Origin of the sequence: Blautia sp. TM10-2 (genome assembly GCF_003480845.1) — a bacterium.
GTDB classification, from domain to species: Bacteria; Bacillota; Clostridia; order Lachnospirales; family Lachnospiraceae; genus Fusicatenibacter; species Fusicatenibacter saccharivorans.
Genome location: NZ_QUJZ01000018.1, coordinates 1 through 84,431 on the forward strand (window position 1 = coordinate 1; position 84,431 = coordinate 84,431).

Below are 84,431 nucleotides of genomic sequence, written 5' to 3' on the forward strand. Positions count from 1 at the left end.
GAGTGTATACTGGAGCGTTCGCACCGACCAAGGCGTACTCCGAAAAGATTATGCTAGGAGATAGTGGAAGAGTATGGGAGCGTTTGATCGTTAAAAACTCCCCACAGGTCACATCCGATCGCCGCGCCAAAACAAACATATTTCCACTCGGTGAGAGCAAGATCAATAAGACGGACATTCATTCAGAGCTGTTCGATCGCTTAAAACCAGTTCAGTATCGGATGATTGACGGTGATGGGCGCATTTGTTATGGATTCGTCGCACAGGATGTCGTAGAAGCCATGCGAGAACTCGGAATCCGAGAAGACGAGCTGGATCTGGTACACCACGACAGGAAGAACACTGAGGATGGCTATATTGATACCTATAGTATGGTATATACCAATTTGATTGCGGTAATAACGCATGAGCTACAGCTCGAAAAAGAAAGAAGATCGAACCTTGAAATAGAGGTTGCGGATCTAAGAAGTGAACTTGAATCCATGAGAGATAATATCTCTGGAGATACAAATTAATTTTTAGGAGGGCAAAACTATGGCAGTAGAAGCAACTTACACAAAGGACATTCATTATTCTGGAATCATCACAGTTGACGGCGAGACCGTTGTGTCTATGGACGCCAATATGGATGCAAAACATCCGGATGTTCCAATCATCAATCGCTACATCAATAATGGAAGAAAGTACAGAGAGAACAAAACAGATATCGATGATATTGTTGATAAATTTGAAAATGACATCTGGACTGAATATGACAATTATGCAGCAGAAAAAACATCAGGATCGGATCAGAACACAGAGAAAAATAACAATCAAGGGGAGGAATGATGACAAAGTTGCAGATTATCTCAAGGCTCTGGTCGATAATCTATGATCTGATTTTTCTTGCCAAAGGAACGCCGACAAAGAGTTTGGAAGAAATAGAGACAGATCTTGACGTCATCGAACATGCATGCCGGAAGTACGCAGATATCGACGATGATGAAATAGCGTGAAAGGAAGGAGGTGCAAATGGAATTATTGATTGCTGCCGGTGTGCCGTCTGCGATCGTTGCTTTCTGTTTTTGGCTTCTGGAAAGACGTATCCAGAAACGGGCAGAAGCGGAGAAGATCGAACGGGCACGCAGGCAAAAAGAACAGGATGAGAAAGAAAAGAACCGTGAAGATCTGCAGTACATGATGCTGCGAGCTTTAGACGGCTCTCTTTGCTTATCAGAAGCAACAGCCAAAGCAGTGCAGAGGATTCCAGACGCAAAGTGCAACGGTGATATGCACGCAGCTTTAGACTATGAGCTGGAACGAAAGCACGATCTGGAAAATTTCCTGACGCGGCAGGGAGTGAATCACATCGTACATAAAGACGAACCGTAGATCCATAAAAGCGTAATCGGCTTTCTATGGTTCTTTTTATGTTTCGGTAAATAAATTACCACGAATACAATTTTAGATGCTCCACACGGCTATACAAAGCTCACAAGGGTATCACGGGAGAATAAAACACAGGAGGAAACCAGAATGGAATTAATGAATGTATTATCGCAGATCCCACTGCCGGTTGTGGTTGCAGTAGTGACAGTGCTGGTGATCGTAACACTGGTGTGCGTATATCAGTACACGAAAATGAAAGGCCTTGATGGCATCAGAGGAGATGTCTATCAGCTTATCCTCAAAGCAGAGCATGTATACAATGCATCTGGGCAGGGAGAACAGAAACTGAAATGGGTAGTACAGCAGGCGAGATCGCTGCTGCCAAGGTGGCTGCAGGTGATCGTGTCAGAAGAAATGCTCATTAAAGTAATCGAAGAATGGTTTGCAGCAGTAAAAGATCTTCTTGACGACGGAAAGGTGAACGGGTCTCGGAAGAATTGAGAACCTAAGAAAGGAGCGTTTGCGAGAAATGGCAATAGAACGGAATACAAATACGGATATCCTGTTTAACAGTCTGATGGCTGCCGGCTGCACACTTTACGGCGCGTGCGCAGCAATGGGGAATATCTACGCAGAGTCCGGAGCGAATCCCCGGAATCTTGACAATCTTTGCGAAAATAAGCCTGGATACAAATACACAGATGCCACGTATACAGAGGCGGTAGACAGTGGAGAGATCACAAGAGATCTGTTCCTGCATCCGCTGGGAGACTCCAGACAGTATGGTTACGGCTTCTGCCAGTGGACGTCCGCTGGAAGAAAAGCTGGTTTATACGATATGGTTAAAACGAGAGGCGTGTCAATTGGGGACGCGAGGGTCCAGACAGAGTATATGCTGAGCGAATTGAAGACGAGCTATAAGAGCGTCTGGAAGGTATTGCAGACCGCAACCACCGTACAGGAAGCGTCTGATATCTTTCTGGTCAAGTTCGAGGCTCCGGCAAACACCGGATCATCAGTGAAGAAAGTAAGAGCTTCTTACGGTGATCAGTATTTGAAACTTTATCAGAAGAAGGAGGAAAACAAAGTGAGCAAAATTAAAAATGCAGTAGCAAGAGCAGAAGCGATCGCCCTGGATGATTCGCACGGTTATGACCAGGTAGACCGCTGGGGCAATCCGAATTATGATTGTTCCGGGCTGGTAATCAGTTGCCTGGAAGCAGCTGGAATCCCGGCAAAGTCCAGCGGAGCAACTTATACCGGTAACATGCCGGACGTTCTGCCGAAGATCGGGTTCAAGGATGTTGTAAAATCCGTGAATCTGGCAACCGGCAGTGGAATGATCCGGGGAGATGTCCTGCTCGGAAATGGGCACACAGCATTCTGCTGTGGAAATGGTAAACTGGTGCACGCAAGTATCAACGAGAAAGGAACGGTCACAGGAGGAAAGTCTGGAGATCAGACTGGTAGAGAAATCTGCATCCGCAGCTATTACAATAAGCCATGGGTTCATGTGTACCGTTATACCGGAGTGACAGCATCTGCATCCGGAACGGTTAATGTGAGAAATTATCTCCAGAAAGGCGATTCCGGGGACGCAGTAAAAGAAATGCAGAAAATGCTGATCAGCTGCGGATTCTCCTGTGGAAGTTCCGGAGTAGACGGTTCCTTCGGCGGAGACACAGAGAATGCTCTGCTTGCGTTCCAGGCATTTTACGGTTTAGAGCAGGACGGTAAGTACGGACCGGTATCTAAGGCTAAGCTGGTTTCTGTTTACAACGGAAAGACAGCAGCCAGTGTTCCGGAAAAGAAGAGCACACCGTCTTACACTGCCGGACACGAGTATACCTTGCAGGTAGAGCTGAAAGTCCGGACAGGTCCCGGAACAAACTACAGCGCAAAGAAACATTCGCAGCTGACGCCTGACGGTCAGAAGCATGACAAAGACAAGGATGGTTGCCTTGATGCGGGAACCACCGTAACGTGCCAGGAAATCCAGCGGGTCGGAAACGATATCTGGATGAAAGCACCGAGCGGATGGATGGCTGCCTATTACAGCGGACAGGCGTTCATCGAATAATTAGATAAATGTACTACATATGCCCTGGGTATCTTCGGATGCCTGGGGTTTTTGAGTTTCAAAGAACGTAAAAAGCCCCGGAAATTTCCGGGGCAAAAAGAAACGCGCGCAGCTACGCGGCGAAAAGAATTGTTCTTTTTTCTGACCATTTTGTGCGTTCTGGTCACGTGTTATGATAACATATATATAGAAGAAATGCAATAAAAAATCCCGGGCAAATTACCCGGGAAACATATTGTATCATCGAAATATTTACAGTTACAATATATCATCTGTTATTGCATTCCGGTGGACCGGATGGAGAGATGGGCGCATCCATGCGGTATCTCTCTCAGCGTTTCACAGCACCGAACCGAATTGTAGCAGGGGTGTTGAATGATGTTGGGACAGAAGAACTCGCACACCTTGAGATGGTTTCAACGATCGTTCATCAGCTCACCTGCAATCTTTCTCTGGAAGAAATTCAGAACTCTGGTTTTGCCAATTACTATGTAGACCACACAGCCGGAATCTGGCCGCAGGCGGCTGGCGGAGTTCCGTTTAATTCTTGTGAGTTCCAGTCGAAAGGTGATCCTTTGACAGATTTGTTCGAAGACCTCGCTGCGGAGCAGAAAGCCCGGTCAACGTATGATAACATCCTTCGTTTGGTAAAAGATCCTGAAGTTGCAGATCCGATTCGTTTCCTGCGGGCGCGTGAAGTTGTGCATTTCCAGCGTTTTGGTGAAGCACTGCGTTCTGTACAGGATGAATTGAATTCGAAGAACTTTTATGCGTTTAATCCGTCGTTTGATGCAAAGACTTTCTGTGCGGCACCGCAGCCAGGGGCAGGTCAGGGGAATTGCTGCACAAGATAGTAAATTAAAAATCAAAGAACAGCACACCACTGGAAAATCCCATCTGAAAAACAGGTGGGATTTTTTGGGTTTACAGTAAGAAAATCTTATCCAGTCGTAAATCATTATCCCATCATAATATAGAAAAAAGACTTTCAAAAACAGAAAAGTCAGAAAGGATGTTCCATGGAAGCAATGAATTATGTAAAGCCCGAACTCATCGTCGTTGCGTTCGTGCTGTATTTTTTCGGTGTTGCTTTGCGGCAGGCACCGGATGCGGACAGCAGGATGGAAAAATCAGTAAGCAGCCCATCCGCCATGGTAAAAAAACTGCAGAAGTGGTGCAACCAGAAATAGAAAAAAGAATACTCAAAGACCCGGTTTTGTGTTATACTGGAAGATAGTTTAAAATGAACAGAAAGAAAAGAGCTTCAAAAAAGACTCGAAGTGTCAAATGTAAAATACAAAAGAGAAAAAATAAAGGTAATTTTTGCATACAGATTCATCGGGGGAATTGCGGCTGACAGGAGAGAACAACAGCAGATGAGAAAAAAGGCAGTAAAAAATGCAGGAATGATACGAATTTATCTGAATATGGCATGGAAACTTTTGCAGAAAAACCTGCTTAGCATCGTGATATTTGAGACGGTCTACCGCCTGTTTTCCAGCCAGCTGGTTTCAAGACTCGCCAATGCGGCGATCAACTTTTCCTTAAAACAGCTGGGAACGAGTTATATGACATCGGAAAACTTCAACAAGATCATGTTGCATCCGCTGACCCTTCTGTTGATTTTTGGAATTCTGCTTGTTTTCTTTTTCTGTATGCTGTTTGAAATCTATGCTGTCATGGCGGCTCTGGAGGCCTCCTGGAAACGAAAACGGATTTCCGTTCCTGTCATGATGCTTGCCGGCGGAAGAGGAGCCGCACAGTTTGTGCGTGCCCGCCCGTGGACCTGGTTTTTCTACATGGCAGCGAGCTTCCCGTACCTTTGGCTGCACAGCAGCTACAGCGCCATCCGCAGTATGAAACTGCTTCAGGTTTCCCTGACGAAGATTTTCAATGCCTTCCCGGCATACTGGATCCCTGTGGTGCTGACGATTCTGCTTGTCGCGTTCTCGTTTGTGTTTTCCTACACCATCCCGTTCCGGTGCATGATGACGGAAAAAGAGAAAAATACCCATCTGCGGGTGCGCCAGACACTGGAAAAACGCGTGCTGCGTGAGCTTGGCATCAACGTCTTTTTCCAGGTGATGATTTTTCTGATTACGTGGGTTTTGTATCTGATTTTCGGAACGGCTGTCGTTGCCTATGCAAAGCTGGTGAAAACGCCGTCTACCGTTGTCAGTACCGTCATCGTCTATGGTGACTGGGTCAAATCGACGATGAGCCTGATCGGCGGAGCGTTCGGCCTTGTCGGAAGCATTACGTATCTGTATCTGATTTTTATCCGTTCCTCCCGAAAGGGCTACCAGAAGAGCCGGACAACGAAAAAGCCGAGCTCGAAGCTGGTACGCACCTTCTGCGGTCCGGTAACGGCGGTGGTTCTCACGATCGCCATGCTGGCGGGAGAAACGGTTTATCTTGTATATGCCATGCGCGCAACACGTGCAGAGGCAACGGCTTCCTCCCAGTATATTTCGGTGTCAGCGCACCGGGGCGGAGCCAGAAAAGCACCGGAAAATACGATGAGCGCGATCAAATATGCAGTGGACAGCATGTCGGATTATGCGGAGATCGATGTACAGGAGACGAGTGATGGTGAGATTGTCCTTCTGCACGACACAAATCTGAAGCGGACAACCGGTCTGAATGCCAGCATCTGGACCCTGACCTACGATGAAATCAGCCAGCTTGATGCCGGTGTACGATTCAACAAAAAATTCCGCGGCGAGCAGATTCCGAAGCTGGAAGAAGTCATCGCGTACGCGAAAGGAAAAATCAACCTGAATATCGAAGTAAAATACAACGGCCACAACCAGAATATTGTCAAAAAAGTGGTGAAAATCATCGAGGACAATGACTTTGTGGATCAGTGTGTGCTGACTTCCATGAACTACAATTTCCTCAGGCAGGCAAAGAAAATCAATCCGGATATCAAGACCGGGTATACGATGAAAATGTCGTACGGAGGCCTGGAGGATATGGACGCGGCGGACTTCTTTTCTGTAAAATATACGTACATCACAGAAAGCTTTGTAGAGCATGCGCACAGTCTTGGTAAAGAAGTCTGTGCCTGGACGCTGAATTATCAGGGAGATATGCAGCGGATGGTCAACTGCGGCGTGGACAACATTATCACGGACGATCCGGAGCTGGTGCGTAAGGTTATCCTCGGAACGACCGACCGAAATCCGGGCTTTGTCAGCCTGCTTGGCTATGCACTGAAATAAATGGAGGAAAACAATGGAGGTGGAAACTTCATGGCAGAGAAAGTAAACATGCCATCCCAGAAGAAAGAAAAGAAGAAAAAGAGGAAGAAAAAACTTCCTTCGGATTTTTATGATTATAACCTGCTGGCCTGCACTATTTTGCTGGTCAGCTTCGGACTGATTATGCTGTACAGCGCGAGTGCCTACGAGGCGGCCAGTACATTCAAGGGAAATGATATGTATTATTTCACGCATCAGGCGGGGCTTTCTGCTATTGTTCTGGTGGGGATTGTGATATTGTCGAAGTTTGTAGATTATCATAGTGTATGGTTCCAGCGGATTGCAGCACTGGTATACTGGGGAAGTCTCCTTCTGATGGCGGCGGTAAGGTTTACGCCGCTTGGTTATGAAGCCTACGGGGCGAGAAGATGGCTCCGGATCGGCGGTGTCAGTCTTCAGCCTGCGGAGATTGGAAAGCTGGGGCTGATTCTGTATTTGCCATACATTATCCTGAAGATGGGAAAAAATATGCGTACCATCCGCGCAAAAGCGATTGTCCTCGGACTTGGCGTGCTGCAGGCGCTGGCTGCGTGGATTCTGACGGACAACCTGAGTACCGCCATTATTCTTGGACTCATCGCCTGCGTCATTTTGTTTCTGGCGGACCCGGAGGTAAAATTTTATGCGCGTGTGATTCCGGGCGCGGCAGTAATTGGCGTTTTTGCGATTATCATTTTAAAAAATAATCTGCAGATCTTTGAAAGAATAGGCGGTGACTTCCGGTCGAACCGTATCTATGAATGGCTTTCCGGAGGCAGCTATCAGATTCTGCAGGGACTTTATGCGATTGGATCCGGTGGATTTCTCGGAAAAGGACTTGGCAACAGTACGCAGAAGATTACAACAATTCCGGAAGCACAGAACGATATGATCTTCTCGATCATCTGCGAGGAGCTTGGAATATTTGGCGCGCTTCTTGTATTGCTGCTGTTTGGCTACCTGCTGTACCGTCTGTTTGTGGTTGCACAGAATGCGCCGGACGCGTATGGAATGCTGATGGTGAGCGGCGTTTTTGCACATATTTCCATTCAGGTTATTCTGAACCTGTGCGTTGTTCTGAAACTGATGCCGGCAACGGGAATTACCCTTCCATTTATCAGTTACGGAGGAACATCGGTGCTCTTTATCCTGACGGAAATCGGCATTGCCCTGTGCGTCTCCCGCTTTATTGTGTTCCAGGATGGAAAGAGCGGAGAAGGAGAGGCACAGGCGGAAGAACAGTAAAAGTAGAAAAATCTATTGACAAATGCCGGAATAACAGATACACTTTTTTCGAAAGAAATACTGGCTGCCGGGTAGAGGCAGGAAGGAGCAGAATAATGTTAGAAAAGATAAAAGAAATTTTAGTAGAACAGCTCAACTGTGATGCAGACAGCATCAACGAAGATACCTCTTTTAAAGATGACCTGGGTGCAGATTCCCTGGATCTTTACGAGATGGTTATGGCATTAGAAGACGAGTACGGAATTGAAATCGACACCGACGAACTGACAGACCTTTCTACCGTCGGCGACTTTATGGAATATTTGAAACAGCACGGCGTAGAGGTCTGAAAAAGAGCATTGCCGCTGGCAAAAGTGGAAGGATGGTGCAGCTCGGAAGAAACGCCGGGCTGTTTTCCATTCTAAATAAATGGTGGAAGGGAACAGACAAAAGGATTGTTCCAGAAAAACCAGAAATCAGGAGAAAAGAAAAATGAGCAATGTAAAAACAAGATTTGCACCGAGCCCGACAGGCCGGATGCATGTAGGAAACCTGCGTACTGCCCTGTATGCGTATCTGATCGCAAAACACGATGACGGAACCTTTATGCTCCGTATCGAGGATACCGACCAGGAGCGTTTCCAGGAAGGCGCACTTGATATCATCTACCGTACCTTAAAAGAGACCGGCCTGGTACACGACGAGGGACCGGACAAAGACGGCGGCTGCGGCCCGTACGTACAGAGCGAGCGTAATGCAGCAGGTCTGTACCTGAAATACGCAAAACAGCTGGTAGAGCAGGGTGACGCTTATTACTGCTTCTGTGACGCAGAGCGCCTGAGCCAGTGCAAGCGTAACGTAGGCGGAAAAGAAATCTCGATCTACGACAAACACTGCCTTGGTCTTTCCAAAGAGGAAGTAGAGGCCAATCTGGCAGCCGGCAAACCGTACGTCATCCGTTTCAATATGCCGACCGAAGGAACCACAACCTTCCATGATGAGATCTACGGAGATATCACCGTAAACAACGAGGAGCTGGAAGACCTGATCCTGATCAAATCCGACGGATATCCGACCTACAACTTCGCAAACGTCATCGACGACCATCTGATGGGTGTAACCCACGTTGTCCGCGGTAATGAGTATCTGTCCTCATCCCCGAAATACAACCGTATTTACGAGGCATTCGGCTGGGAAGTTCCGGTTTACGTACACTGTCCGCTGATCACCAACGAGGAGCATCAGAAGCTGTCCAAACGCTGCGGCCATTCTTCTTATGAAGACCTGATCGATCAGGGCTTCTTAAAAGATGCCATTGTCAACTTCGTAGCCCTTCTTGGATGGAGCCCGGAAGGAAACCGCGAGATCTATTCTCTCGAGGAGCTGGTAAAAATCTTCGATTACCACCACATCAGCAAATCTCCGGCCGTTTTCGATATGACAAAACTCCGCTGGATGAACGGCGAGTACATGAAGGCAATGGACGACGAGAAGTTCTATGAGATGGCGCTTCCGTATATCCAGAAGACAATCCACCGTCCGCTCGATTTTAAGAAAATTGCAGCCATGGTAAAAACAAGAATCGAAGTATTCCCGGATATTGCAGACCTCATCGACTTCTTCGAGGAAGTTCCGGAATACGACGCTTCGATGTACACTCACAAAAAGATGAAGACAAACGAGGAGACCTCCCTTGCACTTCTTCAGGAAGTAAAACCGCTGCTGGCAGCGCAGGAAGATTTCAGCAATGATGCTCTCTTTGAGATGCTCAGCGCATTCGGAAAAGAAAAAGGATACAAGACCGGTTATATTATGTGGCCGATCCGTACCGCTCTTTCCGGAAAACAGATGACACCGGCCGGCGCAACGGAAATCCTTGAGGTTCTGGGAAAAGAGGAGTCTCTTGCCCGCATCGACAAAGCGATTGAGAAATTATCCAAATGATATATAATAATTCACAGAAAAAAGCGGTGATGCATACCACCGGCCCCATGATGGTCCTTGCCGGACCGGGGTCGGGGAAAACCGCAGTGATTACGGGGCGGACCTGCCAGCTTGTAACGAGCGGCATTTCCGCCTCTCGTATTCTTGTCGTAACATTTACGCGTGCGGCGGCAAAAGAGATGAAGGAGCGGTATTTGAAGGCGATGGGAAAGACGAGTACCCAGGTCACCTTTGGAACGTTCCACGGGGTATTCTACGCGATTCTGCGCCATACGTATCGCATGTCCGGCAACAATATTTTAAGCGAGGAAGAGAAAAAGCGGCTGATGCGCGAGCTGGTCAACCACTATGCCAGAGACCTGGAGGAAGAGGATCTCGAGGAAAATCTGGCGCGCGAAATCAGCACTGTGAAGAACAATCAGATCCCGCTGGAACATTACTATTCCGCCTGTATGCCGCAGGAAAAATTTCGCGAAATCTATGAGGCGTATGAGAAATGGCGGAAGGAGAACAAAAAACTCGATTTCGACGATCTGATGGTGCAGTGCAAACGTCTCTTTCTGGAGCGGCCGGAGGTCCTCCGCGCCTGGCAGCAGAAATTTCAGTATATCCTGATTGACGAGTTTCAGGACATCAGCCCCGTGCAGTATGAGATTGTGCGGATGCTGGCGCTGCCGGAAAATAACCTCTTTATTGTCGGTGATGACGATCAGTCGATTTATCAGTTCCGCGGGGCCAAGCCGGAGATCATGCTGAATTTTCCGAAAGATTACCCGGGCGCGGCGCAGGTAGTGCTCGATAAAAATTACCGTAGTACGGAATTTATCGTGAAGCGGTCCCAATGCCTGATCCACCACAACAAAAAGCGGTATGAAAAGGCGATTTCCACCGACAACGAGAAAGGCGCTCCGGTTGCAATCCGGGGATATAAGAACCCGCGCGAGGAGATGCGTGCCGTTGCCGAGGAGCTGCGGGAGGCGGAGAAAAACGGCTGTCCGTATGAAGAGATGGCGCTTTTGTTCCGCACGAATCTTGGCTGCCGGACAGCAGTAGAGGAACTGATGGAAGCACAGATCCCGTTCCAGATGCGGGATACCCTGCCGGATCTCTATGACCACTGGATTGCGAAAGATCTGCTGACGTATCTGAATCTTGCGATGGGAAGCCGGAAGCGCGGCGAGTTTTTAAAGATTGCCAACCGCCCGAACCGTTATCTGTCGCGGGATGCCTTTGAGGAGGCGACTGTTTCGTTCGATGCACTTCTGGAATATTACGAAGAAAAAGACTGGATGTGCCAGCGGATCCGCAAACTGGAGCAGGATATCACGACACTGACGCATTTATCGCCGTTCGGCGCGGTCAATTACATCCGCTATGCGATCGGCTATGAACAGTATGTGAAGGAATATGCTGCATACCGCCATCTGAAAGAGGATGATCTGATTTCCGTTTTGGACGAGCTGCAGGAGGCGGCAAAGACCCAGAAAAGCATCGAGGGCTGGTTTGCACATATTGAGGAATACCAGCAGAAGATGAAGGAAAAACAGAAGCAGCGCGCAGAGAGTGCGGAAGGAGTTATGGTTTCCACCCTGCACAGCGTCAAGGGACTCGAGTACGACAAGGTCTATCTTCTTGACGTCAACGAGGGTGTAATGCCGTATCAGAAAGCAGTCCTTGCGGAGGCGATCGAGGAGGAGCGGCGGATGTTCTACGTCGGAATGACGCGCGCCCGGAAAGAGCTGACGCTCTGTTACGTGGAGGAACGGTTTGAAAAGAAAGTCGAGCCGTCCCGGTTCCTGGACGAGGTGATCCAGTAAATTTGTACTGTTGTGAAAGATGTTGAAAATAAATTTACTAATTGATAAAATTTTAACAAATAATACATTGACAAAGTTTTAACAATGAAGTATAGTAATACCTGTAAGCGGGAACAATAAGATGACCGCAAAGCGAGGAGGAAAAACATTATGAAAATTTTATTTTACGATACCCAGAGCTACGACAGAGAATCTTTCGACCGAACCAAAGAGCAGTTTCCAGAAATTGAAGTGGAATATTTAAAAACCGGCCTTGCTGCAAGAACCGCTTCCCTGGCAAAGGGCTACGATGCCGTGTGCGCCTTCGTAAACTCCGATGTCGGAACAAAAACCGTAGAAGCACTGCATGAGGCAGGTGTCAAGCTGATCCTGATGCGTTGCGCAGGCTTCAACAACGTAGATTTAAAGACAGCTGCAAAATACGGCATTGATGTACGCCGTGTACCGGGTTACTCCCCGGAGGCTGTAGCTGAGCATGCGATGACACTGGCCATGACGGTCAACCGCCACATGCACAAAGCATATACGAAAGTAAGAGAAAACGACTTCAGCCTGGGCGGACTGATGGGATTTAACTTCTATCAGAAGACCGCCGGAATCGTCGGAACCGGAAAAATCGGTGCGGCTATGGCAAGAATCTGCCGCGGTTTCGGCATGAAAGTTATTGCTTACGATGTATACCAGAATGAATCCTTAAAAGATTTTGTTACGTACGTAACTCTTGATGAACTGCTGGCACAGAGTGATCTGATCTCCCTGCACTGCCCGCTGATGGACAGCACATACCACATGATCAACCGCGAGAGCATCAAAAAGATGAAAGACGGCGTGATCCTGGTCAATACGTCCCGCGGAGGTCTGGTAAAGACAGACGACCTGATCGAGGGAATCCGTGCAAGAAAATTCTTCGGCGTCGGCCTTGACGTATACGAGGAGGAAACCCCGAACGTATTCGAGGACCGTTCCGATGAGATTCTGGAGCACTCCACCACAGCACGTCTCCTGTCCTTCCCGAACGTTATGATCACTTCACATCAGGGATTCTTCACCGAGGAAGCACTGCGTGCGATTGCAGAGACCACACTGCAGAATGCACTGGATTTCGAGGCAGGAAAAGAGACCCCGAACATTGTCCGTGCATAATGGAAATCCACTAGAAAACAGTTATCTTATAAGAGAACAAGAGACAACCCATTTTCGGCGGGTTGTCTCTTTTAAATTATGAGAAAATAGTGTATGATGGTAGATAGCAGAAAAAACGGCCAGAGGAAAACACTGGCCGGATACAAAAGGAGAGCAGGATTTTATGGACTGTAAAGAAGCAGAAAAATTAATACAGCCATACGTGCAGGGAAATATGCCGGAGAAAGAGATGGAACCGTTTATTTCCCATATCCGGAAATGCCATACATGCCACGAGGAACTGGAGACATATTTTATTGTGAACCGTGCGATGGCATATTTCGAGGATGACGCGCCCGATTCCTACAATCTGACAGGACTTCTGGAACGCGATCTGGAGAAAAAAGAGGAAGAAGCGAGACACCGCCGGTACAAAGATACGTTTTTCCGGGTGCTGATGCTGATTCTCGTTCTGTTTCTGGTGCTCCTGGCTCTGCACTATTTTGAAGTGATAGAATTACCCTGGCTGAAAGGATTATTATGAGTGATAAAATCGTATTACTGGACGGACACAGTATTCTGAACCGGGCTTTTTACGGCGTACCGGATCTGTCCAATGCAGAAGGACTGCACACGAACGCCGTATATGGATTCCTGAATATTCTGTTTAAAATTCTCGATGAGGAGCAGCCGCAGTATCTTGCCGTGGCGTTTGACCTCCATGCGCCGACATTCCGCCACAAAATGTATGACCAGTACAAGGAAACGAGAAAGCCGATGCCGCAGGAATTGCGCGAACAGGTCCCGGTGATCCAGGAAGTGCTCGCAGCAATGGACATTGAGATTGTCACAAAAGAGGGCTATGAGGCGGATGATATCTTAGGAACGCTCGGCCGCAAATGCGAGGCGGAAGGGATGGAAGTTACGATCGTATCCGGAGACCGCGACCTGCTGCAGCTTGCAACGGACCACATTCTGATCCGGATTCCAAAGACCGTAAAGCGTGTGACGACGATTGAAAATTACCACACGGCAGAGGTGCTGGAAAAATACAGTCTTCTCCCGAAACAGATCATCGATCTGAAAGCGCTGATGGGCGATACCGCAGACAATATCCCGGGTCTGCCGGGTGTCGGCGAGAAAACCGCGACGAAAATCCTGCTGCAGTACGAGACACTGGAAAATGCGCATGCACATTTCGAGGAGATCAAACCGAACAAGGCAAAAGAGGCGATGCGTGATCATTATGATCTGGCGGAATTAAGCAAAAAACTTGCAACGATTGATACCGATGCGCCGGTGGAGCTCGACCGTGAAAAAGCGGCACTCTCGAATTTTTATACATCAAAAGCGTATGAGATGTTCAAACGTCTGGAGTTTAAAAACCTGCTGGGCCGCTTCGAGGAGACGAATGCAGAACCAGAGGATGCCGTCTTTCTGCGCACCGTAACGGATTTTTCCGAGGCGGAAGAACTCTTTGGAACCATCGCGAAGGAGGAGAAGGCAGGAGCCGCTCTTCTGACAGAAGAAACCCCGAAGGACGGACCGATGGCAGATCGGAGCCGTTCACTTGTCGGTATGGCAGTTGCGTATGGAAGCGGAGAGCCGGATGTTGTTTACTTCCCAGCAGAAGGTTTCCTGACCGGAGATTATTTAAAAGAAAAATTGACTGAGTTGCAGAAGCAGATTCCGGTTTTCTGCGTCATGGACGGAAAAGAATTTCTGAAGGATATGCCGGACGCCGATGAAGCCCATCTGTTTGATGCCGGAATTGCCGCGTATTTATTAAATCCATTGAAATCACAGTATTCGTACGATGATATCGTAAAAGAGTACGTACACCGCTATGTGCCGGCAGTGGAAGAGATCTTCGGCGGAAGCAAGATTCCGGCCGCAGGAAAGATGACGCCGGAACAGCAGGAGTCGTATGCAGGTCATCAGGCGTATGCTGTATTTGCCGCACAGGAAAACATGGAAAAGCTGCTGAAGGAGCAGGGCATGTGGGATCTGTACCGGAATGTGGAGATTCCGCTGGTGTTTACGCTCCGTCAGATGGAAGCGGATGGAATCGCCGCAGAAAAAGAAGCACTTTCCGTTTACGGAGCTGAGCTGGCGGAGCGGATCGGAGAGCTGGAGGCACAGATCTACGAGGAGGCCGGCGAGGAGTTCAACATCAATTCCCCGAAGCAGCTCGGCGTGATTCTGTTTGAAAAGCTGCAGCTTCCGGGCGGCAAAAAGACCAAGACGGGTTATTCCACCGCCGCCGATGTGCTCGAAAAGCTCGCACCGGATCACAAACTCGTTGCCGATATTCTGGAGTACCGCCAGCTTGCCAAACTGAAATCGACGTACGCCGACGGTCTGCAGGCCGTGATCGGGAAAGATGGAAGAATCCATTCGACATTTAACCAGACCATCACCGCGACCGGCCGCATCAGCAGTACCGATCCGAATCTGCAGAACATTCCAGTGCGGATGGAGCTTGGCCGTCTGATCCGGAAAGCCTTCGTGCCAAAGCCTGGCTGTGTCTTTCTGGATGCCGACTATTCCCAGATTGAGCTCCGCGTGCTGGCCCACATGTCGGGCGATGAAAACCTGATCGAGGCGTACCGCGAGGCGGAGGATATCCACCGCATGACGGCATCGAAAGTGTTCCATGTGCCGCTTGAAGAGGTAACACCGCTGCAGAGAAGAAATGCGAAGGCGGTCAACTTCGGTATCGTATACGGCATCAGTTCGTTCGGTCTGGGCCAGGATCTCGGCATCAGCCGGAAAGAGGCAGAGGCCTATATCCAGCAGTATTTCGAGACGTATCCGGGTATCCATGAGTTTTTGAACCGCTGCGTAGAGGATGCCAAAGAGAAAGGCTATTCCGTGACGATGTTCGGACGCAGACGGCCGATGCCGGAGCTGAAATCGAGCAACTTTATGCAGCGGTCATTCGGCGAGCGCGTTGCGATGAATGCGCCGATCCAGGGAACGGCGGCGGATATTATTAAAATAGCGATGATCCGCGTGGCGAAACGGCTGAAAGAGGAGCAGTTAAAGACCAGACTTCTTCTTCAGGTACACGATGAGCTGCTGCTGGAAGTGCCGGAAGACGAGCTCGAAAAGGCAGAACAGATCCTGGAAGAGGAGATGACCGGGGCAGCACATCTGGCTGTCAAACTCGAGATCGATATGCACACAGGAAACAACTGGTACGAGGCGAAATAGCGCACTCATACCAGGAGCGAAAGGATACAAAAGAATGAAAGTTTTTGGAATTACAGGCGGCGTTGGCGCCGGAAAAAGCGAAGTGCTCACGTACCTTGGACAGAATTATGATGCAACGGTGATCCAGGCGGACGAGGCAGGTTACCTTGTGATGCTGCCGGGCGGCGAATGCTATGGAGAGATTGTGAAGCTGTTCGGCAGACAGATCACCACAGAGACCGGCGAACTTGACCGGAAACGGATTGCTGAGATCGTTTTTCAGGACGAAGAAAAGTTAAAAGCCCTGAATGCGATCATTCATCCGGCGGTAAAACGGTATATCAAAAAAGCCATTGCAGCCGCGGAAAAAGCAGGGACGGAATACGTCTTTGTGGAGGCCGCACTCTTAATCGAAGAAAAATATGATGAAATTTGTGATGAACTGTGGTATATTTATGCGGATGAAGAAGTCCGGAAGGAGCGATTGATCGAAGGACGCGGCTATTCCGAGAAGAAAGTTCGCGAAATCATGGCAAATCAGCTTTCCGAGGATGAATTCAGCAGCCACTGCGATTTTGAAATCGACAACAGCGGCGATTTTGAGGAAACAAAAAAACAGTTAGACCATAGGATGAAAAGATATGAAACTTTGTAGTATTGCAAGTGGTTCGAGCGGAAACTGCATTTTCGCGGGAAGCGAGACCACAAGCCTTCTGATCGATGCGGGCATCAGCGGAAAGCGCGTGGAGGCGGGACTGGCTGTTCTCGACCGCAGCGCGAAGGAGCTGGACGGCATTCTCGTGACACATGAGCATTCCGATCATATCCAGGGCCTTGGCGTGCTGGCGCGCCGGTACGGTATTCCGATTTACGCAACGGATGGAACAATTCAGGCGATGCAGCAGACGAAGAGCCTTGGAAAGTTTCCGGAGGGGATTTTCCACACGATTCACGCGGATGACACGTTTACGCTGGGTGATATCGCCGTACATCCGTTTACGATCTCCCACGATGCGGCAGAGCCGGTCGGCTACCGCATGGAATCCGGCGGGAAATCGATTGCGATCGCGACGGACCTTGGTGTCTACAGCGATTACACGGTTCAGAATCTGACCGGGCTGGATGCCGTTTTGTTGGAGGCAAATCACGACGAGAACATGCTTGCGGTCGGACCGTACCCGTATCCGTTAAAACAACGGATCGCCGGGGCGAAAGGCCATTTATCGAACCTGGCGGCAGGCCATCTCCTCTGCGAGATTCTGCACGACAATCTGCAGGAAGTGCTGCTCGGCCATCTGAGCAAGGAAAATAATTATGAGGCACTGGCCTTTGAAACCGTGGCCTGCGAGGTCACAACGGGTGATAATCCGTATCACTCGGGTGATTTTCATCTCGCTGTCGCTAAAAGAAGCGAAGTATCACCGTTAATTGAGGTTTAAATATACATTTTTAGCTACATACCATGTTTTTCGCAAGGCCGCCATTACCGGTTTTTCCGGGGCTTTGACATAAAACCAGAAAAAGGAGAATGGAAACATGAAGAAGACAATTATCACTGTCGTAGGCAAGGACACCGTGGGCATTATCGCAAAGGTATGTAATTATCTGGCAGAGAACCAGGTAAACATCGAAGACATTTCTCAGACGATTGTGCAGGGATATTTCAACATGATGATGGTAACGGACGTCTCCAAGAGCGAGAAATCCAACGCAGAGCTTGCAAAAGATCTGGAGGAGCTTGGAAGTTCCATCGGCGTTGTCATCCGCTGCCAGCATGAAGATATTTTCAATATGATGCATCGTATCTAAAGCGAAGGAGAAAAACGACATGATAAATCTGTTTGAAGTAAAGGAAACGAACGAGATGATCGAAAAAGAGAATCTGGACGTTCGTACCATTACCCTTGGAATCAGTCTTATGGACTGTATCGACTCCAATCTTGACAAGCTGAACCGCAAAATCTACGACAAAATCACGACGACTGCCAGAAATCTGGTTTCCGTAGGTGAGGAGATCGAGGGCGAGTTCGGTATTCCGATTGTAAACAAGAGAATTTCCGTTACCCCGATTGCCTTAGTCGGCGCAGCAGCCTGCAGAACGCCGGAGGATTTCGTGACGATTGCACAGACTCTGGACCGTGCGGCAAAAGAAGTCGGCGTCAATTTCCTCGGCGGCTATTCCGCTCTGGTAAGCAAAGGTATGACGACAGCAGATGAGCTTCTGATCCGTTCTATCCCGCAGGCACTGGCTGTTACGGATTTTGTCTGCAGCTCCATCAACCTTGGCTCCACCAAAACCGGTATCAACATGGATGCTGTCAAACTGATGGGTGAGATCATCAAGAAGACGGCGGAGGCAAGCAAAGAGAACAATTGCCTTGGATGCGCAAAACTCGTTGTTTTCTGCAATGCACCGGACGACAACCCGTTCATGGCAGGCGCTTTCCACGGCGTAACCGAGGCGGATGCCATCATCAATGTCGGCGTTTCCGGCCCTGGTGTTGTCAAACATGCTCTGGAAAAAGTACGCGGCGAGAACTTTGAGGTACTCTGCGAGACGATCAAGAAGACCGCATTTAAGGTAACGCGTGTCGGCCAGCTCGTTGCACAGGAGGCTTCCAAGCGGCTGAACATTCCGTTTGGTATCATTGACCTTTCCCTGGCACCGACTCCGGCGATCGGAGATTCCGTTGCGGATATCCTTGAGGAGATCGGCCTCGAGCACGCAGGTGCACCGGGAACGACGGCGGCGCTGGCACTTCTGAACGATCAGGTGAAAAAGGGCGGTGTTATGGCATCTTCCTATGTCGGCGGTCTCTCCGGCGCATTCATCCCGGTTTCTGAGGACCAGGGTATGATCAACGCAGTCAACGACGGTGCGTTGACCATCGAGAAGCTGGAAGCTATGACTTGTGTCTGCTCTGTAGGCCTTGACATGATCGCCATCCCGGGAGACACGAAAGCATCGACCATCTCCGGAATCATCGCAGATGAGCTTGCCATCGGTATGGTCAACCAGAAAACAACGGCAGTCCGCCTGATTCCGGTCATCGGAAAAGGCGTGGGCGAGACCGTAGAATTTGGCGGCCTCCTCGGCTATGCACCGATCATGCCGGTCAACAACTTCTCCTGCGAGGCATTCGTCAACAGAACAGGAAGAATCCCGGCACCGATTCATTCGTTTAAAAACTAAAGAGAAAGCTGAAAAGCCGGCAGTGATCCTGAATGGAAAGGATCGCTGCCGGCTTTTTTTACTATCTGCGCAAATAAAAATAGTAATTTTAAGGAATGTATAGTATGATATATTACATATTGATAATTTTACTTGCAACCCATAAAAAGTGTAAGAAAAAATGAATTATTACGGGGAACTTCAGCGGTAGCAGCCGTTGTTCTAGCAATACCTCTGCGGATGTGGATGTGAAGGCCGCCATAGAAAACACAAAGTATTATTTGAACAAAAACGGCAAAATGCAGACTGGCTGGCAGAAGATCGGTGGAAAATGGTATTACATGGATAAGAACGGAGCGCTGCAGGAATCTAAATGGATCAGCGGAATTTATTATGTAAAAGTCGATGGGCAGTCCGTTCGTCTGATGAAAGACCGGAAAGCTTTCCTTCCTCCCGGTAAATCGCACGGATCGGGTTCATGATGAGGTACAAAACAGACTGTTTCCTCAGATCTTTCGGTATGACCTCCAGTGCCTCATGGAACTTGCGCCTGTAATGTACCCAGCACCCTGCGATCTTCAGATCTCCAAAATATGATGTTCCTCAACTTCGACTTTTCAGGCACAAAGCGGTAACATCTGGATATGGCATCTGGAAGCTGTTTTCATTCTTTTTGCCGATCTGTTTTTTTCTTTTTGGCTGCTCTTATTGGACAGCACGATCTGTTCCATCATCAGCTGCATCTTATCATTGCGGGTCTGTGTCTGTTTTGTCAGTTCCTCCATCTGATCCTGAAGACAGAGAAACAGAAGAAAATATATCTGCCGAAAGTCCATTTCCGTTTTTGATACACATCACTGGAACTTTGGGCACAGTTGCTGTTCTTTTTTTGCCTTTTAACGCTAAAAGGTAATGTTTTTCTTGTGTGCAGTAAAGTGTTAGAGTATAATAAAACCAGTTTTTTTGCATAAGTTTAAGCGGAGAATCCTGCCGTAGCAGGATCCTTTCTTACGGTGTTATTTCACAGACGTAACCATAATAGTTTTACTGCAGGGGGGGATAGAAAATGAAAACAAAAGAGATTCAGGAACTCTATCAAATAAAATTACATAGTATGGACACGATCCTGCATCAGATATCGCTTATGGATCAGGTGGAAAATGAGCAGGAGCTGTCAGAAATTATTCACTCTTTGTTGCAGGCGATTGGAAACTATACAGGGGCAGACCGGGTATATGTTTTTGACTGGGAAACCGATCAGAAGGACAGTCTGAGCAATACATTTGAATGGTGTGCCGATGGAGTGGCACCAGAGATAGATAACCTTCAGGCAATCCCGGTCAGTTCGATGCCGAACTGGGTGAAACGATTTGAAAACAAGGAAGTAATCGTGATTCATGATCTGGAAGCGACAAAAAATTCTGAACCGGAAGAATATGAATTGTTAAAAACACAGGAAATATGTTCCTTGATTGCGGTGCCGATTTATGCCAATCATCAGATGAATGGATTCATCGGGGTAGATAATCCTGATTTGAGGCAGAATGAGATTTCCATTACACTGCTGTCTGATGTTGGCGGACATCTTGGATGTGTGAGGGAAAATCTGAAAAGTACGGTACTGTTGAAAAAGGCTCTTGATGAGGCGACAAAGAGGTCAGAGATTATTGCCGCAATTGCTACGTTGTATGTAACAATCGTACAAGCCAATGTTAAAGAGCGGACATATGAGCTTTTGAAAGGCCATGACCTTGTGCAAAAAATCCTTGGACAAAAGGGGAAAATTGATGATGTTATGGAAAGACTTCCAACAGCATTTGCCGCCCAGGAAGAGAGAAAAAAATACCGGGAGTTTCTTGACTTTGATACATTGACAGAGAGACTTCGTAATACGAATTTTGTTTCGATTGAATTTATGGGAGTAAACGGAGAATGGCGGCTGGCCAGATTTATTGTAAAGAGCAGAGATGCACATGGAAACGCTGTGGATGTGCTTTATGTCGTACGAGATATTACGGAAGAAAAATCACGGGAACTCATGTATCAGAAACAGCTTAAGGAAAGCATGGAAGATGCTCATCGCGCGAATCTTTCAAAAACAGCCTTTCTCCGGCGTATGAGCCACGATATCCGTACACCGCTAAACGGAATCGTGGGGATGATCCATATCGCTGAAAAATATAACAATGATGTGGTCAAGTTAAGGGAATGCAGGAAGAAGGTACTTCAGTCCGCCGATTATCTGCAAAATCTGATCAACAATGTCCTGGATATCAGCAAACTGGAATCCGGTTCCCTTGTGTTGGAACATAAATCCTTTGATCTGGCAGAACTGTTAAGGAATAATCTGACGGTTGTTGCAATGAGTGCTTATGAGAATGGTGTAAGATTTGAAGGCGGCGTGGAAGCAAGCACAATCCGCCACAGATATTTGATTGGAAGTCCGGTACATCTGAGCAGGGTTTTAATGAATCTTTCTTCCAACGCGATTAAATACAATCATTTTCATGGAACAGTGAATGTTCATTGCGAAGAATTATCGGATGATGGGAATATAGCTGTTTTTCAGTTTGTATGTTCAGATACCGGTCTTGGTATGAGTGAAGAATTTCAAAAACATGCGTTTGATGCTTTTGCGCAGGAAGGCAAACAGTCAACTACAACATTCAGTGGCTCCGGTCTGGGACTTTCGATTGTCAAAGATATTGTTGAACGGATGGGTGGAACGATAGAACTGGAAAGCGAAGAAAATGTAGGAAGCACGTTTACGGTTACGGTTCCATTTGAAATAGATTATTTGGCTGAAAATAATGATTCACAGAAGGACAGCTACTCACAGGACAGGGATCTGTCAGGAAAACGGGTGCTTCTTGTTGAAGATAATGTCATTAATATGGAGATAGCCCATGAAATCCTGGGGGAGGAGCATCTGAACATTACAGAAGCGAAAAACGGAAAAGAGGCACTTGAAATATTTCAGAATTCCAGGTTGGATGAGTATGATGTCATCATCATGGATGTGATGATGCCGGTCATGGATGGGCTGGAAGCAACAAAAGCAATTCGTATGCTGGAACGTGAAGATGCCAAAAAGATTCCAATCATTGCCATGACGGCAAATGCTTTTGAGGAAGATCGGAAAGCATGTCTGGAGGCCGGGATGAATGAACATATTGGAAAGCCGATTGATATTCCGCGATTAAAAAGAGCGATCACAAAACTGCTGACAAAAAAGGGGTAGTAAACGCAAAAACATAATCATTCATTGAAATTAAGAAAAACTATAGTAATTTTATTAGGACTTTTGATATTTAGCAGTCACCCTGGCAGGGTGCAAAAACACAGATAACACGAAAGAAGAAACCGAAAAGCCTGTTATTACCCTCGGCAGCGACAGCTATCCACCATACAATTATCTGAATGAGGATGGTGTACCGACAGGAATTGATGTAGAACTGGCTACGGAAGCATTCAAAAGAATGGGATAACAGGTGAAGGTTGTCCAGATCAACTGGGAGGAGAAAAAAGAACTGGTGGAGAGCGGCGAGATTGATTGTATCATGGGCTGTTTTTTCTATGGAAGGACGTCTTGACGATTACCGCTGTCCAGTCCACAACCAAACCGGAAAGCATCTTTCTGAACCGGACGGATGAGAGGATCCCAAAGCTGGGAAATCTGATCATCCTGGGACACCGGGAGCTGATCTATACGTTTCTGGGAAAAGGATATGTAGATGCGGTTGCTGCACACGAGGAATCTATCGTTCAGTATAGGAAGGATTATGATGCAAGCTTCCGTATCCTGGAAGAGCCTCTGATGATCACCGGAATAGGCGTTGCTTTTGCAAAAGAGGATGACAGGGGAATCTGTGAGCAGATGGGCCAGACACAGGAAGAGATGCGTCTGGATGGCACATCCCTGAAAATCATTGAAAAATACCTGGATGATCCCCAGAAGTATCTGGAGGTGGAGAAAAACGGATCCAGCTGCTCGGCGGTCTGATAGGAATCTGTGTAGCTGTAGTCTCTCTGTTTTATTTCTTCCACGCAGAAAAAGCAGAAGCAGAGAAAAGAATGGTGGAGATTGTAAACTATGTGAAAGTGCAGTGTTCCACTACACCCATTATAATGAATCTTCGGAATCCAAAAGTCTCCTCCGTGCCATTGAAAGTGCCAGACAAATGAGTACAAATATTAAAATGGAAACAGAAAACGGCGGGCAGCTAAGAGAGGATTTCCTGAAAGAAAAAAGGTGCCGACGTGACAAAAACATGGGATGGTCAGGAAGCTGTTGAACTGTTCAGAAATAGTGAACCTGGTGAATTTGATGTCATTCTTATGGACATTATGATGCCGGTCATGAATGGTTATGAAGCTACAAAGATGATTAGGTCTCTGGACAGAGAGGATGCAAAGAAAATACCGATCATTGCAATGACAGCAAATGCGTTCACGGAGGACAGAATAAGGGCAAAAGAAGCAGGGATGAATGAACATGTTGCTAAGCCTGTTGATGTGGAATTACTGATGAAAGTAATTTATAGCGGGAGTGCTATGAAGCATTAATAGTACATGAGAAAACAAGGAGGAATTCAGTTGTTGGAGAAAGCGGTTCAGGCTGCAATATATGAAAAAGCTCTTAAAAATCATTATATAGAAATCCTGTACATTGATTTTGAAGATACTCATGCGTTATGCATCTGGCAATATAGATGATCTTAATCGGATAAAACAGCAGATGACGATGGAAGCAATCACACAGGGAACAGCAGAACACATCATGCATCATGTTATGATCAATTTTATACTGAATGGTGAGATGCGTTTCATGCAGTTTGACTTTACAAGAGAAAGTGCAGATACAAAAAATGTTTTCCTGTTTGTGGAGGACTATACAGTTCCACAGCAGCAGATGATGCTGCTGCTGGAAAAAAGCTGGTTCTATAACAGAACCAGCTTTTTTGTGTATTCATGGACGAACTGTGTCCCTGTTTTGTGAGAACGGACAGTCTCGTAAAAAAGAGAGGCCTGTATATCGCTCTCAAAGGCGGCAAGTGCATCGCCGGTAAGAAGCCGCGGGGCGTCGGCTGCCTTGGCAATGAGCGGCAGAGAAGAACGTCTTCTAATCTCTTTTAACAATGCACCGGCACTTTTTCGGAAACCGAGAACACGGTTATAGCCGGCCGGGTACAATGTTTTCTGGTTCAGAAGCAGATGCATCAGGGCACGGCTGATGCGGGTGTAGGTCATCTCTTTTGTTTTGAGCTGCAGGGCGAACTCCGAGAATGAGGAGCATGCGTGGCGCTGGCGGAGGATGCGGTTGGCAAGATCCGGCGAAAGATCAAGATAAGAGGAAAGGGATTCCTTCGTTTCTGTGAGGAGCCGCGCGGCGAGGAGCAGGCTGAAATCATCGCTGGAAAGCAGGCCGTGTGCGGTGACGGCGTCCTGGAAAGCGGGATAGACTGCTTCCGGCATGCAGGAGGCGAGCGCGGACAGTTCCGGATCCTTATGCGGATTGGAAAAAAGAAGATTCCGCATTGCTGTAGCAGAAGGGAGTGCCTGTGTGAAAAGCGCTCCTTCGTGGTAGCCGCTGCCCTCCCGGCGGATCGTTACCGGCCGAATGCGGCTTTGTGACAGCAGAAGTGCCTGGACATATTCAATGCCTAAAATATTGTTTGGTTCTTTTAAAAAGGTATCAAGTTCTTCTTTTGAAAGCGAAGAGAAGGAAGCGCTGTCAGAAAAATAAGCGGAAAGTGCCTGTGCGCGCGCCGTCGGGAAGGAAAGTCCGTTCCGAAGCAGACCGGAGAGCAGCTCGCGGTATTCCTCCGGCTCGTGGAGCAGAACATCAGCGAGTTCCAGAAACGGCGCCGTGTCTCCATATTCACTGCCAAAGCAGAGAAAATCGACGCAGCCAAGCGCAGTAAGAAGCGATACCGCCCCGCGTGCGAAATGCTGTGCACTGCCGAGTGCAAAGTGACACGGAAGCTGTAAGATAAGGTCCGCGCCGCCAAGAAGCGCCAGCTCCGCACGGTCATGTTGGTCAAGAATCGCAGGTGCGCCGCGCTGGACGAAATCGCCGCTCATAATCACGACAAGATAGTCCGCCCCGGTCAGTTCCCTGGCTTTTGCCAGCTGATAAGCATGGCCGTTATGAAAAGGATTATATTCTGCAATGACTGCGGTAATGGTCATAAAACGTACCTTCTTTCGAAAAAAATAGCACGATTCCAAACAGAGAGGAACCGCGGATCACATAGCCCTATCGTAACAAAAACAGAAAAGGAATGCAAGAATTCCTCCGTTTTGGATTTTTTGTCCAGTTGTTTTGAATTTTATACTTGCGAAAGGGCAAAAAGCGTACTACAATGAGAATATCGAGTAAATTTATCGAAAGGAGTCAAAAGATCATGGGATTTATTGACACAATTAAAGCAAGAGCAAAAGCAGACAAAAAAACAATTGTACTGCCAGAGTCAGAAGACAGAAGAACATATGAGGCTGCTGCACAGATCCTGAAAGAGGACCTTGCAAATCTGATCATCATCGGAAGCGAAGAGGCAGTAAAGAAAGGCAGCGAGGGACTGGATGTCTCCAAAGCTACTATTGTAGATCCAGAGAAAAACGAGAAAACACAGGCTTATGTAGATAAGCTGGTAGAGCTTCGTGCAAAGAAAGGCATGACTCCGGAGAAAGCAAGAGAGACCATCCTGAATGACTATACATATTATGGCGTTATGATGGTTAAAATGGGAGATGCAGACGGACTTGTTTCCGGTGCCTGCCATTCTACCGCAAATACCCTTCGTCCATGCCTGCAGATCTTAAAGACCAAACCAGGTACAAAACTCGTATCCGCATTCTTCCTGATGGTAGTTCCGGACTGCGAGTACGGCGATGACGGTGTATTCGTATTCGGTGACTGCGGTCTGAACCAGAACCCGAATCCGGAAGAGCTGGCTGCAATCGCAGAGTCTTCCGCAGAGTCCTACCGCATGCTGACCGGAAACGAGCCAAGAGTTGCTATGCTTTCCCACTCCTCCAAAGGAAGTGCAAAACATGCTGATGTAGACAAAGTTGTTGAGGCTACCAGAATTGCAAAAGAAGCAAACCCGGATCTCGCTCTCGACGGCGAGCTGCAGCTTGATGCAGCAATCGTTCCGAGCGTAGGTGCATCCAAAGCTCCGGACAGCAAAGTAGCAGGAAAAGCAAACGTTCTGATCTTCCCGGATCTGGATGCCGGAAACATCGGATACAAACTGGTACAGAGACTGGCAAAAGCAGAAGCATACGGCCCAATGACGCAGGGTATCGCAGCTCCAGTCAACGATCTGTCCCGTGGATGCTCCGCAGAGGATATCGTTGGTGTTGTAGCAATCACTGCTGTACAGTGCCAGGCACAGTAAGCACGAAATAAAACCAATTACAAGCGGTTTTCTGGCCGGCTGCGGAGAACAGGCCGGCCAGAAGTTTTAATAAGACTTTTAAAATAGGAGAATTTAGAAATGAACGTATTAGTAGTAAACTGCGGAAGTTCCTCTCTGAAATTCCAGCTGATCAATTACGATAACCGTGACGTCCTGGCAAAAGGACTCTGTGAGAGAATCGGTATCGACGGACGCCTCGTTTATGAGCCAAAGAACGGCGAAAAAGAGGTAACAGAAGCAGCAATGCCGACACACGTAGAGGCAATCCAGATGGTTCTGGACGCTCTGGTAAACGAGAAGAGCGGCGTCATCAAGAGCCTGGAAGAAGTAGATGCCATCGGACACCGCGTTCTGCACGGCGGAATGAAGATCACAAACTCTGTTATCATCGATGACGAAGTAATCAAAGTTATCGAGGAGTGCGCTGACCTTGGTCCTCTGCACAATCCGGCAAACCTGATGGGAATCAATGCCTGCATGAAACTGATGCCGGGCGTTCCAAACGTAGCAGTATTTGATACCGCATTCCATCAGACCATGCCTCCGAAAGCATATATGTACGGTATTCCGAAAGAGTACTATGAGAAATACGCAATCCGTAAATACGGCTTCCACGGAACTTCTCATAAATTCGTATCCAAGAGAACCGCAGAGTTCCTTGGCAAAGACTACAACGATCTGAAGATCATCGTATGCCATATGGGAAATGGTGCTTCCCTTTCCGCTGTAAAGAACGGCAAATGTGTAGATACCTCCATGGGCCTTACCCCGCTCGAAGGTGTGATCATGGGAACCCGTTCCGGAGATATCGATCCGGCTTTTGTTGAGTATCTGTGCAACAAAGAGAACCTGACCGTATCCGAGGTTCTGAACATTCTGAACAAGAAATCCGGTATGCTCGGCATGACCGGCATCTCCAGCGATTACCGTGATGTATCTGCAGCAGCAGAGGCAGGTAATCAGGATGCCATCAACTGTCTGGAAGCATACGCTTACCGCATTATCAAATACATCGGTTCCTACATCGCAGCTATGGGCGGCGTAGATGTGATCACCTTCACCGCAGGCCTTGGAGAGAACGCTATTCCACTTCGTGAGACCATCTGCAAAGCATTTGAGTTCATGGGTCTGGAATTCGATTCTGAGGCAAATAACTGCCGCGGCGTTGAGAAGATCATCACCAAAGAAGGCTCCAAGATTACAGCATGCGTGATCCCGACCAACGAGGAAATCGCAATCTGCGAGGAGACTGTAGAGTTAGTAAAAGGAAAATAAAAAATAATTCAAAAAGCAGTTGACAATTCTTACCTTCCCGGGTATAATTGGTAAAGTGTGATTAGGAGAACAATATGAAAATCAGTCTGACCAAGTTATTTGCGCAGGACGGAAAGTCCGAAAAGTATGAAATTCCGCTTACATCCGAAACTTTTTCGATCGGCGGGCAGGACTATCGGGTAATCGAAAAACATCCTGTTATCCTTGGCCTTACGCATGAAGGCAATCGTGTGATCACGATCACCGGCAGCGCAGACCTTACAATGGAGATTCCATGTGCAAGATGCCTGACACCGGTAGCGACTCCATTCCAGCTCGAGTTCGATCTGCAGATTGATCTGAATCTGTCAGAGGAAGAACGCGAGGAAAAAGAAGAGGACTCTTCGTTTGTGGAGGGAGACGAGCTCGATGTGGAAGAACTGGTTCGTAATGAGCTCATAGTCCAATGGCCGATTCGAGTGCTGTGTAAAGATGACTGTAAAGGAATCTGCAGCCGTTGTGGTGCGAATCTGAATATTCAGACCTGTGATTGTGATACCACAGGGCTAGACCCCCGAATGGCTGCAATCAAAGATATATTCAGCAAATTTAAGGAGGTGTAACTATGTCCATTTGTCCTAAGAATAAATCTTCCAAAGCAAGACGCGATAAGAGAAGAGCAAACTGGAAAATGTCTGCTCCGAACCTTGTAAAATGCAGCAAATGTGGTGCTCTTATGATGCCGCACAGAGTTTGCAAAGCTTGTGGTTCTTACAACAAAAAAGAAGTCGTTGCAATGGACTAATATTCATAAATCGGAATCAGTTCCGATGTGCAATGCAGCAAAAGGCTCCCGTCACCGGGGGCTTTTTTGTTGTCTCTGCGGGTTGTCTGGAAGCGTCATATAAAAGATTTGACGTGGTGTGTCGTGATGTGCTATAATGGTCTCGGTGAGAATTGAAACAATATTGCAACATTTTCGTAACAATTATAAAAAAGGAGTGCAAAGCATATGAAGAATAGACGAATCATATTTCTGGCAGCATGCATGTGCAGTGTAGTATTCCTCTCAGGATGTTCCACAGACAGTCTGATGGATAAAATGATGGGAACTGAGACGACGGTTTCGTCTTCGGCCAGTGTAGATATTTCAAAAGAGGACAGCGATGCTGTTCATGTAGATGCCAATCTGGAAAAGCCGGTTTTTTCGGTAAATCCGGTGGAGAGCCTGCAGATTCCCGTTGGAAATACATCTGGAAAGCTGACTTGTGAGGCAGGAATAACGGGAGAAGGCACAGTAACATATCAGTGGTATAAGAACAACGTAAATTCCAACGGCGGAGGAACGCCGATTGAAGGCGCAACAGAAGTGACATACCAGGTCGATACTTCGGCGGAGGGCAAAGATTACTATTACGTTGTGGCAACAAACACGGTTGGAAATACCGTTTCCATGGCGACGAGTACGGTAACAGAAGTTACGGTAATTCCGGCAGGGAAATGGGTTCAGAATGAAAACGGATGGCAGTATCAGAATAATGATGGAAGCTATGCAACCAATACCTGGCAGAATATCGACGGCTACTGGTACGTGTTTGATGAAAATTCATACATGGTGACAGGATGGTACTGGAGCGGAGAAGAATGGTATTATCTGGCGGACAACGGTCAGATGCAGACCGGCTGGTTCACGCAGGATGGTGAGGAATATTATCTGGATCCGGATACCGGTGTCATGGCACGGAATACAACCATAGACGGTCATGAGATGAATTCGAGCGGAGTCAAGGTTTCTTAAGAAAAATAAGACAAAACAGAGCGGGTGGATTTTGGAAAGATAAATCCACCCGCTTTTTTGGAATACAGGAGAAAGCGCGGATGGGCATTTGTGCTTGATTTTTGCAAAGGAGTTTAGTATAGTTAATACAGCACTTGCATGAGTGCTTTTAGAGCGTGGTTGAAAACGGTTTTTTGAAAGAAAAAGAGTTTTCAAACGCGCTTTAGAAAAGAGAAAAGAGGAAAAAACATGAGTGACTTAGTCAGAGTTGCAGTGGACGCGATGGGCGGCGATTATGCGCCTGCGGAGCCGGTAAAAGGCGCCGTTGAGGCCGTAAACGCAGATGAACGTGTCAAAGTCCAGCTGGTCGGCCAGGTGGATGTCATCGAAAAAGAACTGCAGAAATATACGTACCCGAAGGAGCGGGTTGAGATCGTTCCGGCAACCGAGATCATTGAGACGGGAGAGCCGCCGGTCAATGCGATCCGCCACAAAAAAGATTCTTCGATCGTTGTCGGCATGAAAAAAGTGCGCTACGGAGAGGCAGACGCGTTTGTCTCATCAGGAAGCACCGGAGCAGTCCTGGTCGGCGGACAGACGATCGTAGGACGCATCAAGGGCGTAGAGCGCCCGCCGCTGGCTCCGCTGATCCCGACGAAAGACGGTGTATCCCTTCTGATCGACTGCGGTGCGAATGTTGATGCAAGACCGTCCCATCTGGTGCAGTTTGCCATGATGGGTTCCATCTATATGGAACACGTTGTCGGCATTAAAAATCCGCGTGTGGGAATCGTGAATATCGGTGTGGAAGAAGAAAAAGGAAACGCGCTCGTCAAAGAGACGTATCCGCTTCTGAAAGAAACCCCGTATATCAACTTTGTCGGCAGTATCGAAGCAAGAGAAATTCCAAACGGAGCCGCAGACGTTGTTGTCTGTGAGGCGTTTGTCGGAAACGTTATCTTAAAGCTGTATGAGGGCGTCGGCGCGACCCTGATTTCCAAGGTAAAACAGGGCATGATGACATCTCTGCGCAGTAAAATCGGAGCCCTTCTTGTGAAACCGGCGCTGAAAGAGACACTGAAGTCTTTTGATGCCAGTGAGTACGGCGGAGCACCGCTGCTTGGCTTAAAAGGACTCGTTGTAAAAACGCACGGAAGCTCAAAAGCCAACGAATTTAAAAATTCCATTCTCCAGTGCATTTCATTTAGCGAGGAGAAGATTCCGCAGAAAGTGCAGGAGCATCTGGCAGACTATAAGAGCAGCAGGGAGGCAGCGAAAGATGGAATTTGAGAAATTACAGGAGATCATTGCGGATGTATTAAACGTAGATCCGAATGAAGTAACCATGGAGACAACCTTTACAGATGATCTGGGAGCGGATTCCCTGGATGTATTTCAGATTGTGATGGGAATTGAAGAAGAATTTGATATCCAGATCGAAGCAGAAGAAGCAGAGCACATCGTATCGGTTGAGGATGCGGTGGAAGCGATCAAAAAGAAACTGGCAGAATAATAGAAAATGGCGAAGGGGCTGTTTGCTACAGGACAGCCCCTTTGTTACCGTCCGCAGAACACCTGCAAACGGTAACTATGAGGAAGGACAGGCTTAAAACAGGTTATGAATAATATTGATAAACTCGTGGATTTGGAAAAGAAGATCCAGTATAAATTTCAGGATTTCGGACTGCTGGAGATGGCGATGCGCCATTCTTCCTACGCAAATGAGCACCATATGGAGCGCCTGGAGTGCAACGAGCGTCTGGAGTTCTTAGGAGATGCCGTGCTGGAAGTTGTATCCAGCGAATTTTTATACAAGACATTCCCGCGTCTCCCGGAGGGCGAGATGACGAAAAAACGCGCCAGCCTCGTCTGTGAACCGGCACTGGCATTCTGTGCCCGTGAGATTGACCTTGGAAGCTTTCTACTCCTTGGAAAGGGCGAGGAGGCAACCGGCGGCCGTCACCGCGATTCCATCGTTTCGGATGCTATGGAGGCAACGATCGGTGCGATTTTCCTGGACGGCGGCTTTGAACCGGCAAAAACGTTCGTTCTGAACTATATCTTAAACGATATCGAACACAAACAGCTTTTCTACGACAGCAAAACGATTCTGCAGGAGCTGATCCAGGGTGAGACGGATGAAGAGATTGTTTACACCATCTTAAAAGAAGAGGGACCGGATCACGACAAGAGCTTCTGGGCACAGGTCAGCGTCGGAAAGAAAGCGCTCGGTACCGGAAAGGGCAGAACGAAAAAAGCGGCAGAACAGGCAGCGGCATACGATGCAATTCTTGCCAGAAAAAAAGCGTAGGTGAATTATGTATCTCAAATCCATTGAAATGCAGGGATTTAAGTCGTTTGCCAACAAAACCATTCTGCAGTTCCACGACGGTATTACCGGCGTTGTAGGGCCGAACGGCAGTGGAAAGAGCAATGTTGGCGATGCGGTGCGCTGGGTGCTCGGCGAACAGAGCGCCAAGCAGCTCCGCGGCGGAAATATGCAGGATGTTATTTTCTCCGGAACCGAGACGAGAAAGCCGCTCGGCTACGCGTCGGTTGCAATTACACTCGACAATTCCGACCACAAGCTGAATGTCGATTTCGAGGAAGTCACGGTGACGAGACGGCTCTACCGCTCCGGTGAGAGCGAGTATCTGATGAACGGCGCATCGTGCCGGTTAAAGGACATCAACGAGCTGTTCTACGATACCGGTATCGGAAAAGAAGGCTATTCCATCATCGGACAGGGTCAGATTGATAAGATTTTAAGTGGTAAGCCGGAAGAGCGCCGGGAGCTGTTTGACGAGGCGGCAGGAATTGTCAAATTCAAGAGAAGGAAGGCCGTGACCGAAAAGAAGCTGGCGGAAGAGCAGCAGAATCTGGTGCGCGTCAACGACATTCTCTCGGAACTGACAAGGCAGTTAGAGCCGCTGGAACGCCAGTCTGAGACGGCAAAGATTTATTTAAAGAAGAAAGAGGAATTAAAGCTCCTCGATATCAATATGTTTCTGCTCGAGATGGAGCGCATCCGGAACGATCTCGCGAAAGTAGAAGACCGGTACCGGATTACAGAAGAGCAGTTAAAGAGCACGAAAGAGGCTTTTGAGCATACGAAGCAGGAGTATGAAAAGCTGGAACAGGAGCAGGAAAAACTGGACCAGACGATTCTTTCTGCGCGCGATCAGGCGGGGGAGAATGCACTGAAACGTCAGCAGCTCGAAAACCAGATCGAGGTGTTGAACGAGCAGATTCATGCATCAGAGAGGAACAGCGACACATTAAGAGAACGTCTGGAGGCGATCCGCGCGGAGAGCCGCACAAAGACGGCAGAAAAAAATACATATCAGGCAGAAAAGGACGGGCTTCATGAAGCACTTCTTGCGTCAGAGACGGAAAAGAGTGAGAAAGAGGCCGCTCTCTCGGAATGCCAGGAGCAGATCCAGGCAGTCGAGCTGCAGAGTGAACAGGATAAGAGCGAAGTCATCGGCCTTCTGAACCAGCGGGGTTCCACGAAGGGAAAAATGCAGCGCTACGATGCGATGCTCGAGCAGATCGGCATCCGAAAGGCAGAATTAAGCCAGAGGGTGCTGCATTTAAAGACGAGCGAGTCCGAACAGAACGGGCAGATGGAAGAACTGCAGAACGCGTTTGAAGCGCTCGAAGAGACGGTAAGCAGCCTGAAACAGCAGTACCAGGAGGCAGATCAGAAGATTACCGCGCTGACGGCGGATCTCTCGAACCAGACGAAAGAGATGGAAGCCGGCCAGACCAATTACCACAGAGAAGCGTCAAGGCTCGAATCCTTAAAGAACATCACCGAGCGGTACGACGGCTATGGAAACAGTATTCGGAAGGTCATGGAGCAGAAAGACCGGAATCCCGGCATCCACGGCGTTGTGGCGGATCTTCTGCAGGCGGAGAAAAAGTACGAGACGGCGATCGAGACCGCACTTGGCGGCAGCATTCAGAATATTGTCACCGACAATGAGGCGACGGCGAAATACCTGATTGAATACCTGAAACGGGGCCATTTCGGCCGTGCGACGTTCCTTCCGCTCACCAGTATGCGCGGGAAAAAAACGCAGGTGAATGAGGATGCGGCAAGAGAAACTGGTGTGCTCGGTGTGGCAAATGCACTTGTTTCGTACGACCCGGTGTATGAGGGCCTTGTGGCACAGCTGCTTGGAAGAACGCTGGTGGTCGACACGATCGACCATGCCATTGTGATCCAGCGGAAATACCGTCAGACGCTCCGCATGGTAACCCTCGAGGGCGAGCTCTTGAGCCCGGGCGGTTCCATGACAGGAGGTTCGTTCCGGAACAACAGCAACCTGCTCGGAAGACGGCGTGAGATTGAGGAACTCGAAAAGAGCGTACAGGGTCTTGCGAAGGAACTGCGGGAAATCCAGCAGGAACTTGAAGAGAAGAAAAATAAGCGGAATGAAATCCGCGATCTCCGCACCGAGCTGAATGAAAAACTGCAGCGGCAGTACATCGAGCAGAATACGGTGCGCCTGAATCTGGAAAAAGCGCGCGAGAAAAAGACGGAAATCCGTCTGGATTTTGAAGCGCTTCAGAAGGAGAGTCTCGAGATTGAAAATCAGATCGCCGAGATTGAGCGGAACCGGAAAGTCATCGGTCAGGAAATGCAGGAATCGGTGGAGCGGGAAAGCACGCTACAGGAGAATATCCAGAAGGCACAGGAGGCGCTTACAGGGCTTCGCCGCCGGGAAGCAGAATATACGAAGGATCTTGAAGAAATCCGGTTAAATTACGCAAATCTGTCCCAGAAGGATGGATTCCTTGCCCAGAACATCCGCCGTCTTGAGGAAGAGACGGGAAAACTGGAAGCGGAAAGCCGCACCATGCTGGAAAAAGCGGCGGAGGAAAAAGACGATGTCAAAAGGAAACAGCAGGACATCGTGGAGATCCAGAAGACGATTGCAGCAGCAGTGCAGGCAAAAGAAGAGGAAGACCGCCGGATTGTGGAACTGCAGGAGAAAAAAGAAGCATTAAGCGCAGATCACAAAGAATTTTTCGAGAAGCGGGATCAGCTCTCCGACCAGATTTCCCTGATGGACAAAGAGTGCTTCCGTCTGAACAGCCAGAAAGAAAAGCTGGAGGAGACAAAAGAGGCACAGACCTCGTATCTCTGGGAAGAGTACGAAGTGACACCGGGCCACGCAAGAGAGTTCCAGATGGAGGAGATTCCGGAGCGCAGTGAATTAAAGCGGCGTGTGCTGGAAGTAAAAGATGCGATCCGGAAGCTTGGCTCTGTCAATGTGAATGCGATTGAGGAGTACAAAGAGATTTCGGAGCGCCACGCCTTTCTCGATGCACAGCACACCGATCTTGTCAAGGCGGCAGAGACACTGCAGGGCATCATCGATGAGCTGGATGCCGGTATGCGCAAGCAGTTCACGGAAAAATTCGAGGAGATCCGGAAAGAGTTTGACCGCGTGTTCCGCCAGCTGTTCGGCGGCGGAAAGGGAACGCTGGAACTCGAGGAGGACACGGATGTACTCGAGGCAGGTATCCGCATCATTTCCCAGCCGCCGGGAAAGAAACTGCAGAATATGATGCAGCTCTCCGGAGGCGAGAAGGCACTGACCGCGATTGCGCTGCTTTTTGCAATCCAGAACTTAAAGCCGTCCCCGTTCTGTTTACTTGACGAGATCGAGGCGGCGCTCGACGATTCCAACGTAACGCGTTTTGCACAGTATCTGCATAAGCTGACAAAAAATACCCAGTTCATCGTCATCACCCACAGGCGCGGTACGATGACGGCGGCAGACCGTCTGTACGGCATCACGATGCAGGAGAAGGGTGTTTCTACCCTTGTTTCTGTCGATTTGATCGAGGGAGAACTGGACAAATAGAAACGAATAAGATACAATACGAAAGAAGTAAGATAGAAAAGATAAAGGGAGGCGAACGGTATGGCGGAGGAGAAAGTAGGCTTTTTCAAACGTCTTGTCAACGGTCTGACGAAGACCCGAGACAGCATTGTAGCTGGAATTGATTCTATTTTCAGCGGCTATTCCAATATTGATGACGATTTTTATGAGGAGATCGAGGAGATTCTCGTCATGGGAGATATCGGCATCAATACAACGACCAAAATTATTGACCACTTAAAAGAGCGGGTGGCAGAAGAGCACATTACCGATCCGGCAGAGTGCAAACAGCTTCTGATCGAGAGCATCAAAAAACAGATGGATGTAGGCGATACAGCCTATGAATTTGAAAACCGGAAATCGGTAGTGCTGGTGATCGGTGTCAATGGAGTCGGAAAAACGACCTCCGTCGGAAAGCTGGCCGGCCTTCTGAAGGATCAGGGCAAAAAGGTTGTTCTTGCGGCAGCAGATACGTTCCGTGCAGCGGCAGGCGAGCAGCTCACGGAGTGGGCGCACCGCGCCGGCGTGGATATCATCGGCGGACAGAACGGAGCAGATCCGGCGTCCATCGTGTACGATGCAGTCGCAGCGGCAAAAGCCAGAAATGCGGATGTGCTGATCTGTGATACGGCAGGAAGACTTCACAACAAGAAGAACCTGATGGAAGAGCTCCACAAGATTTACCGGATTCTGGAAAAAGAGTACCCAGAGGCATACCTGGAAACGCTGGTGGTGCTGGATGGTACCACGGGCCAGAATGCGCTGCAGCAGGCAAGACAGTTTGCGGAAGTGGCAAATGTCACCGGTATCATTCTGACGAAGCTGGACGGAACTGCAAAGGGCGGTATCGCCGTTGCCATCCAGTCCGAGCTTGATATTCCGGTCAAATACATCGGCGTGGGCGAGAGCATCCACGATCTGCAGAAATTTGATGCAGACCAGTTTGTAAATGCACTGTTCCATACATCCGAAGAGAATGCTTAAAAAGACAACAAGGAGAAAAGACTATGGCAGAAGAAATGCTGACACTCCCGAAATTTGAGGAAGCGTCTGAAATTGTAAAAAAAGTAACACAGGAGACCAAACTGGTTTACAGCAAATATTTCAGCGAGCAGACGGGAAATAAAGTCTACTTAAAACCGGAAAATATGCAGCTGACCGGCGCCTATAAGCTGCGCGGTGCCTATTACAAAATCAGCACCTTAAGTGAAGAGGAGCGCGCAAAAGGACTGATCACCGCATCTGCAGGAAACCATGCACAGGGCGTTGCGTATGCGGCAAAATGCTACGGTGCAAAGGCTGTCATTGTGATGCCGACGACCACACCGCTCATCAAAGTAGAGCGTACCCAGAGCTACGGCGCTGAGGTTGTTCTGTACGGAGATGTGTACGATGAGGCATGTGCAAAAGCATACGAGCTTGCAGCAGAGCATGGCTATACCTTTATTCACCCGTTCGATGATCTGACCGTTGCAACCGGCCAGGGAACCATCGCTATGGAAGTGATTCAGGAGCTTCCGCTCGTAGATTATATCCTTGTTCCGATCGGAGGAGGCGGACTGGCTACCGGTGTTTCCACACTGGCAAAACTGCTGAAACCAAACATCAAAGTCATCGGTGTTGAGCCGTCCGGAGCAGCCTGTATGAAGGCTTCTTTTGAAAAAGGCGAGGTAACGACCGTATCTCCTGTCAGCACAATTGCAGACGGTACTGCAGTACAGACACCGGGATCCAAGATTTTCCCGTATGTAAGACAGAACCTGGACGAGATCATTACCGTGGATGATGATGAGCTGATCGTAGCATTTCTTGATATGGTAGAAAACCACAAGATGATCGTCGAGAACTCCGGTCTTCTGACTGTGGCTGCATTAAAGCATCTGGATGTCAAAGGCAAAAAGATTGTTTCGATCTTAAGCGGCGGAAATATGGACGTCATCACCATGTCTTCCGTGATCCAGAACGGACTGATCCAGAGAGACCGTATCTTTACTGTATCCGTTCTTCTGCCGGATAAACCAGGCGAGCTGGTACGCGTTTCCCAGGTGATTGCAAACGAGAACGGAAACGTCATCAAACTGGACCACAACCAGTTCTTCACAACGAACAGAAGTGCTGCAGTAGAGCTCCGCATCACAATGGAGGCATTCGGCACCGATCACAAGAATCGTATCGTCAAAGCACTGGAAGAGGCAGGCTATACACCGAAGATTGTAAGACCGAATCTGTAAGAATAAAAATTGCAGAGAAAATTCTGAAAAAAGGAAAAATAAAAATCAGAGGAGATCCGAAAAAGAATTTCCTCTGATTTTTTTGAGAAGGAAAAAACCCTTGCATGCACAAGGGTTCTCATTCTGCGGAAGATGGGACTTGAACCCACACGATCGCAATGACCACCAGATCCTTAGTCTGGCCTGTCTGCCAATTCCAGCACTTCCGCATGTTATGTAGTTTTTTAAATTTCATGCGGAAGATGGGACTTGAACCCACACGATCGCAATGACCACCAGATCCTTAGTCTGGCCTGTCTGCCAATTCCAGCACTTCCGCATGTTCTTTAAGTTTTTGTCATCTCGCTGACGACAAGATGTATTATAGCACCAGAGTTGTAAGCCGTCAACACTTTTTTTGAAAAAATTTGAAAAATTTGAAAAATAAAAAAGGAAATCGGAATCGGGCACCGAATATAGGAAATAGGAGGACAATGAAAAGAACTGTTACAGGCATATTACCGGGAAAGAGGTGGTCTTCGTTTGAACTTGAGAGAATCGTTTGAAGAACGGGAATTTCAGGAGCTGAGTCCTTATGCGGCGCACAGCCGGAATTCCAGAGGAAGGGACCGATATGAACCGGAGTGTGACATCCGCACCGTCTACCAGAGAGACCGGGACCGGATTCTCCACTCCAAAGCCTTTCGCAGGATGAAAGACAAAACACAGGTGTTTCTCGCTGCGCAGGGCGATCATTACCGGACCCGCCTGACGCACACACTCGAGGTGTCCCAGATTGCCCGCACGATTGCGCGGGCGCTGAATCTGAATGAGGATCTGACCGAAGCCATTGCGCTTGGCCACGATCTCGGACACACGCCGTTTGGCCATTCCGGGGAAGCGGCGCTCAATGCGGTGCATCCCGGGGGCTTCCGCCACGCGGAACAGAGCGTCCGTGTCGTGGAGGTTCTAGAAAAGGAAGGACAGGGCCTGAACCTGACCTGGGAAGTGCGGGATGGAATTCTGAACCACCGCACGGCGGGAAAGCCGTCGACCCTGGAGGGACAGGTTGTGCGTCTCTGCGACAAGATCGCCTACATCCACCACGATATGGACGATGCCATCCGTGCCGGCATTTTAAGCGAGGATGACATCCCGATTACGATCCGCGTCGTCCTTGGCGATACATGCCGCGAGCGGCTCAATACGCTGATCCACGACATTGTGGAGCAGAGCCGCGGAACGGAGTATGTGCGCCAGTCGGCGGAGATTGCCGAGGGCATGCGCATGCTGCGGGAGTTGATGTTCGCGAACGTCTACCGCAACCCGGAGGCGAAAAAAGAGGAGGAGAAGGCAAAAAAGATGCTGATTTCCCTCTACACCTACTACCAGGAGCACCCGGAACAGATGTCCCGCGAGTACCGGAATCTGATCGGGTGCGGCGAGGACAAGACACAGGTAGTATGCGATTACATTGCCGGTATGACCGATCAGTATTCCATGCACAAATACGAGGAGCTGTTCGTGCCGAAAGCCTGGGCGGTTTATTAGATACAGGGAGGAAAAAATGCGATATTCCGATGATTTAGTGGAAGAGATTCGTATGAAAAATGACATCGTAGATGTGATATCCGGCTACGTAAAGCTGACAAGAAGAGGAAGCTCTTACTTCGGGCTCTGCCCTTTCCACAATGAGAAGTCCCCTTCCTTTTCCGTCAGCCCAGGAAAGCAGATGTATTACTGCTTCGGATGCGGAGCCGGAGGAAATGTTTTCACATTTTTGATGGAATACGAAAACTTCACGTTTGTGGAAGCCTTGAAATTTCTGGCCGACCGGGCCGGGGTGGAGCTTCCGCAGATGGAGTATTCGAAAGAAGCAAAGGAGCAGGCGGATTTAAAGAACACGCTGCTGGAAATCAACAAACAGGCGGCGAAATTCTATTATTACCAGCTCCACACCGAACGCGGAAAACAGGGCTACGATTACCTGAAGGGGCGCGGCCTTTCGGATGATACGATTCGAAAATTCGGCCTTGGCTATTCAGATAAGTATGGAAGCCTGCTGTACCGTTTCTTAAAAGAAAAAGGGTATGACGATGAAATCCTGCGTCAGTCGGGCCTTTTTCTGGCGGACGAGGTGCATGGCATGCAGGACAAGTTCTGGAACCGTGTCATTTACCCGATCATGGATGCCAACAGCCGTGTCATCGGCTTCGGAGGCCGTGTGATGGGGGATGGAAAGCCGAAATACCTGAATTCGCCGGAGACAAAGATTTTCGATAAGAGCCGCAATCTCTACGGGCTGCATCTGGCGCGCTCTTCACGGAGAAAAAATCTGATTATCTGCGAGGGCTATATGGACGTCATCTCCATGCACCAGGCAGGATTCAATAACGCGGTAGCTTCTCTTGGAACAGCACTCACATCGCTGCAGGCGGGGCTGATGAAACGGTATACCGACGAGGTTCTTGTGATCTATGACAGCGATGAGGCAGGCGTCAAAGCGGCGCTTCGTGCGATTCCGATGCTCAAAGGGGTTGGTCTTACAACGCGTGTCGTCAATTTGAGACCGTATAAGGACCCGGATGAGTTTATCCAGCACGAGGGCTGCGAAGCGTTCGAAAAACGTCTGGAAGAGGCGGAGAACAGCGTTTTGTATGAGATCCGCATGAAGGAACGCGATTTCGACCTTGCCGACCCGCAGGGCAAATCCGATTTCCTGCATGAGGCGGTGCGTCGTCTCGTTGCAATCGAGGATGAGATCGAGCGGAACAGTTATCTTGAGGCAGTGGCAGGAAAATACGGGATTGCCGTCGAAGTACTGCGAAAGCAGGTCGGTCAGATGGCACTATCAGGAGCCGGAAGGACGGAGCGTGTCAAGCCGCGGAATACAGCCGCAAACAAAAAAGAGAAAGAGGGCGGTGTCGAAAAAGCACAGAAGCTGATGCTGACATGGATGACCTCTTATCCGGCGCTCATTGGAAAACTGGAAAAATATATTACGCCGGAGGATTTTACCACACCTCTTTACCGCCAGATTGCAGAGATGATTGTGCTGCAGTATCACGAGGGCGGGGTGAATCCGGCAAAGCTTTTGAATCAGTTTGTTGATTCCGAGGAGCAGAAAGAAGTTGCAGGCCTTTTTAATGCCAGAATCCCGCTGGAGACAGAGGAGGAAAAACGGCGCGCGCTGCATGATGTGATCTGCAATATGAAAGAAAACAGCATTGCGTATCAGTCGGCACATATGAATGTGACCGATATGGCGGCGCTGCAGAAGCTGATGGCGGACAAAAAGAGCCTGGAGCGGTGGAAAGCAGGGGAACTTCCGGATTTCGCTTTTTAAGGAGGCCTGGATACCAAAGAAAAACCCTGGAATCTTCTGTTCTGCGTGTTTAATTTCGCAGGGCAGGGACAGAATATATACAAGCTATGGAAGGATGGACAGTCAATGGAGTTCGATAAAGCAAAATTTATGGAAAAATTAAAAGAGCTGGTAGCATACGGCAAAAAGAAAAAGAGCGTCCTGGAATATCAGGAAATCAACGACTTTTTCCGCGATATGCCGCTGGATGCGGAGCAGATGGAGAAGGTATTTGAATACCTGGAGGCAAGCGGTATCGACGTACTGCGCCTCTCCGATATGACCGAGGATCCAAATGCGGCAGACCGCGATCTTCTCCTTCTGGACGACGATGACATCGACCTTTCCGAGGAAGAAGAGATCGATATGGAAAACATCGACCTTTCCGTTCCGGAAGGCATCAGCATTGAGGACCCGGTCCGCATGTACTTAAAAGAGATCGGTAAAGTGCCGCTTCTTTCCGCAGAGGAAGAGATCAAGCTGGCACAGAGAATGGAAGAGGGCGATGAGGATGCGAAAAAACGTCTGGCAGAGGCCAACCTTCGTCTCGTTGTTTCCATTGCAAAACGTTATGTCGGCCGCGGCATGCTGTTCCTGGATCTGATTCAGGAAGGTAACTTAGGCCTCATCAAAGCGGTTGAAAAATTCGATTACCGCAAGGGATACAAATTCTCCACCTATGCAACATGGTGGATCCGCCAGGCAATCACAAGAGCGATTGCAGACCAGGCGAGAACGATCCGTATTCCGGTTCATATGGTAGAGACCATCAACAAGCTGATCCGCGTTTCCCGTCAGTTACTGCAGGAGTTAGGCCGCGAACCTACTCCGGAAGAGATCGCAGAGGAGATGCACATGTCTGTAGAGCGTGTGCGTGAGATCCTGAAAATCTCCCAGGAACCGGTTTCACTCGAGACACCAATCGGTGAGGAAGAGGACAGCCACCTCGGTGACTTCATCCAGGACGACAATGTGCCGGTACCGGCAGACGCGGCAGCATTCACCATGCTGAAAGAGCAGCTGGAGGATGTCTTAAGCACACTGACCGACCGTGAGCAGAAGGTTCTGCGTCTCCGTTTCGGACTTGACGATGGCCGTGCGAGAACCCTCGAAGAGGTTGGTAAAGAGTTCAACGTTACAAGAGAGCGTATCCGTCAGATTGAGGCGAAAGCGCTTCGAAAGCTCCGCCATCCGAGTCGTTCCAGAAAACTCAAAGATTATCTGGACTAAGTTTTCAGTCAGGAGAAAAGACATGCAGTTATCAAAAAGACTTTCCGCGGTAGCGGAGTTTGTCACCCCGGGCGGCTGCCTGGTCGATGTGGGAACAGATCACGGCTATGTGCCGATTGCGCTGCTGGAACAGAAGAAGATTTCCTCCGCAATCGCCATGGATGTGAACCGCGGACCGTTAGAACGGGCCAGGGAGCATATCACGCAGTATAACATGGGGGACTACATAGAAACACGGCTTTCCGATGGCCTTCATGCCCTGCAGGCGGGGGAGGGGGATTCTCTCCTCATCGCGGGCATGGGCGGCGGGCTCACCGTAAGGATTTTAAGTGAGGGTGAGCCGCTGCTGTCCGGCTTTGGTGAGCTGATTCTGGAGCCGCAGTCAGATATCGACCGCGTGCGCGCATGGCTGCTGGAGCACGGATTTTACCTTGCACAGGAGAATTTCGTGGAGGAGGATGGAAAATACTATCCGATTCTGCGGGCAGTGCATGGGGAAAAGGAAGATCTGAAGGCGGAGGAGCTTTTCTATGGACCACGTCTTCTGGAAAACCAGAATCCGGTGCTGTTGGAATATCTGCAGAAGCAGCAGAACCAGAACAGAATGCTGATCGGCCAGCTCTCTGGCAATCCGGGGGAGAAGGCGACACAGAGGCTTTGTGAATTAAAAGAAAAAGAGGCAATACTGGAATCTGCGCTTGCGCGGTTCCATACGATGTAACGACAGCGTTTTATCATGAGGAGGCGTGTCTGAAAATTTCAGGTTTTATAATTTTCGGGCGCGCCTTCGTTTTTACTTCTGAATTTTCAGAAAGTTTTGCAAAAAGGAGGAATTACAAGTGATTCAGGTAACAATTGATGGAAAGAAATATGAATATCCGGAAAATTGCTCTTATTATGAGATTGCAAAAGATTTTGAGAAAACGATGGATGCTCCGATTGTCCTGGTGAAGGTGGACGGACGGCTGAGGGAGCTGCACAAGCAGCTGAAAAAAGACTGTGAACTGGAATTTGTGACGACGAAGGATGAGATCGGACATAAAACGTATCAGAGGAGTCTTTCTCTTCTGCTGGTAAAAGCGGTGTATCATGTGGGAGGCTACGATAAGATCCGCCATGTGATGCTGCATTTTTCGGCGGGTTCGGGCTTTTTCTACACGGTGGACGGCGATATCACGCTGAATCAGGAGTTTTTGGACGAAGTAAAAGCGTATATGCATGAACAGGTGGAAAAGGCGGTGCCGATTTATAAGCGGAGTGTCGATACGCACGAGGCGAGAGAACGGTTCCGGCTGCATGGCATGACGGATAAAGACCGCTTGTTCCGTTACCGCCGTGTCTCCCGTGTGAATCTGTACAGTCTCGGGGATTTTGAAGACTATTATTATGGATTTATGACGTATGATACGAGTTATCTGAAGTATTTTGATCTCTATTTATACGATGACGGCTTTGTGCTGCAGATGCCGGAGAAAAAGGCGCCGGAGACGGTGCCGGCGGCGAATCTCTCCCCGAAGGTGTTCCAGGTGCAGCGGGAATCGGAGCGCTGGGGTGAGCAGATGGGAATTTCCACGGTTGCCGACTTAAATGAACGCATCACGAAGGGCAATATTCAGCAGATGATGCTGATTGCGGAGGCGCTGCAGGAGCAGAAGATTGCGAAGATTGCGGAGCAGATTGCGGAAAGAAAGCAGGTTAAATTTGTGCTGATTGCGGGGCCGTCTTCCTCCGGAAAGACAACGTTCTGCAACCGGCTTTCCATCCAGCTTTCAGCGCATGGTCTGACGCCGCATCCGATCAGCCTTGATAATTACTATGTGAACCGGGTAGATACGCCGCGGGATGAAAACGGCGATTATGATTTTGAATGCCTGGAAGCACTGGATATCGAGCTTTTGAATCGGGATATGACAGCACTTTTGAACGGAGAGCGTGTGGAACTGCCGTATTTTAATTTTAAGACGGGCAAGCGCGAGTACAAGGGGAATTTTATTCAGATGAAGGAGACCGATGTGCTGGTGCTGGAGGGGATTCACGGGCTGAATGAAAAACTGACGTGGTCGCTTCCTTCGGAAAGTAAATTCCGGATTTATATCAGTGCGCTGACGCAGATTAATGTGGATGAGCACAACCGGATTCCGACGACGGATGGCCGGCTGATCCGGCGTATGGTGCGTGACAGCCGGACACGGGCGACGTCGGCGAAGGAGACGATTGCGATGTGGCCGTCGGTGCGCCGCGGGGAAGATCGTAATATTTTCCCGAATCAGGAGAAGGCGGATGTGATGTTCAATTCAGCGCTGGTGTATGAGCTTTCGGTGCTGAAGCTGTATGCGGAGCCGCTTTTGTTCCAGATTGAGGAGGGAGAGCCGGAATACCAGGAGGCAAAGCGGCTGCTGAAGTTTTTGGATTATTTTGTCGGAGTGCCGATTGAGGATATTCCCAAGAATTCGATTCTGCGGGAGTTTGTGGGGGGAAGCTGCTTTGATGTATGAGAGGCTGCTTTGCGGGATCTGTGATTTGGGGGATGGACAACAGAGAAAGTTTGTGATATGATTATTAACTGTCTGATGTTCCGTTTTTGACAAAGTAAGATATGTAATCGCGGCTGGCAGGACCGAAAGGGGCCAGGTGAGGAAAGTCCGGGCTTCGCAGGGCAGGATGCCGGATAACGTCCGGCGGAGGCGACTCCAGGGATAGTGCAACAGAGAGATACCGCCAGGTTTTTTCTGGTAAGGGTGGAAAGGCAGTGTAAGAGACTACCGTTTCTCTGGTAACAGAGAAAGCCATGTAAACCCCATCCGAAGCAAGACCGAATAGAAAACGTATATGGCTGCCCGTCATGTTTTCAGGTGGGTCGCTTAAGGGGACTGGCGACAGTTCCATTGGATAGATGATTACACACGACATAACCCGGCTTATCGTTTTGCTTTGCATAAGACGGAAATTCAGGCATCTGGATAAAATAAGTACGCCGGGAACGGACACGAGTGGATTGTGTTTGTTCCCGGCGTACTTATTTTATCCGGCCATCTGGCGCAAGCCGCACATTCCCGCGGACCGCTGCATGGTGTGAAAAAAATGCATGTCATGAAAGAAAAAATAAAGGAGACAGCAGGATGAAAGTGATATTGGCTTCGGGGTCACCCAGAAGAAGAGAGTTGATGGAGATGTTGGGAATACGGTGTAAGGTTCAGGCTTCAGGGGCGGAAGAAGTTGTGACGTCTGCGGAACCGGAGAAGGTTGTGGAGGAGCTTTCACGGCTGAAATGTCTGGATGTTGCGGAGATTACCGAAGGGGATGCCGTTGTGATCGGGGCGGATACGGTTGTGGCTTTTGAAGGGGAGATCCTTGGCAAGCCGAAAGGGATAGAACATGCCAGAAGCATGATGCAGCAGTTGCAGGGAAGGGTGCATCAGGTGTATACTGGAGTTACGATTGCGGTAACAGAGGGGGACGCAAAGCGTGTGGTATCGTTCTGTGACCGTACAGATGTAGAGTTTTATGCGATGACAGAGGAGGAGATAAACGGGTATCTTGCTCTTGAGAAAGAGGGGGAGGCTCCTGTGTGGTCGGATAAGGCTGGAGGATACGGAATTCAGACGGTGTTTGGGACAAAGTTTGTGAAAGGAATCCAGGGAGACTATTATAATGTGATGGGACTGCCGGCGTCCCGGGTTTATCATGAGTTGAAAAATCTGGGCGTTCTGGAATAGAAGGAGGTAAGAGAAGATGAAAAAGTTTTCGGAAATTGAATACGTAAGGCCGGACATGGAGGCAGAGCAGGAAAAAGTAAGAGCGTATACGAAGGCGCTCAAAGAGGCAAAATCATATGAGGAGCTGCGCGGACTTTTTATGGAAGAAAAAACGCGCGAGGATGCCTGGGCGACAATGGCGGAAGTGGCGCAGGTAAGATATACGGTGGACACCAGAGATTCGTTTTATGAAGGAGAGGTTCAGTTCTGGAATGAGACGATTCCGGCGATCCATCTGCTGATACAAAAGGCAGAGAAGGTGATTCTGGAGTCTCCGTTTATCAAAGAGTTTGCAGAGGAGTTTGGGGAATTCTTTGTGAAGAATATGGAGGTTGGCCAAAAATTAGCGGACGACTGTATCGTGGAGGATCTGATCGAAGAGGCGAATCTGACGCAGCAGTACAGTAAAATTACGGCGAATGCTTCGACGAAATTTAAGGGCGAAACGTGTAATTTTTATGGACTTCTGAAGGCGATGCAGAGTACGGACCGCCAGATGCGGAAAGAGGCGATGACGGCATGGGGAGATTTGTATGAAGAGATTTCCGGGGAGCTGGATGCGCTGTATGACAAGCTGGTTCCGCTGCGCGATAAAATTGCGAAGAAGCTGGGATTTTCTTCTTACATTGAATTTATTTACCTGAGCTATGGAAGATACGATTATACGGCGGAGGATGTTGCAAGGTTCCGTGCGCAGGTGAAGGAGAAGATTGTACCGCTCTGCCTGGAGCTTCGGAAGGAGCAGGAGAAACGGCTTGGAGTGGACAGGCTGCATTATTACGATGAGGAGCTGATTTTCCCGGAAGGAAACGCGGTTCCGGAAGGAACGACGGAGGAACTGGTTGCGAAGGCGCAGAAGATGTACCATGAGCTGTCGAAAGAGACGGGTGAGTTCTTTGACTTTATGGTGGAGCATGAGCTGTTTGACCTGGAGACGAAGCCGGGAAAACAGACAGGCGGTTACTGCACATTTCTGAATACGTTCAAGGCGCCGTTCATCTTCTCCAACTTTAATGGTACGAGCGCGGACGTTGATGTTCTGACTCATGAGGCGGGCCATGCATTCGAGGCGTATACGGCGGCAAAACAGATTCCGTTTATGGATATGGTATTCCCGACAAGCGAGGTGGCGGAGATTCACTCGATGACAATGGAGCATTTCGCATACCCCTGGATGAATGCATTCTTTGGAGAGAAAGCAGATGATTACCGTTATGCGCACCTGATGAGCGCGCTGGAAGTGATTCCGTACATGGTATGTGTGGATGAGTTCCAGCATAAGGTATTTGAAAATATCGGCATGACGGCCAAGGAGCGCCGTGCGATCTGGCATCAGTTAGAGCTGACCTATATGCCATGGAGAAATTATGACGGCCACAAGTTCCTCGAGGAGGGCGGTTTCTGGATGCAGAAGCAGCATATCTTTGTGAACCCGTTCTATTATATTGATTATGCGCTGGCACAGATCTGTGCTTTCCAGTTCTTTGAGCGTTTCAAAAAAGAGCCGGAAAAGGCGTGGGGCGATTATTACCGTCTCTGCCAGGCAGGCGGAAGCAAAGGATATTTTGCACTGCTGGAGCTGGCCGGACTGAAGAATCCGTTCGTGGATGGAACGGTGGAAGAAGTCGTTGCGGGACTGAAGCCCTATTTAAAACAAAAAGTAAAGTATACGATCCGTCCGGTAAAAGAGGAAGATCTGAAAAAGGTAGCCGAGGTGGAGGCGCTATGTTTCCCGGCTGCCGAGGCGGCAGGTTATGAAGACTTCATGGAGCGGTACAAAACCTGCAAAAACAGCTTTTTTGTAGCGGAAACTGAAGATGGCGAAATCGCAGGCTTCTGCAATGGCTGCTGTGCGGATACCGATTATCTGGCGGATGCACTCTACCATGACGCCACGCTGCACAACCCGGACGGCGATTATCAGATGATTTTCGGACTGGACGTCAATCCGAAGTTCCAGAAACAGGGCATTGGAGAAGCACTGATGCGTCATATGGTAAAAAGCGCAGGAGAGCGTGACAAAAAAGCCGTTGTTCTTACATGCAAGGATCATATGATTCCATTCTACAAAAGGATCGGATACGAATATATCGAACTTTCCGACTCGACGCATGGCGGTGCAAAATGGCATAAGATGATGTACCGTTTCTAAAAAGAAATGGAAAGCAAAAAGGGCAGAACAGGGAGATACGAAATTTCTCTGTTCTGCCTTATTTTTCAAAAAAACAGGGCTCTTAACGAAGGCTTTTTCTCAGTAACGGAGTAAATTTCAGAAAAAAATACAAAAAAATAGTAAAAAAGCAGTTGACATCTAACGTACGTTAGCATATACTAACAACTGAAATAGAGATGAAACTCATTATCATACACAGGAGGTAATTGACTATGCCTTTAACGATGGCAAATCCAGGCGAATGTTACACAATCAGAAAAGTTGGCGGAAAAGAAGAGACCAGAAGATTTCTTGAAAATCTTGGCTTCGTCGTTGGCGGAAACGTGACAGTCGTATCGGAAATCGACGGCAATCTCATCGTGAATGTGAAAGATTCCAGGGTAGCCGTTGGAAAAGATATGGCAGCCAAAATCCTGATTTGATAGGAAAGAAGGAGAGAAGATGAAGACTTTAAAAGAGACTTCCGTAGGAGAAACCGTTAAAGTTGTAAAACTCAACGGCTCCGGTCCGGTCAAAAGAAGAATCATGGATATGGGAATCACCAAGGGTGTTGACGTATTCGTGCGCAAAGTTGCTCCGCTCGGCGATCCGGTCGAAGTAACCGTCAGAGGATACGAATTATCCTTAAGAAAAGCAGATGCCGAAATGATTGAAGTAGAGTAAATTTTTTTTGCCTGCTTGTTAGCGAATGCTAACAAAAGCAAGCTGTGGCCAATATTGGTAAGGCTTGTGAAGTTATTAAAATCAGTAAAAATCAAAGAAAGAGGGGCATGGAAAAAATGGCAATTAAGATTGCACTCGCAGGAAACCCGAACTGCGGTAAGACAACATTGTTCAATGCACTGACAGGCTCCAACCAGTTCGTAGGAAACTGGCCAGGTGTAACCGTCGAGAAAAAAGAAGGAAAGCTCAAAGGCCACAAAGATGTCACCATCATGGACCTTCCGGGTATCTATTCTTTATCTCCGTATACACTGGAGGAAGTGGTAGCCAGAAATTACCTGATTAATGAAAGACCAGATGCGATCCTGAACATCGTAGATGGTACCAACATTGAGCGTAACCTGTATCTGTCCACACAGATCATGGAACTTGGTATTCCGGTGATCATGGCTGTCAACATGATGGATATTGTTGAGAAGAACGGAGACAAAATACATATCGACAAACTGGCGAAAAAGCTGGGCTGTGAAGTTGTAACCATCTCTGCTCTGAAAGGAACCGGAATCAAAGAAGCTGCTGATAAAGCAGTGCAGATTGCACAGAAAAAAGGTGCTGCTGTACCGGTTCATGAGTTTGACAAGGATGTGGAGGCAGTCATCCGCACCGTTGAGAGCAAACTCGGAAGTGATATTGTAAATGAGCAGAAACGCTTCTTTGCAATCAAACTTCTGGAGAAAGATGATAAGATCACAGAGCAGATGAAATCCGTTCCGGATGTATCTGCCGAGATCAAACAGCTGGAAGACAAATTTGATGACGATACCGAGAGTATTATTACAAACGAGCGTTACGTTTATATTTCCAGCATCATCGGTGACTGTGTCACAAAGAACAAGAAAAACGCCATGACAACATCGGATAAGATCGACCGGATCGTAACCAACCGCTGGCTGGCACTTCCGATCTTTGCAGTTGTTATGTGGGTTGTATATTATGTATCTGTCACAACAGTAGGTACTTTTGTAACGGACTGGACCAACGATGTACTCTTTGGAGAGATCATTCCGCCGGCCATTGAAAATCTGCTGAACGCGATCCACTGCGCTGACTGGCTGCAGGGTCTGATCCTGGATGGTATTGTTGCCGGTGTTGGTGCCGTACTTGGATTCGTACCGCAGATGCTGGTACTGTTCCTGTTCCTGGCATTTCTGGAGTCCTGCGGTTACATGGCGCGTGTTGCATTCATCATGGATCGTATCTTCCGTAAATTTGGACTTTCCGGAAAATCCTTCATTCCGATGCTGATCGGAAGTGGTTGTGGTGTTCCTGGTATCATGGCTTCCCGTACCATCGAGAATGACCGTGACCGTAAAATGACCATCATGACAACAACGTTTGTACCTTGTGGAGCAAAACTTCCAATCATCGCCCTGATCGCAGGCGCCCTGTTTAATGGAGCTTCCTGGGTTGCACCAAGTGCTTACTTCGTTGGTATCGCAGCAATCATCTGCTCCGGTATCATCCTGAAAAAAACAAAACTGTTCGCTGGCGATCCGGCTCCGTTTGTTATGGAGCTTCCGGCTTACCACTGGCCGACGGTAAGCAACGTTCTCCGCAGCATGTGGGAGCGTGGCTGGTCTTTCATCAAAAAAGCCGGTACGATCATCCTGATGTCTACCATCGTTCTGTGGTTCCTGATGAACTTCGGATGGGTTGACGGATCCTTCGGAATGCTGGAAGCTGAGCAGTTAAATGACAGTATCCTGGCTTCCATCGGAAGCGTGATCGCTCCTCTGTTTGCACCTCTTGGATGGGGCGACTGGAAGATGGCTGTTGCAGCTGTTTCCGGACTGATCGCAAAAGAGAACGTTGTTGGTACCTTTGGTATCCTGTTCGGCTTTGGTGAAGTTGCAGAAGACGGTGCCGAGATCTGGGGACAGCTCGCAGGAAGCTTATCTACGGTAGCAGCTTATTCCTTCCTGGTATTCAACCTTCTGTGCGCACCGTGCTTCGCAGCAATGGGTGCAATCAAACGTGAGATGAACAATACCAAATGGTTTTTTACTGCAATCGGATATCAGACACTGCTTGCCTATGTTGTATCCCTGTGCATCTATCAGATCGGTAACCTGTTCATCGGCGGCGGTTTTGGAATCGGAACGGTAGTTGCTGTTCTGCTCATCATCGGATTTGTATATCTGCTGGTAAGACCTTACAAAGAGAGCGCAACTCTGAGCGTTTCCACCAACAAAATGTTCAGCAAATAATTGCTGTGACAGATAGAGAACATGTATCTGATGAAGAGTCCGTATCCGGCATCCGCTGCAGGATGCGGACTCTTTTGAAAAGAAAGGAGTTGTTTCTATGGGAACTTTTATCACACTTGTAGTCGTTGTTGGTCTGGTAGGACTTGCAGTACGCAGTATGATTAAAGATAAAAAAAGCGGCAAGGGAAGCTGTGGTGGTAACTGCGGGCAGTGCAAGGGACATTGCGACTGACAGGACAGGAATCATCATCAGGAGGTAGAACGTATGCCGCAGGAACAGACAAAGCATGAAGCCAGAAATTATCACAGAACACAGATGAAGCGAGAACTGATTATTCAGAAGCTCCGGGAACAGGGATGCAGAATAACCAGACAGAGACGGATTCTGCTCGATATTATCCTGGAAGAGGAGTGCTCCTGCTGTAAAGAAATTTACTATAAAGCTCTGCAGAAAGACAGCAGCATCGGGCCTGCTACGGTGTATCGCATGGTGAATACACTGGAGAGCATCGGTGCAATCAGCCGCAAAAATTTTTACAAGATTGCCTGTGGAGAAGAATGCTTCAAAGATCAGGGCTGTACCGTAGAACTGAGCGATCATACCATCTGCCGCTTAAGCGGAGAGATGTGGATGGACGTGATGAAATCCGGACTGAAGGCAAAGGGCTATATTCAGAATCAGGATATTGAAAATGTGATTGTTTCAGCGGTGGAAGGCTGAAAAACGGGGAAAACGGGTGAAAATTCCTTCCGTTTTCCCTGTTTTAATGAAAATAATTATCAAAAAGAACTGTACGTATTGTCTAACCGAGCAGGTGAGTGCTATACTGTGAACCACAGCGGGGGAAAATGTAAAATTCAGAAAAAATTTATTTTAATAACAGGAGGAAATGTAATATGACAATCAAAGATTTAAAACATCCAGGACTTTTCGCAGCAGGAGTATTATTCGGAACAGCAGGTATCAAAGCACTGTCCAGCAAGGATGCGAAAAAACTTTACACCAACTGCACCGCAGCTGTTCTTCGTGCAAAGAAAGTTGTTATGGATACGGTAACGACCATCCAGGAGAATGCGGAGGACATCTATGCTGACGCAAAACAGATCAACGAAGAGCGTGAAGCAGCAGAAGAGGCAGTAGAGGATGTAGCTGAAGAGACAGCAGAGGAAGCTGTTGAAGCAGAAGCAGAGGATACGGTTGAGGCATAAGCTGTACACAGCAACATCTGATTTACGTCGTATTCATACGGAAAAAACAAAACGCCTGCAGAATTCTCTGCAGGTGTTTTTCTAGGAGGCATAAGATTTGAAATTTTATATTAAACACGAAAGCAGAGGCAGAATCCGAATCCATCTGGCACAGAAGCGCATGTCCTCCGTACAGGCAGAGACACTGCTGTACTATCTGCAGAATCAGAACCAGGTATCTTTCGCGAAGGTATATGACAGAACCGGCGATGCCGTGATCTGTTACGAGGGAGAACGAGCCGCTGTGATTCGGATGATACAGCTCTTCCACTACGAGGAAGTAGAGCTGCCGACCGGACTGCTTGAGAGCTCCGGCAGAGCGTTAAACAACGAATATCAGGAAAAGCTGATCAGCAAAGTGATTTACCACTTTGGAAGAAAATGGCTTCTTCCGGCACCGATCCGTGCCATCTATACTACGGTTGTTTCCGTAAAATATATCTGGAAAGGAATCCAGACACTGGCACAGGGAAAGATCGAAGTTCCGGTTCTTGATGCAACCGCAATCGGTGTTTCGATGCTCCGCGGCGACTATGGAACCGCAGGCTCTGTCATGTTCCTGCTCGGCGTAGGAGAGCTGCTTGAGGAATGGACGCATAAAAAATCCGTCGGAGATCTGGCACGCAGCATGTCGCTGAACGTCGGAAAGGTATGGCTGAAAAAAGACGGCCAGGAAATTCTCGTTCCGTCTGAAAAAATTGTTGCGGGCGACGAGATTGTCGTACATATGGGAAATCTGATTCCATTCGACGGCGAGGTATCCAACGGCGAGGGTATGGTAAACCAGGCTTCTCTGACCGGAGAATCTGTTCCGGTACGCCGTACCTTAGGTTCCGTTGTCTATGCGGGAACGGTTCTTGAGGAGGGCGAGCTTACCATTCTTGTGAAGCAGACCGGCGGATCCAGCCGTTACGAGAAGATTACCGCGATGATCGAAGAGTCCGAGAAACTGAAATCCGGACTGGAGAGCAAGGCAGAGCATCTGGCAGACCGTCTTGTACCGTATTCCCTTGGCGGAACGGCGTTGACGTATCTTCTGACCAGAAATGCAACGAAAGCACTCTCTATTCTGATGGTAGACTTCTCCTGTGCGTTAAAACTTGCCATGCCGATTTCCGTTCTCTCTGCAATCCGCGAGGCAAACCAGCACAAGATCACCGTAAAGGGCGGTAAATTCCTGGAGGCTGTGGCGGAAGCGGATACGATCGTTTTCGATAAGACCGGAACACTGACAAAAGCGCAGCCGACCGTAGCAGAGGTGGTATCCTTCAGCGAAACAAAGAGCCCGGATGAGCTTCTGCGCATCGCAGCCTGCCTGGAAGAGCATTTTCCGCATTCCATGGCAAAAGCCGTAGTAGACGCGGCAAAAGAGAAACATCTGGATCACGAGGAGATGCACTCCAAAGTAGAATATATCGTTGCACACGGTATTTCTACAACGATCAATGGCGAAAAAGCGATTATTGGAAGTTATCACTTCGTATTTGAGGATGAGAACAGTATCATTCTGGAAGGAATGGAAGAGAAGTTCCGTCATCTGCCGGAGGAGTATTCTCATCTCTATCTTGCCTTAGAAGGTGTACTTGCAGCAGTTATCTGCATTGAGGATCCGCTTCGTCCGGAGGCGGCCGAAATTATCCGTCAGCTGAAAAAAGCAGGTCTGAAAAAGATCGTCATGATGACCGGAGACAGCGAGCGCACGGCAAAAGCGATCGCGAAGAAGGTCGGCGTGGACGAGTACTATGCTGAGGTACTGCCGGAGGATAAGGCAAACTTTGTGGAGAAAGAAAAAGCAGAGGGACGTAAAGTCATTATGATCGGTGACGGTATTAACGATTCACCGGCACTTTCTGCCGCAGACGTTGGAATCGCCATCAGCGAGGGCGCAGAGATTGCGCGTGAGATCGCGGATATCACCGTTGCCGCAGACGATCTGGCAGAAATTCTGGTGCTTCGTATGCTGAGCAACCGTCTGATGAAACGGATTCATAAGAATTACCGCTTTATCGTTACGTTCAATGCCGGACTGATTCTGCTCGGCGTGGGCGGTATTTTACAGCCAACCACTTCCGCACTGCTTCACAATACATCTACTCTTTACATTGGCTTAAAGAGTATGGGTAACCTGCTGGACGAGCCGGTATAAAAAACAGAACAGAATAGCAACGGGAAAGCCGCCGGAGTCTTCTTCTTAAGATTCCAGCGGCTTTTTAACAAAAGCAGGGAAAGTCTCTGCTTCCATTGCGAATATTCTTTCACCAGCGTGATGTGAAAAAGAAAATGATACAATTTTCTCAAGAAAAGCCGGAAAAATTTGCAGGATATCCTTGACAAAATCCGACAAAAACGGTATGATATACCCAACAGTTAGATGTAGCTAACTAAAGTACAACGGATAAAACCAAAAATCATACGGGATCCCGGTAGAGGGATTCTTTCTTAAAACACAGGAGTTAGAATAAACTAATTTCAAGTAGCATAAGATAACAACAGAAAGGCAGGTAGAGAAGATGAGTGTCGTAATTATCGGTGGAAATGAAAGAATGGTGTGTCAATATACAGATATCTGTAAAGACTATGGATGTAAAGCAAAGGTGTTCCCGAAAGAGCATGGCTCCGTTAAGAAAAAAATTGGGAATCCGGATCTGATGATTCTCTTTACCAACACCGTATCCCACAAAATGGTCATCACTGCTTCCCAGGAAGCAAAGAAAAACAATATTCCGATCGCAAGAATCCATACCAGCAGTGCCACCGCACTTCGCTCGGTATTAGATGAGCACTGCGCAGCAGCAATGTAAGAAGGAGACGTAAAAGGCATGATTGAGAGATTTCTGATCGAACACTGTTCGGCAACGCTGGCTTCCATCAAAGCCGCAAATTTATGTAATATGACATTTTCATCCAAAGAAGAACTGGAAGATCAGATTTCATACTGGAGTGCCTGTCTGGAACCAAAAGGAATTCACATCTTTGTATTGCGGGAGCATGAGACGAGAGCACTGGTCTATGTGTACCGTGAAGGGCTTCTCCAGAAGGAGCTGGAAAATCCGGAGAATGCAGCGTTTTTAAAATCCTATGGATATGAAAATACAGACATTGCCTATGCACTGAATCGCCTGAAAACCCGGGTAGCAGAGTGTAAAGAAGGATTTCCGCATGAGATCGGTGTGTTTCTCAACTATCCGCTCGGTGATGTGATCGGTTTTATTGAGAACAAAGGCCACAATTATAAATGCAAGGGATGCTGGAAGGTCTATTGCAATGAGTGCGAAACACAGAAAACATTTCAGCGCTATCAGAAATGCAGAAACGTGTATCTGCGTCTCTGGAAGCAGGGAAGAAGCGTTTTACAGCTCACCGTAGCTGTTTAACATAAAATCCTGCATACCATAAAAAGGGCAGTAGGATCGGGGAAAGAAAAATCCCCCGGAATCAGAAAATAAAGAAAGAAGGATTTGAAACATGAGCAAAGTAGCAGTAGTTTATTGGAGTGGAACCGGCAACACAGAAATGATGGCACAGAAAGTAGCAGAGGGAGCAAAAGAGGCAGGCGCAGAAGTTTCTGTTCTGACTTGCGCAGATTTCTCTGCGGATGATGTAGATGCATACGATGCAATCGCTTTCGGATGCCCGGCTATGGGGGCAGAAGAGCTGGAAGATACCGAGTTCGAGCCAATGTTCTCCGCATGTGAATCCAAACTCTCCGGAAAGAAAATCGCTCTGTTCGGTTCCTATGGATGGGGAGACGGCGAGTGGATGCGCACCTGGGAAGAAAGCTGCAAAAATGATGGCGCCGAGCTGGTATGCGACAGCGTGATCTGCGCAGACGCGCCAGATGATGAAGCTGAGGCAGCATGCATTGCACTTGGAAAAGCACTCTGCTAAGCATAAATAAAAGGAAGAAAAAGCGGCAGCCCTTTTGTCTGGGACTGCCGCTTTTTTTTTCGGACAATGAGAAAGACTCGCTGTCATTTGGCTGTTAAAATTCGGTATCATCCGCATCGGATGGCCGTGACGGTTTTAAAAGAATTCCGTTGATTTCCACTTCATCGGCTGCCTCGATCAGAATATACGGTGTTCCGTCGATCGTACGGGTTTCGATGAGCTGGGCCTTTTCCGGGCTGACTTTGATGATAACATCCGGGGTGCGGATCTCGTAGTTCCGTGTACTGGCCACGTTCGAGGCAACGAAGCTTGCTTTCTCATCCGCAATGGATTCGTACTTCTCGTCGAACTCGTCAAGCTGTTCATTCGGTACGCCGCTGCTGGCGAGCAGACGTTTTACCTCGTGTTTATCGAGCACCACCGGTTCCGGATCGTCTTTCCGCTCTTCAATCATGGTATTTAAGTTCTCCTGAATGGTCATAACAGTAGAAAAATCACAGGCGGAATCGAGAGTTTCTTCTATAATAGACTGAAACGTTTCTTTCTGAGATTTCGCGGAAAGCGGCGCCTGACAGCCCAGGAAGTGGTCGAGAAAGTCCGGCTGATCCATCTCTGCGTTTTTCGTGAAATACAGCAGATTGTGGATATCCGTGTTGCGGTCTGTGAAGGCCGGGAAGAGAAAACCGTTTTCCGGTGCGCCGACCACCCAGTCCTGCACGCGGTTTTCAATCGTATTGTGGGACACATTGTAGCAGAGACCCGGTTTGTCGAGTTTTACCGGGCAGATGCTGCAGAGGATAAATTCATAGACGTAATCGGAAGCATCGTCCATATCCAGATTATCAGAAGCGCGTCCCGGTACATCGTATGCACCATGGATCAGAATAATATAGTAGTTTTCCGGATAGAGATAATCCGCCATCACCTTTTCATAAAATTCATCAATCAGCGCTTCGTCCTTCAGCTCACTGTTGCGGAGTTTTAAGAGAAACTCCTGTGTGCCGCCCTCACTTTCCTGGGAGAGCGGGAACTCCATATTCAGCAGATTCTTTCCGATGGTACCGGAGAGGGTGCTTTTAAAAATCTTAAAATACTTAAACATTTCTTCCTCTTCGAGAGAGAGAAACGCTTCTTTTAATTTTGTCTTAATATTCTTTTCCGCATCCACATAGCATCCGCAGATTCGCGTGATCGCACAGTGGGATGGGGTAAACAGTTTTTTAATTTCGGCAATTTCCTTTTTGTTCATATAGAATGCTCCTTTATCAGCAATTTCGTATCTTAGACAAGTACTTTCTATTATAGACCATAGGGAAGGGAAAAGGCAAGAAAGAAAATAGCGACTATATCTTATTATACTTTAAATATAATTTCAAAAATCTTGACAGAGGTACCGATTCTGTTATACGATTAGGTCTAATAAAGGGGAGTAATTTGAGTTTGAAAATTTGCGTTTGCAAGTTTTCCGATTATTCAGCTACTTAAATGGATACGCATGAAATTAAGAAAAAGAGGAGAATGATAGTGGATATAAGTAAAAAATCTGTAAAAAAAATCCGGGAACTTATTGTGTTTACAGCATTTCTTGTGGTCGCACTGTGGAAGTTTAATGTGGTACTCGATGTGTTGAAAGCAATATGGGGGATCGTATTTCCATTTGTACTTGGCGGAGCGATCGCATTTGTGACCAACGTGCCAATGAGCTTTTTGGAAAAGAAAATTTTTGGAAGGGCAAAAAAAGAAAATAAGATAGTCGAAAAACTGGCAAGACCGATAAGCCTGTTCCTCACGATCGTATTTGCGGTTGGCGTGATTGTACTGGTGATGTTTGGTGTGATTCCGCAGCTTACGCGGACAATAGGAACCCTGATGATGAGTATCGCTGATTTTATTCCGCAGATGCAAAGCTGGATCCGGGAGTTTTCCCATAATAACCAGGAAATCATGAAGCTTGTAGATCAGGTACAGTTTAATCCGGATCAGGCGATCAAGTGGGGGATAAGCCTACTTGGAAATGGTGCAGGAAATATGATGAATATCACAATGTCAGCAGTGGGTTCCATAGTTAGTGGATTGGCAGCCTTTTTTGTTGCATTTTCCTTTGCCTGCTATGTCCTTTTTCAGAAGGAAACGCTGCAGGTGCAGATTCGAAAAGTATTTTTCGCTTTTCTTCCAAAGGAAAAAGCAGATGCTTTTCTTAAAGTCTGCTCTCTGACTTATCAGACATTTGCAAATTTTCTTACAGGTCAGTGTCTGGAAGCCGTGATCCTTGGCTGTATGTTTGTTGTGATATTGAGCATTTTGAGGATGCCATATGCACTTTTGATTGGAGTTTTAATTGCGTTTACGGCATTGATCCCGATTTTCGGAGCCTTCATCGGGTGTGCAGTGGGAAGCTTTTTGATCTTTATGGTAAATCCGAAACAGGCAATTTTATTTATTATAGTATTTCTGGTGCTGCAGCAGATCGAGGGAAATCTGATCTATCCTCATGTTGTGGGTGAGTCTGTAGGGCTTCCATCGATTTGGGTTCTTGCAGCAGTTACGATCGGCGGAAATCTTATGGGAATTATAGGTATGCTTGTTTTTATTCCGTTGCTTTCCGTGTTCTATACTATTTTTCGGGAATTCGTATATCTGCATCTGAAAAAAAAGCATATCAAACAGGTGACAAAGACAGAAATAGAAGAAGATACGGCGGAAGAAATGGTAAATAGTGAGATACCAGAGGTGAAATGATAGAATCCCGTCTTTGACAGCTGTATGGTGATAAAACGGTTACAAACCCAGTAAATATGGGTATTGTGGCCGTTTTTTTTTGTAGATCATTATTCAACCGTCAAACTTCCGGGTGTTTTTTATAGCAGTCCCAGAAAATAATGCAAAACTTCAGCACTGCAGAACGTGAATTACTGCGTCACAGATTTTTGTATCTTAGACAAGTACTTCCTATGATAGACTACAGGGAAGGGAAAGGCAGGAAAGAAAAAAATGTACAATGGATATTACAACTGTCTTGTCACATGACAAAAGTTGTGGTATACTAAGCGCTAAAGTGTTAAAAAAATATCACGATTCAGGGTTCTGAATCGTTATAGTAAAAATAGGAAGGAAACAAAACCAATGGATACCAGAAGAGAAAAGCTGGAAGCATTAAAGAAAGAAAAAAACGCTGTCATCATGGCACACTATTACGTGCCGGATGAGGTGCAGGAAATTGCCGATTACATCGGGGATTCGTATTACTTAAGCGACATGGCGACGAAAGTGGACGCCAGTGTCATCGTTCTCTGCGGCGTTCGTTTCATGGGTGAGAGCGCCAAAATCTTAAACCCGGGCAAAAAAGTACTGCTCCCAGATCTGCATGCCGACTGTCCGATGGCTCACATGGCAGCGATTGAAAAAATCAAGGAAGTCCGGCAAGAGTACCCGGATGTGGCTGTCGTATGCTATGTCAATTCCACCGCGGAATTAAAAAGTCATTCCGACGTCTGTGTCACCTCCTCCAACGCAGTAAAAATTGTAAAAGAACTGCCGAACCACGACATCTTCTTTATCCCTGATGAGCATCTTGGTACCTATGTGGCTGAGCAGGTGCCGGAGAAACATATCATCTTAAATGACGGTTTCTGCCACGTACATGCTGCCATCCGCCCGGAAGCCGCAAAGGCTGCAAAGGAAGCGCGCCCGCAGGCAAAGCTTCTCGTTCACCCGGAGTGCAGAAGTGAAGTCGTTGCACTTGCCGATTATGTCGGAAGCACCGCAGGCATCATCAAATATGCCGAGGCAAGTAAAGATACCGAGTTTCTCGTTGCAACCGAGCTTGGTGTTTTCGCGGAGCTGAAAAAGCGCTGCCCGGATAAGAAGTTTTATGCAGTGGGAAATACGCAGATCTGCCCAAATATGAAAAAAGTAACATTGGACAAATTAATAGAAGCACTGGAAAACGAGGAGAATGAAGTTCTGTTAAGCGAACAGGAAATTTCAGACGCACATGCGCCGCTGTTAAGAATGCTCGAGCTTGCAAAGTAACAAAATAAGCAGAACGCAGAAGCGGAAAAGAGGAAACGAAATGAAAAAGTATTATGATGCAGTGATTGTAGGATGCGGTGTGGCAGGATGCTTTACGGCACTTCATCTGCCCCAGGAAGCCGATATTCTGATGATAACAAAAGCAGATACCGAGGACAGCGACTCCTTCCTCGCACAGGGCGGTATTTGTGTTCTGAAAAACGAGAGCGATTACGATGCGTTCTATGAAGATACGATGCATGCCGGGCACTATGAAAATACGCCGGAATCCGTCGACATTATGATCCGTTCTTCCCGAAATGTTATCAATCAGCTCATTGCCTGGGGTGTGGATTTCCGTCGCGATGAGAACGGAGAACTCTGCTATACGAAAGAAGGCGCACATTCTACCAACCGCATCCTGTTCCACGACGATGTAACCGGAAAGGAGATTACGAGCAAGCTTCTCGCGCAGGTAAAAAAGCTGCCGAACGTGACGCTTCTTGCGCACACGGAAATGTGTGATATTCTTTCCGGCAAAAATGGCTGCGAGGGTGTTCTGATCCGGGATGAAGAAGGAAAGCTGGTTCCGGTTTATGCCAGGGATGTGATCTGGGCGTGCGGCGGTATTGGCGGAATTTATGACAATTCTACGAACTTCCCGCATCTGACAGGAGATGCACTTGCAATTGCGATCCACAGGAACGTAGCACTGAAAAATGTCAATTACGTACAGATTCACCCAACAACGCTGTATTCCCAAAAGAAAGGCCGCCGTTTCCTGATTTCCGAATCTGTCCGCGGAGAGGGCGCTGTACTGCTCGATAAAAATGGCGAGCGTTTCACCGATGAACTGCAGCCGCGTGACATGGTATCCCGTGAGATCCACCGTCAGATGGAAAAGGACCACACGAAGCACGTATGGCTTTCCCTGAAAACGATTCCGCTCGATGTAAAAGAACGGTTCCCGAATATTTACCAGAAATGCCTGGAAGAGGGATACGATATCACGAAAGAACCGATTCCGGTTGTACCGGCACAGCATTACTTTATGGGCGGCGTCAAGGTAGACAGCAATAGCGAAACGACGATGGATCATCTGTATGCAGCAGGTGAGACGAGCTGCAACGGCGTGCACGGTGCAAACCGTCTGGCAAGCAATTCTCTGCTGGAGAGCCTTGTATTCGCAGAGCGCGCGGCAAAGAAGATGGCTGCCGAATGGGCCGCAGAGGGTCTTGTAGAGAACGCAGACCGCAAAGAAACGGCAACGGAGCCGAAGGAAGATGAATGGAAGCTCCTTGCAAAACGGTACGATATTAGAAAAGAAGATTACCAGGATATGGAAGAATATGCAGAACGCTGCAAAGAGAGCATCTGGGATGCGATCAGAAAGGAAGACAAATATGAATCCAATCACAAGAACACTAAATGTGGATAATCTGCTGCTGTTGGCGCTGCAGGAAGATATCTCCAGTGAAGATGTAACCACGAATGCTGTCATGCCAGAAGCCTGCCAGGGAACGGTACAGCTTCTCTGCAAACAGGACGGCGTCATTGCCGGTATGGAAGTATTTGCAAGAGTATTTACGCTGCTCGATGAGAAAACCGAGATTATTCCGTATGTGAAAGACGGCGATGAAGTCAAAAAAGGCGATCTGCTCGCAACCGTAAACGGCGATATCCGTGTTCTGCTGTCCGGTGAGAGAACCGCGCTCAATTATCTGCAGCGGATGAGCGGAATCGCAACGTATACGAGAAGCGTTGCGAAGCTGCTCGAAGGTTCCAAAACGACCCTTCTCGATACCAGAAAAACGACCCCGAATATGCGTATTTTTGAAAAATATGCAGTCAAAATCGGTGGCGGCCAGAATCACCGCTACAATCTGTCCGACGGCGTTCTGTTAAAGGACAACCATATTGGAGCTGCAGGCAGTGTCACAAAAGCGATCGAGATGGCACGCGATTATGCTCCGTTTGTGCGTAAGATTGAAGTCGAGTGTGAAAACCTCGATATGGTCCGCGAAGCAGCAGATGCAGGTGCCGACATTATCATGCTCGACAATATGACTCCGGCGCAGATGAAAGAGGCGGTAGCCGTCATCAACGGCAGAGCAAAAACCGAGTGCTCCGGAAATGTGACAAAAGAAAATATCGCCACTATCCTCGACACCGGCGTAGACTATGTTTCCAGCGGTGCACTGACGCATTCTGCACCGATTCTTGATGTATCATTGAAAAATCTGCATCCAATAGAATAAGTATAAAAATAGGAATCATTTCCTTATAGATATAAAAATCGCGAAATAAAAAAGCTTCTGTTCCTCCCGGAAAAAGGGAAGAACAGAAGCTTTTTTAAACAGGAAACTTCGTTGAATTTTCTTATAAAAAATTCTCCGGGTTTAGATTCCTTTTTTAAACAGGAGAAAGGAATATCCGATCGGAATCAAAACCAGCGCTGCGATCGTGAGAAATAAAATCCATTCAAGCTGCAGAAAGCTGTTTACGATCATGGCAACGCCGCCGATGATCCAAACCCAGCCGGCGAGGCGGTGAGTGCGGTTCCAGTTTTCCTGACTGTGAAGGGTCCATGGAACCTTGATGCCGGTTGTGTAGTTCTGTTTGCATTTTGGCATGTAATTGCCGATGAGAATAAAGAGAAGGCCGACAATCCCATTGCTAACAAAACCGATATCAACTGCGATGCCGACTGCGTTTGCGTAGATGGAGCAGCAGACGATCAGAGAGGTTACAGGTATGATCCACAGAACAAGACGGATCATCTTCGGGCCGATGTTCTGCCGCTTCGGATCAGAAAAAGTGAGAACAGCGGTAAAAATCTGCAGAGCGGCAAGAAACAGAGGAATACCGATCACTGCCATCGTTTTGCTGCTCCAGCCGTTTGGAACATTGTTTGTGCCAAAATGGGTGGCAATGGTGTCCGGCATGCGATTCCAGAGCAGAAGTCCGATCACCATCGGAAAAAGAGAAATGAGTGTTGTCAGAATCAGTGTTGTTTTATATTTTTTCCACATCAGAAGTGCCTCCTTTGAGCTCTGAAATCCAGAGCATGATTTCTTCCAGGACGGAAGTGTTGAGTTCATAATAAATAAAATTTTTCTCCCGGGATTCCAGCACAAGGTCTGCTTTTTTCAGAATACCGAGATGGTAGGAGATGGTTGCACCTGCCATATCAAAGTGCGATCCGATCTCCCCGGCAGAAAGTCTTTCGTTTTTCAGAAGCTCCAGAATCCTTCGCCGGACAGGATCGGAGAGAGCTTTAAACGTTTCTGCGAATGCCATGGAAACCTCCTTTCCGGCAGTATGAATGCAAATTAATTAGAAATTCATCTAAATACTTTTTATCACATGGAAAGCGAAAAGTCAATAAGCATTTCGAAAAAATTCCAAATAGTTTTATTGTTGATTTTGAGTTGCTATTTTCTGCAGAATACGCTACGATAAGGGAAAAGTTGTAGAAAAAGGGGGACAAAAACATGAAAAAACACCTGTCCGTGCGCTACGGCACGATTCAGGGCTGCTACTGGATGGGATACGCGGCACTGATGGGGTATGCCAGCGTTTATCTTCTTGAAAAAGGCTTCACAAACACACAAATCGGCCTTCTGACGGCAGTTGGCTGTATCGTGTCAGCGGTTCTGCAGCCTGCGCTGGCATCCTACGCAGATCGGCCGGAAAGCCCGTCCGTACGAACAATGCTCCTTGGAGCGAACCTGATTCAGCTTGTTCTTATCATTTCCCTTGCTGCAACGGCAGAAAGCAGTTCTATGGTGGTAAGGACACTGCTGTACGGCGCAAGCATTACGATGCTGATGCTGATGATTCCGTTCGTTAATTCTCTTGGTATGGAGACGATCCGCCAGGGAGAGGAACTTGATTACGGAATCGGGCGCGGCATGGGTTCCGTTGCATATGCGATTGCATCATGGCTGCTCGGCCGGCTGACCGCATCCTTTGGAGCAGACATGATTCCGATCTGGGCTATCGCACTGACCATTCTTTTCCTCATCTGTGTATTTCGCTTTCCGTTTAAAAAGGACAGGAAAAAAGCAGAAGCAGAAAAAGAAGAGACAGGAGCAGCCGGTCCGGTCGATTTTCTGAAACGGTATCCGTCCTTCGTGGTAGTACTGCTTGGCTGCATTCTGATCTTTATGTCACATAGCCTGATTAACAGCTTCAATTATCAGATTGCAATGGCAAAAGGTGGTGGCAGCGGTGAGATGGGAAATGCGATGACCATCTCTGCAGTTTCCGAGCTGCCAACGATGTTTCTGTTCGGCTATCTGCTGAAAAAGAAGAGCAGTGTTTTCTGGCTCCGTCTCTCCGGCCTGTTTTTTGTCCTGAAAAGCATAGGAACCTTCCTGGCCTTTAATATTCCGACATACTACGCTGTTCAGCCGTTCCAGATGTTCGGCTGGGCGCTGATCAACGTCGCCTGCGTCTATTACGTGGACGGCATCATGGAGCCGCAGGATTCGATTAAAGGACAGGCATATATGGCGATGACCATCACCGCAGGAAATGTAATGAGCTCCCTGTTTGGCGGCTGGCTTATCGATGCAGCCGGTGTTGGCGCGATGCTGATCTGCGCATCTCTTGCGGCCTTCATCGGCTGGCTGATTGTGTGCCTCGGTTCGAAAGAAGCAAAAACTGCATAGGAAAGATAAAAGAAAGCGCCCGAAACCGAACGTGGTTCCGGGCGCTTTGCCGTACAGCTCTTATTTATTTCTGTTTCCTGTATACTTCTCATCACAGTATTTGCAACGGTAAACCTCTTTTTCCGGGTCAGCCAGGATAAAGACATGTTTTAATCCCTGCTCAATAGAGGTGATACAGCGCGGGTTTTTACATTTAATCACATCAACCACCTGTTTCGGCAGATGAAGTTCTTTTTTCTCCGTAATCTCGCCGTCTTTAATGACATTGACAGTGATATTGTGATCGATAAAGCCTAAGATGTCAAGATCCATCTTATCAACCGAACACTCAACTTTCAGAATGTCCTTTTTTCCCATTTTTTCACTTTTGGCATTTTTAATAATGGCTACGGTACAGTCCAGCTTGTCCAGTCCCAGATCATGGTAAATGGTCATAGCCTTTCCTGCTTTAATATGGTCGAGCACGAAGCCCTCTTCAATACGTCCTACGTTCAGCATAGCGAAAGATGCTCCTTTCTTAATCGACTTTGATGTTCAGCAGCGTCAGAATCAGGGCCATACGTGCATAAACACCGTACTGAACCTGTTTAAAGTAAGCAGCGCGCGGGTCATTATCCACGTCAACGGAGATCTCATTGACACGCGGCAGCGGATGCAGAACCAGCATTTCCGGAGAAGCAAGATCCATTTTGGACTGATCCAGAATATAGAAATCCTTCATGCGGATGTAATCATCCTCGTTGAAGAAACGTTCTTTCTGGACACGGGTCATATAAAGAACATCCAGCTTCGGGAGAACATCTTCCATTTTAATAACTTCCTCAAATGGAACATTGTTCGCCCGCAGCACATCATCACGGATGTAATCCGGGAGACGAAGCTCCTCCGGGGAGATTAATACAATTTTAATGCCGGTATAACGAACCAGCGCTTCAATCAGGGAATGAACCGTTCTGCCGAATTTAAGATCACCGCAGAAGCCGATGGTAAGATTGTTCAGGCGACCCTTTAAAGAACGGATGGTGAGAAGATCGGTAAGAGTCTGCGTCGGATGCTGATGTCCGCCATCACCTGCGTTGATCACAGGAATACGGGAGTACATCGATGCAACGAGCGGAGCGCCTTCTTTCGGATGACGCATGGCACAAATATTTGCAAAGCAGGATACCACGCGGATGGTGTCGGCTACGCTTTCACCTTTGGAAGCGGAAGAAGAATTGGCAGAAGAAAAACCAAGAACAGTACCGCCAAGATTCATCATGGCAGCCTCAAAGCTGAGACGGGTGCGTGTGCTTGGTTCATAAAATAAAGTAGCAAGTCTTTTGCCATCGCAGGCATGTGCATATTTCTCCGGGTTCTTTTCAATATCGTTCGCCAGATCCATTAACTGATCCAGTTCTTCGACCGAGAAATCAAGGGGACTCATTAAGTGTCGCATATATTACCTCCTATGAAGATCCTTATTTTTGTTACCGTTCACAGGTTCCCTGCGAACGGTAACATTCGCAGCCCTCATTTAAAGTTTTGCTTCGCAAAAGGAGGGCTGCTCACGCCTGAATCACTTTCTTACGCAGCGAAACAGCAGGTGTTTCCCTGCTGAGTGAACAGTAACTTATTTTTTCTGTGTTCCACCTTAACACAAAAACAGGATAAATGCAAGATAAAAAATGGCAGGAAAAAGGTCGAAAAGCAGAGTAATATGAAATGTGAAAAAATAAAGTGAAATAGCAGTCAAAAAGGAAAAAGATTGTACAAAAGCCGAATTTCGGAAGATCTTTTCTTGTAAATTAAACGGAGATGGAGTAAAATATTGATATCTGCAACAAATGCAGAGTATCAGGAGGACCAGATATGCTAGACTTAGGAAAAATCCGCGACGAGATCGATGCCACCGATGACGAGATCGTCCGCCTGTTCCAGCACCGGATGGCGCTGACGGCGGAGGTTGCGCAGTACAAGATAGAGACAGGAAAAGCCGTTTTTGATGCGGAACGTGAGCGCCAGAAGCTGGAAAAGCTGACAGGCGAGGGAACAAATGCATTCAATATAAAAGGCATCCAGGAGCTGTTCCAGCAGATCATGTCGATCAGCCGGAAGCGTCAGTATCAGCTGCTGACAGAAAACGGCGGCGAGGAGATGACCGATTACACGCAGGTTGACCACCTCCCGACACACGGCAAAAGAGTTGTTTTCCAGGGTGTGGAGGGCGCCTACAGTTTCGGTGCGATGAAAGAATTTTTCGATGATACGATTACAAGCTTTCACGTAGATACCTGGAAAGAGGCGATGGAGGCGATTACGAGGGGCGAAGCCGATTATGCCGTGCTTCCGATCGAGAACTCCACAGCAGGCATTGTATCCGATATTTATGATCTTCTGGTGGAATATCCGCACTACATCGTCGGTGAGCAGGAATTGCCGGTGGAGCATGTGCTGATGGCACTGCCGGGAGCAAAGGCTGAGGAGATCCGCACCGTGATTTCCCATCCGCAGGCGCTGGCGCAGTGCCGCCGTTTCCTGGATTCCAATGAAAACTGGAAGACGGAAGAGCGTCTCAATACAGCCGCCGCTGCAAAAGAAGTATCCGAGAGCGGTGATCTTACGATGGCAGCCGTCGGAAGTCCGTACGCTGCAGAGCATTTCGGACTGCAGATCTTAAAAGAAGGTATTTTTGATGCCCAGGGAAATACGACACGCTTTGTTATCATTTCTGGGCAGAAACGCTTTGTAAAAGATGCACAGAAAATCAGCGTATGCATGGAACTGCCGCATCAGAGCGGTTCTCTTTACAACGCACTGGCACATTTTATTTACAACGATCTGAACATGACCAAAATCGAGTCCCGCCCGATTCCGCAGCGGAAATGGGAGTACCGTTTCTTCGTGGATTTCGAGGGGAACTTAAGCGATCCGGCAGTCAAAAACGCACTGCGCGGATTGCAGGCAGAATCCGCGAAATTCCGGATTTTCGGAAATTATTAATCCAGAAGAGAGGGCCGTACCAAGCGGCCTTTTCGCATAAATAAAATGAAAAATGACAGGAAGGAAGAGACAAAAGATGATTAGAATAGAAGAATGTATCCTCTACCGCGATTTCGCAGAGGGGGAGGTACTGCGCGATATGACGATACTGGTGGAGACCTACAAAAAACTGGTCAATGCTCAGATTTCCCTGAAGGACCGCCGGTTCCGTGAGAATATGAGCGCATATGAGCCGCAGTTTTATGAGGCACTGAACCGCCTTGTCGAGATGGCAAACCGCTACGGCTTCTCCGGAAATCTCTGGCACGATTATCTGACATATCTTCTGGTCAACAAAGAAAATGCATTTTCTACCTCCTGCGAGATTGTCGGAAAAGTCGAGGGAAGCATCAACCAGATGGCAAAACATGATTTTGTCCGTTTCAAAGAGCTGTTCGATTTCGATATCTGTGTTTTTGATGAGATTTTTGAGTCCGGCGATGCCTCTGTCATCAGTTCCTATGAGAACACGGACAGCCCGAATAAACTATTCAACAAAGAAGTCCGGGATCGTATCTGTGAGCTGGCCATCCGTCTGGCAAAGGCTGCATCCGCAGATGAATTTATGGCTGATATGGTTCAGTTTTACAAAGATTTCGGAGTGGGAAAACTGGGACTTCACAAGGCATTTCGTATTGCGCATACAGGAGAGAACGTTGAGATTATCCCGATTACCAACATTCCGGATGTGCGCCTTTCTGATCTTGTCGGCTACGAAATTCCAAAGCAGAAGCTGATCGACAACACGAAAGCGTTTGTCGAGGGCAAGAAAGCAAACAACTGTCTGCTTTTTGGTGATGCCGGAACCGGAAAATCCTCCAGCATCAAGGGCATCCTGAATGAATATTACGATCAGGGACTGCGAATGATCGAGGTTTACAAGCATCAGTTTCAGGATCTAAATGAGCTGATTGCACAGATCAAAAACAGAAATTATAAATTCATTATTTACATGGATGACCTTTCCTTTGAAGAGTTTGAGATTGAGTACAAATACCTGAAAGCTGTCATTGAGGGAGGCCTGGAAAAACGTCCGGACAATATTCTTATTTATGCAACCTCCAATCGTCGCCATCTGATTAAAGAGGATTACAGTGATAAAGAAGGAACAAGACAGGATATGCATACTTCCGACACCGTACAGGAGAAACTATCCTTGGTATACCGTTTCGGCGTCAGCATCTATTTTGGTGCACCGGATAAGAAAGAATTCCAGAAGATTGTTTCCACACTGGCCGAACGATACGGCGTGACGCTGCGTGAGGAAGAGCTTTTGGCAGAAGCGAACAAATGGGAACTGTCCCACGGCGGTCTGTCCGGCCGTACCGCACAGCAGTTTATCGATTATCTGCTCGGAAAACAGTAAAAAGAAAAAGGTCAAAAAGTCCGCTTGGTATTGGGAGCGGGCTTTTTGGGATATCCTTTGAAAAAGAAGGAGGAAAAGCATATATGCAGTATTCCACATTTGCTGCCATTGATATCGGCAGCTACGACGTCATTCTGGAGATTTTCGAGATCTCCAAAAAACAGGGAATCCGAAGCGTGGATAAGATCTGTCATCGGATGGAGCTTGGAAAAGATACGTACACGTTGGGAAAAATTCGCCCTGAAATGGAAGAAGAGCTGTGCCGTGTACTCGCAGATTTTGTGCGGATTATGGAAGGCTATCGCGTGGACGATTACCGTGCAACGGCATCCAGTGCGATCAGTGAGGCGTCGAACAGTCTCTATGTCCTTGGAAAAATTCATCAGCTGACCGGTTTTTCTGTCACTGTTCTCTCCAACTCGGAGCAGCGTTTTCTTAGCTATAAAGCGCTCGCGGCGATGGAGGACAATTTTAACAAGATCATTGAAAAGGGAACTGCGATTCTCGATCTTGACGGTGGCAGTTTTCAGATTTCCCTGTTCGACAAGGATGCACTTGTCACAACACAGAACATCCGCATGGGAAGTCTTCGCATCCGCGAGCGTCTTGCCGGAATTCAGAGTGAGACGGAACATTACGAAGAGATGGTCGAAGAGCTGATTTGGAATGAAGTATCGAGCTTTAAAAAGATGTATCTGAAAGACCGTAAAATCGAAAACATTATGCTGATCGGCGATGTTTTCACCGACAGTGTTTATCAGAATATCGAAGAAAAAACGACAAAAATCATTTCCCGTGAAAACTTTAATACCTGGTATGAGAAAATTATCCGTCAGTCACCGATGGAGCTTGCTGTAAAACTTGGTATTCCGCTGGAAAACGCTTCACTGATGTACCCGTCTGCTGTGATTTATAAATGTCTGATTGATATGATGGGTGCGGAGCATATCTGGATTCCGGGCGTGCATATGACACGTGGTATTGCATACGAGTATGCGGAGCAGATGAAACTGCTGAAAGGCGGTCATAATTTCGAAAATGATATTCTGATGGCGGCAAAAAATATCGGAAAACGGTACGCGGTGAATCGCCCGCACGTCCAGAACCTGGAGATGACGGCCCTTGCCATGTTTGATGCGACGAAAAAGATGCACGGCATGAAAGAACGCGAGCGGCTGCTGCTTCGGATGGCGGTGATGCTGCACGATGTCGGAAAATACATCAGCCTTAATAATGTAGCGGATTCTTCCTATAATATTATCATGTCAAACGAAATCATCGGACTGTCCCATATTGAACGGGAGATGGTCGCACTGATTGCAAAATACAATACGGCAGTGCTTCCATCCTACGATGAGCTGGTGATGGAATCGTCGCTTAGTGCAGAACAGTATCTGACCGTATCGGAGCTGACAGCAATCGTCCGTCTGGCGAATGCACTAGATCGGAGTCACCTGCAGAAAATCCAGTCGATCCGCGCTGCCTTAAAGGAGAGAGAACTGCATCTGTCTCTGACGGTTGACCGTGATTTCACACTGGAGCAGGGACTGTGCCAGGATAAATTAGATTTTTTCAATGAGGTATTCAGCATACAGCCGATTATTAAGATGAAACGGCAGATGTAAGGAGGCGAACAAGATGGATATAACACCATATAAGAAACCGGAATATTTTCGAAACCGGGAATTGAGCTGGATCAGCTTCGACGAGCGTGTTTTAAACGAGGCGCGGGATAAGAGTATTCCGCTGTTTGAACGTCTGAAATTTATCAGCATTACCTCCTCCAACCTGGATGAGTTTTATATGGTTCGTGTGGCTTCACTAAAAGACCAGGTGCATGCAAACTATACGAAAAAGGATCTGTCCGGCATGGATGCGAAGGAGCAGCTTACCGAGATCAGCAAACGGACGCATGAGCTAGTGCAGCTGCAGTACAATACGTACAATCGCTCGGCGGTTCCGTCTCTGGAGCACGTTGGCCTTACGATTATCAGTGAGCACGAGAAGCTGACGAAGGAGCAGGCGGAGTATGTGGATTCCTATTTTGAGGAAAACATTTACCCGGTTCTGACCCCGATGGCCATGGATTCGGCCCGCCCGTTCCCGTTGATCCGGAACAAAACATTGAATATCGGTGCACTGGTGCAGAAGAAAGAGGATTCGCTTCTGAGCCGTGCGGAGGATAAGAAAGAGAAGAAAGGCAAGGAGAAGGAAAAGGAGAAAGAACTGGAATTTGCGACGGTTCAGGTTCCTTCGGTACTGCCGCGTTTTATTCTGCTTCCGCAGGATGAAAAGACGGGACAGCGGTATGTGATTCTTCTGGAGGAGATCATCGAGCGGAACATTGGAAAGCTGTTCTTAAGCTACGATGTGGTCTGCGCGCATCCGTACCGTGTTATGCGAAATGCAGATCTTTCGATCGATGAGGATGAGGCTTCCGACCTGTTAAAAGAGATCCAGAAGCAGCTTAAAAAACGTCAGTGGGGCGAAGTGATCCGTCTGGAAGTGGAAGATAAGATGGATAAGCGGCTCCTGAAGATGCTGGAAAAAGAGTTTGACATCGATGAAGACGACCTGTTCCGGATTCCGGGACCGCTCGATCTGACGTTTTTAATGAAAATGTATGGGCTCGACGGCTTTGATGAGTATAAAATTCCAAAATACATTCCAGCAGCAGTTCCGGCGCTGATGAATGAGGATGACATTTTTACAAACATCCGAAAAGGAGACATCTTACTGCATCATCCTTATATGACGTTTGATCCGGTCGTGCAATTTGTACAACAGGCAGCAAAGGATCCGGATGTACTGGCAATCAAACAGACGCTGTACCGTGTGAGCGGCAATTCTCCGATTATCGCGGCACTGGCGCAGGCGGCGGAAAACGGCAAGCAGGTTTCCGTACTGGTGGAATTAAAGGCACGGTTCGACGAAGAAAACAATATTGTCTGGGCGAAGATGCTGGAAAAGGCGGGATGCCATGTGATTTATGGTCTTCTGGGACTGAAAACACACAGTAAGATTACACTGGTGGTTCGGCGCGAGGAGACAGGCATTCGCAGATATGTACATCTTGGCACGGGAAACTATAACGATTCTACGGCAAAGCTGTATACGGACTGTGGCCTGTTGACATGCAATGCAAAGATCGGTGAGGATGCAACAGCAGTATTTAACATGCTTTCGGGCTATTCGGAGCCGGATCACTGGAACAAACTGGTGGTTGCGCCACTCTGGATGAAAGACAGATTCCTGCATCTGATTGCTATGGAGGAGGAACACGCGAAGAAGGGACAGAAAGCGCATATTATTGCGAAGATGAACTCGTTATGCGACCGCGATATTATTGCGGCGCTTTACAGTGCTTCGGCAGCCGGAGTAAAGATTGACCTGATTATCCGGGGAATCTGTTGTCTGAAGGTTGGAATCCCGGGTGTCAGCGAGAATATTACCGTTCGCTCGATTGTCGGCAATTTCCTGGAACATGCGCGGATTTTCTACTTCTACAGTGGTGGAAATGAAGAGGTGTTTATGGGAAGCGCGGACTGGATGCCGCGAAATCTGGAAAAACGGGTGGAGATTGTGTTCCCGGTTGAGGATGAGCAGATCAAGAAAGAAGTAATGCATATTCTTGATATCCAGATGAAGGATAATGTGAAAGCCAGTATTTTACAGGCAGACGGAACGTATACAAAGCCGGATAAGCGCGGAAAGATGCTGGTGAATTCACAGGAGTATTTCTGCAGGGAGGCAACGGAAAGAGCGGAAAAACCAAAAGAACAGGAAAACAGCAGGGTGTTTGTGCCGGCGGAACCGGTGGAATAGGTTTGGACGGACGCCCCGTAACGCACACAAGGGTGATGCGCGGTTTCGGGAGCTAGTAATTCTAAGGCTCTGTCATTTTGCTAAAACCATGCGCCAAAAATCAAAACTCGCTGTCGCTCAGACAGTTGATTTTTGGCGCATAACGCAAAATGCCAGAACCTAAGAATTACACGCTCCCTGCAAATGCGCATCACCCTTGTGTGCGTTAAGGGGCTGTGTGAAGGACGGACACGGATGTGGGAGCGGGAGCGCCCACTGCGTTGACATGAAAGAAGAATATGGTATGTTGTGATGAGAAAGAGCTGCAGCTTTGAGAGTTGCGGCGTTTTTTTGTGTCAAAAATAATCTGTTGGGTATTGGGAAAAGGAATGGCTATTCAGAATTTGTTTTGAAAATTGGTTTTGCGGGTGATTTTCGGGGATTTTACAAAGAGTGATCTGGAAGAGTGGCTGGAAAAGAAGGGGATGGAGATAAGGGAAAATGTGGACATTTTTTGTAAAGTAACCGGTTATTTTATTAACGGATATTTTACAAAGCGGTGGTAGTGGGCTTTACGGAAGGAAAGGTATAATGAGTCTCGACAAGACGAGGAGGAAGAAAAACGAATGTCAAATATTGTGTTGAAGAATGTCTGTAAATCTTATGATAAGGAACATTATGCGGTTCAGGATTTTTCGCTTGAAATACCGGATCGGGAGTTTGTGATTTTTGTTGGACCTTCCGGCTGCGGAAAATCGACGACGCTTCGGATGATTGCCGGTCTTGAGGAGATTACGAGCGGGGAGCTCTGGATTGATGGACAGCTTTGTAATTATGTAGAAGCAAAGGATCGCGATCTTTCGATGGTATTTCAGAACTACGCGCTTTATCCGAATATGACGGTATATGAAAACATGGCGTTTTCTCTGAAAATCCGGAAACAGCCCAAGGATGAAGTTGATAAAAAGGTACATGAGGCAGCTAAAATGCTTGGAATTGAGCATTTACTTGACCGGAGACCGGCAGCACTTTCCGGTGGTCAGAAACAAAGAGTTGCGATTGGAAGCGCAATTATGAGACGGCCGAAAGCATTTTTAATGGATGAGCCGCTTTCAAATCTGGATGCGAAGCTGCGGGCACAGATGCGGGTGGAGCTGGCAAAATTACATAAGGAACTGAAAACGACGGTGATTTATGTTACCCATGATCAGACGGAGGCGATGACGCTTGGTACAAAAATTATTGTTATGAAAGACGGTGTTGTGCAGCAGGCGGATGCACCGGAGCGGATTTACCGCCATCCGACAAACAAATTTGTGGCTGGTTTTATCGGAGCTCCGAGTATGAATTTTATGGAAACGATGGTGATGGAAAGAAACGGAGCGGTTTATCTGGAGGCAGACGGAGGAGTTACCCTTCGTGCAAAAGGAGAGAACGAAATGGTGCTTCGTCGCGCTTATCTCGGAAAAATGGTGATCTTAGGTCTGAGACCGGAGGATTTACAGGACGAAACAACCGCTTCCGCACATCGGATCTGTTACGAAGAGAATCAGTTGAAGGCATTTGTTGACCTGCGGGAGATGATCGGTGCAGAAGCGTATCTGCATATGAATACCGGAAAAAATCTGATTACAGCAAGAGTGCCTTCCGAGGTGCCGGTTACTGTAAAGGAAAGCATTACATTGTATGCAGATATGGAGAAAGCACAGATCTTTGATCCGTTTACAGAAGAAAATATTTTATCTCTGCCGGTTGAAAAAGAAGAACGTGCAACAGCATAAGAAGGAGCAAGAAGTGAAAAAAGTAATCGAAAAGTGTAAAAAAGCAGAAGTTTATATGTATCTAATCCCGAGTATGGTGATCTTTAGCATCTTTCTGTTTTATCCGTTTTTTAAAACCATTTATCTGAGCCTGTATAAGACAAACAAGCTTGGAGAAGCGAAATTGTATGTGGGACTGGATAACTATAAAAGCTTATTATCGAATCCATCCTTTTACAACAGTCTCTGGGTTACACTGGAATTTGTGGCGATTGTTGTAGTCGGAAGTATGGCGCTTGGCCTTCTGGGAGCAGTTCTTTGCAGCAAGGCTTTCCCGGGAATCCGGGTATTCAGTACTTCCTATGCACTCCCAATGGCAGTAGCATCGAGCTCAGGCGCCATGATTTTCAAGATTATTTTAAATCCCACGATCGGTATCGTAAACAAATTGCTGCATGTGAGCATTAACTGGGTCAGTGATCCGAAATATGCGCTGATCTGTGTGGCTGTCCTTACGGCATGGCTGAACAGTGGCATCAATTTCCTGTATTTTTCGGCGGGACTTGGAAACATTGATGATTCGATTTATGAGCGTGCTTCTGTAGATGGAGCGAATGCAGTACAGAAATTTTTTAAGCTGACACTGCCGGGGCTTTCTCCGATCATGTTCTACACACTGGTTGTTAACATTATTCAGGCATTCCAGTCATTCGGACAGGTGAAAATCCTGACACAGGGAGGACCGGGAGAATCCACGAACCTGATTGTATATTCGATATACCGTGATGCGTTTTTTAATTACCGGTTTGGAAGCGCAGCCGCACAGTCCGTTGTTTTGTTTCTGATTGTCATGGCGCTTACCCTGGTTATGTTCCGCATGGAAAAGAGAGGAGTAAAATACTGATGTCTACAATAGCAACTACGATTGCCGGACCAAAAACTTATTCTGCAGAGGAGCTGCAGGCACTGCATCTGGCAATGAATGCAAAAGCAAAAAGAAAGAAAATGCTTCAGAAAACAGCGTTGGTTACCATGAACCTGATCGTTTGTCTGTTTATGCTGTTTCCGCTGCTTTATACCATCAGTGTAGCGTTTATGCCGTCCGGCGAGCTTTACACAATGGCAATGAACATCGTGCCAAAACATCCGACGCTGGAAAATTTCGTGGAAGCATTTCATAAAATTCCGCTGGTACGCTTTGTCCTGAACTCATTTTTGGTTGCGGGCAGCATTACGCTGGGTCAGATTGTAACGTGTTCTCTTGCGGCATTTGCCTTCTCTTTCCTGGATTTCAAAGGGAAAAATATTCTGTTTATGCTGGTAATGGCGACCATGATGGTGCCGGGTGAGGCAACCATTATTTCCAATTATCTGACGGTAGGAAGTCTCGGACTGCTCGATACCTATATTGTTCTGATTCTGCCTTCTCTTACCTCTGCAATGGGAATTTTCCTGTTCCGCCAGTTCTACATGACTTTTCCGGTTTCTCTTTATGAATCGGCGAAGCTGGACGGCTGCGGGAATCTGCGGTTTATCGTAAAAATCCTGATGCCGCTGACAAAGTCAGCAATGGGAGCAATGGCGGTTTACACCTTTATCAATGCATGGAATATGTACATGTGGCCGCTGCTGGTTACAGGTTCGGACAGCAAGCGTACCGTACAGATTGGTATCAGTATGCTGAACAGCGTCGACGCACAGTCGATTACCCTGATGCTGGCGGGCGTGGTAATGATTATCATTCCATCCATTTCCATCTTTATCGTGGGCCAGAAGGCCTTAATCAAAGGAATGTTTTCGGGAGCAGTCAAGGGCTGATTCCTGTGACAGAAAAAAGAATAGAAAACTGTATGAAAAACGAGGAGAAAAAAATGAAGAAAAAAGTGATTGCATCAATTCTTGCGGCTTCTATGGCAGCTATGGCGCTTACCGGATGCGGAGGCGGAAAAACAACGAGTGAGGCACAGAGTGCGACAACAGATGAAACCACAGCCAGCACAGAGGCAGGAAGTACGGCAGATGGCGCAGAAGCACCGGATTTAAACCAGGATACGAAGGGAACCACGATTACCTTCTGGCATTCCATGGGCGGTGTCAATGGCGAGGCAATGGATTATCTTGTCAATAAATTCAATGAAGAGAATACCGATGGCATTACCGTTGAGGCGGTTTATCAGGGAGAATATGATGATACGATTAACAAACTGAAAAGTGCACAGATCGGAAATATGGGAGCAGACCTGGTACAGATTTATGATATCGGAACACGCTTTATGATTGATTCCGGCTGGGTCATTCCGATGCAGGAGCTGATTAATGCAGATGGCTATGACATTTCCCAGATCGAGCCGAATATCGCTGCTTATTATACGGTAAACAATGAGCTGTACTCGATGCCATTCAATTCGTCCACACCGATTCTGTATTACAACAAAGATATGTTTGAAAAAGCAGGGATCACTGAGGTTCCGACAAGCCTGGAAGGAATTCTTGCTATCGGTGATGATCTGAAAACAAAGGGCGGAGCCGGTGAACCGCTGGCACTCTCCATCTATGGATGGTATTTCGAACAGTGGCTCTGTAAACAGGGACTTTCCTATGCGGATAATGGAAATGGCCGTGATGCCGCTGCTACTGCAGTTGAATTTGATTCCAACGGCGGAGCGCTCAACATCTTAAATGAGTGGAAAGCCCTGAACGATGCCGACGTTGCACCAAACGTAGGCCGTGCCGGAAGTGATACCGCAACGACAGACTTTACTTCCGGAAAAGCAGCGATCACCCTTGGCTCTACCGCATCTCTGAAGCAGATTTTACAGGATGTCAATGGAAGCTTCGAAGTTGGAACCGCATATTTCCCGACAATCAAGGACGGCGATGAGGGCGGTGTTTCCATCGGAGGAGCATCTCTCTGGGCATTGAACAACAACGATGATGCAAAAGCAGCAGCTACCTGGAAATTTATTAAATTCCTGATTTCCCCGGAATCTCAGGCATACTGGAATGCCGAGACGGGTTACTTCCCAGTAACAACAGCTGCTGATGAGGAGCAGACCTTTAAAGATAATGTAGAACAGTATCCGCAGTTCCAGACCGCAATCGACCAGCTGCACGATTCCAAGCCGCAGTACGCCGGCGCACTTCTCTCTGTATTCCCGGAGGCAAGACAGATTGTGGAAACAGAAATCGAGAATATGATCAACGGAAACGAGACTCCGGAGAAAGCAGTAGAATCAATGGCTTCCCAGATCAACAGCTCCATCGAGGACTATAATCTGGTAAATGAATAAGAGACAGGCTTTACAAAAATAAGATTTCGTCCTATAGTGAAGAAAAACGAGTTCCCAAAGCGTGTTTGAACGGTTTCTATGAAGGGGAAGATCCGAGTTACGGAAATGATTTTTCAGATATGACTGGAAATGCGTCGGAGACAAAAATCCGGCGTGTTTCCGGATTTATAGTAAGCCGCCAAATAATGCAAAAGAGTCAGTACCGCTTTTTTTAACCGAATCAAGTAAGTCCCCTGCTTCCATTGCGTGAAGCAATAAGCAGTGGGTGGGGACTTGCTTGTATCAGGAGGAGTGCAAGCTCCTTCTGATAAACTGCGGAGCAGTTATTCGGTTATGAGCAAGTAGCAAAGCGGATTGCGAATATCCGCTTGACTTATTTTCAGGGTTTACGATAAAAGAAAAAAGCTGCAGCCGGGAAAAAAGATAGAAAAGAGTGCAGGTTTGGAAATGGGAACGGAAAATGGAGGACAGATACGAGATGAAAACAAAAGTATGGGCACACAGAGGAGCCAGTGCATATGCACCGGAAAATACACTGGAAGCGTTTCTTCTTGCAGCAGAGCAGGGAGCAGACGGTGTGGAACTGGATGTACAGCTGACAAAAGATGGCGAGATGGTTGTTGTCCACGATGAGGAAATCGACCGGGTCAGTGACGGAAGCGGATTTGTCAAAGATTATACGCTTGCGGAATTAAAGATCCTGAACTTTAATAAGACACATCCGGAGTATCAGGATGTAAAAATTCCGACGCTTCGCGAAGTATATGAAGCATTAAAACCAACGGGAATGACGATCAATGTCGAGCTGAAAACCGGTATTTTCTGGTATAAAGACCTGGAAAAAAAGGTACTCGAGCTGACAAAAGAGATGGAGATGGAAGATCGCGTGATTTATTCTTCCTTTAACCATTACAGCATTGCAAAAATTCTGGAACTGGATCCGAAAGCCAGCACCGGCATCCTCTACGCAGATATTATTTATGATGTCGTGAATTATGCGAAAAAAATCGGAACAGGAGCTCTTCATCCGGCAACCTTTCATGTGCAGATGGCAGACTTTCTTCAGCGGTATGTGGAAAGCGATCTTGCGGTGCATGTGTGGACGGTCAATGATAAGGCGGAGATCGAGCGTCTGATGGAGGCCGGTGTTGACGCAGTCATCACTAATTATCCGGATGTGGCCGTTTCCTGCCGCAACGCGAAGTGATACCGATTGGAGAAAAAAAGCTGTTCCTTTTGGATATCGACGGAACCATCTGCGTGGGGAACCGTCTGATTCCGGGAGCAGACCGGTTTTTAAACGGACTGTCCGAGTACGGCGGAGATTATGTGTTTATCACAAATAATACGACGATGAGCGTAGCAGATTACCGGAAAAAATTTGCAAAGCTGGGCATCCCGACAACAAGCGCGAACTTTCTGACGGCTTCTGTTGCAACAGCGCATTATCTGAAGCAGAAATATGGATCCCGTCCCGTCTATGTGCTGGGAACGGACTCTCTGATCCGGGAATTGGAGAGCTTCGGTGTGTGTACCACCCGCGATCCGGAGAAAGAAGGAATTGCGTGTGTGCTTGCAAGCTATGACAATGAACTGACGTATCAAAAACTGACGGATATCTGTCGGCTGTTGATAGAGCGCCCGGAGCTCGATTACGCTGCAACGAACCCGGACTATGCTTGTCCGATTGAATTCGGCTACGTGCCGGATTGCGGTTCCATCTGCGAGATGATCGGTCATGCGATCCATCGTATGCCGACTTATATCGGAAAACCAGGCATACGGATGGTTGAGATGGCACTTGATATGACAGGCAGAACGCGCGATGAGGCTGTTCTTGTGGGAGATCGTCTCTATACGGACATTGCGTGCGCCAACATGGCGGGCATTTCTGCAGCACTTGTGCTTTCCGGTGAATCTACGCGTGAAGAAATGCAGAACTCGCAGTATCTTGTGGAGTATGTGTATCCATCCGTAAAAGAAATGTATGCGGAGTGGGTGTATGGACAAAAGAAGAAGTGTTCTTAAAATTCCGAAATGGTTATGGTTTTGGAACAAAAAAACAAAAAGAAGAATTCTGAGAGGAGAACCTTTTTCCGAAGGAGTTCTTCTTTTTTGTTGCGGAAAAGGATACTTTCCGGATACGGGATAAAAGCCTGGGACGGTATAGAAAAAGCTTGCCAAAAGAGGGAATTTCCCTATATAATGATTCAGACTATAATATGAAAAAGAAAACGGTCAGGAGATCGGAAAATTCCAATACAACAGAAGAAGGAGAATTTATGCATGAGTATTTTAAATGTAGAACATCTGTCCCACGGCTTCGGCGACCGTGCGATTTTTGAAGATGTATCGTTCCGCCTGCTAAAGGGGGAGCACATCGGTCTGGTAGGTGCAAATGGCGAGGGAAAATCAACCTTTATGAACATCATCACCGGAAAGCTGATGCCGGATGAGGGAAAGGTTGAGTGGGCAAAAAACGTCCGTGTCGGCTATCTGGACCAGCATACCGTTCTGGAAAAAGGTATGACGATCCGTGATGTGTTAAAAAGTGCTTTTTCCTGGTTGTACGAGATGGAAGAGCGGATGAACACGATCTGCGATTCCATGGGCGATGCCTCCGAGGACGAGCTGAATGCAATGATGGAAGAACTCGGCGTGATCCAGGAGATGATGGATGCACATGATTTTTATATTCTGGATTCCAGAATAGAAGAGATTGGCCGTGCGCTTGGTCTTGAAGAGATCGGTCTCGAACGCGATGTCACCGAACTTTCCGGCGGACAGAGAACGAAGGTACTTCTGGCAAAATTACTTTTGGAAAAACCGGACATCCTTCTTTTGGATGAGCCGACCAACTACCTGGATGTGGAACATATCACTTGGCTGAAACGATACCTTGAAGAGTATGAAAATGCCTTCATTCTGATCTCTCACGATATTCCATTCCTGAACAGTGTTGTCAATCTGATCTATCATATGGAAAACAAAGAGCTGAATCGTTATGTTGGTGATTACGATCACTTCCAGGAGGTTTATGCGGTCAAAAAAGCGCAGAAGGAAGCTGCCTATAACCGTCAGCAGCAGGAGATCAGTGAACTGAAGGATTTCGTGGCACGAAACAAAGCCCGTGTGGCAACCAGAAATATGGCTATGTCACGGCAGAAGAAGCTGGATAAGATGGATGTGATCGAGCTTGCGAAAGAAAAACCAAAGCCGGAATTTCATTTCCGCACTGCGCGCACTTCGGGCCGCTTCGTTGTGACTGCAAAAGAACTTGTGATCGGCTATGAAGAACCGCTCTCCAGACCGCTGACCTTTGCGATCGAGCGTGGCGAAAAGATCGTGCTCACCGGTGCCAACGGAATTGGAAAAACAACGCTCTTAAAGAGTATCCTCGGTTTGATCCCGTCCCTTGGCGGAGACGTGGAGCTTGGCGATTATCTGGAAATCGGATATTTCGAGCAGGAAATGCCAAAAGGCAACACCAACAGCTGTATCCAGGAAATCTGGGAAGAATTTCCATCCTATACTCAGTATGAAGTCCGTGCAGCGCTTGCCAAATGCGGTCTTACCACACAGCACATTGAAAGCCTGGTGCGTGTGCTCTCAGGAGGAGAACAGGCAAAAGTTCGCCTCTGTAAACTGATCAATCGCGAAACCAATCTTCTTGTCCTCGATGAGCCGACCAACCATCTCGATGTAGACGCAAAAGAGGAGTTAAAAAACGCACTGAAAGAGTACAAAGGAACTGTTCTTATGGTCTGCCATGAGCCGGAATTTTATGATGGCCTGGCAACCAGCGTATGGGACTGCTCGGAGTGGACGACGAAAGTGATTTAATCGAATCAAGCAAGTCCCCTGCTTCCATTGCGTGGAGCAATAAGCAGTGGGTTGGGACTTGTTTGTATCAGGAGTGGTACAAGTCACTCCTGATAAGCTGCGAAGCAGTTATTCGGTTATGAGCAAGTAGCGAAACGGATTGCGAATATCCGCTTGACTAATAATAAGAAGAAAAGTCAGCAGAAAACGGACTTTTATCCTCTTTCAGCAAGAAGACTCCGACCTCTAAGGTGGGAGATGAATTGCGTCCGTTACCTTCTTGATAGTGGGTTCTAATCATGGTATAATAGAATCAGTCGAATGGCAGAAAGGGGTCGAAATACAATGGATTTGGATAATAATGCACATTCAGTGTTTTTGCTGCACTATCATCTTGTTCTTGTGGTTAAGTACCGCAGACAGGTTTTTGATGACGCAATTTCCGGCAGGGCAAAAGAGATCTTTGCGTATATTGCTCCAAATTACAATATCACCCTTGAAGAATGGAATCACGATAAAGACCATGTGCATATACTTTTCAAGGCGCATCCAAATACAGAAATAAGCAAGTTCATAAACGCATATAAAAGTGCAAGCAGCAGACTTCTGAAAAAAGAATTTCCACAGATAAAGCAAAAATTATGGAAAGAACATTTCTGGAGCCAGAGTTTTTGCCTGCTCACAACGGGCGGTGCCCCGATGGAAGTAATCAAAAAATACATTGAAAGTCAGGGACAAACGGATCGAAAAAGGAAGTGACCAACATGGCAAACAAAGCATATAAATTCAGAATATACCCCGACGATGTGCAGAAAGTTTTGTTTGCCAGAACGTTCGGCTGTGTCCGAATGGTGTACAACCATTGGCTTGCCAGAAAAATCAGGCAGTATGAGGAGGACAAAACCGCGGTAACTTACACGGTTTGTGCAAAAGAAATGGCTGAAATGAAGAAAACAGAAGCATACGCATTTTTGAGGGAAGTAGACAGTGTCGCATTACAACAATCGCTTCGGCATCTTGATACGGCATTTCAGAATTTTTTCAAACAGCCGAAGACAGGTTTTCCAAAGTTTAAATCTAAAAAACAGAATAAAAAGAGCTATTCAACGATCTGTATCAACGGAAACATTGCCATATTGAATGGATATTTGAAATTGCCGAAAGCCGGCCAAGTCCGGTTAAAACAACACAGAGCTGTTCCGAAAGAATACAAATTAAAATCTGTAACAGTAAGCCAGACACCAGGCGGAAAATATTATGCAAGTATTCTTTTTGAGTATGAAAATCAAGTACAGGAAAAAGAGATGCAGAGTTTTCTGGGGTTAGATTTTTCCATGCATGAATTATATCGTGACAGCAACGGGAATGAACCTGCATATCCGAAGTATTACAGGAATGTAGAGGAAAAATTAGTGAGGGAGCAGCGCAGACTTTCCAAAATGCAGAAAGGTTCGAACAACCGTAGCAAGCAGAGAATCAAGGTGGCAAAACTCCACGAAAAGGTTTCCAGTCAACGAAAGGATTTTCTGCATAAGCTGTCAAGGCAGCTAGCAAATGCTTATGATTGTGTATGTATAGAATCCCTAGATATGAAAGCAATGTCACAGATGCTGAACTTTGGAAAATCTGTTTCAGATAACGGGTGGGGAATGTTCACAGGGTTCTTGAAATACAAACTTGAGGAACAGGGTAAAAAACTTGTGAAGGTGGACAAATTTTTCGCCAGCAGTCAGATTTGTTCAGTTTGTGGTTACAGGAACGCAGAGACAAGAAAACTTGCGGTCAGAGAGTGGGATTGTCCGCAGTGCGGAACCCATCACGACAGAGATGTAAATGCGGCTGTTAATATCAGAAATGAGGGAATGCGGCTGGTAGTGGCATGACCGTAACGTAATATAATAAAACCGTGGGACACACGGGGATAGCTCGCCTATGCTTAGCACATTGGTGCTATCGAACGAGAACCAAACCTACCGAGGTTAGGGAAGCCCCCACCTCTACAGGTGGTGGAGGATGTCACAGAAAGTGTTTTCTGTTGATTTTTTGCATTTAACAAGTAGTTAGATAAAAGAATGAATATACAGAATTAACTATATTTTTCTAAAAATAAGAAAATTCGAAAAAAGGTGTTGACTTTTGCTTTGGGCGGTGTTATTATAACTAAGCTGTCAGCGAGAGCTACAGTGAATGAGTTCTTTTGAAACAGAAAAACCTAGTTCGGAGCCGGGTGGCTGCCGCGGGTTACAAGAACTGCTTCAAAAAAACTTGAAAAAAGTTCTTGACAAAAGCAAATGAGTTTGATAAAATAAACGAGTTGCTGATCGAGAGAACAGCAGAGAAGTTCGAAAGAACTTCAAAAAATAAATA

76 protein-coding genes, 2 tRNA genes, 1 other RNA gene and 2 pseudogenes are annotated in these 84,431 nt (G+C 47.5%); 72 read left to right on the forward strand and 9 right to left on the reverse strand.

Going from position 1 to position 84,431, the window contains the following annotated elements:
* The 21 genes from DXD92_RS16240 to DXD92_RS19220 all read left to right on the forward strand — a co-directional run.
* Positions 1–515 (forward strand): tail fiber domain-containing protein (locus tag DXD92_RS16240; RefSeq protein WP_147399312.1); only part of this gene is annotated, 515 nt, incomplete at its 5' end.
* Between the two features lie 19 nt (positions 516–534).
* Positions 535–828 (forward strand): hypothetical protein, encoded by a 294-nt coding sequence (locus tag DXD92_RS16245; RefSeq protein ID WP_055267308.1) that lies wholly within the window; start codon positions 535–537, stop codon positions 826–828.
* Positions 825–995 (forward strand): hypothetical protein, encoded by a 171-nt coding sequence (locus DXD92_RS18610; RefSeq protein WP_156338098.1) that lies wholly within the window; start codon positions 825–827, stop codon positions 993–995. Before DXD92_RS16245 ends, DXD92_RS18610 begins: the two co-directional genes overlap by 4 nt.
* A 16-nt stretch (positions 996–1,011) precedes the next feature.
* Complete coding sequence (locus DXD92_RS16250; protein WP_055267310.1) at positions 1,012–1,371, forward strand: hypothetical protein; 360 nt, start codon at positions 1,012–1,014, stop codon at positions 1,369–1,371.
* A gap of 144 nt (positions 1,372–1,515) precedes the next feature.
* The gene (locus DXD92_RS16255; protein WP_055267312.1) at positions 1,516–1,869 is read left to right on the forward strand and encodes a hypothetical protein; all 354 of its coding nucleotides are present in this window, start codon (positions 1,516–1,518) and stop codon (positions 1,867–1,869) included.
* 28 nt (positions 1,870–1,897) lie between these two features.
* Positions 1,898–3,448 (forward strand): phage tail tip lysozyme, encoded by a 1,551-nt coding sequence (locus DXD92_RS16260; RefSeq protein ID WP_055267314.1) that lies wholly within the window; start codon positions 1,898–1,900, stop codon positions 3,446–3,448.
* A 239-nt stretch (positions 3,449–3,687) separates the two neighbouring features.
* Positions 3,688–4,302 (forward strand): manganese catalase family protein, encoded by a 615-nt coding sequence (locus DXD92_RS16265; RefSeq protein WP_416388184.1) that lies wholly within the window; start codon positions 3,688–3,690, stop codon positions 4,300–4,302.
* A gap of 165 nt (positions 4,303–4,467) precedes the next feature.
* Positions 4,468–4,638, forward strand: a complete 171-nt coding sequence (locus DXD92_RS18615) for a hypothetical protein (RefSeq protein WP_156327612.1) — start codon at positions 4,468–4,470, stop codon at positions 4,636–4,638.
* Positions 4,639–4,824: 186 nt separating this feature from the next.
* On the forward strand, positions 4,825–6,672 hold the full coding sequence (locus DXD92_RS16270; protein WP_118594904.1) for a glycerophosphodiester phosphodiesterase: 1,848 nt from the start codon (positions 4,825–4,827) through the stop codon (positions 6,670–6,672).
* 30 nt (positions 6,673–6,702) lie between these two features.
* Positions 6,703–7,935, forward strand: coding sequence for an FtsW/RodA/SpoVE family cell cycle protein (locus DXD92_RS16275; RefSeq protein ID WP_226906412.1), 1,233 nt, complete (start codon positions 6,703–6,705; stop codon positions 7,933–7,935).
* 95 nt (positions 7,936–8,030) lie between these two features.
* Positions 8,031–8,264 (forward strand): acyl carrier protein, encoded by a 234-nt coding sequence (acpP, locus tag DXD92_RS16280; protein ID WP_022462712.1) that lies wholly within the window; start codon positions 8,031–8,033, stop codon positions 8,262–8,264.
* Between the two features lie 142 nt (positions 8,265–8,406).
* Entirely contained in the window at positions 8,407–9,858 is a 1,452-nt protein-coding gene (gene gltX, locus DXD92_RS16285) for a glutamate--tRNA ligase (RefSeq protein ID WP_022462713.1), read from the forward strand.
* Entirely contained in the window at positions 9,855–11,675 is a 1,821-nt protein-coding gene (locus DXD92_RS16290; protein WP_118594903.1) for an ATP-dependent helicase, read from the forward strand. The genes gltX and DXD92_RS16290 overlap by 4 nt, the downstream gene beginning before the upstream one ends.
* A 150-nt stretch (positions 11,676–11,825) precedes the next feature.
* The gene (locus DXD92_RS16295; protein ID WP_022462715.1) at positions 11,826–12,818 is read left to right on the forward strand and encodes a 2-hydroxyacid dehydrogenase; all 993 of its coding nucleotides are present in this window, start codon (positions 11,826–11,828) and stop codon (positions 12,816–12,818) included.
* Between the two features lie 163 nt (positions 12,819–12,981).
* Complete coding sequence (locus tag DXD92_RS16300) at positions 12,982–13,341, forward strand: zf-HC2 domain-containing protein (RefSeq protein ID WP_022462716.1); 360 nt, start codon at positions 12,982–12,984, stop codon at positions 13,339–13,341.
* A complete protein-coding gene (gene polA / locus DXD92_RS16305) occupies positions 13,338–16,013 on the forward strand; it encodes a DNA polymerase I (RefSeq protein ID WP_118594902.1) in 2,676 nt (891 codons plus the stop codon). The genes DXD92_RS16300 and polA overlap by 4 nt, the downstream gene beginning before the upstream one ends.
* 34 nt (positions 16,014–16,047) lie before the next feature.
* A complete protein-coding gene (coaE, locus tag DXD92_RS16310; protein WP_118594901.1) occupies positions 16,048–16,647 on the forward strand; it encodes a dephospho-CoA kinase in 600 nt (199 codons plus the stop codon).
* Positions 16,634–17,431 carry an MBL fold metallo-hydrolase gene (locus DXD92_RS16315; RefSeq protein ID WP_055218850.1) on the forward strand — a complete coding sequence of 266 codons (798 nt, stop codon included), beginning with the start codon at positions 16,634–16,636 and terminating at the stop codon, positions 17,429–17,431. The genes coaE and DXD92_RS16315 overlap by 14 nt, the downstream gene beginning before the upstream one ends.
* Before the next feature lie 97 nt (positions 17,432–17,528).
* A complete protein-coding gene (locus DXD92_RS16320; RefSeq protein ID WP_022462719.1) occupies positions 17,529–17,801 on the forward strand; it encodes an ACT domain-containing protein in 273 nt (90 codons plus the stop codon).
* Between the two features lie 19 nt (positions 17,802–17,820).
* Complete coding sequence (locus DXD92_RS16325) at positions 17,821–19,185, forward strand: PFL family protein (RefSeq protein ID WP_055267333.1); 1,365 nt, start codon at positions 17,821–17,823, stop codon at positions 19,183–19,185.
* A 227-nt stretch (positions 19,186–19,412) separates the two neighbouring features.
* Positions 19,413–19,646 (forward strand): hypothetical protein, encoded by a 234-nt coding sequence (locus DXD92_RS19220; RefSeq protein ID WP_055267335.1) that lies wholly within the window; start codon positions 19,413–19,415, stop codon positions 19,644–19,646.
* Here DXD92_RS19220 and DXD92_RS19405 read toward each other — a convergent pair.
* A pseudogene (locus DXD92_RS19405) lies at positions 19,567–19,749 on the reverse strand (IS66 family transposase); the annotation flags it as partial. The gene DXD92_RS19220 and the pseudogene DXD92_RS19405 sit on opposite strands and share 80 nt — an antisense overlap.
* A gap of 481 nt (positions 19,750–20,230) precedes the next feature.
* Between DXD92_RS19405 and DXD92_RS16345 the strand changes: the two are divergent.
* From DXD92_RS16345 to DXD92_RS16360, 4 genes and pseudogenes are all read left to right on the forward strand, one after another.
* Positions 20,231–22,405 carry a hybrid sensor histidine kinase/response regulator gene (locus DXD92_RS16345; protein WP_118594900.1) on the forward strand — a complete coding sequence of 725 codons (2,175 nt, stop codon included), beginning with the start codon at positions 20,231–20,233 and terminating at the stop codon, positions 22,403–22,405.
* Between the two features lie 24 nt (positions 22,406–22,429).
* Positions 22,430–23,167 (forward strand): annotated as a pseudogene (locus DXD92_RS19750) (substrate-binding periplasmic protein).
* 257 nt (positions 23,168–23,424) lie between these two features.
* The gene (locus DXD92_RS16355; protein WP_055228394.1) at positions 23,425–23,730 is read left to right on the forward strand and encodes a response regulator; all 306 of its coding nucleotides are present in this window, start codon (positions 23,425–23,427) and stop codon (positions 23,728–23,730) included.
* A 121-nt stretch (positions 23,731–23,851) separates the two neighbouring features.
* The gene (locus DXD92_RS16360; RefSeq protein ID WP_147342484.1) at positions 23,852–24,163 is read left to right on the forward strand and encodes a hypothetical protein; all 312 of its coding nucleotides are present in this window, start codon (positions 23,852–23,854) and stop codon (positions 24,161–24,163) included.
* Here the strand turns inward: DXD92_RS16360 and DXD92_RS16365 are convergent.
* Positions 24,106–25,356: a tRNA(Met) cytidine acetate ligase gene (locus tag DXD92_RS16365; protein ID WP_117805083.1), complete on the reverse strand. Its 1,251-nt coding sequence runs from the start codon at positions 25,354–25,356 to the stop codon at positions 24,106–24,108. The two genes, DXD92_RS16360 and DXD92_RS16365, sit on opposite strands and share 58 nt — an antisense overlap.
* A gap of 215 nt (positions 25,357–25,571) precedes the next feature.
* Between DXD92_RS16365 and pta the strand changes: the two genes are divergently transcribed.
* From pta to ilvA, 11 genes are all read left to right on the forward strand, one after another.
* Positions 25,572–26,567: a phosphate acetyltransferase gene (gene pta / locus DXD92_RS16370; protein ID WP_022462726.1), complete on the forward strand. Its 996-nt coding sequence runs from the start codon at positions 25,572–25,574 to the stop codon at positions 26,565–26,567.
* A 99-nt stretch (positions 26,568–26,666) separates the two neighbouring features.
* On the forward strand, positions 26,667–27,863 hold the full coding sequence (locus DXD92_RS16375; protein WP_022462727.1) for an acetate kinase: 1,197 nt from the start codon (positions 26,667–26,669) through the stop codon (positions 27,861–27,863).
* A gap of 74 nt (positions 27,864–27,937) precedes the next feature.
* On the forward strand, positions 27,938–28,465 hold the full coding sequence (locus DXD92_RS16380; RefSeq protein WP_055267341.1) for a YceD family protein: 528 nt from the start codon (positions 27,938–27,940) through the stop codon (positions 28,463–28,465).
* Between the two features lie 2 nt (positions 28,466–28,467).
* Entirely contained in the window at positions 28,468–28,647 is a 180-nt protein-coding gene (gene rpmF, locus DXD92_RS16385) for a 50S ribosomal protein L32 (protein WP_022462729.1), read from the forward strand.
* Positions 28,648–28,854: 207 nt separating this feature from the next.
* Positions 28,855–29,640 carry a hypothetical protein gene (locus DXD92_RS16390; RefSeq protein ID WP_055218872.1) on the forward strand — a complete coding sequence of 262 codons (786 nt, stop codon included), beginning with the start codon at positions 28,855–28,857 and terminating at the stop codon, positions 29,638–29,640.
* Between the two features lie 228 nt (positions 29,641–29,868).
* The gene (gene plsX, locus DXD92_RS16395; RefSeq protein ID WP_118601360.1) at positions 29,869–30,909 is read left to right on the forward strand and encodes a phosphate acyltransferase PlsX; all 1,041 of its coding nucleotides are present in this window, start codon (positions 29,869–29,871) and stop codon (positions 30,907–30,909) included.
* Positions 30,899–31,132, forward strand: coding sequence for an acyl carrier protein (gene acpP / locus DXD92_RS16400; protein ID WP_117802558.1), 234 nt, complete (start codon positions 30,899–30,901; stop codon positions 31,130–31,132). The genes plsX and acpP (DXD92_RS16400) overlap by 11 nt, the downstream gene beginning before the upstream one ends.
* Before the next feature lie 105 nt (positions 31,133–31,237).
* Entirely contained in the window at positions 31,238–31,930 is a 693-nt protein-coding gene (gene rnc / locus DXD92_RS16405) for a ribonuclease III (RefSeq protein ID WP_055218876.1), read from the forward strand.
* A gap of 7 nt (positions 31,931–31,937) precedes the next feature.
* Positions 31,938–35,498, forward strand: coding sequence for a chromosome segregation protein SMC (gene smc, locus DXD92_RS16410; protein WP_118594897.1), 3,561 nt, complete (start codon positions 31,938–31,940; stop codon positions 35,496–35,498).
* Positions 35,499–35,558: 60 nt separating this feature from the next.
* Positions 35,559–36,500 (forward strand): signal recognition particle-docking protein FtsY, encoded by a 942-nt coding sequence (gene ftsY / locus DXD92_RS16415; RefSeq protein WP_022462735.1) that lies wholly within the window; start codon positions 35,559–35,561, stop codon positions 36,498–36,500.
* Between the two features lie 35 nt (positions 36,501–36,535).
* On the forward strand, positions 36,536–37,747 hold the full coding sequence (ilvA, locus tag DXD92_RS16420) for a threonine ammonia-lyase (RefSeq protein ID WP_055219017.1): 1,212 nt from the start codon (positions 36,536–36,538) through the stop codon (positions 37,745–37,747).
* A 124-nt stretch (positions 37,748–37,871) separates the two neighbouring features.
* Here the strand turns inward: ilvA and DXD92_RS16425 are convergent.
* Both DXD92_RS16425 and DXD92_RS16430 read right to left on the reverse strand, forming a co-directional pair.
* Positions 37,872–37,956, reverse strand: a tRNA-Leu gene (locus DXD92_RS16425).
* A gap of 25 nt (positions 37,957–37,981) precedes the next feature.
* Positions 37,982–38,066: transfer RNA gene (locus tag DXD92_RS16430), tRNA-Leu, on the reverse strand.
* 203 nt (positions 38,067–38,269) lie between these two features.
* Between DXD92_RS16430 and DXD92_RS16435 the strand changes: the two genes are divergently transcribed.
* The 18 genes from DXD92_RS16435 (at position 38,270) to DXD92_RS16520 (ending at position 56,314) form a co-directional block, all read left to right on the forward strand.
* A complete protein-coding gene (locus tag DXD92_RS16435) occupies positions 38,270–39,277 on the forward strand; it encodes a deoxyguanosinetriphosphate triphosphohydrolase (protein ID WP_055218880.1) in 1,008 nt (335 codons plus the stop codon).
* Between the two features lie 16 nt (positions 39,278–39,293).
* Positions 39,294–41,072, forward strand: a complete 1,779-nt coding sequence (dnaG, locus tag DXD92_RS16440; protein WP_055228390.1) for a DNA primase — start codon at positions 39,294–39,296, stop codon at positions 41,070–41,072.
* A 105-nt stretch (positions 41,073–41,177) separates the two neighbouring features.
* A complete protein-coding gene (gene rpoD / locus DXD92_RS16445; protein ID WP_055228389.1) occupies positions 41,178–42,320 on the forward strand; it encodes an RNA polymerase sigma factor RpoD in 1,143 nt (380 codons plus the stop codon).
* A 22-nt stretch (positions 42,321–42,342) separates the two neighbouring features.
* A complete protein-coding gene (locus tag DXD92_RS16450; protein ID WP_118594896.1) occupies positions 42,343–43,041 on the forward strand; it encodes a tRNA (adenine(22)-N(1))-methyltransferase in 699 nt (232 codons plus the stop codon).
* Positions 43,042–43,159: 118 nt separating this feature from the next.
* A complete protein-coding gene (locus tag DXD92_RS16455) occupies positions 43,160–44,815 on the forward strand; it encodes a nucleoside kinase (protein ID WP_243037597.1) in 1,656 nt (551 codons plus the stop codon).
* Positions 44,816–44,906: 91 nt separating this feature from the next.
* Positions 44,907–45,257: RNase P RNA component class A (rnpB, locus tag DXD92_RS16460), an RNA gene on the forward strand.
* 182 nt (positions 45,258–45,439) lie between these two features.
* Positions 45,440–46,036 (forward strand): Maf family protein, encoded by a 597-nt coding sequence (locus tag DXD92_RS16465; RefSeq protein ID WP_117510305.1) that lies wholly within the window; start codon positions 45,440–45,442, stop codon positions 46,034–46,036.
* Between the two features lie 16 nt (positions 46,037–46,052).
* Positions 46,053–48,227, forward strand: coding sequence for a M3 family oligoendopeptidase (locus DXD92_RS16470; RefSeq protein WP_118594895.1), 2,175 nt, complete (start codon positions 46,053–46,055; stop codon positions 48,225–48,227).
* Between the two features lie 233 nt (positions 48,228–48,460).
* Complete coding sequence (locus DXD92_RS16475) at positions 48,461–48,670, forward strand: FeoA family protein (protein WP_022462744.1); 210 nt, start codon at positions 48,461–48,463, stop codon at positions 48,668–48,670.
* 19 nt (positions 48,671–48,689) lie between these two features.
* Entirely contained in the window at positions 48,690–48,911 is a 222-nt protein-coding gene (locus DXD92_RS16480; protein WP_022462745.1) for a FeoA family protein, read from the forward strand.
* 116 nt (positions 48,912–49,027) lie between these two features.
* Positions 49,028–51,178: a ferrous iron transport protein B gene (gene feoB, locus DXD92_RS16485; protein WP_022462746.1), complete on the forward strand. Its 2,151-nt coding sequence runs from the start codon at positions 49,028–49,030 to the stop codon at positions 51,176–51,178.
* Positions 51,179–51,275: 97 nt separating this feature from the next.
* A complete protein-coding gene (locus tag DXD92_RS16490) occupies positions 51,276–51,410 on the forward strand; it encodes a FeoB-associated Cys-rich membrane protein (RefSeq protein ID WP_022462747.1) in 135 nt (44 codons plus the stop codon).
* A 33-nt stretch (positions 51,411–51,443) separates the two neighbouring features.
* Positions 51,444–51,899, forward strand: coding sequence for a transcriptional repressor (locus DXD92_RS16495; protein ID WP_022462748.1), 456 nt, complete (start codon positions 51,444–51,446; stop codon positions 51,897–51,899).
* 176 nt (positions 51,900–52,075) lie between these two features.
* Positions 52,076–52,387 carry a DUF6110 family protein gene (locus tag DXD92_RS16500; protein WP_022462749.1) on the forward strand — a complete coding sequence of 104 codons (312 nt, stop codon included), beginning with the start codon at positions 52,076–52,078 and terminating at the stop codon, positions 52,385–52,387.
* Positions 52,388–52,484: 97 nt separating this feature from the next.
* Positions 52,485–54,572 (forward strand): heavy metal translocating P-type ATPase, encoded by a 2,088-nt coding sequence (locus tag DXD92_RS16505; protein ID WP_118594894.1) that lies wholly within the window; start codon positions 52,485–52,487, stop codon positions 54,570–54,572.
* Between the two features lie 364 nt (positions 54,573–54,936).
* A complete protein-coding gene (locus DXD92_RS16510) occupies positions 54,937–55,227 on the forward strand; it encodes a DUF2325 domain-containing protein (protein WP_022462751.1) in 291 nt (96 codons plus the stop codon).
* 18 nt (positions 55,228–55,245) lie between these two features.
* Entirely contained in the window at positions 55,246–55,800 is a 555-nt protein-coding gene (locus DXD92_RS16515; protein ID WP_055228382.1) for a DUF3793 family protein, read from the forward strand.
* Positions 55,801–55,891: 91 nt separating this feature from the next.
* Positions 55,892–56,314 carry a flavodoxin gene (locus tag DXD92_RS16520; RefSeq protein ID WP_022462753.1) on the forward strand — a complete coding sequence of 141 codons (423 nt, stop codon included), beginning with the start codon at positions 55,892–55,894 and terminating at the stop codon, positions 56,312–56,314.
* A gap of 94 nt (positions 56,315–56,408) precedes the next feature.
* Here the strand turns inward: DXD92_RS16520 and DXD92_RS16525 are convergent, their stop codons facing one another.
* Entirely contained in the window at positions 56,409–57,563 is a 1,155-nt protein-coding gene (locus DXD92_RS16525) for a DUF4317 domain-containing protein (RefSeq protein ID WP_022462754.1), read from the reverse strand.
* Positions 57,564–57,838: 275 nt separating this feature from the next.
* On the opposite strand from DXD92_RS16525, the gene DXD92_RS16530 reads away from it, so the two are divergent.
* From DXD92_RS16530 to nadC, 4 genes are all read left to right on the forward strand, one after another.
* Positions 57,839–59,053: an AI-2E family transporter gene (locus DXD92_RS16530; RefSeq protein ID WP_242991186.1), complete on the forward strand. Its 1,215-nt coding sequence runs from the start codon at positions 57,839–57,841 to the stop codon at positions 59,051–59,053.
* A gap of 384 nt (positions 59,054–59,437) precedes the next feature.
* Positions 59,438–60,346 carry a quinolinate synthase NadA gene (gene nadA / locus DXD92_RS16535; RefSeq protein WP_118594893.1) on the forward strand — a complete coding sequence of 303 codons (909 nt, stop codon included), beginning with the start codon at positions 59,438–59,440 and terminating at the stop codon, positions 60,344–60,346.
* Positions 60,347–60,386: 40 nt separating this feature from the next.
* Positions 60,387–61,763, forward strand: a complete 1,377-nt coding sequence (locus DXD92_RS16540; protein WP_118594892.1) for an L-aspartate oxidase — start codon at positions 60,387–60,389, stop codon at positions 61,761–61,763.
* Positions 61,729–62,583, forward strand: a complete 855-nt coding sequence (gene nadC / locus DXD92_RS16545; RefSeq protein WP_022462757.1) for a carboxylating nicotinate-nucleotide diphosphorylase — start codon at positions 61,729–61,731, stop codon at positions 62,581–62,583. Before DXD92_RS16540 ends, nadC begins: the two co-directional genes overlap by 35 nt.
* A 141-nt stretch (positions 62,584–62,724) precedes the next feature.
* On the opposite strand, the gene DXD92_RS16550 is transcribed toward nadC, so the two are convergent.
* Positions 62,725–63,357 carry an SdpI family protein gene (locus DXD92_RS16550; protein ID WP_022462758.1) on the reverse strand — a complete coding sequence of 211 codons (633 nt, stop codon included), beginning with the start codon at positions 63,355–63,357 and terminating at the stop codon, positions 62,725–62,727.
* A complete protein-coding gene (locus DXD92_RS16555; RefSeq protein ID WP_022462759.1) occupies positions 63,341–63,625 on the reverse strand; it encodes an autorepressor SdpR family transcription factor in 285 nt (94 codons plus the stop codon). The genes DXD92_RS16550 and DXD92_RS16555 overlap by 17 nt, the downstream gene beginning before the upstream one ends.
* Before the next feature lie 194 nt (positions 63,626–63,819).
* On the opposite strand from DXD92_RS16555, the gene DXD92_RS16560 reads away from it, so the two are divergent.
* Positions 63,820–65,001 (forward strand): MFS transporter, encoded by a 1,182-nt coding sequence (locus DXD92_RS16560; protein ID WP_022462760.1) that lies wholly within the window; start codon positions 63,820–63,822, stop codon positions 64,999–65,001.
* A gap of 60 nt (positions 65,002–65,061) precedes the next feature.
* Here DXD92_RS16560 and DXD92_RS16565 read toward each other — a convergent pair whose 3' ends face one another.
* Positions 65,062–65,499: an aspartate carbamoyltransferase regulatory subunit gene (locus DXD92_RS16565; protein WP_022462761.1), complete on the reverse strand. Its 438-nt coding sequence runs from the start codon at positions 65,497–65,499 to the stop codon at positions 65,062–65,064.
* 19 nt (positions 65,500–65,518) lie between these two features.
* Entirely contained in the window at positions 65,519–66,439 is a 921-nt protein-coding gene (gene pyrB / locus DXD92_RS16570) for an aspartate carbamoyltransferase (protein ID WP_022462762.1), read from the reverse strand.
* A 413-nt stretch (positions 66,440–66,852) separates the two neighbouring features.
* On the opposite strand from pyrB, the gene pheA reads away from it, so the two are divergent.
* From pheA to tnpB, 13 genes are all read left to right on the forward strand, one after another.
* Entirely contained in the window at positions 66,853–67,983 is a 1,131-nt protein-coding gene (gene pheA, locus DXD92_RS16575; protein ID WP_055222099.1) for a prephenate dehydratase, read from the forward strand.
* A 76-nt stretch (positions 67,984–68,059) separates the two neighbouring features.
* The gene (locus DXD92_RS16580; protein ID WP_055222098.1) at positions 68,060–69,388 is read left to right on the forward strand and encodes an ATP-binding protein; all 1,329 of its coding nucleotides are present in this window, start codon (positions 68,060–68,062) and stop codon (positions 69,386–69,388) included.
* Positions 69,389–69,471: 83 nt separating this feature from the next.
* Complete coding sequence (locus DXD92_RS16585; protein ID WP_022462390.1) at positions 69,472–71,013, forward strand: Ppx/GppA phosphatase family protein; 1,542 nt, start codon at positions 69,472–69,474, stop codon at positions 71,011–71,013.
* 13 nt (positions 71,014–71,026) lie between these two features.
* Positions 71,027–73,213, forward strand: coding sequence for an RNA degradosome polyphosphate kinase (locus DXD92_RS16590; protein WP_022462391.1), 2,187 nt, complete (start codon positions 71,027–71,029; stop codon positions 73,211–73,213).
* A 605-nt stretch (positions 73,214–73,818) separates the two neighbouring features.
* Positions 73,819–74,973 (forward strand): ABC transporter ATP-binding protein, encoded by a 1,155-nt coding sequence (locus DXD92_RS16595; protein WP_118594891.1) that lies wholly within the window; start codon positions 73,819–73,821, stop codon positions 74,971–74,973.
* Positions 74,974–75,028: 55 nt separating this feature from the next.
* Entirely contained in the window at positions 75,029–75,856 is an 828-nt protein-coding gene (locus DXD92_RS16600) for a carbohydrate ABC transporter permease (protein WP_118594956.1), read from the forward strand.
* A gap of 101 nt (positions 75,857–75,957) precedes the next feature.
* A complete protein-coding gene (locus DXD92_RS16605) occupies positions 75,958–76,770 on the forward strand; it encodes a carbohydrate ABC transporter permease (RefSeq protein ID WP_416388118.1) in 813 nt (270 codons plus the stop codon).
* A 53-nt stretch (positions 76,771–76,823) separates the two neighbouring features.
* Positions 76,824–78,242, forward strand: a complete 1,419-nt coding sequence (locus DXD92_RS16610; RefSeq protein ID WP_118594955.1) for an ABC transporter substrate-binding protein — start codon at positions 76,824–76,826, stop codon at positions 78,240–78,242.
* A 478-nt stretch (positions 78,243–78,720) separates the two neighbouring features.
* Entirely contained in the window at positions 78,721–79,449 is a 729-nt protein-coding gene (locus DXD92_RS16615) for a glycerophosphodiester phosphodiesterase (protein ID WP_117802584.1), read from the forward strand.
* Between the two features lie 29 nt (positions 79,450–79,478).
* Positions 79,479–80,270: an HAD-IIA family hydrolase gene (locus tag DXD92_RS16620; RefSeq protein ID WP_243037596.1), complete on the forward strand. Its 792-nt coding sequence runs from the start codon at positions 79,479–79,481 to the stop codon at positions 80,268–80,270.
* A gap of 258 nt (positions 80,271–80,528) precedes the next feature.
* The gene (locus DXD92_RS16625; protein ID WP_117802549.1) at positions 80,529–82,085 is read left to right on the forward strand and encodes an ABC-F family ATP-binding cassette domain-containing protein; all 1,557 of its coding nucleotides are present in this window, start codon (positions 80,529–80,531) and stop codon (positions 82,083–82,085) included.
* Positions 82,086–82,409: 324 nt separating this feature from the next.
* Positions 82,410–82,823: an IS200/IS605 family transposase gene (tnpA, locus tag DXD92_RS16630; RefSeq protein WP_055222090.1), complete on the forward strand. Its 414-nt coding sequence runs from the start codon at positions 82,410–82,412 to the stop codon at positions 82,821–82,823.
* Positions 82,824–82,828: 5 nt separating this feature from the next.
* Positions 82,829–83,947, forward strand: coding sequence for an IS200/IS605 family element RNA-guided endonuclease TnpB (tnpB, locus tag DXD92_RS16635; RefSeq protein ID WP_117802548.1), 1,119 nt, complete (start codon positions 82,829–82,831; stop codon positions 83,945–83,947).
* The last annotated feature ends 484 nt before the right edge of the window (positions 83,948–84,431 follow it).

What these genes read in the sequence shown, in the direction of transcription:
- DXD92_RS16245 (WP_055267308.1), top strand. Translation starts at nt 535, where the DNA reads ATGGCAGTAGAAGCAACTTACACAAAGGACATTCATTATTCTGGAATC.
- DXD92_RS18610 (WP_156338098.1), top strand. Translation starts at nt 825, where the DNA reads ATGATGACAAAGTTGCAGATTATCTCAAGGCTCTGGTCGATAATCTAT.
- DXD92_RS16250 (WP_055267310.1), top strand. Translation starts at nt 1,012, where the DNA reads ATGGAATTATTGATTGCTGCCGGTGTGCCGTCTGCGATCGTTGCTTTC.
- DXD92_RS16255 (WP_055267312.1), top strand. Translation starts at nt 1,516, where the DNA reads ATGGAATTAATGAATGTATTATCGCAGATCCCACTGCCGGTTGTGGTT.
- DXD92_RS16260 (WP_055267314.1), top strand. Translation starts at nt 1,898, where the DNA reads ATGGCAATAGAACGGAATACAAATACGGATATCCTGTTTAACAGTCTG.
- DXD92_RS18615 (WP_156327612.1), top strand. Translation starts at nt 4,468, where the DNA reads ATGGAAGCAATGAATTATGTAAAGCCCGAACTCATCGTCGTTGCGTTC.
- DXD92_RS16270 (WP_118594904.1), top strand. Translation starts at nt 4,825, where the DNA reads ATGAGAAAAAAGGCAGTAAAAAATGCAGGAATGATACGAATTTATCTG.
- DXD92_RS16275 (WP_226906412.1), top strand. Translation starts at nt 6,703, where the DNA reads ATGGCAGAGAAAGTAAACATGCCATCCCAGAAGAAAGAAAAGAAGAAA.
- acpP (WP_022462712.1), top strand. Translation starts at nt 8,031, where the DNA reads ATGTTAGAAAAGATAAAAGAAATTTTAGTAGAACAGCTCAACTGTGAT.
- gltX (WP_022462713.1), top strand. Translation starts at nt 8,407, where the DNA reads ATGAGCAATGTAAAAACAAGATTTGCACCGAGCCCGACAGGCCGGATG.
- DXD92_RS16290 (WP_118594903.1), top strand. Translation starts at nt 9,855, where the DNA reads ATGATATATAATAATTCACAGAAAAAAGCGGTGATGCATACCACCGGC.
- DXD92_RS16295 (WP_022462715.1), top strand. Translation starts at nt 11,826, where the DNA reads ATGAAAATTTTATTTTACGATACCCAGAGCTACGACAGAGAATCTTTC.
- DXD92_RS16300 (WP_022462716.1), top strand. Translation starts at nt 12,982, where the DNA reads ATGGACTGTAAAGAAGCAGAAAAATTAATACAGCCATACGTGCAGGGA.
- polA (WP_118594902.1), top strand. Translation starts at nt 13,338, where the DNA reads ATGAGTGATAAAATCGTATTACTGGACGGACACAGTATTCTGAACCGG.
- coaE (WP_118594901.1), top strand. Translation starts at nt 16,048, where the DNA reads ATGAAAGTTTTTGGAATTACAGGCGGCGTTGGCGCCGGAAAAAGCGAA.
- DXD92_RS16315 (WP_055218850.1), top strand. Translation starts at nt 16,634, where the DNA reads ATGAAACTTTGTAGTATTGCAAGTGGTTCGAGCGGAAACTGCATTTTC.
- DXD92_RS16320 (WP_022462719.1), top strand. Translation starts at nt 17,529, where the DNA reads ATGAAGAAGACAATTATCACTGTCGTAGGCAAGGACACCGTGGGCATT.
- DXD92_RS16325 (WP_055267333.1), top strand. Translation starts at nt 17,821, where the DNA reads ATGATAAATCTGTTTGAAGTAAAGGAAACGAACGAGATGATCGAAAAA.
- DXD92_RS16345 (WP_118594900.1), top strand. Translation starts at nt 20,231, where the DNA reads ATGAAAACAAAAGAGATTCAGGAACTCTATCAAATAAAATTACATAGT.
- DXD92_RS16360 (WP_147342484.1), top strand. Translation starts at nt 23,852, where the DNA reads ATGCGTTATGCATCTGGCAATATAGATGATCTTAATCGGATAAAACAG.
- DXD92_RS16365 (WP_117805083.1), bottom strand. Translation starts at nt 25,356, where the DNA reads ATGACCATTACCGCAGTCATTGCAGAATATAATCCTTTTCATAACGGC.
- pta (WP_022462726.1), top strand. Translation starts at nt 25,572, where the DNA reads ATGGGATTTATTGACACAATTAAAGCAAGAGCAAAAGCAGACAAAAAA.
- DXD92_RS16375 (WP_022462727.1), top strand. Translation starts at nt 26,667, where the DNA reads ATGAACGTATTAGTAGTAAACTGCGGAAGTTCCTCTCTGAAATTCCAG.
- DXD92_RS16380 (WP_055267341.1), top strand. Translation starts at nt 27,938, where the DNA reads ATGAAAATCAGTCTGACCAAGTTATTTGCGCAGGACGGAAAGTCCGAA.
- rpmF (WP_022462729.1), top strand. Translation starts at nt 28,468, where the DNA reads ATGTCCATTTGTCCTAAGAATAAATCTTCCAAAGCAAGACGCGATAAG.
- DXD92_RS16390 (WP_055218872.1), top strand. Translation starts at nt 28,855, where the DNA reads ATGAAGAATAGACGAATCATATTTCTGGCAGCATGCATGTGCAGTGTA.
- plsX (WP_118601360.1), top strand. Translation starts at nt 29,869, where the DNA reads ATGAGTGACTTAGTCAGAGTTGCAGTGGACGCGATGGGCGGCGATTAT.
- acpP (WP_117802558.1), top strand. Translation starts at nt 30,899, where the DNA reads ATGGAATTTGAGAAATTACAGGAGATCATTGCGGATGTATTAAACGTA.
- rnc (WP_055218876.1), top strand. Translation starts at nt 31,238, where the DNA reads ATGAATAATATTGATAAACTCGTGGATTTGGAAAAGAAGATCCAGTAT.
- smc (WP_118594897.1), top strand. Translation starts at nt 31,938, where the DNA reads ATGTATCTCAAATCCATTGAAATGCAGGGATTTAAGTCGTTTGCCAAC.
- ftsY (WP_022462735.1), top strand. Translation starts at nt 35,559, where the DNA reads ATGGCGGAGGAGAAAGTAGGCTTTTTCAAACGTCTTGTCAACGGTCTG.
- ilvA (WP_055219017.1), top strand. Translation starts at nt 36,536, where the DNA reads ATGCTGACACTCCCGAAATTTGAGGAAGCGTCTGAAATTGTAAAAAAA.
- dnaG (WP_055228390.1), top strand. Translation starts at nt 39,294, where the DNA reads ATGCGATATTCCGATGATTTAGTGGAAGAGATTCGTATGAAAAATGAC.
- rpoD (WP_055228389.1), top strand. Translation starts at nt 41,178, where the DNA reads ATGGAGTTCGATAAAGCAAAATTTATGGAAAAATTAAAAGAGCTGGTA.
- DXD92_RS16450 (WP_118594896.1), top strand. Translation starts at nt 42,343, where the DNA reads ATGCAGTTATCAAAAAGACTTTCCGCGGTAGCGGAGTTTGTCACCCCG.
- DXD92_RS16465 (WP_117510305.1), top strand. Translation starts at nt 45,440, where the DNA reads ATGAAAGTGATATTGGCTTCGGGGTCACCCAGAAGAAGAGAGTTGATG.
- DXD92_RS16470 (WP_118594895.1), top strand. Translation starts at nt 46,053, where the DNA reads ATGAAAAAGTTTTCGGAAATTGAATACGTAAGGCCGGACATGGAGGCA.
- DXD92_RS16475 (WP_022462744.1), top strand. Translation starts at nt 48,461, where the DNA reads ATGCCTTTAACGATGGCAAATCCAGGCGAATGTTACACAATCAGAAAA.
- DXD92_RS16480 (WP_022462745.1), top strand. Translation starts at nt 48,690, where the DNA reads ATGAAGACTTTAAAAGAGACTTCCGTAGGAGAAACCGTTAAAGTTGTA.
- feoB (WP_022462746.1), top strand. Translation starts at nt 49,028, where the DNA reads ATGGCAATTAAGATTGCACTCGCAGGAAACCCGAACTGCGGTAAGACA.
- DXD92_RS16490 (WP_022462747.1), top strand. Translation starts at nt 51,276, where the DNA reads ATGGGAACTTTTATCACACTTGTAGTCGTTGTTGGTCTGGTAGGACTT.
- DXD92_RS16495 (WP_022462748.1), top strand. Translation starts at nt 51,444, where the DNA reads ATGCCGCAGGAACAGACAAAGCATGAAGCCAGAAATTATCACAGAACA.
- DXD92_RS16500 (WP_022462749.1), top strand. Translation starts at nt 52,076, where the DNA reads ATGACAATCAAAGATTTAAAACATCCAGGACTTTTCGCAGCAGGAGTA.
- DXD92_RS16510 (WP_022462751.1), top strand. Translation starts at nt 54,937, where the DNA reads ATGAGTGTCGTAATTATCGGTGGAAATGAAAGAATGGTGTGTCAATAT.
- DXD92_RS16515 (WP_055228382.1), top strand. Translation starts at nt 55,246, where the DNA reads ATGATTGAGAGATTTCTGATCGAACACTGTTCGGCAACGCTGGCTTCC.
- DXD92_RS16520 (WP_022462753.1), top strand. Translation starts at nt 55,892, where the DNA reads ATGAGCAAAGTAGCAGTAGTTTATTGGAGTGGAACCGGCAACACAGAA.
- DXD92_RS16525 (WP_022462754.1), bottom strand. Translation starts at nt 57,563, where the DNA reads ATGAACAAAAAGGAAATTGCCGAAATTAAAAAACTGTTTACCCCATCC.
- nadA (WP_118594893.1), top strand. Translation starts at nt 59,438, where the DNA reads ATGGATACCAGAAGAGAAAAGCTGGAAGCATTAAAGAAAGAAAAAAAC.
- DXD92_RS16540 (WP_118594892.1), top strand. Translation starts at nt 60,387, where the DNA reads ATGAAAAAGTATTATGATGCAGTGATTGTAGGATGCGGTGTGGCAGGA.
- nadC (WP_022462757.1), top strand. Translation starts at nt 61,729, where the DNA reads ATGAATCCAATCACAAGAACACTAAATGTGGATAATCTGCTGCTGTTG.
- DXD92_RS16550 (WP_022462758.1), bottom strand. Translation starts at nt 63,357, where the DNA reads ATGTGGAAAAAATATAAAACAACACTGATTCTGACAACACTCATTTCT.
- DXD92_RS16555 (WP_022462759.1), bottom strand. Translation starts at nt 63,625, where the DNA reads ATGGCATTCGCAGAAACGTTTAAAGCTCTCTCCGATCCTGTCCGGCGA.
- DXD92_RS16560 (WP_022462760.1), top strand. Translation starts at nt 63,820, where the DNA reads ATGAAAAAACACCTGTCCGTGCGCTACGGCACGATTCAGGGCTGCTAC.
- DXD92_RS16565 (WP_022462761.1), bottom strand. Translation starts at nt 65,499, where the DNA reads ATGCTGAACGTAGGACGTATTGAAGAGGGCTTCGTGCTCGACCATATT.
- pyrB (WP_022462762.1), bottom strand. Translation starts at nt 66,439, where the DNA reads ATGCGACACTTAATGAGTCCCCTTGATTTCTCGGTCGAAGAACTGGAT.
- pheA (WP_055222099.1), top strand. Translation starts at nt 66,853, where the DNA reads ATGCTAGACTTAGGAAAAATCCGCGACGAGATCGATGCCACCGATGAC.
- DXD92_RS16580 (WP_055222098.1), top strand. Translation starts at nt 68,060, where the DNA reads ATGATTAGAATAGAAGAATGTATCCTCTACCGCGATTTCGCAGAGGGG.
- DXD92_RS16585 (WP_022462390.1), top strand. Translation starts at nt 69,472, where the DNA reads ATGCAGTATTCCACATTTGCTGCCATTGATATCGGCAGCTACGACGTC.
- DXD92_RS16590 (WP_022462391.1), top strand. Translation starts at nt 71,027, where the DNA reads ATGGATATAACACCATATAAGAAACCGGAATATTTTCGAAACCGGGAA.
- DXD92_RS16595 (WP_118594891.1), top strand. Translation starts at nt 73,819, where the DNA reads ATGTCAAATATTGTGTTGAAGAATGTCTGTAAATCTTATGATAAGGAA.
- DXD92_RS16600 (WP_118594956.1), top strand. Translation starts at nt 75,029, where the DNA reads ATGTATCTAATCCCGAGTATGGTGATCTTTAGCATCTTTCTGTTTTAT.
- DXD92_RS16605 (WP_416388118.1), top strand. Translation starts at nt 75,958, where the DNA reads ATGCTTCAGAAAACAGCGTTGGTTACCATGAACCTGATCGTTTGTCTG.
- DXD92_RS16610 (WP_118594955.1), top strand. Translation starts at nt 76,824, where the DNA reads ATGAAGAAAAAAGTGATTGCATCAATTCTTGCGGCTTCTATGGCAGCT.
- DXD92_RS16615 (WP_117802584.1), top strand. Translation starts at nt 78,721, where the DNA reads ATGAAAACAAAAGTATGGGCACACAGAGGAGCCAGTGCATATGCACCG.
- DXD92_RS16625 (WP_117802549.1), top strand. Translation starts at nt 80,529, where the DNA reads ATGAGTATTTTAAATGTAGAACATCTGTCCCACGGCTTCGGCGACCGT.
- tnpA (WP_055222090.1), top strand. Translation starts at nt 82,410, where the DNA reads ATGGATTTGGATAATAATGCACATTCAGTGTTTTTGCTGCACTATCAT.
- tnpB (WP_117802548.1), top strand. Translation starts at nt 82,829, where the DNA reads ATGGCAAACAAAGCATATAAATTCAGAATATACCCCGACGATGTGCAG.